The following is a 115,343-nucleotide window of genomic DNA, read 5'->3' as shown; positions in this document are numbered from 1 at the left end:
ATAAACTCGCCACCGCTGCCGCGCGTATCCCGGTGGGCGTGCCGATGGACCCGATGACGCAAGTGGGGCCAGTCAACAACCTGCGTCAATGGAGCAAGATCGACGCAATGGTCAAAGAGGCCACCGCGGCAGGCGCACGGATCGCAAGCGGCGGGAGCAAGCCAGATGCGCTCTCTTCCTGCGGCGGGTTCTTCTATGCGCCCACCGTTCTGGATGGGGTGACGCCGCAGATGGAGATCGCCAATGAAGAAGTCTTTGGTCCGGTGGTCTCGGTTCTGCCCTTCGATGACGAAGAAGAGGCCGTGAACCTTGCCAATGCCACGCCCTATGGTTTGGCGGGGGCAGTCTGGACGCGCGACGTGGGGCGGGCGCACCGGGTGGCGGCCAACGTGCGTGCGGGCACCTTCTGGATCAACAGTTACAAGACCATCAACGTCATGTCGCCCTTTGGTGGGTTTGGCCGCTCCGGCTATGGCCGCTCATCCGGGCGTGAGGCGCTTGCGGCCTATACACAGACCAAATCAGTCTGGGTCGAAACGGCCGAAAACCCGGTGCAGGGCTTTGGCTACGCCCCCGGATAAAATCCTAACAAGAAACGCTAAATGGGGCCTCAAACCCGGTGGCCCCATTGTCAAAACCAATTGCCCCGGTCAGAAGGGCGCAAATGGAACCAACGGAAGGTATAATCCATGGATATCAAGGACATCGTGTTAGATTGGCGATTGCATCTCAGCGCAATTGCCATCACCGTAATCGCTGAGGCGATCGGCGTCATTAAGGTGCCGATTGGCTTTGGTGCGATCCTGCTTTTGCCGCTGCTCTACGCCTTTGTGTTGGGGCTGTTGATCAACCCGAATGTGGTCAGCGCGGCCAAGGTCTGGATCAAGGATCGTGACGTGAAGGCGGCTTCGCCCATGATCGTGATCGCCATCATGCCCTTTATTGCGAAATTCGGCACGATCATCGGCCCGTCGATGGAAACCATCATCGCTGCAGGTCCGGCGTTGATCCTGCAAGAGCTGGGCAACCTCGCGACGATTATTCTGGCATTCCCTGTTGCGGTGCTGGTGCTGCGCATGGGGCGCGAGTCGATTGGGGCGTGTTTCTCCGTCGCGCGCGAGCCTAATATTGCGATTATCGCGGATAAATACGGTCTCAAAAGCCAAGAGGGCGCGGGCGTCATGGGGGTCTATGTGATCGGCACGCTTTTTGGCACTTTTATCTTTGCAATTCTCGCATCGATCCTCGCTACAACTGGGATGTTCTCTATTGAGGCTCTGGCCATGGCTTGTGGCATTGGCTCGGGCTCGATGATGGCAGCTTGTTCCGGTGCACTGGTGAGCGCCGTGCCAGAGATGAAAGATCAGATTCTCGCATTGGCCGGGGCCAGCAACGTGCTGACCTATGCCACCGGCATGTATCTCTGTGTGTTCGTGGCATTGCCCGTAACGGAGAAACTCTATGACTGGCTCGGGTCAGACAAAAACGCAGCCCCTCAGGCGGGAGAATAATCATGAGCGATACGCAATCTTTCGAAGATCCCACTGTTGAGGAAAAACTCAGTCTTGGTATGCATGCTGCCGCGCTGATCGTGGTCAGTGTGGTGGCGCTGGTGGGCAATACCGTCGCCACCGACAACACTGTACCCGAAGGGCTGGTTGGGCTGATCGTCCTGTGGCTGATTTGTATGGTAGGGCTGTTGCTGACGGAGTTTGTGCCGTTCAAATTGCCCTCCGTTGCGTGGATTTCCTTGGTTGGCATTGTGATGACGCTGCCGTGGACACCGGGCAGTGCTTGGGTGCTGGAAAAGGTCGGGCATGTGAACTTTTTGACGCTGGCAACGCCTTGTCTGGCCTACGCGGGTATCGCGATTGCCAAGCGGGAGATCGAAATCGCCAAGACCTCTGGCTGGAAGATCGCCGTTGTAGCGGTGCTGGTGATGACAGGCACTTATGTCGGTTCTGCAATCGTGGCGCAGATGTTCCTCTGATCCGGTCCGCAACGCCGAAATAAAGGTTCTGGCCTCTGCCCGCACACCCTGTGGGCAGAGGTTTTCTTTTGGTCCCTGTGGGAAGCGCTGAGCATTAGTCGGATCTAATGCGGCGATGTTACGACGTTGGCAAAATTCCCCTTCCGGTTGGAGTGGCTATTCTGCCATCCTGATCAGGCAACAATATTGAATTTCGAGGGATATTGCCTCGTCGGCACGTCAATCCAATGGGCTTGTCCCGAGCGATCTGAACCATATTTGAAACGGGTGGGAGCGGGACGCAGCTTGGAAAGAACGCGCATGATGTTGACCCTCCTAGTTGTTTTGATACAGTCCGCGCATCTTTAAGAGGCATGTTTGATGAGTGTATTTTCGCAAGACGCCCGACTCGGGCGACTCACCACCGTTTTGGGGCCGGATATTCTGGTTCTGCGGCGGTTTGACGGCGACGAAGCGCTAAGCGGGCTGTTCGATTTCACGGTCGAAGCGGTTGCGACCCGTGACGATCTCGATTTCGACTCGCTGCTGGGTACCCATGCGACTGTAACGCTTGTCGGTGCTGATGGGCCTGCGCATTTTGACGGCATCGTCACCGAGGCGCGATGGAAAGGCCCCAGCGAAAATGGCTGGCGCTACGATCTGCGTCTGCGGCCTTGGTTCTGGCTGGCAGGCCAGCGGCGCAATATGCGCATTTTCCACAATAAAACCGTGGTTGAGATTATTGAGGAGCTGCTCTCTGACTATGCCCACCTGGGTGAGCCGCATCTGGAGGTGGCGCTAATCGGGGATTACCCGGAGCTTGAATATACCGTGCAATACCGCGAGAGCGATCTGGCCTTTGCACGACGTCTGATGGAGCGTTTCGGTCTGTCCTTCCACTTCCGTCACCAAGAAGGCGCGCATACGCTGGTGATGACCGACGATGTGCTGAAGCACGAGACCTTCGGCACGCGTCCGTTTTACGGCATGGGCCAGAACAAAGGCACCGGCGGCGAGCATTTCTGGGAGTGGGGCCCAGAGCGGCGCCTGACCACGGGTGCGACCCGTCTGATGGATTACAACTTTAAAACGCCCACGGCCGCTATGGAATCGGATCGCATGGGCGATGCGCAATATGCCGAAGGCCAGCTTGAGGCCTATGATTATCCGGGCGATTACCTCGACCTAGGTCGTGGCAACAAGGTCGCGCAATTGCGGTGCGAAGAAGAGCGCGGCAATGACGCACGTCATGCAGCCACTGGCGATCTGATCGGTTTTCGCCCCGGTCACGTGGTGCATCTCGCCGGAGGCGACGCGGTGCCCGGGAATGGCAGTGACCACATTTGTCTTGCAGCGCGGTATCGTTTTGTCAGCCAAAGTTACGGCTCCAACCGCGAGGCGGTCGCGGAAGAACGCCCCTTCGTCGGGGATTATAAATTGATGCCGACCACTGCGCCGATGGTGCCACCGCGCACCACGCCGCGCCCGGTTGTGCAAGGCCCACAGACCGCTGTTGTGGTTGGTGAAGGCGAAATTGACTGCGATGAATACGGCCGCATTCTGGTGCATTTCCACTGGGATCTCGAAAAAGCCTATTCTATGCGCTGCCGGGTGTCGCAAAACTGGGCAAGCCAAGGCTGGGGCGGCATGGTGATCCCTCGCATCGGTATGGAAGTTGTGGTCGAATTCCTTGAGGGCGACCCGGATAAACCGCTGGTGTCGGGCTGTGTTTACAACGGTAAGAACAAACCGCCCTATCCGCTGCCCGCAAACAAGACCAAATCCGTCTTCAAGACCGACACCCACAAGGGCAGCGGCTTTAACGAGCTGACCTTTGAGGATGAGCGCGACGAAGAGCTGATCTATATGCACGGTCAGAAGGATCAGGAGATCGTCATTGAGAATGACCGCTCCAAGACCATCGGGCGGGACGAGACCAACTCCATCGGGCGTGACCGCTCACAAGCCGTCGGTCAGGATGAAACCATGTCGGTTGGGCGCGATCAGCGCGAGAACATTGGACAGGACGTGATCTATCAGGTTGGGCGTGACCAGCAGGAAAAATACGGCAAGGATCACGTGCATGTGGTTGGAAACATCCACAAACAGGACATCTATGCCGATCATCTGGTGCAAATCGGGCGCAATCACGAGGAAACCGTGTTTGGGAAATCGACCCTGAACGTCACAGAGGCGATCACTAATAACACCGCGAAGCACACTCTGATGGCCTACGAGAAATTCGTCATCAAAGGCCCGGGTGGTAAGATCACTTTGGATGCATCCGGCATCACGCTTGAGGCGGGCAGCATCAACCTGAAAGGGGCGGTGAGCATGGGCGGCAGCGGCAGCGCACAGGTGCCGACCTTGCAAAACGCAGCGCGCGACGCTCTGCCGTTGGTCGAAGAATGCGTCACTCAGAAAGACTGAGCCCAATCAGGGAAGGGTGAATTATGTTACCAGTTGCACGCGTCGGAGACGAACATGCCTGCCCAAAGTGCAGGAAGTGTCAGATCATCAGCGGAGGCTCGGCAACCATCGATGGTCGCCCAGTCGCAAGGATTGGCGATAAGACCACCTGCGGTGCTGTGATCACCTCGGGGTCTTCCCTGTCTACGGATGACGGCAAGCCTGTGGCCTATCTCGGGTGTCAGACATCGGTGGGTGGGGTCATTGTCAGTGGCTCGCCAAACCACAAGGTTGCACCGTAGTCCGGCAATCGTGCCCCATAGCATACGGTTTTGAACCGAGAGCGTTGGCCCATTGGCCCAGTTGCACGCTTTTCAAACACCAAAGGAAAAAGCCGCCAGCAGGATCTCTGCGGCGGCTTTTCTTGTTCAGAAATCCCAGTCTTCGTCTTCTGTGGCTTCTGCCTTGCCGATCACATAGCTTGAGCCGGACCCGGAGAAGAAGTCGTGGTTTTCATCCGATCCGGGCGACAGCGCCGCCATGATTGCCGGGTTCACACGGCAGGTCTCTTCCGGGAACAGCGCCTCAAATCCGAGGTTCTGCAGAGCCTTGTTGGCGTTGTAGTGCAGGAAGTTCTTCACATCCTCAGTGAGCCCCAACCCATCATAGAGCTGCTCTGTATAGCGCGCCTCAATGTCATAAAGGTCAAACAGCAAACCAAAGGCAAAATCCTTCAGTTCCTTGCGTTCCGCCTCGTTCAAACGCTCCATGCCGCGCTGGAACTTATAGCCGATGTAATAGCCGTGGATGGCTTCATCGCGGATGATCAGGCGGATCAGGTCGGCTGTGTTGGTCAGGCGTGCGCGGCTTGACCAGTGCATTGGCAGATAAAAGCCCGAATAGAACAAGAAGCTCTCAAGGAACACGCTGGCGATCTTCTTGCGCAGCGGCGAGGCGGTGGCATCGTATTCGTCAAGGATCAGCCGGGATTTGGCCTGCAGATGCTCATTCTCCGCCGACCAGCGGAAGGCTTCATCCACTTCAGTGGTTTGACACAGGGTCGAGAACACCGAGGAATAGGACCGCGCATGCACCGCCTCCATAAAGGCGATATTGCTGAGCACCGCTTCCTCATGCGGGGTGATCGCATCCTGCATCAACGTCGGCGCACCCACGGCATTCTGGATCGTGTCCAGCAGCGTCAGACCGGTGAACACCCGAATGGTCAGGGTCTGTTCGTCCGGTGTCAGCTGCGACCAGGACTGAATGTCATTGGACAGCGGCACCTTCTCCGGCAGCCAGAAGTTTACCGTCAGACGGTTCCAGATCTCCAGATCTTTGTCGTCCTGTAGCCGGTTCCAGTTGATTGCCTTGGGGACAGCTCGGGCTTGGGTCATGTCTTTCATACACTCAATCTCAGCAGCTTGGGGCCGCGCCCCTTCATCTTTTCCAAAATACCTCGGGGGAGGCCACGGATGTGGCCGGGGGCAGCGCCCCCTCCCGATTTACAGCGAACAGGACACGCAGCCCTCGACTTCGGTGCCTTCCAGCGCCTGTTGGCGCAGGCGGATGTAGTAGATCGTCTTGATCCCTTTCTTCCACGCATAGATTTGCGCGCGGTTGATGTCTCGGGTTGATGCCTCCGCCGGGAAGAACAGGGTCAGCGACAGCCCCTGATCAACGTGCTGCGTTGCCGCCGCATACGTGTCGATGATCGCCTCGGGACCGATGTCATACGCATCGCGGTAATACTCGAGGTTGTCGTTGGTCATATAGGGCGCGGGATAGTAGACGCGACCGATCTTGCCTTCCTTGCGGATCTCGATCTTTGCAGTGATCGGGTGGATCGAAGAGGTGGCATAGTTGATATAGCTGATCGAGCCAGTGGGCGGCACCGCCTGCAGATTGCGGTTATAAAGCCCGTACTTCATCACCTTGTCGCGCAGCGCTTCCCAGTCCTTGCGGGTCGGGATCTCGATGCCTGCGGCTTCAAACAGCTCTTTCACCCGGTCGGTTTCCGGCAGCCAGTCCTGATCGACATATTTCTCAAAGAAGCTGCCATCGGCATAGGCGGAGTCTTCAAAGCCTTTGAACTTTGCCTTCTTCTCTTTTGCCAATGCGTTAGAGGCGCTGAGCGCATGATAAAGCACGGTGCAGAAGTAGATATTGGTGAAATCCACACCCTCTGCGCTGCCGTAATGGATGCGCTCGCGGGCGAGGTATCCATGCAGGTTCATCTGACCGAGACCAATAGCGTGGCCTTCCTCGTTGCCCTTGCGGATGGAAGGCACAGAATCGATGCTCGACATTTCCGACACTGCATTGAGCGCGCGGATTGCGGTGCCCACGGTGCCGGCCAGATCGCCACCATCCATCGCACGCGCGATGTTCATGGAGCCGAGGTTACAGGAAATATCCGTGCCCATCTGCGCATACGACAGATCGTCGTTGAACTCGGAGGCCTCGTTCACCTGCAGGATTTCGGAGCAGAGGTTCGACATGGCAATGCGGCCCGCGATGGGGTTTGCGGCATTCACCGTGTCTTCAAACATGATGTAGGGATAACCGGATTCAAATTGAATTTCGGCAATGGTCTGGAAGAACGCGCGCGCGTTGATCTTCTTTTTGCGGATCTGCGGGTTGTCGACCATCTCATGGTATTTCTCGGTGACCGAGATTTCCGAGAAGGCCTGACCGTAGACCTTTTCCACGTCATGCGGCGAGAACAGGTACATGTCCTCGTTTTTCTTGGCGAGTTGGAAGGTGATATCCGGGATCACCACGCCCAGCGACAGCGTCTTGATGCGGATCTTTTCATCCGCATTTTCGCGCTTGGTATCCAAGAAACGCAGAATATCCGGGTGATGCGCGTTCAGATAGACCGCGCCAGCGCCCTGACGCGCGCCCAGCTGGTTGGCATAAGAAAAGCTGTCCTCAAGAAGCTTCATCACCGGGATGACGCCCGAAGACTGGTTCTCAATGCCTTTGATCGGAGCGCCATGCTCGCGAATGTTGGTCAGCATCAAGGCCACGCCACCGCCGCGTTTTGACAGTTGCAGGGCGGAGTTGATGCCGCGCCCGATCGACTCCATGTTGTCCTCAAGACGCAACAGGAAGCAGGACACAAACTCGCCGCGCGCCTTCTTGCCCGCGTTGAGGAAGGTGGGTGTGGCGGGCTGGAAGCGGCCGTCGATGATCTCCGACATCAGCTTCATCGCGAGTTTTTCATCCCCGCGTGCCAGCGTCAGCGCATTCATCACCACGCGGTCCTCGTAGCGCTCCAGATAGCGCTGCCCATCGCGGGTTTTCAGCGTGTAGGACGTGTAATATTTGAACGCGCCGAGGAAGGACGGGAAGCGGAATTTCTTGCCATAGGCCGCGTCCCAGATCTTGCGCTGGAAGTTGCGGGAATACTGATCCAGCACTTCAGGCTCGTAATAGCCTTTCTCAACGAGGTAGCCGAGTTTTTCGTCCAGCGAGTGAAAGAACACAGTGTTCTGATTCACATGCTGCAGGAAATACTGCCGGGCCGCCATGCGGTCGGCGTCGAACTGGATGTTGCCCTCGTCATCATAGAGGTTCAACATCGCGTTCAGCGCGTGATAGTCGAGATCGGCGGTTACGCTTGCGTCAAGCATGTCTGCTGCTCCTGTGCCGCCCAGAACCGGGCGAGGCCCGCGCGGATGCGGGCGATGTCTGTTTCGGTTCCCGCCAACTCAAAGCGGTAGAGGACGGGGACATTGCATTTTTTGGCGATCACATCCCCCGCGAGGGCGAAAGTGGTGCCAAAGTTGCGGTTGCCCCCGGCAATCACGCCCTGCAGAAGGGCACGATTGCGCGTGTTGTTCAGAAACTTGATGACCGGTTTTGGCACCGCACCACGCCCTTCGCCATCGGCAAAGGTGGGCGTTACCAATACATAGGGCGCATCTACTTCCGGGGAAGGCTCTGTCTGCGGCAGCCGCAGAGCGTTAAGCCCCAGTCGCTCCATCAAACGAGCCGTATTGCCCGAACGGGAGGAGTAATAGACAAGCCCGGTCACCGTCGTCTCTTATGCCAACTGGCCGATCAGATCGGGACGAAAACCTGCCCAGTGATCTTCGCCTGCGACAACCACGGGTGCCTGACGGTAGCCAAGGCCCTGCACCATTTCCATGGCAGCGGCATCTTCTGTCAGATCAACGAGATCAAAAGAGATCCCCTTCGCCTCAAGGGCGCGGGTGGTGGCGGTGCACTGCACACAGGCAGGTTTTGAATAGACAGTGATGCTCATCTGCAAGATCCCCTCAGGTGTTGTCCTACCGGGCGGAGAAGTCACGAAATCCGGCACTGTTTCCAGTGCCAAATGACGCGTCCGGGCCCACCGCCGCGGTCGTCGTTTGTCGTGCTCTGGCAGGTCTCCTGGCTTTGCGGCTCAAACGCCCCATCCCGCCTTCCCAATGCGCGATCGCATCAGTGGCACGGGCGGAACTTACCGCTTACAGTTGCGGGGGCAGCACCGGATTTACACCAGTTTCCCTCTTCGCTTGCGAGTCGCCTCGAAAGAACCAAAGCAACACGATATTGATGCAGAAGCACGAAATGGTCAATATATGGTGTAGGGCTAGCGGGTCTTTTGTTGTCCACAGGCCACCCAAATGTCGCGCCCCTGCATTGTGTCTGCATTGTAAGGATATCCGTCCTGATCCTGCGCCTTACCCCCATGCTTATCCACAGATTCGATCCGTTGAGGTTCGGTGCGGGCGCATCCGGTCCCTGAAACGAGGGGAATCGCCCGGCTCATTTCCTGCGACAAAAGGTAGGGCTAGGATCTGTCGCGGCAATATTGAGCCGCACCCGAGAGCGGCGTCAGCCAGCTTTCCCGGCGATCTGTCCAAAGCTCATAGGTCGGGGTGAATTGGTCGGGTTTGTCCAGCGCGCCAAGGTGAACTTCCACCTCGCCATCGCTGCATGAAAAAACGGAAGAGCCGCATCTGGGGCAGAAATGACGCCCTTGATACTGCTGTGTGTCGCCCGTCACAGTCACCGCGTTTTCTGGGTATATGGCAGCGGCCCAAAAGACCGCGCCGTGGTGTTTGCGACAGTCGAGGCAGTGACAGAGGCCGACGCTTTCCGGTTTGCCCGATGCCACTAGGTGAATGTCGCCGCACAGGCAGCTTGCGGTTACATCTGGCATGTCAGACCTCCCATACTCGGTACGAGATCAGCTTGCCTGACCTTCGGCGTCGGTCAAGGGAAACTTGGCGCGGGTGCGGTTGGCAAAGGCCACCAGGGTGAGCATCACCGGCACCTCGACCAGTACGCCAACGACAGTTGCCAATGCTGCGCCGGAATTGAGGCCAAAGAGGCTGATTGCCACCGCGACCGCCAGTTCAAAGAAGTTCGACGTCCCGATCAGCGCGCAGGGGGCGGCGATCCGATGTGGCACCCGCATCGCATAGGCGGCGCCATAGGCGATGAAGAAAATGCCATAGCTCTGGATCAGGATCGGCACGGCGATCATGGCGATCACGGCGGGGCGGTCGAGAATGACCTGACCTTGCAGGCCAAACAGGATCACCACGGTTGCGATCAGACCGATGACCGACAGCGGTTTGATCCGTGCCAGGAAGGCGGCGATACGCGCCTCATCCCCCAGGTGGCTCCGAGTCCAAAGACCGGCCACAAGGGGCAGCAGCACAAACAACACCGCCGACAGGATCAGCGTGCTCCACGGCACCTCGATATCGGTGACCCCGAGGAGGAAGGCCACGATCGGAGCAAAGGCCACTACCATGATCAGATCGTTCACCGAGACTTGCAGCAGCGTATAGCTCTCGTCGCCCTTGGTCAGTTGCGACCAGACAAACACCATAGCGGTGCAGGGTGCGGCCCCGAGCAGGATCAGCCCGGCGATATATTGCTGGGCGTCAGCGGGGTTCAGGAAGGGGACAAAGACCACCTCGAAAAACAGAACGCCAAGGGCGGCCATGCTGAAGGGTTTGATGAGCCAGTTGACCACCAGCGTGATCGCAAGCCCCTTGGGCTGGCGTGCCACATCCCGCAGGCTCTTGGGGTTCACGCCGATCATCATCGGGTAGACCATCGCCCAGATCAGCACCGCCACCACCAGATTGACACTGGCGACCTCGGCGGCGGCAATGGTGCCCACGAGGGCAGGGGAGAGATTGCCAAGCGCAATGCCCGCAACCATGGCCAGCGCCACCCAGATGCTCAGGTATTTTTCAAAGATGCTCATGCCGGGGTGCTTTCTGGTGTTGGGGCGGTCAGGCGACCGGCGATCAGCGCGCTGAGGGCGATCATCACGGTGGCCGTGCCGAGGCAGGCTGCAACGCCGCCCAGTTGATAGGTGAGGCCCGACAGAACAGTGCCCAATAGCCGCCCGCCTGCATTGGCCATGTAGTAAAAGCCCACATCCATCGTGACCCGTTCGTCCTTGGAAAAGGCGAGGATCAGATAGGAGTGGAGCGAGGAATTCACCGCAAAAAGCGCACCAAACAGCAAGAGGCCTGCCACCAGCGTCACGGTGAGCCAGAGCGCAGGTTCGTCTGACATCAGTACAGCTGCCGTGAGGACGGCAGGCACCACCGCGAGCATTGTAGCCCAGCGGCGGGCGGCGGCGATCAGGTCAGCCTCACTGCGCGATGGTGCGCGCAGGATGCGGGGCGCGGCGGCCTGCACGGCGCCATAGCAGATGATCCAGATCGCCATGAACGTGCCGATCATGAAGAACGCCGCGCGGTTGCCCTCTTCTGTACCATCCGACAGCACCGCGTAAAAATAGACCGGAATGCCGACCACGAACCAGACATCGCGCGCGCCAAACAGGAACACCCGCGCTGCCGACAGCCAGTTGATATTGGCGGATTTGGAGAACACCTCGGAGAACTTTGCGCCCTTGCGCCCGGTGGGTAGGCCCGCAGGCATGGCAATCAGCACCGCGATCAGGATCAGGCCGAGGATGATCGCCATGCCCAGCGTTGCCCATGTGAACCCCGCCAGCGCGAGCAGGGCTGCGCCCAGCAGGAAACCCAGTCCCTTGACCGCGTTCTTGGAACCGGTCAGCACCGCCACCCAGCGAAACAGCCCGTCGCCCTCGCGCGGGGCGAGCAGTTTGACGGCAGATTTCGACGCCATCTTGGCCAGATCCTTGGCCACGCCCGACAGCCCCTGAACCGCCATCACGAATGCCACCGAGGTGGCGATCTGCCAGGTGGGATCAAGCTGCGTCAGTGCCACCAGCGCCACCACTTGCAGGCCGAGCCCGGCATAAAGCGTCGTCGTTAGGCCAAACCGCGCCGCGATCCAGCCTGCCGAAATGTTGGTGACCATGCCCGCGATCTCGTACAGGACAAAGAGATAGGCCAGCTGCACCGGGCTGAACCCCAGCGTATGAAAGTGCAAAAGCACCAGCATCCGGAGCGCGCCATCGGTCAGCATGAAGGCCCAATAGGCCGCCGTCACCGCCACATAGGCGGCAAGGCCATTTTGCGCGGGCGCGGAGGTCACAGGCTCTCACCCACCATCAGGGCCACATCCACCAGACGATGCGCATAGCCCATCTCGTTGTCGTACCAGGCGTAGATCTTCACCTGGGTGCCATTCACAACCATGGTCGAGGGCGCGTCCACAATGGAGGAGCGCGTGTCATTGGTGTAGTCCGCCGACACCAGCGGGCGTTCCTCATAGCCGAGGATGCCGGAGAGCGCGCCGGTCGCCGCCTCCTGGAACATGGCGTTCACCTCCTCGGCGGTGGTCTCGTGGGCAAGCTCAAACACGCAATCGGTGATAGAGGCATTCAGCAGCGGCACCCGCACCGCATGGCCGTTCAGTTTGCCCTTGAGCTCCGGGTAGATCAGCGTGATCGCGGTGGCGCTGCCGGTGGTGGTCGGGATCAGGGAGTTGAGTGCAGAGCGCGCCCGCCGCAAATCCTTGGCCGGGCGATCAACTATGGTCTGGGTGTTGGTCACATCATGGATCGTGGTGATCGAGCCATGTTTGATGCCTATCCCCTCGTGCAGCACCTTCACCACCGGCGCGAGGCAATTGGTGGTGCAGCTTGCGGCGGTCACGATGCGGTGGCGGGCGGGATCATAGATGTCGTCATTGACGCCCATGACGATATTGGCGGCATCGCCATCCTTGACCGGGGCGGAGACCACGACCTTTTTGACGCCCGCCTCGAAATACGGGGCAAGCTTGGCCTCGGTTTTGAAAACCCCGGTGCAGTCGATCACCACATCGACGCCGTCGAGCGGCAGATCCGCGATGCCGGCCTGGTTCAGGACGGGCAGGCGGGTGCCATCGATGGTGATGCTGTCGTCATCGCTTGTGATCTCCGCGTCCCAGCGGCCATGCACCGTGTCGAACTCCAGAAGATGGGCGTGCATTCCCGCATCGCCCACCGCATCGTTGATCCAGGCGATCTGGGCGCCGCGTTCCAGCAGCGGTTTCAGGGCCAGTTTGCCCATCCGGCCAAGGCCGTTCAATGCATAGACGGTCATGTGCTGTCCTTATATTTCCGTGAGGGTCAGGGCGGTGCGGCTTCAGTGGTTGCGCGCGATGTCATCCACCGCCTTTTGCAGTGAAATCCGGTCCAGTTCCGCAAAGGGCAGGGCGGCAAAGGCGCGGATGCGGTTCTTGAGCGTGCCATAGGCCTGCTGGAACGCGAGGCTGCGTTCGGCGTCAGTGCCCTCGGCCTTGACCGGGTCGGGCATACCCCAATGGCCAGAAATGGGCTGACCCTCCCAGGCGGGGCATTCCTCATTGGCAGCCCCGTCGCAGACGGTGAAGACAAAATCGAACTTCGGCGCGGTGTCGGTGGTGAACTCACTGACATTCTTGGCGCGCAGTGTGGCTGTGTCATGTCCCTTGTTGCGCAGCACCTCCAGCGCGAAGGGGTTCAGCTCAGAATAGGGTTTGGTACCGGCCGAGTAGACATTGAACCGGTCGCCCCCTTCAGTGTGCAGGATAGATTCGGCAAAGATCGACCGGGCAGAGTTGCCGGTGCAGATGAACAGGACGTTGAATTTCGAGTCGGTCATGGCAGGAGTCTCCGGGATCACGTCAGAAAGAACAGGCATGCAGAGTTCGGGGCGGCCACGGCAGCAATCGAAAAACAATGCATCGAGCATTTCGCGCATGCCTTTCATATCGACCTGATAGTTGAGCCATGTGCCCTCGCGGGTTTGCGTCACCAATCCGGCCTGCATCAAAGCAGACAAATATGACGACAATGTACTGGGCTTCACATCCAGCGCAGCGCCGATCTCACCGGCAGGGACACGGTCGGGATAGCGACGCATCAACAGCCGAAACACCAAAAGGCGCTGAGGGTGTCCAAGTACGGACAGACGAAGGGGAATCTCTTTTTCCATATTTCGCGTTTTATCGAAATAATAATCTGTGGCAAGAAAAACCTGAGCGGAGAGCCGTTAAATTCCTCTGCCAGTGGTCGCAGGCGTGTTGCGATCAACATTTCTGCGAACAGCTGTCGCGTTGCCATGGTTTTGGATTTCTAAAACTTAGCTGCAGGTGCTCCGGTAGGGGTGAGTCTCGCTGCGGTGCGTAAAAGTTTAACGACCCGGCGCGCGGTTAAGGGATCTTAAATCCGGCGAAATGTGGCAATAGTGACAATTTTGGGCGGTGGGACCCCATGTTTTGCGGAGAAATTACCCCCCAAACTGAGGACAATCGGCTCTGATCGATGCGATAAACGATACAATTTGTTTTAAAATACAGGCTATTAGTGAGAATTTGTCCAAATTGTTAACTTTTCCGCCTGCAATTTCTTAATTTTCTGGCATCTTGAACAGCATCTGACCTGGGGGGGTTAAGATTTGTTAAGACTGACACAATCAATCCATGTTTTGGTCCAAGGCCAACAGGGACCAGCCATATTCCAGCCGCACGCCTGAACGAGTGTGTGAATGTGGGAATATGGAGTGGAAACATGAGACTATTGCTTGCGATAGTCGCGGCATGCCTGTCTTTAGGTGTGTCCGGGACAGCTATAGCGAAAGATGGCAGAGCCAGCAGTCTTCCGGGGTGGGAAGCTGTTGGCAGACTGAATATCGCCGGAAAATATATGTGCACCGGTACACTGATTGCACCAAACCTCGTGCTGACAGCAGCGCATTGCGTCTATGATGCGCGGACCGGTCAACGGATAAATCCGCGTGGGATCCGCTTTGAGGCGGGACTGGATGGCCGCAAAGTGAAAGCGGCGCGCTCGATAGCCAAAGCGGTGGTGCATCCGTCCTATCAATTCCGCGCAGGCGGAGATGCGCAACTTGGTAGCGATATTGCAGTCTTGCGTCTGTCGCAGCCGATCAATCGCTCTGATATCCGACCCTTTGCCATGTCTGCCAGAGCGGATCGGGGTGCGAATGTAGATGTGCTGTCATACAGCTACACAAATGCAACCCGCGCGAACCGAGAGCAAAACTGTCAGGTGTTGTCGCGACGCACACGGACACTCGTGATGTCGTGCCGAGTCGATTTTGGTGCTTCTGGTGCGCCGGTTCTGGAGATCATTCCGGGCCAGCCCCCCAAAATCGTCTCTGTGATTTCGTCAAAAGCTGCGATGGGGCAACGCCGGGTGTCGATCGGCACCACATTGGACCGGACCCTGCGGGCGATGATGCAAAACGCGATCTGACATCAAAGGTTTGAGGACTGGATAGCCTCAGCCCGCCAAAAGGGCAGGTTGGTGGCTGGAACGTTCCAAATACGGATGACATGATCCGGCGCCAGAATGGCGACCGGGTATTGTCATATCCGCTCCTATGGCTCCCGGAATGCTTCGCGGGATTTATAGAGCGGTTTCAGCAGATAGGTCAGGATGGTCTTTGACCCAGTCTGCAATTCTGCGGTGGCCCGCATCCCCGGGCGAATCTCGATTTGTTGCTGACGCGCTGTCAGGCTGGAGCGATCGACGCGCACAGTGACACGATAAAAGGGCGCTGCACGCGGGTCGCGCTCATCTTCAAACGTATCCGCCGAGACAACATCGACCTTGCCCCGAAGCGAGCCGTAGATCGTGTAGTCATAGGCGCTGAGCTTGATGGTTACGTCCTGACCACGCTGTACATTGGCGATGTTTTCGGGTTTCACACGTGCTTCAACAAACAACTCTTCCCCCAGCGGAATGATCTCGAGGATCTCATCGCCCGGACGCACAACGCCGCCGATGGTGGTCACGGCGAGACTGTTTACGATGCCTGCCATGGGCGAAGTGATCACCGTACGGTTCAGCTGATCGCGGGCCAAGCGTTGTTCCTGCCGCAGCGATGTCAGCAGGCGCAGCGTCTCGGAGTATTCCTCAGCCAGAGTGAGCTCCGCCTGCGTGCCGATCTCGTCGAACTTCGCCTGTGCATCACTCACTTTTTTCTTGGCTTCGTTCACCTCAAGCAGCGCGACAATCTTCTGTTCGTGCAGGGACTTCAGGTTCGAAAGCTCGTTCTTGAGCTGGCGCAGAATGTCTTCGGCGCTGTTGCGGCGGCTGTCATAGTCGCTCTGGCGGGCCTTCAGGAGCGCGCGTTCAGAAGCGAGGATGTCGGGAGAACGGCTGGCCAGCGCATCGGGGACGGCAAATTCATATGCGCCCTCGATCTCGGCTTCCAGGCGGTATTGTTTGATTTCCAACCCGTCGATCTGATCTTGCAGGTCGTCAGAAGCGGCGCGGAACTTAGTGTCCTGCAGCTTGGCGAGGATCTGACCCGCCTGAACTGTGTCCCCTTGGCGCACATAGAGTTCGGCGAGAATGCCGCCCTCAAGGTTCTGCACGATCTGGGAGCGCGAAGAAGAGACCACTTGCCCGTCGGCGCGCACGATCTCATCCACAGAGGCAAAGCTTGCCCATGTGACGAACAAGACCAGCACCAGCGCCACCAGTTTGATCATGCGGCTGGCGCCATGGGTGCCTTCAAGGATGTCCATGTCTGCTGCGATGCTCATGAGGCTTTGCTCCCCCCGTTCAGATGCGCCAGCACCTCGTCCCGCGGCCCGTCCACGACCATCCGACCCGCCTGCAGGATCAAGGTGCGGTTGGTCAGTGACAGGATCGGCATACGGTGTGTGGCGATAATGGCGGTGCGGGTACCAAGCCAGCTGTCAAGGCGGCTCACCAAGGTGCGCTCCAGCGTCTGGTCCAGCGCCGCGGTTGGCTCGTCCAGAATGACAACGGATGGGTTTTGCAGATGCAGACGCGCCCAGCCCACAGCCTGACGCTGACCGATGGACAGGCCCGCGCCGCTGTCACCGATCTGCAGGTCCAGCCCGCGTGGATGCGACTTCACAAAAGGAGCAAGTCCCGCAAATTCCAGCGCTTCCATCACCCGCTCGTCTTCATGCGGTAGATAGGACAGATTCAGGTTGTCGCGCAATGTGCCCGCAAAGAGCCGCACATCCTGACCCAGATAACCGATATGACGACGCAGGTCGCGGGGTTCAATCTGGCTCATGTCGGTGCCATCCAGCATCACGCGACCCCGTTCGGGCGTGTAAAGCCCCGCAAGCAGTTTCAGCAGCGTGGATTTGCCGGAGCCATTGACGCCAAGGACTGCAACCCGCTGACCGGGGATCACGGCAACGGCAGGCACATCGACCGTCGGGGCGCTGTCCGCATCGTAGCGAAACACCACCTCGCGCAGCTCAAAGCCGCCTTCAATGGTTTCACGGCGCAGATATGCACGCCCCTTTTCGCGTTCCTGTGGTGCGGCGGCAATCACGTCAAGTGCATCCAGAGCCGCGCGCACGTTGCTCCAGCGCGCAAGCGTGCCCGCAAATTGCGTCAGTGGCGCCAGGGTGCGGCTGGTGAGAATACCGGTGGCAATGATGGTGCCGACGGTGAATTCACCGGCAAACACCATGTAAGTGCCCAAGATCACTGCACAAATATAGGTGGCTTGCTGCACACCCTGAGACCAGTATGTCAGCGCGCTCGAAAGCTTGCGCTGCCCATTGGAGGCCTGTGACGACAACAGGTTCAGCTCATCCCAAAGCCGCAGAACACGCTCCTCGCCGCGTTGGGTTTTGATGGTTTCCATCTCGCTGACCACCTCATGCAGCAAACGGCCGCTCTTGGCGGAAGCGCCCTGTGCCTGGCGGGTCATCGCCAGCATTTTCTTCTGTATGAAATAGGCGGGCAGCAGCATCAGCACGCCACCAATCATGATCACATAGACCACCGGACCACCAATGGAGGCCACCAGCAGCAAGAACACCGCGATGAACGGTACGTCGGCCAATGTCGACAGCGTCGAGGACGTGAAGAACTCGCGCACTGAGGAAAAATCCCTCAACGCCGCAAAGAGCCCAGAAGGGGGCAGGGGGCTTTGGTCCATCTTCAGACCGATCACCCGGCGCATCAATTTGTGCTGCACCGCCATATCGATCTGGCGACCGGCTGCGTCGGTGATGCGCGCGCGCGCCAGCTTCAGCACGCCTTCCATCCCGATGGCCAGCAAGGCACCGATGGCGAGCACCCAAAGCGTCGCCTGCGACTGATGCGGAACGACGCGGTCATAGACCTGCAAGGAGAACAACGCCACGGCCACGGCCAGCACATTCGCCACCAGAGAGCCCAGCATGATTTCGCCCATCTGCCTGCGATACTTGGGGAATTCGCCCCAGAACCAATGCGAGGTATCAAGCTGCGGCGTGTGGCGCTGCGTCAATTGCGACAGGGTCGCGCGTGTGGTCAGGATCTGGCCCGTAAAATAGGGCATGAATTCCTGCGTTGGGATCTCCGCACGATTATCGGGGCAGGAGGTGTCATGGACCGCAAAGCCAGCTTTGCCTTGTGAGAGCACAAGAACCGGTTGGCCACCTTGCATGATCGCGATGCCGGGCCAGTGCTGAGGCTTGGGGGTTTTGACCTGCTGCACGCGCGCTTTCAGACCGGATGTAATCAGCGCGCTCATCATGGCCTCGGGGCGCAGGGAGGCCGGGCCACTGGCCTGCAGCTGCTCGAGCATATCCTGAGGGCTGAGCGTGCAGCCGCGCAGGGCTGCAAGACGGCACATCATCTGCGCCCGTGCTTTCAATCGGCTCTGATGATCGTCCGATGCGGTGTCGTGCGACGGGAGAGCTCTTGGCGCGGGCTCGACCTGAGCGTCTTCCTGAGCTGTCTGAACAGGCTCTACGCGCTCCGCAGGTTCTGGCGCGCGCGGCAGGTCGGGCGCATCTGTACTGGTCTGCGCAGCGGGTGTTTTTTCTTTTTTCTGCAAAAACTTAGGCAGGGAGGCTTTGCCCTCGGGTTGCGCCGGAGCAGAGGCAACCTGTTCTGGTTCGCTCAGCGGTGCGATCATAGAGATCTTCACCGGGCCATTTGCATCATTGGCGGCGGCGTTGCGCCGTTTGCGCGTCAGATTGGGGGAAATCGAAGACAACTTCAGCCCGCGTTTGGCGGGCTTGGTTGTGGGCGATGTCGGAGTTTGGTTGTCCTGATCCGTCAAATCTTGTCCCCATCTGCAAGCAGACCCAGAGAGGCGGCAAGTGCCAGTTGGATCATGACCACTTCGTATTTCGCGTCGATATAGGCCTGTTCCCGCTTTACCAGTTCTTCGTAGATCGGGATCACATCCATGACCGGACGCTGCCCGGCCTCAAACTGGGCTTTGAACAGATTATATGTTTCGCGGCTGGCTTTTGAGAGCGCCAGCGCCTCGCGTTCCTGACGGCGATAGGACGCCAGACGTTGCATTTCGCGGCTGTATTCGCGCCGCGCTTCTTCTTCGGCTTCGCCAATACGGCGCAGCGCCGCCTCTTTTGAGGCTTCGACCGCGCGCAAGGCCGCAGGGGTGCCAAACCCTAACGGTTCGGCAAGGTTCAACAGGACGCCCGCGCCGCTGCCTTCGCTGCCAACCTGACCGGTTGCTGAGACCTGCGGCAACAGACCTGCGCGTTCCATTTTGGCCTGCTCAATGGTGCGGGTCGCTTCGGATTGTGCTTTGAGTACGCTCAGGTAGTTGCGGCCATCGGGCGGCAAGCTCATGTTAAGGCGCTGCGGTGACGCGGAAAAACTCTGTCCGGTCATCGCCTCCAACTCTGCGCGCGCGGTGCGGGCGGCATCATTGGCGGTGGCCATGCTTGACTGCATGCCACTGATTTTGGACTGCACCACATTGAGATCGGAGCGGTCAGAGACACCGCCGTTCACCCGCCCCACAACCACACGCTCAAAATCGCGCATGGTGCGGATGGCGCGGTGGGCGTAGGCGGCTTTCTCGTCGCCGCGCAGACCTGAAACATAGAGTGAAAGCGCGGATTTTACGCGGTCATTCATATCAGCCGACAGGGTCACGGCTGCAACCTCGACATCGGCAGCGGCAAAAGCGCGTTCTGCCTTGCGTCGGCCATTGTCGAACAGAACCTGCTCCAGCAGCATGCTTGCGACCATCTCGCCCAGATCATTCAGGCTGACGCTGGGGCGCAAGGATGGGAGCCAGTTTTTTGATTTCGCTTCAGCGCGCAGTTTGGCGCTGATCAGTGCCGCCTCGGAGGCGCGCGCGGAGGCAGAAAGCGCGGCAGTTGCGACCGTATCGTAGGTGCTGCCGTTCTCAAGAAGAGATTGCCGCTGCATAAGTGCGGTGATGACTTCGGATTGCGGAGCATCCTCAGCCTGCGCGAAATTGCTGCGCGCTGCGGTCCCGTCCTGCGTACCCGACGTGGTGCCGGGGAGTGGCAGACCACACGCCGTCAGGCTGCACAGAAGTGCAACGGCAGAAATGCGTCGTGCCAGAGCCATAGATATCCCTCGTGCCTCAGAGTATCCCGTGGTTTGTCCACGGGTTATCGCGGTCGCGCAGCCCGTCGCGATGCCGTTAAACGGCGGCAACAGGCTGCGCGATGCATTCTTAGATAAGCGTACCGTTCAGGCTGATACCGGCATCTTCTTCGATCAACACGGTTGCATCGCCAATCACATAGGCGCTGTAGCCATCGACCGTCGATGTGACCTCTGTCGCACCGTTCAGCGTGACTTCGTGGTTCACATTCGCCAGCTCGTCTGCCCGGATTGTCAGGGTGTCGGAGTTGTTCGACAGATCCTTGATCAGGTCTTCGGTCAGAACAAGGTTGGCCCCGTCCGTGCCGTTTTCGAACACCAGATCGATTGCGTCGATGTTGAACCCGTCCAGACCAGAGAGCAGGCTTGCGCTGGGGTTTTCTTGGTCGATCACCAGAGTCGAGGACTTGTTGCCTGCGTCATCGGTGCTCTGAACGATCAGGTTGGCGCCGTCTGAGATCGGAGTGTCGAGGTCGAGTTTATCGATCCCGGCAATTCCCGAGGCCGTTTCCGTCGCACCCACCTGCGTCGCGTTACCGCTGCTGTCGAGCGAGTACAGAGACCGGGCATCGCCAGAGTCATCAAGGTAGATGTCGTGGATTTGACCCGCAATGGCGGTCGTTCCGGCGAATTCTGGCGTGTCATACAGCGTATCGATGCTGATCGGCTGCACGAGTGTGTCGACGTTGCCTGCAGGGTCGGTCGCTGTGACAGTGGCGTTTAGCCCGCCTTGTGGGAAGGTACCGATATCATCGCCGTCGACGGTCAGGCTCCAGTTGCCATTTCCATCCACCGTCGCATCATGCGTGGTGCCGTTGATCTCAACCGAAACACTGGACCCCTGCTCAACTGTCCCCTGCAGGGTAAAGCCTTGCTGCATATCCTCAAGGTTCACGTTCACCGTGTCGTTTTGATCCGCAGAGGTGTAGTTCACCACTTCGGTATCCAACGCGACTGTATCGGTGTCGGTTTCGGTGTTGCCAGCGTCATCGCTGATCGAAGCGGTCACATCCAGATTGTCGGTGCCCTCAGGGATCTCACTTGCGGCAAAGTCATAAGACCAGTTGCCGTTTGCATCCGCGACAGTGGTGCCGCTTGCGGTGCCGAGGGTGACGGTGACCGTCTCGCCTGCGGTTGCGGTCCCTGTGATGGTAACCCCATCCGCACGCTCGTTCTTGTTGATGATGTCATCGGTCTCGATCGGCGCGTCGCTGAGCTTCACAAAACCTGCGTCGGTGTCGACGCGGATAGAGGACGTTGTCGTATCGGTGTTGCCAACCGCATCGGTCGAGGTCACGGAAATGGACGTGTCATATTCGCCATCGGGCAGGGTGCCCGGCTCATAGGTTACGGTCCAGTTTCCGCTGTTGTCAGCGGTTGTCGTGCGGGTGACACCTTCGATGAGAACCTCAACAGTTGCGCCTGCTTCTGCGGTGCCGGTAATGGCAACGCCTGCGGCAGATTCTGTTGCGTTCACAATGTCATCACCACCGGCAAGACCAGTGTCGATGGTCACTTCGGTCTCGGTGTCCACTTTGATCGTGGAGGAGGCCGTAGCGGTGTTACCCACTGCATCGGTGGAGGTCACGGAGATATCCGCATCATATTCCCCACCCGGCAGGCTGCCGGATTCGTAAGTAACGCTCCAGTTGCCGTTGGCGTCTGCGGTTGTGGTCCGTGTCACCCCTTCGACGACGACCTCGACAGAGGAGCCCGCTTCGGCGGTGCCGGTGATCGCGACGCCAGCGCCTGCCTCGGCTGCGCTGACAATGTCATCGCCGCCTGCAAGGTTGCTGTCGATGGTGACTGCGGCTTCGGTGTCGATGGCAATGGTGGACTGTGTGGTGGCGCTGTTGCCTGCTGTATCGGTGGATGTCACTGAAATATCAGCGTCATATGTCCCACCGGGCAGAGTGCCAGTTTCATAGGTCACCGACCAGGTGCCATTGCTGTCGGCTGTGGTGGTGCGGGTGACGCCCTCCACGACCACTTCGACCGTCGCGCCCGCTTCGGCGGTGCCGGTGATGGCAACGCCTGCGGCGGCAGCGGCCTCAGCTGCGTTGACGATGTCGTCACCGCCTGACAACCCGGAATTCACAGCGACCGAGGTCTCGGTGTCCACTTCCAACACATCCTGCGTCACGGTGCTGTTGCCGTGGGGATCTGTGGTGGTGATCTTGATGTCGGTTTCGTATTCGCCGGTGCGAATTTCGTCCGGGGTAAAGGTCAGCGTCCAGTTGCCATCGCCGTCAACGGTGGTGGTGTGGCTGTTGCCTTCGATTTCCAGAGTAACCGTCGCGCCGGGTTCACCGGTCCCGCTGATGATGGTCCCGCTTTCCTGTTCATCGCCATTGACGATGTCATTCACGGACTGAGTGCCTTCGGTGATAACGACCGTTGGCGGTTCCGTGTCGATGTCGATGGTGGGGCCATCGAGATCATCATAGGTGGTGCCATCGGGCGCCACGACGTCCACGGTGGTCTCATATACGCCATCGTCGGGCAAGTCATCGGTCGGGAAATCAACAGACCAGGTCCCGTCGTCACCAACGGTTGTGGTGCCGGTCACGCCGCCAATGTCTACTTCTACGGTGGAGCCGGGCTCGCCCGTGCCAGAGATCGTCACCCCATCCGGGTCACCTTCTGGAACGTCATAGGTGCCATCGGCGTCGTTTACGGTCGGAACGATGGGGCCACCATCTCCACCACCGCCGCCACCGTCTCCGTCACCACCGCCGGTGCCGGCGATGATAGCGGCACCTGCTGCGGCTGCACCCAGACCGCCGAGGCCACCAAGGAACGGGGCCGCAACCAGCGGCGCAACCACTGGTTCAATACGATCAACGTCAAGGAAGACCATGTCGTCGTAAGCGCTCCACTTGCCAGAAAGGTCAAGCGGCTCATAGCTCGCAAACAACATGCCATCGGCTTTGTCTTCGAGAACAACCTCGATGAAATCGCCTTCATCGCTCAGGAAAAGATTTTTGGGGCCGGAGGCTGCGGTGTCATAAAACCCGTCCAGCTCGACAATGGTGCCGTCGGCCAGGGTAATATGCAGATCGCGGCCACGCCGGGTGTAGCTCTGCACATCGCTCGGATCGAGGTTGAGAGAGATATCCTTGGCGTCGGTGGTTGAAATGACGGAGGGGGACCCTTCTGCAGAGGTCCCATGCTGATTGGTACCCGAAGCGTTGCGGGTAATAAATGCAACGGTGCTCATGCTTAACTGCTCACTTTATAACGCGCACGCGGTATGAATCACCTCGCGTCGCTTGGTTCATTAGCCTGTATGTGTCTGCCTTATGCCGACTTTGCGGCGTTATTGAGGTTAATATGCATTCAACTTAGTTTACCTGTCCAGACCGTGTTTGGCCCTCGGTGCCCGGTTTGAAGCCATAGCGTGCCTCAAACACCTCACTTTTGGTCAGGCACGCCAATGCGTGTCCTCGATCCCGTAGAAATACTGCAACTCGTTAATATTAGATTAACCATAATTCTGGCGAAAACGGACAGGGCCTGCGGGCGGCTAGCCCATGTGTGGCGCTTGTTGAGGAGCTGCCTGTTGGGCTGTGTCAAACACGCATGTCGCATAAAATTGAAGCAAAGTGACGTGTAAATTTACCAGCGTTAACCGAAAATATACCAAACTTTGGTATCAAGAGTGGCATATGTAGTGTATGCTACGAATAAAACAGATCCGACGCTAAGCCCCTTGGCAGCGGTGGAATCCCTCCTACCATCAGGTAGAGGCTGGGATGCCGACTGGTAACGCGGCCCAATGCGCCGAGCAGACTCAAATAACAACGACAAACGCGGATACCTTTATGGCCCTCGTCAGGCCGCTCTTTTCGCGTGCAATCCCTGAACCCAGGAGGACGGGTAACGACGTTAACCAGGAGGCGAGACCCCGATGAATAAAGTTGCAGAGCTTTTTGCAGAGGCCTATGGCCAGACGCGCGAGCAGGAAATGTCTTTGCAGGACTATCTCACGGCCTGTCGCGATGATCCCAGCATGTATGCCAATGTCGCAGAACGCATGTTGAAGGCCATCGGTGACGAGGAACTGGTAGACACATCAAAGGACGCCCGATTGGGGCCGATCTTCCAGAACCGGACGATCAAACGCTACTCAGCCTTCAAGGACTTCTACGGCATGGAGGACACGGTCGAACGGATCGTGGGGTATTTTCGCCATGCCGCACAGGGGCTCGAGGAACGTAAACAGATCCTCTATCTGCTGGGGCCGGTTGGCGGCGGCAAGTCATCGCTGGCGGAACGGTTAAAGCGCATCGTTGAGGATCAGCCGATCTATGTGCTGAAGGCAGGCAACGATATCTCGCCGATCTTCGAAAGTCCTCTGGGTCTGTTTGATCCCATCCGCATGGGCAAACTGCTTGAGGAAGAATACGGCATTGCCACCCATCGTTTGCCGGGCCTGATGTCACCTTGGGCGGTGCAACGCCTTGATGAGTTCGAGGGCGACATCAATAAGTTCACAGTTGTGAAACTGCACCCCTCGCGCCTGCGTCGCATCTGTGTCGCAAAGGTCGAGCCGGGGGACGAGAACAATCAGGACATCTCCACCCTTGTCGGCAAGGTCGATATTCGCCAGCTGGAACACTACAGCCAGGACAATCCGGATGCCTATAGCTTTTCCGGTGGTTTGAACCGCGCCACGCAGGGTGTGCTTGAATTTGTTGAGATGTTCAAAGCGCCGATCAAGATGCTGCACCCGCTGCTGACCGCCACGCAGGAAGGCAACTACATGGGGACCGAGAGCTTCGGCGCGATCCCCTTTAACGGTCTGATCCTTGCGCATTCCAACGAGAGCGAATGGCAGACGTTCAAGAACAACAAGAACAATGAGGCCTTTATCGACCGGGTGTCGATTGTGAAGGTGCCTTACTGTCTGCGGGTCTCGGACGAGGCGCAAATCTACGAAAAACTGATCCAGAACTCCGAACTGCGCGAAGCGCCTTGTGCGCCGGAAACCCTCAAAATCCTCAGCCGGTTCTCGGTGCTGACGCGTCTGAAGCCGCATGAGAACTCAAATCTCTACTCCAAGATGCGGGTCTATGATGGCGAGAGCCTGAAAGACACCGACCCCAAGGCCAAAACCGTGCAGGAATATCAGGACCGCGCTGGCGTTGATGAGGGTATGAACGGGGTTTCCACCCGCTTTGCCTTTAAGGTGCTGTCGTCGGTCTTCAACCACGACACCAAAGAGGTCGCAGCCGATCCGGTGCATCTGATGTATGTGCTGGAAGGGATGATCAAACGCGAACAGTTCCCGCAGGAGACGGAACAGAAATACCTGGAGTTCATCAAGACCGAGCTTGCGCCGCGCTATGAGGAGTTTATCGGCAACGAGATCCAGAAGGCCTATCTGGAGAGCTATACCGAATACGGCCAGAACGTCTTCGACCGTTATATCTCTTATGCGGATGCCTGGATCGAAGAGCAGGACTATAAAGACCCGGATACCGGGCAGCTCTACGACCGTGAGGTGCTGGACGCGGAACTCTCGAAAATCGAGAAACCGGTGGGCATCGCCAATCCCAAGGATTTCCGCAATGAGGTTGTGAAATTTGCTCTGCGGCACCGCGCCAACACCGGCTCGAACCCGGCGTGGAACTCTTATGAAAAGCTGCGCGATGTCATTGAAAAGCATATGTTCTCTCAGGTTGAGGAACTGCTCCCAGTGATCTCTTTCGGGTCGAAGAAAGACAGCAAGACCGAAGGCAAGCATCAGGAGTTCGTCGAGCGCATGCGCGCCCATGGCTACACCGACAGGCAGGTCCGACGCCTTGTTGAGTGGTACATGCGGGTGAACAAGGCGGGCTAACAGGCGGGAGGTGTCTTCATGCACCACTTCATCGACAGGCGCGCAAATCCAAAGGGCAAAAGCTTGGGGAACCGGCAACGGTTCCTCAGACGCGCGCGCGAAAATATCAAGGAACGCGTGGATCGCTCGGTGCGGGAAAAATCCATTGGCAGCGGCGAGAGCGTTCCGGAAAATGGTGAAAAAATCACTATTCCCTCTAAGGGGTTAAAAGAGCCACGGCTCTATCATGGCCCCGGCGGAAATCGCCAATACGTGCTGCCGGGCAACAAGGACTTTGTCGTCGGAGATACCATTGACCGCCCCCAAGGTGGAGCAGGCGAGGGAGGGCGCAAGGCCTCTGAGGATGGGGAGGGTGATGACGAGTTTTCCTTTACCCTGACGCGGGATGAGTATCTTGAAATCCTGTTTGACGGGCTGGAACTGCCCGATCTGGTGGAAAAGGCCACCGTTGAGACCGAAACCATCGGCACGCGTCGCGCGGGCCTGACTACGGCGGGCACCCCCAATAACCTCAATCTGGTGCGCACCATGCGCAACTCGCTGGGCCGTCGCATTGCCCTGCAGCGCCCCACAACCAAGAGCCAGCGTGAGCTGGAGGCGCAGATTGCCGCGTTGGAAGAATTAGAGGAGCGCTCGCCCAGTCAAGAACAGGTGCTGGAGGAGCTCACCGCAAAACTCGACGGCATCAAGCGCAAACGCCGTGTCGTGGGCTACATCGATCCGCTGGATCTGCGGTATGATACCTTTGTGCCGGAAAAAATCCGCAACTCCCGTGCGGTGGTGTTCTGCCTAATGGATGTCTCCGGCTCCATGCAGGAGCGCGAAAAGGATCTGGCGAAACGGTTTTTCCTCTTGCTGCATCTGTTCCTGACGCGCGGCTATGAGCACACCGAAATCGTATTTGTGCGCCATACCCATTATGCGCAGGAAGTGGATGAAGAGACGTTCTTTTACGCCCGCGAAACGGGCGGGACGATTGTCTCTACGGCGCTGGAAAAGATGAAGGAAATCATCGACGAACGCTACCCACCGGATGAGTGGAACATCTATGGCGCGCAGGCCTCGGACGGGGAGAATTTTGGCAATGACTCCGTGCGTTGTCGTAAAATCCTGACCGAGCAATTGCTGCCGATGTGCCAGTTCTACGCTTATGTCGAGATTGTCGAAGAAAGCGCGCAGATGCTTTTGGACAATACCGAGGCGGGCGAGGACCTGTGGCAGAACTACCGGCAAGTCAAAGAGGCCTGCAGGCATTTTGAGATGCAGCGTGTCTCTGAGCCGGGTCACATTTACCCGATCTTCCGAGAGTTCTTCCTGCCCAAGGTGAAAGGCTGACCCATATGGAGACCGCAAAGACCACCACCACACCGCTGTTCGATGGGCCAGAGTGGACGTTCGAGCTCTTGGAGAAAGCGCGCGATGCGATTGAAAAAATCGCATTGGGTGATCTGGGATTGGACGTCTATCCCAACCAAATTGAGATCATCTCGGCCGAGCAGATGCTGGATGCCTATTCCTGTGTCGGGTTGCCGTTGATGTATCAGCATTGGTCGTTCGGCAAACACTTTGCCCGCGACGAGGCGCTCTATCGCACGGGGCGTCAGGGCCTTGCCTATGAAATTGTCATCAACTCCAACCCCTGCATCAGCTACAATATGGAAGAGAACACCATGGCGATGCAGACGCTGGTGATGGCGCATGCGGCCTTTGGGCATAACCACTTCTTCAAGAACAACTATCTGTTCCAGCAATGGACTGATGCGGATGGCATTCAGGACTATCTGGCCTTTGCCAAAAACTACATTGCCGCCTGCGAGGAGCGCTATGGCTTTGACGCGGTGGAGGAAATTCTGGACGCAGCCCATGCGCTACAGTCGCAGGGTGTCTTTCGCTATGGTCGCCCGCCCAAACCGACGATCGAGGAGCGTCGCGCCATGCAGCAGTTGCGCGAGGCCTACGAGAAGGGGCAAAGCGCGCTGGATATCTGGACGGATGCAACGCTGGGGCTGAAGCGTGATCCAGACGCGCAAGATGAAGATCTGGACCACTCTGAGCGGCGCAAGCGCATGAACCTGCCACAGGAAAACATCCTTTATTTCCTTGAGAAACACAGCCCCGTGTTGGAGCCGTGGCAGCGCGAAATTCTGCGCATCGTGCGGATGCTGGCGCAGTATTTCTATCCGCAGAAACAGACCAAGGTGATGAATGAAGGCTGCGCGACTTTTGTGCATTACTACATCATCAACGCGCTTTATGATCAGGGTCTTGTGACTCAGGGCGCCTTGATGGAGATGATGCACAGCCATACAAATGTGGTGATGCAACCAGAGTATGACGACCCGCGTTACTCCGGTATCAACCCCTATGCGCTGGGCTTTGCGATGATGCAGGACATTCGCCGAATCTGCGAGGAGCCGACCGAGGAGGACCGCGAATGGTTCCCGGATATTGCGGGCGATCCTGACTGGCGTGGGGTGTTGCGCAATGCCTGGGCCAACTACCGCGACGAGAGTTTTATTCAGCAGTATCTATCGCCGCACCTGATCCGCAAGTTTAAGCTGTTCACGCTGACGGATGATGAGACGCATCCAAAGCTGGTGATCAGCCAGATCCACAATCGCGCGGGTTATAAGGCCATTCGCCGCGACCTCGCGAAGCAATATGATCTGGCCTATATCGAACCCGATATTCAAGTGAGCGATGCGGATCTAAAAGGGGATCGCACGCTCAAGCTTACTCACAAAGTGCGCGACAATGTGCATCTGGCCGAAGCCGACCGGGATGAGGTTCTGAGACACCTGCGCCGGCTCTGGGGGTATGACGTGAAGCTCGACGCGGTTGCGGATGTGCTGCAGTAGGTCCCGTAAGAGGTGATAAAGAAAAAGGCGGACCACCGGGGCCCGCCTTTTGCGTTTCAGATCAGTGTGATCAGAATTCGACCACGGCGCGGATGGATTTGCCCTGATGCATCAGTTCGAACCCTTCGTTGATCTGGTCCAGCGTCAGCTTGTGGGTGATCATCGGGTCGATCTCGATTTTGCCGTCCATGTACCAATCCACGATCTTTGGGACGTCCGTGCGACCAGAGGCCCCACCAAAGGCTGTACCGCGCCACGAACGGCCGGTGACCAGCTGGAACGGACGGGTGGAAATCTCAGCACCTGCGGGCGCAACACCGATGATGATGCTCTCGCCCCAGCCCTTGTGGGCGGCTTCAAGCGCGGTGCGCATGACATTGACGTTGCCAGTGGCGTCAAAGGTGTAATCGGCACCGCCGCCAGTAAGTTCCACTAGATGCGCCACCAAATCGCCCTCAACTTCGGAGGGGTTCACAAAGTCGGTCATACCGAATTTCTCGGCCATCTCGACCTTGCCGGGGTTGAGGTCAACGCCCACGATCTGATCCGCGCCAGCCAGACGTAGGCCCTGAATGACGTTCAGACCAATGCCGCCGAGGCCAAACACAATGGCGGTAGAGCCGATTTCGACCTTGGCTGTGTTGATCACCGCACCGATGCCGGTCGTGACGCCGCAGCCGATGTAGCAGACTTTGTCAAAGGGGGCGTCCTCACGGATCTTGGCCAGCGCGATTTCGGGCACCACAGTGTGGTTGGCGAAGGTGGAACAGCCCATGTAGTGGTGGATCGGCGTCCCATCAGGAAGCGAGAAGCGGGTGGTGCCATCAGGCAGGAGCCCCTGACCCTGCGTGGAGCGGATCGCCTGACACAGGTTGGTCTTGGGGTTGAGGCAGTAATCACACTCGCGGCACTCGGGCGTATAAAGCGGGATCACGTGATCGCCGGGTTTCAGGCTTTTGACGCCTTCGCCCACCTCGATCACTACACCTGCGCCCTCATGGCCCAGGATCGCCGGGAAGATACCTTCGGGGTCATCGCCAGAACGGGTGAACTCATCCGTATGGCACAGTCCGGTGGCCTTGATTTCTACCAGAACCTCACCCGCCTTAGGGCCTTCGAGGTTCACGTCCATGATTTCCAGCGGCTTGCCTGCTTCGAGGGCCACTGCGGCGCGGGTCTTGATCATCACTTTGTCCTTCTTCTCAGACTTTTCAGACCGTTACGCCCGCGTTTGGAATGGCAGGGCAGGCGTAAACAAACGGGTCTTGGCTCTTGAGATCGCAGTTGCGACCGTATTTTGCGGGGCCGTTGGGCGCTGCACCAGTGGGTTCAGGGGTACATCACGCCAAGGGGCGTGCGCAACCATCGAAAACCACGGCAGGCGGCGCGTGATAGCGGTCTTCATACCTATAGCGGGCGCATGAGAGGGGAGAGGTGCTCAAAACCGACGCAAGCATAGTGTGCTGCGTCACAAGCACGCCTGCGCTCAAGTTTCCGTGGAGTGGCTTGAGATTGCTTGCAGTCATGTCCATCTTGGGAGAGACGCAGGATAACGCTATAGGCTGTTTCTGCAGCAAGGTTGTGGGAGGCACAGACAGATGAACATCGGTGATGTTGCGGCCAGGTCGGGTCTCCCGGCCAAGACAATCCGCTACTATGAGGACATCGGTCTGATTTGCCCAAACCGCAGCGCCAATGGCTACCGCTGCTTTGAAGAGCGCGATCTGCACAAACTGGCGTTTCTGGGTCGCGCACGCGCGCTTGGCTTTTCGATCGAGGACTGCCGCCTGCTGCTGGGTCTCTACGAGGACGACAGCCGTGCGAGCGCGGACGTAAAGCAGTTGGCGCAGGCGCATCTGAGCAAGATCGAGGAAAAGATCAATGATCTGGAGGCGATGCGCGCCACTCTGAGTGAGTTGATCACCTGCTGTTCCGGCGATAATCGCCCCGACTGTCCCATACTGAAGGACCTGTCGGGCGAATGTGAAGACGCGGGCTAAGACCGCCCGCGTTTGATTCTCTAAGGTCTATTGTATTTACCACCTGAGGCGTCGCGCAGCAGGGGGCGGTTTTACAATGCGCTGGGCCAGAAGGGATTTGACCACGCACGCTGGCCTGCTCGATCAATCACCGTGATCCGCAGCCACGGGCTGTCTTGCAAGCGCCCAAGTTCGACGGTCGTGTCTGTCAGGCTTTCTCCGCATACATCCATCGTGGCGTTGTTGTAGCCCTGAACGATCACGGTGCTTGCGGCGGAGCTCTTTACGCGGATCTTGTCGCCTTCATACCAGATGCCGTGGATTTCGGGGCCTTGTGAGGCGTAGAATTGCCCTGCTTTTAACGCAGCAAGGAGGTCTTCGGGAGTGTTGGCCACGGCCTTGACCATGACCCAGCCGCCAAAGGCGTCGGGGCCTTTGAAATGGGCATCATCTGTTGCGATCAGGTTCAGTTTGCGCCCTTCGCTCAGCAGCAGCTCCAGTATGGGCATGCCGGTGCCGCGATCCGATAGGGTGTGACAGCCGTGGTTGTAGACCTCCACGGCATGGGCCGCTTCGATGCTGCGGGCGTCGTGCTCGGTAAGGCCAGACCATTGCGGATGAGCGATGGCGACAAACGCTCCGGCCTCGCGTGCGCGCTGGGCGATTTCGGGGCCGGTTTCCTGTCCATCTACGGGCTGAAAGTCAGGCGTGTGTGAGGGAGCGAAGTCTGCGGGCAAGCCAACCGCAAGCAGGTGCCACAACTCGCCATTATCCTGCGCGCCGGAGTGCATTTCGATCCCCAGAAGCGTTGTAAATTGCGCGTCGCGGTAAGGTGTGGTGTCTGTGATCGGATAGTCCCATCGCCCCACGAAGTGATCGGTCAGGGAGATAAAATCATATCCTTGCGCCTTGTATCGGCGACACACCTCAGCTGGCGGCAATGCACCATCAGAGACATCGGAATGCGTATGGAGATTGCCACGGTAGAAATTGCCCGGTGCATTGAAGGGAGGAAGCAGCATGGAGTTTTCATCTTTTTAAAACTGTATGCGCCACCGCCTAGCATCACATTGCTACAAGCAGATGACTTTCAGATGACACTGGCGCGGAGAATCGCGGTGCGTCGTTCTCAATATGTTCATACGCTGCAGTGACGCCCTGTCCTGGGGACGCGCGCGTTTAGCGATATTTATTTTTGTGGTGAAAGTTTGAGCAGTTCGCCGGTGCAGGGCTGATATCTTGTGCATCGGTTGCCTGAAGGCCACTCAAAGTGGCGATTGCAGCGTGTGGCTGTCGATGAAATCGAAGGGGGGACGAAGCGAATATCCTTCACGAGATTAGGGTAGGAGGGGATGACTCCTCACCGCAAAATGCATGCAAAAACCCGCATGTTATCAAGGCTTTCCCACGTCGCGATCCCCCTCTGATTGCATATGAATCATTTTGTTTAGCTACCATAGGTTGTGCGTAATTTACCTTCGTTAAATTCGTGATTTATCCGTTTGCACTTTGTTAACTCGTTGCGTTGATGGGATTTTCTCAAAGGAATTATTTTTTGTTTGTCGGTTCGGGTATTTGCTGTTTTAATGGTTGCCGTAAGGCTGCAGGCGCTTATTTATCTGTTTTTTTGCTCTTGTGGTTCGCGTAACTTGTATGGCGAGAGTATCCAATGGTTGTAGTTTTGAAAGTTCGTCAATATGGCGCGTTTGGTGTTTATCGGCCAGACGGAGAACCAATTCAACTTGGCGCAAAACATCAGGCGCTTATGGCTCTGATGATTACTGCCGAAGAAGGCATTCGAACTCGGGCGTTTCTTGAGCATACGCTGTGGAGTTTTGCCCAGCCCGAGCAGGCCAAAGCAAGCCTGCGTACGGCATTGTCTACCCTGCGAAAACACATCGGACCCTCCGCGTCGGCTGCGTTGCGCGCCAACCGGGAACGGGTGACGCTTGATCTCAGTATGATCGAGGTGGAACAGGACACATCGCGCGGAGAATTCATGGAAGGCTTTGAACTTCCACATGAACATGCCTTTGCAGACTGGTTGGCAGAGATGCGATCACAGAGTGCAAACACCGCAACATCTGTGCAAGAGCAGCCTTGGGCACCGCGCGACAGAAGCCGCGTCATTTTGGACGAGTTGCTGCCGTCGATTGCAGTATTGCCTTTTGCCCAGCGCTCGCCGGGTGGGGCGAGTGCGCCACTTGGTGCGATCTTGTCCGAAGAATTGTCGCGGCAACTATCGCGTAGTCAGGCGTTTTCCGTCACATCCTACATGGCGTCCCGGCAATTCAGCATCGAAGAGGTCCGCCCCGCAGAAGTTTCCTCAATTGCTGGCGTCAGTTACCTCGTTTCCGGCTCTGTTTTTGTGAGCGGTCATGATTTCATTTCGCAAATTGATTTGCATGACGCGCATCGTGAAAAAGTCATTTGGTCGCGGGAGTTTCGCGGGAGTCTTTCAGATCTCTTAATGGGGCAGAGCGGGTCTTTGCGTGATGCCACCAGCCAAATTGGCCAAACCGTTGTTGGAGAGGCCGTGCGATTGGTCAGTTTTCGACCGCTTTCCAATCTCGCCAATCATACATTGCTGATGGCCGCAATCGTGATGATGCAGAGCAAACATCACGATCAGTTTGAGAAGTCGAACGAGATCCTCGACACGTTGATGGAACGCGAGATGCACCACCCCGTCGTTCTGATATGGGCAGGCATTTGGCAGGTGATGCGGGTTCAAAAGGGGCTGTCGGACGATCGTCGCAAAAGCACCCTGATGGCGGAGAACCTTGCCAATGCAGCGCTGGCGCAGGACCCTGCGTTCTCTCTGGCCCATACGCTCAAGGGCATGATCGCGAGCTATCTGACGTTTGACTTCGACAATGCGCAATACTCCTACGACAAGGCGTTGCAGGACAACCCAAACGAGGCTCTGGCGCTGTTGTTGAAGGGGGCGACCCGCGCCATGCAGAACCGCCCGGATGAGGGGGTGTTGCTGACAGAGGCGGCGCGCAAACTGACCCCGCTGGGGCCGCAGCGGTACTATTTTGATTCACTCGCAGCCTCGGTGAGCCTGGCGGCACGCGATTACAATCGTGCGATAGAGCTGGCAGATCAGTCGCTGCAGGAGAATGACACCTATCCGTCGACCTTGCGTACCAAAGCGATTGCGCTGCAGATGTCGGGCCGCGCACAGGAGGCGCGTGATGTGGTCGAGTGCCTGATGAAGGTCACGCCGGATTTTTCACTGTCGCGCTACATGCAGGAACATGCTGCCGCCTTCACCCCGTCCGGCCCTGATTGGGCCAGCGCGTTGCGGGAGGCAGGTGTTCCAGAATAACACCTACCTGTCACCACTCAGGCATTGCCCCTTTGGAACCGCATGGTTTTGAAGGGGTATTTTTAGTGAATATGCGCCCTGCACGGCCCGCAGTTGTCGGGCTTACGAGTTGGTAACTATGTGTTCTCAAAGAATATCTGAGCATTTTTTGAGGGAGGCGGCATTTTTTCGGAAAAACCCCTTGCAGCCCCTCCAAACTGTCATTAGAAGGCCCCTCACAGACAGTGTTGGGATGTAGCCAAGTGGTAAGGCAACTGTTTTTGGTACAGTGTACCGTAGGTTCGAATCCTACCATCCCAGCCATTTTCTTCCTGAACTAGACACGCTTGAGCTCCGGACCATCCGGAGTATGTCTGCGTTCAAACTCTATACAATCAACGTTGAATACGCTGATCTGGAGACAGATCTGTTTGGTACGGGTTGTGTGTGCCTACCGCTTTAGCGCACGTCGAACGTCGTGATGGCCAGCGCCGCCTGACCTGAGAGACTTCCTTGCAGCCCGGCAAAGACATCCTCTGCCAGACGACCGTTCCGGTCCCGAATCTGTTGCATGGGACTGCGGCTGGCGATTGCGATGAGCATCTGGGCTGTGTCCCGGCGTGGGCCGGATCGGGTGACGGGGACGTCAAACCGGGTGAAATTACCGGATTGAGACAAAAAGCGCTGCAGATCCTGCACGACGCCATTATTGTCCACCAACAGCAACGCCACGTATTTGCCAGCCGTGCCGCGCAATACGCCAGTCAGCCGCGTCCCGCTGGCGACACTGCTCGCATCAAGCCGAAGGCCCAGCCGGGTGGCTGGATAGTCCCGATTGTCCTTGATGTATTCCACTGCCGGGCATTGCCGCGGGTCAAGCAGAGTGCGGGTTTGGCGCAGATCGCTATCCGACTGGGTGAGAACGGTCTCGGAAAAGCGCGAGAACGCGGTATCCTGAGCGGCCATCATATCGAGGCCGACGCCATCCTCTCCGTCACGACGGGGCAGGGTGAGCAGACATTCCGCCCCGGCGTTGGAGCGAATTTTGCGGATGAGATCACCCACCGCGAGGTCCTGCGCACTGGCGGGCGGGCGGGCAGTCGTGGAACCTGTGGAGCGCCCCGGATCGGTGGCACCGCTAACGGGAGAAGGCAGGGCGGCAACAGGTTCCACACTCGCGATCTGGCTGGTCGCCACGGGTGCAGCCACCGCCGCGCCCGATGTGATCGGAGCGACCGCCACCGGATCACCAGCTGATGAGGGAAGCGCTGTGACAGTTTCCGGGATCAGCGGGCTCGTGTCCTCGGGAATGAGGGGCGAAAGCGGGGCCGTTGATGAGGTTGGCACTTCTTCAGGGGGAAGTGTTGTGGCGTCTGTCGCTGATGGTTCGGCCTCGGGTGAGACCGGATCGGCAATGACCGGAGGGAGCGCTTCGATGGGGAGTGCCTCTGTCGGAGCGGGGGTGAGGGCGGCGAGTTTTTCCACCTCGCTCTCCTCTGGAGAGGTGTGTTCTGCCTCGCCTTCCAGGGCGGCAAGCTGCTCTGGTGGGCTACTTTCGGTTCCAGCTTCAGCGCCAGCCATGCCCTCGCGAAGTTCAAGCCCCGCGAGGGTGTTGGAATCCAGTGGTTGCAGGGTCACGCTGTATCGTGGCTGGTCGGGTGCCACCCCCGGTCCGGTCAGGAAGGGGTGCAACCCACCCAGAAGCAAGGCGCCAACTGCGACATGCGTCACCAATGAGCCGCTACCGGCAAGGAGCCAGTTGGGCGTGTCGGATTGGCCATAGGGGAGGATGCTCACGTGTCTGCCTGCTCGTGGATTGTGACCAATGTGACATTGAGCGTCCTAAAAGGGGGCTGCGCCAGCAGTTCAAGCAAATCGAGTGCAGGTGCCGTGCGTTCCATCAGCACATAGAGTGTCTGCGCCCCCTCCAGCATGTCATCAAGCTGAGTGAGCGCCACAGATTCGCCGTCCAGTAACAGGCCGCCGTCGAGGCGCACTTCTAAGAGCGGGCTGGGCAGTTGCTCTGGGAAAAGCTCCTGTGTCGTCGGAAGGTCTATATCGGTGTCCTGCGCAGATATCAGCGACCCGCTGGCAAGAAAGAACAGCAGCAACAGCAGAACCACATTCACGATGGCCAGTGAGGTGTCGGTCTGCACCCGCTGTGCGCGGGGCGGAAGGAGTGGAGTACGGCGCACCATGGCTATAGCCCCCCTGCGCTGATCTGCACGGCTGTGACCTCCGCATCCTGTAGATGCGCAAGCACAGTAGCGAGATCCTGCACACGGGCCGATGATTTGACGATCAAGATCACCGACGCAGGGGTGAGATCATCGCCCAATGCGGCAACAAGATCGGGGAGTGTTTCAAACCCGAAAGTTTGCCCTTGGATGACCATGCCATCTGCCCCGATGTTCCAGAGCGGCGCGGAGACGGCGGCGCCACTGGGCAGAGGGGTGTCGGGCCTGGAACCCGCGCCAGAACCGACCCGCTGATCCGAGACCGCATCGGTTCGGTTCAGTGTCAAAAGCGCGTAGGGCGTGAGGCTCGACGATAGCATAAAAAAGACCAGAAGCTGGAACATCACATCTGCAAGCGACGTCAGCGTGAAGGTCACGCGTCGCTTTCGGACAGGAAGATCAAGCCGGTTGATGTGCATCAGGTCTTAGCCTTGCTGGCGGGCGGATTGATCAACACGCCCGTGAATGGCAGCAGAGATCAACACTTCGATCAGATTACGTTCACGCTCAATCCGCGCATCCAGCCAACTGGTCAGAAAGTATGCAACAAGTGCGACCGCAAGCCCGGCCGCCGTTGTGGTCAGCGCGGTCCAAATGCCCCCCGCAAGTGCGGCAGGGTCCGCCGCAGCCTGTGTCTGGGCCAGTACCGAAAACGCATCAATCATGCCGATCACGGTGCCCAAGAGGCCCAACATGGGGGCCGCATGCACGGCGATTTCCAGCAGCCGAATACGATCAGACAGGGTTGCAAGCTCTGAAATCGCGGTCTGGCGACCCAGTTCCTCGGCGTAGGCTGTTTCACCCGGGCGGGCACGCAACCCGGTAAAGACTGCGTGCAGGATACGCGAGAGCACGGATTTGCGTGCTGCCGCCTGCTGCATCGCGGCTTCGGCCTGACCGGAGAGCCATGTGTTGATGATCTGTTCGGCCATCTGGCGCTTGCCAACCCCAAGGCGCGAGAACTGGAGCAGTTTGAAGATAAAGACCGACAGCACGGTGAGGGACATCACGCCCAGCGCTGCAAAAACGACCAGTGTCAGCGGATCAAACATGTCCGCCCGAAAATTACTCATGGGGTTACTCCACAGCGCGGCCACGTCAGGCGGGACCGCGCGTCAATGCAAAAAGGGCGTGGCTTAAATACCGAACTGGATCGGGGTGCGCGAGCTTGCGACAAGCCCATTCATGCACAAGTCGCTTGGGTTGCCGCCACTTGCGATACAGGCGGGGGAATCATTGACCACGATGCGGGAGATCGACCCGCATTCCGTTTCGGCCAAGTCGAATTGCAGAACCTTTGTTTTACCTTCGCTGAGGGCACCGAATTCAAGCACCAGCAGGCGCGTGACCACACCTTGGCCATCAAACAGAGCAATCTGATAGGAGGCGCGATCGAGAGCCGTTGAGGACTGATTTGCCGCCACATAGGTCAGGCGGCAGCTGCCTTCTGTCGTTTCTGTCACGGAATTGAGGTCGAGCTGAAATGCCTCGGCGTCCTGCGTTGCATCCTGAGACCAGAGCGAAGTGGCCTGTAGTGTCAGCAGCGCGGTAGCCAGAACCGATGTCTTGGCCGCAGTCATAATGCCCATGATACCCCCAATGAGTCTGAATAAAGAAATCGCGGCCATTTGGGCGATAATCCAGCGCACAGGTCAACCGGGAATTTGGGGATATATTTCTCCCAGAGGGAGAGAATCAGCGGAAAACGCCGATGAAGAAACTGGGGCTGGGGGAGGTGCTGCTGCGGCGCGACAACTGCGGCGGCAGCGAAACCAACTGCTGTTCCGGCTGAGGCTCACTTTGATACAGCGGCGCAGGTGCCGCAGATGCGGTGCGCTCATAGGTCTGTGGCAGAGGTGTTGCCACATAGCTGTCGTCTGCAGCGGTCGAAACAGGGCGTTTCAGCGGCCGGACATCCAGCGTACGCGTGACCTCATGCGATGCATCAGCGGATGCCGGTATCACTGCCGGTGCGGGGTCTGGGGTACTTAAACCCAGTGCTGGCAAAGCTGCATCAGTCTGCGTGGGGCTGGAGTTTGGCAAAAGCCGTGCTGGCGTTTCAAAGGATGCCACACGCGGGAGGTCCGCGCGTGCATCAAATGCAGGCGACGTATGCGATTCGACACGCGGGGTTTGTAGGCTCGGCTCTGCACGCAGTTCAGGAACCGGTGCTTGCAGGCGCGTCAGCGAACTCAGCCGTGCGCTGCTGTCTCCATCAGAGCCGGACAAAGCATTGTGACAGAGCGCAAGGCCGAGCCCTGCGGTGATAGAAAGGCAGGCCGTGCCTGCTATGATCACAATGTACCGAACCATGTCTTCCAATGTAGATATCTGGTTGGCAAATGCCAGCCCTTTCAGTCATTGTTTGCACGCAGGCTAATATGATTGTTGCGAATTTCGCACGTATTACGTGTGTGCCTGCAGTCGAGTAGCTGAATTATCGATGTGAAAAGAGTATGTAAAACATGAAGCTAAGCGTTCTGTCTGGGGTCGTTGCTGCTTTTACAACGCTTGTGCCCAATGCGGGGCAGGCGAAGTTCACATTTTGCAACCAGACGTTGGATGTTGCGAATGTTGCGATCTCTGCTTTCAACGACGGTGCATTCGAAAGCTCCGGGTGGTGGGTGGTCGGTCCCAACCAATGCGCGGAGGTCATTAGTCAGAGTTTGCGATCTCGTTTTGTCTATGTGTTTGCCAAGGATGTCTTTGGGCGCGCGCTGCTGGATGGTGTTGCGTCCATGTGTGTGGATACCGGCCGATTTCAGATCCGGGGAGAAGAAGAATGCCTGACTCGCGGCTATATCGATGCCCGTTTTCATGAGGTAGACACGCAGCAGTCCGACAGTTGGACATTTTTTCTGCGGTCTGCAGCGGATTAAGGGCATCTTGCGGTCGCTTCTCGCAACGCTGCAAGGTAAGGTTGCAGCAATAAGGATGCTCCTTCTTTTCAAGATGCATTGAGGCTGGTTTTGTCGTTTTCCTCTCGTTGGTTTGCTTATGTGCTGGGGGCGTGCGGATGCCTGTGGAGTGGCGTCGCTGCCGCGCAGGATTGGTCTGCCTTGGTGGTCGGCGACACAGGCCAGGGTGCGGGGCGCGCCTTTGCTGACAGTTATTACGCTGCACGCGCCCTAGAAGACTTTGGCGGGGCGCCCGTAACTTTGCTGCGAAACGCCAGCTATGACGCCGTCTCCGCCGGTTTTGACGACTTAAGCGGAAAGACGCAGGTTGCATTCTATTTTGCAGGCCCCTTGGAGGGCGGGATGCAGGTCGACGGGCGCAAATTTGAGATAAGCTCTGGCATTGCGCGTTTGCAGAGTGCGGGTTTGAAACATGTGTTGTTGATGTTCGAAAACTGCGCTGGAGATGCGCAGACCGCCGCGCCGCTACCCGAGATTGGCGAGGGGGCATCTGATCTGAGTGTTGTGGTGCTGGCCAGTGCGGGGGCGGCGCAGGCCTGTCCGCCCGCTGGAGAGCGTCTGAGCGATACCCTGAAGCAGGTCGGAAAGGCCGAGGCGCTGATGGTGCCGGAACTTGCATCTTATGTGCAGCAGGGCGAACTTGATGATTTGCCAGATCAACCGCGGCCACAAACCGATGTGATCGCGTCCACACCGGCGCGACGGGATCAGGTGCTGATTACCGATGTGGTGCGGGTGATCCCCGCCAGCGCTCCGGCAGGCTTGACGCCGGTAAGCGTGCCTGCGGCCTCTGCCCAGCGCAGACCGGAACGGTCGGATGCATCAGCTCCGGTTGTGATTTTCTCTCCGGTTTCCAATCCGCAGCTCGCGGCGCTACCACAGGCGGATGGGCTGCCGGAACCTTCGATTATCGTGGGCCTTATTGAGGGCGCGGATCAGAACTTTGATGCGGCCCTTGATCCGTCTGATCTGTCTGGCAATGAGATCAGCTATGACAATGTCGAGGCGCGCCGAAGTTTGATGCGGCAAGACCCGGATCTCTATGCGGGATTGCTGGCAAGTGGTGCTTTTGATCCACCGGGTCCATTGCTGGTACGGGCATTGCAGCAGGAATTGGCGCGTATGGGCTGTTATACCAGTCGCGTTGATGGCGCCTGGGGGCCGGGGTCGCAACGCGCGGTGGTGCGCTATTATGACGAAGCGGGTGTGCAGGTGCCGACGCAGGCGGCGGAGGTGTCGCTTTATCGGGATATTATTGGCCGTGAAGATGTGACCTGTACGGCCCCCGTGGCTGCCGTGCCGCAGCCTCGGCCCAATACCAGCCCGGCTCCGACAACGCGCCGTCCAGTCGCCCAACCAACCGCGCCGCGCGCGCCTGCGCAGACCCAGATCGCTCCCGGTGCGGCACTGGGTGGTGTGTTTCGCTAGGCTGAGACCGGATGGCATATACCATCGATCCAGCCTTTCGTAAGGCAAAGACGCAAGCCCGCAAGCGTCGGCGGCGCCGCCTCGTTCTGCGGCTTGGCGGTGCGACGGCGGTTCTTGCGGCGTTGTCCGGCGTTGGCGTCTGGTGGTTCGGGCGCAGTGGCGCGGATCTTGATGCAGAACTGGCGATGGTGCCGACAGAGACGGTGGTGCCTGATCCATCGGTACAGCAGGCACGGGTGCGGGCAATGCTCAATCTGCGCCGCGCGCCCATGATGCTGCATGTGGAAGAGACCGGCGATCAAGCGATGCGAGAATTGGCCTTGCCCGCAGGTCAGCCATTGATCCGCGACGGCCGGCCAGAGCCTTTGCCGATTTCGTTGTTGCAGGATGATCTGTTGACGGCTGGACGCAATCTGGTCCTGCAACTGCCGTCGGGACGCGATGATTTTGCGCTGTTTCAGGCGCAACGACGCGATGCGCTGGAGGCAGCGCAAGAAGAGCGGCGCACCACGCTGCTGGCGCGTGACGCCAGCGTGGCGCTCACGATCCCATCGACGCGCCGCTCTGCGTTGTTCAACGACGAGATCATTGTCCTAAACACCGACAGGTCCCTGCGCGAAGTGCTGGTGGACAGTGGCATTGATGCCGCGCAGGCCGAGAGTATTGCCTCCGCCACCATTCGAATCGGCGAGTTGGATGAGACTCTTGTTGCCGGAAGCGTGGTCGCGCTGCGGTCTCGAAACCGAGCGGGACAGGCGGATACGCCGTTGCTTTTGCAGCTGTCGCTGTATGGCCCGGACAGGTTCTTGGTCAGCCTTGCCCAAAACGGACCGGGTCGTTTTGCCAGCGCTGCTGACCCGTGGGCGGAAAAAGACTTGCTGCAACGCTCTGGCCGGCTGGTCAGCACTGAGATGCCGGGTCGCAATGTGCGCTTAATGGATGCGCTATACTCCACTGCGTTACGCAACGGCGTGCCCACTGGTATCGTGGGTGAGTTGATCGTGATGATGTCGCGCCGATTTGATCTGGAACGTCTGGCGGAGCAGGGGGATCGGATCACCCTGCTGTTTTCAGGCCAGCCTGACACCGGGAGTGCGGGGCAAATCCTCTATGCGGGAATTGAGGGGCCTTCAGGAGAGATGCGCTGCTATGTGACGGCGCTGCCGGGGCCGGAAGGGGGCTATGGCTGTTTTGACGCGGGTGAAGCGGGCGTCGGCGGGATGCGCCTTGGGGCCGGGCTGGCGATCCCTGTGCGTGGGGTGAAGACCAGCGGGTTTGGCATGCGCATGCACCCTATCCTCAAGAAAATGAAGCCGCACAATGGGGTGGATTGGGCGGCCCCCGAGGGTACACCAATCTTTGCCGCACGGGCGGGCACGATCCGCGCCGCCGGGGACAGTGGCGGCTACGGCAACCTCGTGGCGATCACGCATGAGGGCAACATGGAGACGCGCTATGCCCACATGCAACGCTTTGCAGACGGGATCGCACCGGGGGTCACCGTCGCGGCGGGTCAACAGATTGGCTATGTGGGGACCACAGGACGTTCGACCGGCCCGCATCTGCATTTCGAGCTTTGGGTGGATGGTCGCCCGACCGACCCCGCGCAATATGGCAGTAGTGCGGTCGCGTCGCTTGTGGATCGTATTATCCATGTCGAAAGCGGTGGCAATGCCACGGCGCAAAACCCGCTATCCTCGGCCACCGGTGCTGGGCAGTTCATCTCCAGCACCTGGGTACGCATGATGAATACCTATCGCCCCGATCTGGTTGAGCAACTGACCCGTGAGGAACTGCTGGATCTGCGCAACGATCCGGTACTAAGCCGCGACATGGTGCAACGTCTGGCGCAGGAAAGTGAAAGCTATCTGCGCGCACGTGGTCATCAGGTCACTGCTGGGCGACTGTATCTGGCGCATTTCCTTGGCGCGGCTGGGGCCAATCAGGCGCTTTCCAGTGACCCTAATCTGAGTGTGGAAGAGGTGATGGGTGCCGGAGTGGTCTCTGCCAACCCATTCTTGCGCGGCAAGAACATCTCGGACCTTCTTGCGTGGGCCGATCGCAAGATGCAATCGCGGGGGCAGCGTGTCGCGGTGGTGATCCCACCACAGGTGAAGGCGTATATGACCCGGATTGATGCTTTGCTGGCAGATCTCTGAGGAGGGGTCTGCGCTCAGGGCCTACAGCTCTGCGCGGGGGTTGCGGAAGCCTCTTGCAAAGAAAAGAGCGCCAGTTCCGGGGCGAATACGTAGCCTTGCGCATCAGAGCTGCTTTTGAGCACCCAAAAACCAGCGGCTGGAAGAAGAAAGGCCAATGCCACAATCCCAGCCAACAGGCGGGCGTGATGGCGCTCTGGCAGCGGTGCAAGCAACAGGAACAACGGCAACACAGCGAGGGCGAGGAACCAGAAACTGCTGGTGTCAAAATACACGCGTTCTGCACATGCAGACAGAGCGTTCAGGGCTGCGGAAATATCCCACAGCCCCCAAATAGCCACCGCGATCCCCAGCGAGGAGAACGCGGCGAGTATGCAAATCGCAACACTGCGGGACATCAATAGGGTCCGGTATGTTTCAGCGCCTGATTGATCAGATGCTGCTCCCACGCGCGGATCTGACGGGCGAGCACGCGGAAGGGATTTTCAAAAGAATCTACGGTATCCTCGATGGCGCGTACAAGTGTTTCGGTGAGGCCAAATTTACGATCCACGCGGTCCAGCAGGATCGACACGCCAATCCCAACGATGACGGCTGCGATCACCGGACCAGCGGCGATAGTTGTCAAAGCGCCCACTGCCATCCCAGCAAGGAAACCCGCCCCGGCGGAAACCGCGAATTTGCCAACATCTGACGCAATTGTTCCCAGCAACTGGGTCAGACGCGGATCATTGTCTGACAGCACGTGTTCAACCACGCGCAACGCAGCAAAGGCGACCACTGCGATACCAGTCATGCGCACCGCGCCTTTGGCCAGTTGTTTGGAGCCAAGCACGAGTTTTGCAACCTTGGGGTTTGAGCTCAGATAACGTGTGCCGGTCAAAGTGGCACGCTGGCCGGGGTAGCCTTTGATGATCACATATTCTTTGCCGTTGACGGATTTGATGTAGGCGCGACCGCTGAGGCCAAGGGTTTGCACAAGTTTCGCAGCACCTGCGCTGTCGATCCCTGCGGTGGCCGCCGTAACAAGGTCGATTCCGCTGGCCTCCGCCATATCGTTGTTGATCTCGACAACATAAAGCAGGGTCTCTTCCAACGTGATATCGCGGCTGTCGGTTTTAATGGTGCAGTTACCAGTCTGAAGCGTTTCGGGCATGGGAACTCTCTTGAGGAATAAAGTGGATTGAAAGACCAGTGGGAAAAAGGTCAGCTCAGGGCGTAGTGGAAGCCCTCAGTATCGGCGGTCACGGTGACGCGATGGATTTCGCCTCCGGTGCTGAGGGTTTTTAGCACCTTGCGGCTCAGCTCCGGCAGGATGGAATTGGAGATGATGTTGTCGATCATCCGCCCGCCGCTGTCGGGGTCGCGGCAGAGGCTGGTGATATGGTCGATCACATCGTCGCCATAAACCAGTTCAGTGCCATGCGCGCCCTTGAGGCGTTTTTCGACTGCCGAGAGCTTCAGGCGCGTGATGCCGCCGAGGACTTCAGTGCTGAGCGGCAGGTAAGGGATGGTGACGATGCGGCCCAGCAAGGCGGGGGGGAAGACCTCCAGCAGGCTGGGTTTCAGCGCCACATCGAGTTCCTCCAGATCAAGGTCTGCTGCGCTGCCGTCGGGGCCGACCCGGTCCATGATGACCTCGGTGCCCACATTCGATGTGAGCAGGATCAACGTGTTCTTGAAGTCGATCATGCGGCCATTGCCGTCTTCCATGACGCCTTTGTCAAAGACCTGAAAGAAGATCTCATGCACATCTGGGTGCGCTTTTTCGATCTCGTCGAGCAAGACCACGGAGTAGGGCTTGCGGCGCACGGCCTCGGTCAGGCGTCCGCCTTCGCCATAGCCGACGTAGCCCGGAGGCGCGCCTTTCAGGAGCGAGACGGTATGGGCCTCTTGGAATTCGCTCATATTGATGGTGATAACGTTCTGCTCGCCCCCATAAAGTGCCTCTGCCAGAGCCAGCGCAGTTTCGGTCTTGCCGACACCGGAGGGTCCGCAGAGCATGAAGACGCCGATGGGCTTGTTGGGGTTGCCAAGGCCCGCACGGCTGATCTCGATGCGTTTGGCGATGGATTTTAGGCCGTGATCCTGACCGATGACGCGGGCGCGCAGATCATCGGAAAGGTTCAGTACCGCGTCGAGTTCATCCTGCATCATCCGACCCGCAGGGATGCCGGTCCAGTCCGAGATCACGGCAGCGATGGCCTGTTCATCCACATGCGCGAAGACCATGCGGTCGTCCGGGTTGGTCTCGTCCAGCGCGGTCATCTGCGCCTGCATCTCGCGGCGCAAGGCATCCGGGTCGATGTCGGCTGTTGCGTCAGGGGCGTCCACCTCCGGTTGCCCGGCGTCCTCTGTTTCGCTGCTGGCAGCGTCCTGTGCGCCGGGCGTGTCAGAGGTCTGTGCTTTGAGGCGCGCACGCAGGTCGAGCACCTGATCGACGATCTCTTTTTCGCGGGCGTAGCCTGTATCAAGCGCGGCCAGCCGGTCCGTCAGTTCAATGATCTCGGTCTTGATCTCTGCGATGCGGTCTTCGTGGCTCTCGCCCAGATCGCGGGCCTCTGTCTTGCCGGCAAGCTCGGCCTCCAGCGCGTCGATCCGGGCGCGGGTGGCGGTGATGCGGGCGGGCAGGGCGGACTGGCTAAGCGCCACCCGGGCGCAGGCGGTATCCAGTAGCGAGACCGCCTTGTCTGGCAGTTGCCGGGCGGGGATGTAGCGGTGCGAGAGCGTGACCGCGCTGACGATAGCAGCGTCGGAAATACGCACTTTGTGGTGGTCCTGCATCGGACCAAGGATCCCGCGCAGCATGTCGCAGCAGACCTCGATTGAGGGTTCATCTACATTTACCGGCTGGAACCGTCGGGTCAGGGCCGGGTCTTTTTCGATGTGCTGGCGATACTCGCTCCAGGTGGTGGCGGCGATGGTGCGCAGGGTGCCGCGGGCCAGCGCCGGTTTCAACAGATTGGCGGCGTCCCCGGTTCCGGCCTGACCGCCCGCACCGATCAGCGTGTGGGCCTCGTCGATAAAGAGGATGATGGGTTCGGGTGAGGACTGGACCTCGTCGATGACCGATTTCAGGCGCTGTTCGAACTCGCCCTTGATCGAGGCACCCGCCTGCATTGACTGGATGTCCAACTCAAACAGGCGCGTGCCCTTGAGTTTGGGCGGCACATCCCCGGCGGCGAGCAACTGGGCAAAACCTTCGACCACGGCGGTTTTGCCGACACCGGCCTCGCCCGTCAGGATCGGGTTGTTCTGGCGTCGGCGCAGCAGCACATCGATGAGCTGACGGATCTCGTCGTTGCGGCCCTTGATCGGGTCCATCTCGCCCGCTGCGGCGGTCATGTCCTTGGCAAACCGGCCAAGCGCGGTGGTGCCGCCTTTGCCCTGAGAGGCAGCGCCACTGTCCTCGGCTGTTGAGAGGTTGGCGCCATCCATCGGGCGCATCGTGTCCTCTTCGCTGCCCGCCCAGAGGCTGCGGCTGTCCTGCCCCAGTTGTTCGGCGGAGATCTGTTCAAACACCGAAGAATAGCGCAGCAACTGCCGACGCAAGGAGGGATCGTTGAGCAGCGCGGTCAGAACGTGGCCGGTGCGGATCTGCGCCTCGCCAAAAAACAATGTCGCATAGGTCCAGGCGTGGTTCAGCGCGTCTGCAAGATGATCGCTGATGCCCGGTGTTTCCGTCACATTTTTGTCGAGACGGTCCATCGCGCCCGACAGGTCCTTGAGCACGCGACCGCGATCAAGGTTCAGCTGGCGCAAAGTGACGGAGATGTCGGCATTCTGGTTGGAGACCGAATGAAACAGCCAGTGGCAGAGATCGACGTAGCGATTTCTCGCTGTTCTGGCGTCGCGCATGCCCTGAAGAAAGGCATCATAGCCTGCGCGGTTCATCTTGCCGGCGTATTTTTCAATTGTAATTTCAGTCATGAAACAGGGGCCTCGATTGGGCCGCACACCTGTCAGGCGGCGGAGGACTTCAATTCATCTTGGTCAAAGGGTTCGGGAAGCAGCGGATAGCGGCTGACTTGCAGGTATCCATCGGCGCTGCGTGGTAGGGGGCTGGTCGCGGTCGGGAGATCGGGCGTGCTGATCGAACCGACACAGGCGAGCCAACCTACTTGTGTGCTTTGTCCCAACACGGCGGTTGATATTTGCGGGCGCGGCAGCCATAGCGCGGTTTCAATGTCAAAGGCCTGTCCGAGATACCAGAACACAATATCCTGAAGCGCCGCGTGATCGGGGCCGCCGGGAAGGAAACGCTGATACTGGGCCAGATCACTGAGCATCACGTGAAGGCGGATCTTGGCACTGAGGGATTGCACATACCCGCCCAGAACACTGTTCTCACCGAGGGTGCAGCCTTGGGCCCCCAAGAGGCAATGCGCATCTGGTTCAAGTTCGAGCCAGCAGGGTACGTGCTCTTCGATCCGAAAACGGGCGCGACCGTTGAAGTGCAGTTCCAGCATTTGGCGCAGGCGTACGGGGCTTTTGACGCGCCCGGTTGCCAGCGGTGCCAGATGAAGCTTGGCCATGTCATCGGGACGCGCCCCGGACCGGTTGGCTGCGGTGCCACAGCCAAGAAGCGATAGGATATAGGCCTGAAACCGGTCACTGTCGGCGTGGTCGAACTGGCTTATTGCGCGGGCATCGGACCATGCACGGAAAAACAGCTCCTGAAAACGTGCGGTGAAGATGTCGCAAAAGGCGACGAAGCTCTCGTCCCCGGCAGAGAACCACGACTCAACCTCTTCGGTCCAGTTTAGCGGTAGCGCGCCGAACGCGCCGAACAACCCCATGAACTGCGCTCGCAGGCGTGGGGTGCTTTGGGTCAGGTCTACACGCGCCACATCGCGGGTGGGAAAGGCAAGGGCCGGGTCTTGACCCAGATGCACGATGGCATCGCGCAGCCGCTTGTTCTGGCCAATGGCTGGTTTGTGACCTGCACGTCGCTCAAGCTCTCGCAGGAGCGAAAACAGACCAACACTGCTGGCGGCTTTTTCCTGGTGCTCGCGGCGTTCCAACGTCTCGCTGACGCGGGTCGCGGCTGGCGAGGCCGCAGCAGAGGCGACGTCACCACTCACAACAACGGCCCTGTACCAGAGCGGGGCGCAAAGCGCGTGATTTCGCCCCGTTGCAAGCTATGTATCACCGTTTGGGTGAAGCTGTTGACCGCCGCATATTCGGCAAAGAAATGATCCAGCACCGCCCCTAAGGGTACGATGCCGGTGCTTTCAAATTCGGTTTCGTCAAAAATCACGCGGATCAGCAGCCCGCGTGCGGTATGATAGCCGTCTGGTGCGGCAATGGTGCGGGTCACCGGGGTGCATTCCAGATTGCGCACACCGCTAATTTGCGCCTCGCTGACGCTGTCGGAGAGATCGGCAAAGAGAGAGAGCATTTCCCGCAAAGACGCCGCCGACATGCCGCCATCCGGGCTTTGGACGCCAGAGGTGCCGAGCGACAGATAGGACAACAGTCGCCAATAGGTATCCCCCGCAGTTGTGCGGTGGTTGGCGGTGGTTTCACGGTCCGCAAGGCTGTCACGCGGAGGGGACGGTCCGGCAAGACATTTCAATGCCACGGTCTGGTCGTCACATAGGTGAAAACTCTCGGCGCTGTCTGCGATCGGCAAATATTCCGGCAGATGGCGGTTGGAGCATAAGAGTTTGACCTGCAGCCGGTTGGCTGGTTCTTGCTCGGGTGGCTCGTAGAGGCTGATCAGGGTCTCGGTGCCGCGGTAGAGATTGCGCGGGATGCCGTTGCGCTGTTCTGCCAGCGTGCGTCGGCGGGGTTTGCGCCGCGTGGTGTAATAAAGCGCCTGACGGGCGCTGCGCCCCTCGGGTGGCAAGGCATAGAGCGGATGCACCTCGGATTTGCTTTGCCGATCAGTATAATGCGCCCAGACCTCGGTGATGTGATGCACCTCGTAATGGGTGATCGGCGAGGAGTTGGGCGTGATGGTGTATTCGTGGCGCTTGCGGTCCAGATGCAGGTGGCTCGACATTTCTTCGAACAGATTGACCGCAGGCGCGGCATTGACCGCAAGATCCTGCGGGTCGAGATTTGCCGCCAGACGTTGCCGTGGGCTGGAAAACTCAAAAACCAATTGAACCGTGTTGCTGCGCACATGCGGCAGCACATCACGCAGGCCGGTGAGCCGCAAACCCAGAAACTTGCGCGGGAACACAAAGAACTCGCGCAGCCGTGCAAACCCATCAAACAAGCGCTTTTGGTGCGGAAAGAGCTGCTCACCTTCGTCAAAGCCAATCTTGTGCAGCTGGTTCGTGGCGAGACGGGCAAAGACCGGATCACCCTGCGCATTGAGCCAGCGCAGTGAGACCCGCGTACAATCGCAGAAAATCTGCTCGTAGAGGATGGCCGCCTCGTCCATCGGCGCGGTGAAGTTCAGCGTCAGGCTGTCCATCTCCAGCGTATTGAGCGTCTCGGTGGGGTTTGGTTGGCCGTCGTTATCGAGGCGCGCCACATCAACCACAAGGCCCGCTTTGGTGCTGGCGGCGATTTCCTGCCCCAAGGCGCTGATCGGTCCTGCACTGGCGTGATAAGTGGCCTGTGTCACGCCAATCGGCCAAACTGTCAGCGGGGAAGCCAGCGCAAAGCGGCACGACACCCTTTGTTGCGCATCGAGGAAACGGGCGTCCATATACTCGCCTGCCGTAAACGAAAGACCGGATTCGATTTCCGAGCTGTCGGCCGGGGCCTGTGCCCGGACAAGCATGACGCTGGGGGTCGGAGCGAGTGCATCGGGAAAGATCTGTTCCAGCAACTCGCGGGTGAAGGTCTGGTATTCCTCATCCATCTTGACCTTCACTTGGGCGGAGAGAAAGGCAGAGCCTTCCAGAAGCCCTGCCACTGCAGGGTCCATATTCTCCTCAAGGAGGCCGCCAAGCCGATCAGCAAGGCCCGGATATTCGCCAGCAAACTCCGCTGCGCGTTCTTTCAGAAGGCCAAGCTCCTGATTATAGGCGTCTCTTAATGCGCGTCTCATGCGTTCACCCGCAGGTGAGAGAGGGACATTTTGCCCGCGCCAAGGTCGATCTCAGCGTCAAAATCCAGAGATACATCGACGGGGTCACCGAGCATTTCAGCGGTCACAAACACTGCAAGGTGATGCGTCTTACCATTGCTGGTATCGCGGATCTGGACGTCCAGACTCTCTGCGATCAATCGCGGCTCGAACCGGATCAGAGACTCGCGCAGCGTTGCCACCACCGCAGGCGTATTGAGCGCGACTTTGCCAAGTCCGCTGAGATCGCGAAACCCGTAGTTGACGATAGAGTCGGCCACATGCGGTGCATCGTCCAATGGACAGATCGCCTCAAGGTGGATGGTATTGAGAAGGGCCGCCAGATCAGCCTCAAGATGCTGTCGCAACTCTGTTTCCGAGACGCCAAAGCGGCGCTGTTTGCGCGCAGAGGTCAGCTTTGTGATGCCATCACCGGATATTTCGCGACGGTGATGCGCGTCCTTTTCATTGTGAGACGCCCGAAAGACCTGCAGGATCGACGTCTTTGCCTTGCGGCCCGTTTGCCAGCGGGGATCACCGGTTTCAGAATTGTCCGCATCGCCGCGCCGCATGTTTGTACCTTCTGCACCGGGACTAAAAATAATGTGGAGCGTCGGGCCGGTTGCAATAACACGGGCCGATCTGCTCGAAAGGGGAGGGCCGCAGGACGCGGCCCTCCCGAAAATCCGTAGAACCGAAAGAGGGCGGTCTTACTTGCCCCATTCCTTGTTCTCGGCGATTTCCCAACCTGCGAGGCTCTCGGGGCCAGCGGCACCGGACTGCTCTTGGAAGGTGTAGGTCACCTGGAAGCGGCGGAAGTTCAGGGTCAGGGTTTCCTGAACGCGGTCCAGGCCATCCTTGCTGCCACCGGTCTGGTAGTTGGTGATCATCACGTCTTCGAAGTCGATTTTGAGGTAATCGACAGGAGCGGTGCCACCAGATTTGCGAACCACCAGCTGGCCGGACTTAATATGTTCGCCCGAGCAGCAGCGCTTGACCAGGTCATGCGTCGCTTTATCGACGTATTTGGTGACCTGAATGTCCTGCACGTCGACTTTACCGCCGCCGCCGCCGCCGCCCATGTGGGTGGTGCCGGACTGAGACATGGACCAGCCCCAGGACAGGATGTCGATCCAGTCTTTATGTTTGTCATCCTGGCATTCGCCAACGATGCCGTTGTCAAGTTTCAAAAAACAATCAATCGCCATGAAATAACTCCTTTAGGCGCTACATATCGCTCTCCAGGGGGGAAAACGAATTACTTCCCAGATGGCAGTTTCGACACAAGGCTCATGCCGATATCCATACCTTCCATCTGGAAATGAGGTTTGAGGAAAAACTTGCCCTGATAGTAGCCGGGGTTCAGTTCGTCCTCGACAACTTCTACTTTGGCTCCGGCCAATGGCTTTTTGGCCTTTTCCATCTCGCTTGCGCTTTCCGGGTTGCCGGAGACGTATTTATTCACCCATGCCTGCAGGTCACGCTGAAGCTGCGAGACATCCGGGCTTTGACCGATTTTGTCGCGCACCATCGCCTTCAGATAGTGGCTGAAGCGCGATACGGCAAAGATGTAGGGAATGCGCGAGGACATGTTGTCCGACGCGGTCGCCTGATCGTCGACGTAGGTCTTGGGCCGATAAAGGCTCTGTGCGCCGATGAAGGCAGCCTTATCGGTGTGCTGGCGGTGGATCAGGCCAATCAGGCCCGCCTTGCTCAACTCGCCTTCGCGACGGTCGGTGATCGACACTTCGGTGGGGCACTTCAGATCCTTGGCGCCATCGCCGGTATCGAACACATGGGTCGGCAGGTTCGCCACTTCACCACCGGAGGTGACGCCGCGGATGCGGACAGTCCAGCCGTGTTCCTTGAATGCGCGGTTGATGTTGGCCGCCATCGCATGGGCAGAGTTCATCCACGCATATTGCGTGCCTGCGTGACCGTCGGTTTCTTCTTCGAAGTTGAACTCTTCAACCACCGAATTGGAGTTCTGGCTGTAGGGTTCACGCGACAGGACGCGGGGCAGGGTCAGCGCAACGAAACGAGAGTTCTCGCTGTCGCGCAGGCTGTTCCACTGGGCGTATTCCGGGGTTTCGAAGATTTCGGAAAGATCCGGCGGAGCGGAAATTTCGTTCCAGTCGTCAAGCCCGAGAAGGTTGGGCGAGGCACCAGAAATGAAGGGCGCAAGCGCGGCCTCGGAAATCTTGCCGATGGAGTTCAGAAGGTTCACATCCGGCGAGGAGTGATCGAAGTGATAATCACCGACCAAGCAGCCGAAAGGTTTGCCGCCGAGCGTGCCGAGGTTTTGCTCGTACACAATGTTGAACAGCGGAGATTTGTCCCATTTGGCACCGGGGAAACGACGCATCATTCCCTGCAGTTCCTTTTTGGAGACGTTCAGTACCTTCACACGCAACGTCGCATCGGTCTCAGCGTTGTTGAGCGTATAGGCAAGCCCGCGCCAGCTGGCTTCGAATTGCTGGAATTCTTCGTTGTGGATGATCGCGTTCATCTGGTCGGACAGCTTTTTGTCCAGTTTCGCCAGCATTGCGTCCACGGTATCGATCATATCTTCGGCGACCACGGATTGATCGTCGAGCGCTTCACGCACCAATGCCACAACCGCGTTATCGACTTCTTGTGCGGCGATATCGGTGCGCGGTTTGATCGTCTGTTTCAGAATGTCAGAGAACTCCGACAGTTCATCCAGTTCTGCGGCGCCTTCGCCAGCCTGTACCTGTGCTTCGTTGTCCATATGTGTCACCTGTCCCTGTCCGAACGCTCAGTGCGCTCAGGCGTCCTCGCCATCGGTTTCTTCTTTTGCGGCACGTTCCGCCAGCGCTGCCATCAGCTCTGGGTCTTCCAACAATTTCTTGAGGTGGTCCTGCGCCTTGGGCTTGGACGCCATGTAGCGCTGCAGATTTGCAAGCTGTTCACGCGCTTCCAGCAGTTTTTTCAGCGCCGGAACCTGACGCGCGATGGCCGCAGGCTCAAGATCAGCAAGGCTTTCGAATTTAAGCTCAACGCCCAGCTTCTCGCCGCCATCACCGCTCAGGCGGTTTTCGGCCATGAAAGTCATGCCCGGCTGCAGTGACGCCATGTAGTCATCTACGGTGTCTTTGGTCACATCCGCAAAGGTGCGCTCTTCGACGGGCGCTTTTTCGACGCCGGGGGTGTTTCCGGACAGATCCGACATGACGCCCATGACGAAGGGCAACTCGACCATTTGTTCGCTGTCGAAAGGATCCTCATATTGGATCTGCACGCGTGGCGGACGGTTGCGTTTGATGAAGCTGGAACCTGAATCTGAGGCCATGCTGGCTACTCCCGTTAGGTGCGGTTCGTGCTGAACCGGAAGATTGTTGTGTGCCCCGCGAGGGCTAATGTGCGTCGCAATGACGAGGATCTATATGCTTTTGCCATCTCAGGCTGTGTTCTCCTGAGGTATAAGTTCTTCAATCAGAGATTGAAAGTCCATATCCAGATAGCTTTGAGCACGTTTCAGAAGAACTGGGACTGGGCTGGAGCGTTCGGTTTGGCGGAAATACACTTCGACCGATTGCAACGCCTGAGCGGCCTGAGCAGCGGAGGCGATTTTTGGATCAGGGCCGGGATCTTGCGGCAATTCAGTCGCGGCATCCGAGGTGTCGGGCAGCGCGCCGCTCAGTTCCGCCAATCGATCCGCGCCCAGCAAAAATCCTGTTGGTGCGCCAAAATCTACAACCGCCGCAGATGCTTGCGACGGCAACAAAGCTTGCAGCGCCTCAACCAGAGGTTTGCCGATCAGCAGGCGCGCCTGTGTCACCAAGAGCAAAGCCGCAGAGGAGGGCTCGTTCTTGCGATAGTAGATTTCGCAGGATTCCAGCACTCTTCGCGCGTGCAGTTGGCTGACGATTTGCACCGGTGTGCGCAGCGGCTCAACATTGGCCGTGCGGGCCGTGGCAAGTGCAGGTGGAGCCTGCAGATCAGGTTTTTCCGCGGCGGTTTCTGCGGGTGCAGGCTCGGGTGCTGCATTTGCAGCCAAGTCGGGGCGCGCGGTGGTCAGCACATCCAAGATGTCATCGAGAACTGCAAAAAGCTGCTCAAAATTGGGCTGAAATGGTGACGTCGGATGGGTCGTGCAGGCGGATTTTATCCGCGACGCGGCCGAGCGTATCGTGGTGAAATCCTGATGGGCATCTTCCACCTGCTTCTTGTTGCCGGGATTGGTCAATGCATCCAGCAGGGGCTTGAGTTCGATTTCGGATTCATGCTCGAGCGGCGCATTTTCACCTTTGGCCACGCGGATTTTGCGCAGAGTAACCTCGGTGGTGCCAGTGAGCCCCATGAACATCAATGGCTGCACCACTGTGACCGTCTGGTTCAGGTCATTGATCGCATCACGACGCTCGGCTGGACCATCTTCAAGAGACGGGTGGACCGCATCTGGCAATGTTTCCAGCAAGGTCGCCATGGCCTCGACGGTATCGCGCAATGCGCTGCGATTACCGGCCAACGCATCCCACTGGGCCTGCAAGGACAGCAAACGAAGATCGCGCGTGCGATCTAGCAGCGCATCAATTTCGCGTGTCTCTGCCCGGTGATCGACGTCCTTGGGATCAAACAGGCGATCAGGAGAGCGACTGCCATCAGGGCGCTCCACGCCGGGTTGCATGTAGAAACCGGGTAGCCGGCCGACTGCACCAAAGTAATACTCCTCGTATGCCGGATCAAAACTTGCGTTGAGGTCCGGCCCGCAGGGCAAATCGTCTGAAAGAGGTGTGGCGCGCGCGCTGGTGCGCATCAATCAATCCTATTTGTTTGTAACCCAGAGTTTTCACTTTGAAATTCTTGGGGTGAAGTTAATCAACTATGGAGTGTCGTCAAGGGTGACGGTTCAGTCAAATTTCCCATGTTTGGCGGCAGCGTCCGCGTATGCTTGCGCAAATGCCTTCAGGAAGACGTCCAACATGCCGTGCTCTGCCTCCGAGGCCTTCTTGTCCCAGCGCGCGACATAGCTGTCCCATAGTTTACTGCGACGGCTGCCGCCCAGAAGCGCGCGCCCCTCTTCGGATGATTCGATTTCTTCAGGCGATAGCCCCATGAGAACCGCAGCAAGCGCAGGTTGCAGCGCAGCAAAAACGGCCTGCTGATGCCCGCGCAAGTCTGCAAGCGCGGAGGCAAAGCTCTCGGGCCCCTCCATGAAGCCTTCGCGCGGGGTCAGAAACATGGTGTCCATGGCTTGATGCGGATCGGGCAGGAATTTCAAAGGGTTGTTGCCATGGGCGTTGCGCATGGTGCGCTCGCCACCTTTGGTGAACTGTTTGACGCTGGCACGATCTTGCAACATGCGCATGATCTCTCCCGTGGCCGAGGACACCGCTTGCCCAAGCGCATGAGCGAGTTTTTCAGGATCAGCGCTGCCCGCGAGTTGTGGATCAAGCCCCGCGCCTTCGCAAAATGCACGTAAAACAGCCGCGCCATTGTCGACTGCGGCCGCCTGCGCCGGTGGGGCGACTGCTGGCATCGCCTGACTGGGAGGCGGCGCCGGGGTGGCTTGCGGCGGATGGGCGGGAGAGGCCGGCGAGGGCATCGGCATCGGCGCAATGGGCGCTTGTCCTGCCGCTTGTCCTGCGGCTGGTTCGGCGGGCGGCACATAAGGTGACGGGGTCGTTGGCGGCGGTGACGGGATGGGTGGTGGTGTGGCAGGTGCCGCCTGCGCCGGTGGCATTTGTGGCGTGAGTTGCAGGAACTCTTGTGCCACGTCATCAAAAGCATGTGCGCTGGCAGGTGCGCGTGGCAATGGGTTGACCGGATCTTGCGGCTGCAGCCCCAAATCCCATGGGTCAGCCTCTTCGTCGCTCGTCCCATAGCTGGGCTGTGGTATTGCAGCAGGCTGCACGCCAGCGGCCCCGCTCTCCACCGCGATGATATAATGCCCGACCACCAGCCGTTCACCGCCACGCAGCTGAACCGCTCCTTGGATGCGGTGATGCTGCCCCTGCATAAAGGTCCCGTTGGTCGACACATCTGTCAGCCAATAGGCACCATCATGAAAGCTCACATCAAAGTGATGCCCGGAGACGTGCCGAGACGGATCGGGAAGCACCCAATCCATGGCACGGTTGCGCCCTACGTTGATGCTGTTTTCCTGCAGCGTGATCCAGGCTGGGCTGCCGTCCTGCAGCAGTTCAAAATTTTCCAGTCGCAGGGTCAGTGTCATAGTCGAATTTGGTCTCGTGTCACGTTGGGGCTACCCCGAATATGTGGTTGGGGTGATTAGAAGGAGCGAAAGAGCGGGGCTGCAAGGTCAATAAAACGGGCGAGCTGGATGGGCCGATTGTTCAGAGCCGCGCCGCTCAGGCACGATAACACGGCAGAGTTGATTGCACGAGGTGCCCGGTGTTCGGGAACCTGTGCGGGGTCGTTGGGGGCAATGCTGCCGCCAGACCATGTGACCGCCAACCCCAAAAAGACTGCAGGGCTACGTACCGGTGCATAAAGAGCCTCACGCGCGGTGCGAAATCGGTTCTCGTCGTCGGGGTAGGTGGTCCATGTTGCAACAAGCTCCATCATGTGCCGATCATTGGCGCTCAGTTCGCTGGCCGCATGCCGCAGGCACTCATAGCCCCACCAGATCGCCATCTTTGGTTTTGCCGCAAATGCCGTGAATGTCACCGCATCCTCTGGCGTCGTTGATGCACGCAGGCGCATCAAAAACGTCAAACCGTCCTCATTGTCGCGCGGGTGGTTTTGCGTCAGCCGCCCAAGTTGCGGCATCTGGCGGTATAGCTCTGTCGGGATTTCGTTACGCAAGGCCGACAGCGGCGGCTGCGTTTTATCAAGGTCATCGTTATCCGAGGACGGCTGCCCGGCGGGAGAGTTTATTTCATTCAGGTCTGAGGTCACGGCGGTCGTTGTCCAAAAAGCTAGGGGCCGGGGATCTGCAAAATACAGGGGCGATGACAAGGGCGATGAAAAGAGCTGTTGCGACATGCGCTTGGCTGAGAATGCTGCTCAATTTGTATCGTTTGTACTCGAACACGCAAGGGGGAGAGAACGGCGGACGGTCTCCTCTACGTTGTGCTACTGTCAAAAGATCCGATCTGCAGACAGCTGCTGGCGCTCCGGCATCACGCGCACTGCTAGGTTGCTTGGCTTTGGAGGTTTGCGACCATAAGTTGCTGTCGTGGGGTCATCCATGGTGGTGAATATCAATATATAACAATGAACTAACGGTCTTATTGGGGTTTGATGCGCGGCCCGCGATGGTGTCGCAAGGGTAAATAATTGGTTAAGTTTCACCGTTGTTTTATTGACATATCTCCTTAACTTGCTTTTTTGCTCGCTATTGGTGCGGCGCGAGCCGCCTTCTCGCCTTTTGCATAGTTTCTAACGTCTGGTATTTTAATGCGCATTCTTCTGCTCGGAACCACCGCCATTTATGCTGGCCTCACGGCCCAACCTCTTGGATCTCAGACTTGGACCAACGGTGACGGCTCCGCTTTGTGGGGGGATGCCGGGAACTGGGACGGAGGTGACGTTCCCGATGACGCAAGCAGTGGCGTCGTCTTTGATGACGCGGGCGTGGACAGTGCAGTCGGCCTTGCAGATACGGGTGGAACTCAGGATACTTTCACCGTCAACTCGCTCGACATCCAGACCGGGACGCAGTTGTCGGGTGGCACCCTTGTACTCGATGGAGTGGATCCCGCCGTAAACGTCGCAGCAACTGCAACAGGGTCAGCTTTTGCCTCTGATATGAGCCTGCGCCTGCGCGCCAACGCGGTCTTCACCATGTTGGCTGATTTCGTCTCCGAGGCGACAATTACTGCCGAGGGGGACCAGCTTTTAGAGGTGAATGCCGGAGCAGGCACTACGACTCGGCTTGCCGGGGCGCTTGAGGAAACAGGCGGCGCGCTTGGGGTGGAGGTGAGCGGCGGCGGGACTGTCGTGATGGAGGCCGAGAACACCTACACGGGTGCGACGGAAGTGACGTCCGGCACGCTTTCGGTGACGGGGGCTGGAACCTTGGCGTCGACGGACGTGAATGTCGCCTCGGGCGGCACGCTGACGACGGATGGCGGCGCGCTGGCTGCTGGCACGGAATTGGGCAATGCCGGTACTGTGACGCTGGGTGGTTCGGAGACGATCGCGCGCCTGAACGGGGCGGGCACCACTGAGGTGACTTCCGGCACGTTGACGCTGACGTCGGGACTATCAACTGTGGGTGGAGAGATCTCCGGGGCCGGCGGTCTCACGGTGAATGGCGCGACAGCGGACGTCACGCTGACGGCCGAGAACACCTACACGGGTGCAACGGATGTGACGTCTGGCACGCTGTCGGTGACAGGGTCTGGAACTTTGGCGTCGACGGACGTGAGTGTTGAGGAAAACGGCACGCTGACGACGGATGGTGGCGCGCTGGATTCTGGCACGGAACTGGAGAATGCCGGTGAGGCCACGCTGGGTGGTTCGGAGACGATCGCGCGCCTGAACGGGGCGGGCACCACTGAGGTGACCTCGGGCACGTTGACGCTGACGTCGGGACTATCAACTGTGGGTGGAGAGATCTCCGGGGCCGGCGGTCTCACGGTGAATGGCGCGACAGCGGACGTCACGCTGACGGCCGAGAACACCTACACGGGTGCGACGGATGTAACGTCTGGTGAGCTGTCGGTGACGGGGTCTGGAACTTTGGCGTCGACGGACGTGAGTGTTGAGGAAAACGGCACGCTGACGACGGATGGTGGCGCGCTGGATTCTGGCACGGAACTGGAGAATGCCGGTGAGGCCACGCTGGGTGGTTCGGAGACGATCGCGCGCCTGAACGGGTCTGGCACCACTGCGGTGACCTCGGGCACGCTGACGCTGACGTCGGGAGAGTCTGAAGTTGACGGTGCGATCTCCGGGGCCGGTGGTCTCACGGTGAATGATACGGGGCAGGCTGAGGATGCGGCTGTCACGCTGACGGCCGAGAACACCTACACAGGCGCGACGGATGTGACGTCCGGCACGCTTTCGGTGACGGGGTCTGGAACCTTGGCATCGACGGACGTGAATGTCGACTCGGGCGGTACGCTGACGACGGATGGCGGCGCGCTGACTGCTGGCACGGAACTGGAGAATGCCGGTACCGTGACGCTGGGTGGTTCGGAGACGATCGCGCGCCTGAACGGGTCTGGCACCACTGCGGTGACCTCGGGCACGCTGACGCTGACGTCGGGAGAGTCTGAAGTTGACGGTGCGATTTCCGGGGCCGGTGGTCTCACGGTGAATGATACGGGTCAGGCTGAGGATGCGGCTGTCACGCTGACGGCCGAGAACACCTACACAGGCGCGACGGATGTGACGTCCGGCACGCTTTCGGTGACGGGGTCTGGAACCTTGGCATCGACGGACGTGAATGTCGACTCGGGCGGTACGCTGACGACGGATGGCGGCGCGCTGACTGCTGGCACGGAACTGGAGAATGCCGGTACCGTGACGCTGGGTGGTTCGGAGACGATCGCGCGCCTGAACGGGTCTGGCACCACTGCGGTGACCTCGGGCACGCTGACGCTGACGTCGGGAGAGTCTGAAGTTGACGGTGCGATTTCCGGGGCCGGTGGTCTCACGGTGAATGATACGGGTCAGGCTGAGGATGCGGCTGTCACGCTGACGGCCGAGAACACCTACACAGGCGCGACGGATGTGACGTCCGGCACGCTTTCGGTGACGGGGTCTGGAACCTTGGCATCGACGGACGTGAATGTCGACTCGGGCGGTACGCTGACGACGGATGGCGGCGCGCTGACTGCTGGCACGGAACTGGAGAATGCCGGTACCGTGACGCTGGGTGGTTCGGAGACGATCGCGCGCCTGAACGGGGCTGGCACCACTGCGGTGACCTCGGGCACGCTGACGCTGACGTCGGGAGAGTCTGAAGTTGACGGTGTGGTATCGGGGGCCGGCGGTCTCACGGTGAATGATACGGGTCAGGCTGAGGATGCGGCTGTCACGCTGACGGCCGAGAACACCTACACGGGTGCAACGGAAGTGACGTCTGGCACGCTGTCGGTGACGGGGAGTATCGCCTCCTCAGCAGTAACTGTCGGGGTCGATGGAAAACTGGGTTTCGATAGTGCCACTCAGTCGACGATTGGCGCATTGGACAATGCTTCTGCAGCCGCAGACAAAGGCGTTAATCTAGCGGCAAACACACGTGTGACCGTGAGCACGACCGCTGGTTCGGGCGAATTGAAGAACAGCGGGACGATTTCACTTGGAGACGGCGCCACGCTTGAGGCTGAGACGATCGACAATGAAGACGGCGGAACGATTTCGCTGGGCGAAGATGCGACGCTGAGCGGGACAGGTAACACACTGAACAACGGCGGTATTATTACCGTTGGTGACGGTGGCACCGTGCAGGATGCGGGCGATATCAATAACGAGGCAACCGGGGAGATTACCTTCACCGGTTCGGGCACGCTCAACGCCGATACAAACAATGATGGCGATGGTCTGACGAACTCCGGCACGATCTCGACCACTGCTGGTGGCAATGACACGCTGACGCTGGGTGATGGCAGCAATGATACCTTCACCAATGCGGCTGGCGGCACGTTTGCGATTGGTAACAGTGATATTGTGACTGGATCCGGCACAACCATGGTGAACAGCGGTATGGCGGGTTCGAACGCGACGATCACGCTGGGCACCGGTTCATCGCTGAGCGTTGCGGGTCTGACCAACGGCGCCCATGGGGAGATCACCAACGCAGGGACGATCTCCAGCTCTGGCGGAGCGCTGGTGAATGCGGCGGATGCTGTGCTGACCAACGCGGACACTGGGACGATCCAGAACGGGATCCAGAGCGCCGGCACATTCTCGAACGCGGGTCAGGTGAATGGCGCGGTCGAGGTGACGGGCGGCGCGACCACCAACACAGGCGTATTCGGCGGCACCACCTCCGTCTCCGGCGGCACGCTGAACAACGACGGCGGCACCCTGACCGGGGCGGTTGATATTACCGGCGGTGCGGTGACGAACTCTGGAACCTTTGCCGATACGACCACGGTGACGGATGGGTCTTTGAACAATGACGGCGGCACCTTGACGGGGGCTGTGTTAGTCGAAGCGGGTGGTGAACTCACCACCAGCGGCATTGTCACGGGCACGCTGACGAACGCCGGTTCCACCACTGTTAGTGGTGGAACCGTTACGCATCTGGACAACGCGGGCAATGCCACCGTAAGTGGCGGTGAGGTTACGGATCTCGACAATACGGGCAATGTTACGGTAAGTGGCGGTGAGGTTGCAGACCTCGATAACACGGGCAACGCCACCGTGAGTGGCGGTGTTGTTGCGGATCTGGACAACTCCGGCAGCGGCGATCTGACGATTGGGGCTGGCGGCACGGTCACCACGCTGAGCAACTCAAGCACCGCGAGCAATGCGGGTGACGTCGGTACGCTCACCAACTCGGGTGGTACATTCACGAATACGGGGAACGTTACCGGTACCAGCTCTGTGACGGGCGGCACGTTGGACAACGACGGCGGTACCCTGACCGGAGATGTGACGGTTGGGACCAACGGCACGCTGACCACGAGTGGTGATGTGCAGGGCACGATCGAAAATGACGGCATCACCACTGTTAGTGGTGGAACCGTTACGCATCTGGACAACGCGGGCAATGCCACCGTAAGTGGCGGTGAGGTTACGGATCTCGACAATACGGGCAATGTTACGGTAAGTGGCGGTGAGGTTGCAGACCTCGATAACACGGGCAACGCCACCGTGAGTGGCGGTGTTGTTGCGGATCTGGACAACTCCGGCAGCGGCGATCTGACGATTGGGGCTGGCGGCACGGTCACCACGCTGAGCAACTCAAGCACCGCGAGCAATGCGGGTGACGTCGGTACGCTCACCAACTCGGGTGGTACATTCACGAATACCGGCACGGTTTCCGGTAGCACCACCATCACCGACGGGACCGTCACAAACAACGGCGGCAGCTTTGGCGGTGATGTCACCATTGAGGGTGGTGCAAATGCCACGCTGTCTCTTGAGACCGACACAGCGATCAATGGCAATGTGGTCAATAACGGCACCATTGAAGCGAACGGCAGCGGCTCGATTTCTCTTGATGTGACGGGTGGTCACAGTCTGACCAATACGGGCACCCTGAATGGGGGCACGCATGGCCTGGATATCACGGCGGATGAGATCTATCTGAGCGAGACCTCGATTGTGGGCACCGGTGTGAATCTCATTGGTGATACGACAAATGAAGGCGTGTTGAATCTAGACACCGATCTCGTTGGTGATCTGACCACGGTTGACGGGTCCCAGTCGGATATCGTGGGGGACGTTGCGGGCAACGGCAATGATGTGAATGTCGAAGGGGGTTCTCTCGGGGTTGCGGATGGGGTTGCCTTTACAGGCATAGGTGCCCTGATCAACGAGAGTGACATCACTGTTGGAACGGGCGCCACGCTTGAGGCTGAGACGATCGACAATGAAGACGGCGGAACGATTTCGCTGGGCGAAGATGCGACGCTGAGCGGGACAGGTAACACACTGAACAACGGCGGTATTATTACCGTTGGTGACGGTGGCACCGTGCAGGATGCGGGCGATATCAATAACGAGGCAACCGGGGAGATTACCTTCACCGGTTCGGGCACGCTCAACGCCGATACAAACAATGATGGCGATGGTCTGACGAACTCCGGCACGATCTCGACCACTGCTGGTGGCAATGACACGCTGACGCTGGGTGATGGCAGCAATGATACCTTCACCAATGCGGCTGGCGGCACGTTTGCGATTGGTAACAGTGATATTGTGACTGGATCCGGCACAACCATGGTGAACAGCGGTATGGCGGGTTCGAACGCGACGATCACGCTGGGCACCGGTTCATCGCTGAGCGTTGCGGGTCTGACCAACGGCGCCCATGGGGAGATCACCAACGCAGGGACGATCTCCAGCTCTGGCGGAGCGCTGGTGAATGCGGCGGATGCTGTGCTGACCAACGCGGACACTGGGACGATCCAGAACGGGATCCAGAGCGCCGGCACATTCTCGAACGCGGGTCAGGTGAATGGCGCGGTCGAGGTGACGGGCGGCGCGACCACCAACACAGGCGTATTCGGCGGCACCACCTCCGTCTCCGGCGGCACGCTGAACAACGACGGCGGCACCCTGACCGGGGCGGTTGATATTACCGGCGGTGCGGTGACGAACTCTGGAACCTTTGCCGATACGACCACGGTGACGGATGGGTCTTTGAACAATGACGGCGGCACCTTGACGGGGGCTGTGACAGTCGGAGCGGATGGTGAACTCACCTCCAGCGGCATTGTCACGGGCACGCTGACGAACGCCGGGACCACCACTGTGACGGATGGAAGTGTTGCGGATCTGGACAACGCGGGTAATGCCACCGTGAGTGGCGGTGTTGTTACGGATCTCGACAACTCCGGCAGCGGCGATCTGACGATTGGCACAGACGGTACGGTCACCACGCTGAGCAACTCAAGCACCGCGAGCAATGCGGGTGACGTCGGTACGCTCACCAACTCGGGTGGTACATTCACGAATACGGGGAACGTTACCGGTACCAGCTCTGTGACGGGCGGCACGTTGGACAACGACGGCGGTACGCTGACCGGAGATGTGACGGTTGGGACCAACGGCACCCTGACCACAAGTGGCACTGTAGGGGATGTCAGAAACTTCGGAACCACAAATGTGACGGATGGTACAGTCGACTCTGTGAACAACTACAAGACTGTGAATGTGTCTGGCGGTACGGTCGACGACCTAACGAGCCGTAGCGGCAGCGTGGTTAATGTTTCTGGTGGTGCGGTCAACAATCTGAAGGGTCGTAGCGGCAGCGTGGTTACTGTTTCTGGGGGCGTCGTTGATGACCTGAGTGGTGCGGGCACGTTTAACGTGGAGTCCGGTGGTACCGTAACGGAAATGACCGTCAGCCTTGGCTCTGCAACAAATGCGGGAACTGTTGGGTCGGTTGGGGTCCATTTGGGTACGCTTGCCAACTCCGTTGGCGGTCAGGTTACGGGAACTGTCAATCTGACCGGCTCTTCAACGCTGATCAACAGCGGAACCATTGGCGGCGCGATTACAACCCTCGGAGGCAATAGTATTACCAATACCGCCTCTGGCGTTATACAGGGCACCGTTAGCGTGACCACCGACTCCACTCTCACGACAAGCGGCACAATGTCAGGGACCGTTTCCAACGCGGGCACCACCACGGTAGAGGGCGGCACGGTTGCTGATCTGGACAACAGCGGTACGGTGACGGTGAACGATGGCGTGGTTGCTGATCTCGATAACAGCACGGGGGGGCAGCTCACGATTGGCGCAGATGGTGAGGTTACAGTTCTTGCCAATGCGGGCACTGCGAGCAATGCGGGTGAGGTGGGTACGCTGACCAATAGCGATGGTACCTTCACCAACACGGGCACGGTCACGGGCACCAGCACGGTCGCCGGTGGAGATTTGGTGAGCAGCGGTACGCTAGGGGGCAATGTCTCCGTTGCAAGCGGTGCTGAATTGTCGACCAGTGGCACCATCAATGGCACAGTGTCCAACAGCGGCGTGACCACCGTAACCAGCGGGACGGTGGCTGGGCTGGACAACAGTGGCACCGCGACTGTCTCGGGGGGCAGCGTTTCTGACTTCGACAATAGCGGTACCGCGACAATAACTGATGGTGTCGTCGCGGATCTTGACAATGGCGGCTCTGGTCAACTGACAATTGAGGCCAATGGCGAAGTCACAGTATTGGCGAACGCTGGTACTGCAAGCAATGCGGGCGAAATCGGTACACTCACCAATACCGGTGGGACACTCACCAACACCGGAACCGTGACGGGGGTAAGTACCGTCAGTGGCGGTACCGTTGAGAATAGCGGCACACTGACTGGAAATGTCGACGTTGCCGCTGCTGGGACATTGAACACCAACGGTACGGTTGGTGGCACGATTGACAACGATGGCACGGTGACCGTCGGCGGTGGTACAGTTGCGGGGTTGAATAACACAAATACGGCAACTGTGAATGATGGGGTCGTGGCAGCGCTGACCAACAGTGGCACGGGCCAATTGGTGATCGATACCAATGGTAGCGTCACAACGCTGAGCAATGCCGGCACTGCCAGCAACGAGGGCACGGTTGGGGCGCTGACCAATAGCGATGGTACCTTCACCAACACGGGATCGGTCACTGGTGATGCGACCATCAGCGGTGGGTCTGTCACCAACAGCAATACCATTGCAGGGGCCACAGTGTTGAGCGGAGGTAGCCTGGACAACTCCGGCACGCTTGGTGGTGCGGTCACCAACAGTGCTACGCTGGTATCGACCGGAACGATCAATGGCGATCTGACCAATCAGGGCAATGCCACGGCAAGCCTGAGCGGCACAGTGAGTGGCGCGATCACCACCCAAGACAGCGCCAGCGTCACGGTTAATGGTGATTTGGACAGCGTGACCTCGATCACCCATGGTGGCAGCGGAACATTTGCGATCAACTCCGGTACAACGACGCTTGCGGGTGCGGGCGCAGTTACAAACTCCGGCAGCTTCACGCTGACCTCTGCGACCTTGGATGCAACCGGGGATGCGGTTTTTGCCAACACTGGTTTCGCGAACCTGAGCATTGGCGCTGGCGGCAATCTCGATATGGATCTGAACAATGACGGAACTGTTCAGATCGCAGATGGGGGCTCTGTCGGGGGGACGTTGCAAAACGGCTCTGGCGGTTCGGTCAATCTGGACGGCTCTGTTGGTGGCGATTTGTCAAACGCGGGTACCTTGGATCTGAGTGGCAGCGTGGCGGGAACCCTCGGCAATACCGGAACCCTCACGGTTCACGGCGCTTCGACCGTGACCGGGACGCTGACGAATGCGGGAAGCATGTTCGTCAATGATACGCTTGCACATGGCAATCTGACCAACTCCGCGAGCGGACCCGCATGGTCTGACACGATGCTTGTAACGGATGCCGTGCTGCGGGTCTCTGGCAGTGGTGCCCTTACATCGGGGACCCTGACCAACAGCTCTTCGATTGGTCTGAGTGATGGTGCGACCATCACCTCTGCGGTCATCAACAGCGGGACGATTATTGCCGACGGGAATGTAACCGGGGCGGGTGACTTCACCCATCAAACGGGCGCAATTCTCGATCTGGGTGATGACGCCGGGGACGATGTGTTTGTGATCGCTGGCGATGCGGTGCTGAATGGGACGATCGAACTCGACATCACCCTCGAAGGCGAGGAACTGGTCGGCGACCAAATCCAGGTGGCAGGTGCGGTATCCGGTAACGCGACCTTCAACTTCAATTTGACGGATGCAGATGCGGTTGACCTTTTGGGCACCGTGAACGTGCTGAGCTACGGCTCTGGCCAGTTGGACAGCTATTCCGTGAACGGCCTGCCCAATTCTGGGGCTGCGGTCTTTGCGTTGGTCAACAATACTGACGCTGATGCCTATCAGTTGCAAAGTGGTGCCAACCCGGCGGTTGGCGGTCTCGCCACGGGGCTGGCGCTGACGCAATCGTTGATCGGCAGCGTTGTGAACCGCCCGACAAGCCCGTTTGTAACAGGGCTTGCGGTGCCGGGGGATGAGCCTTGCGGATTTGGCACATGGAGCCGGGCGACCGGTGGTCGCGCGACAGCATCCGGTTCGTCAGAAACGGCGCTTGGGACTTACAACAGTGAGCTGACCGCGAATTATCACGGGATGCAGATCGGTGCGGATTACTCTTGCTTTGGCGGGGCCTTCAACGGTTGGGATCTGAGCTTTGGTGGTGTTGCCGGTTACAACGGCGGTACCACGACGCAGCCGGTCTATTTCTTTGACGCAAATACCGGACAGGTGAACACCGACGTGCTGACCAGCACCAACCGGACCAGCTTCTCTCAAAGCTATGGCAGCGCCTACATCGCGGCCTCGCGCAGCTTTGCCAACAGCGGCCGCGTGCTCTTTGCCGATGTTCAGGTCCGGGGTGACAAGACCGCGTTTGATCTCGACAATAGTGTGAATGCAGCGGCCTTGGATGCTGTGCGGACGCTGACCGGCGATGCGACGCTCACGGCCGAAGACCTGAGCTTTGGCGTGAAAGATCAATCCTACGACAGCAAGGGCGTCACAATCGGGGCCTCTGCGGGCCTGTCTATTCCGCTGAATGAGGCAAAAGATCTGCGTCTGGTGCCTACACTGGGCTTCTCTTTGGCAAATATTGAGACAGATATGCTCTATTTTTCCAATGGTGAGTTGGAGATCGAAGATATCGAGAGCCGCGTGGGCTTTGCCGGGCTGACACTTGCGAAAACAAAGATCGCACCCTCCGGAACGGCAGCCTTCAACTACTTTGCCACGGCCACAGTCTATCACGATTTTGGGTCGCCTGCGGTGTCGAACTTCTACCTCTATGAGTCCGGCACCACAGACCGCAGCGGTGATGTGTTGAGCAGCTCCAGTAGCAATCTGGGCACGTACGGCGAACTTAGTCTTGGGATGAACTTCACCAAAATTTTGCAGCCGGGGAGCGCGATGCCGGGGCGTCAGCTGGACACGTCCGTCCGACTGGACAGCCGCTTTAGTGACAAGCTTGATAGTTGGGGGCTGACGGCGCAGTTCCGTATTCAGTTCTAGAATATTCCACTGGGACGTGTTGACCGCAGGGAGGGAGGCCTTAAAGGTTGTTTCGTTTCCGCACGGGGCTAGGGTCCTTGTTAAACAGAAGCGATTGAACAGCACATGTCGAATTTCAGTAAAGTCGCGTGGAAAGAGGGGCTCTTCCTTCAACCACATCATCTACAGCAAGCAGACCGCTATCTGGAACACCAGTTGCGGGAACGCACGGCGACCATCACGCCCTATCCTTGGGGGGTGAGCGAATTACGGTTTGATCGGGATTTGGCGCAGCAGGGAAAGATCGGCCTGCGTGCAGTGGCCGGGATCATGCCCGATGGGATCGCTTTTGACGCGCCCGGTTCGGTGCCGTTACCGGTTCCGGTATCGGTGCCCGAGGATGAAGCGCAGGGGCTGGACGTGTGGCTGACTTTGCCAGATGCAAGCGTCAGTGGGCAGGATGTGTCGCCCGCTGCTGCGGATGCGGCAACACGCTACGTTTTGGATGCGGAGACGGTGGTCAACAACGCCTCCAACAGCCGTTCAGAGCATCTGGTGGAAATTGCGCAACCCCGGCTGGAACTGGTGCTGCGCAAAACGCCGCGCCCCGGATACCAGAACATCCGCCTTGGCCGTATCATCGAGATGCGCGATGGCATCGTGACGTTGGATGATACTGTTCCACCCGTTGGGTTGGTGACGCGCGTGCATCCGGCCTATGAGGGGTATCTTAGCCGTGTGATTGGCTGGATCGAAGCAAAACTGGACACGCTTGCCCGGTTTGCTGCTGATCCGACCTCTGGCGGCGGTATGCAAGCGACGGACTACCTGATGCTGATGGTGTTGAACCGGGAGTTGCCGGTGCTGCGGCATATGCAGGGACTCGCCAATCTCCACCCGGAGCGGCTCTATGAGAAACTTCTGGCACTGGCTGGCGAGCTTTCGACCTTTGATCATGGCGCGCGCAAGGCACCGGATTATGCGCGCTACGACCACCAGGCCAGCCGCAGCGGCTTCACAGCGCTTGTGCAGGATATCCAGCAATTGCTGGCCCGTGACGTAGGGCGTGCAGTGCGCCTGCCGCTCAACGAGGTGCGTGCGAATTCTTATGCGGCGCTGGTCAACGACCGCAGCCTATTTGCCAAGGCTACATTCGTGATTGAGGTCTCCTCCGGGTTGCCGCTGACACAGGTACAGCAGGAATTCCCGCGCTTGTGCAAGGTGGGACCGTCGACGGCGATGAAACAGATCGTCAGCAACAACTTGCCGGGGATTGGATTGGTGCATCTGCCCAATCCACCGCGTCAGATCCGTGTGGTGTCGACCAGTGTCTACTTCCTGTTGGATAAATCCTCGGATCTGTGGCGCGAGTTCTCCACCGCACCGGCCATCGGCATGCATTTTGCGGGCAATTGGCCTGATATGAAACTGGAATGCTGGGCAGTGCCAGAGGGGGCGTAATGTCGGACGACGACGACAAGACGGTATTTGGTCAGCCGATCTCACCTGTGTCTCCGCCGCGATCCGCGCCGGAAAAAACCGTGTTCGGGCAACCCAAACCTCCGCCAGCGCCGGGCGGGGGCTATGCCCCTCCGTCGCCGGATGATACGTGGCACCGTGGGCCGCTTGCGCCGCAGCCCCAGCCTGCGCCAATGCCTGCGGCGCAACCGCCGCGCCCGGCACCACAGCAGCCCTATTACACGCCGGGCACCGGGCAGGCAGCAGCCGGGAACGGGATTTTCCCCGAAATCGGACAAGCACCGCAGCACCAGCACGCCCACCAACAGCCTCGGATCTCTCTTGCCGATGCGTTGAACGCCAAGGGCAGCGGCGCCGGCAAGTCCTCTAACCCCCTGATCGCGGCATCTGCGGATCTCTTGGTGTTGCTGGGACGTTTGCGGACCGGATTGGTCGAAATGCAGGCGGGCCCACTGATTGACCACGTCACCCGCGAGATTGACGGGTTTGAACGCCGTGCACAGGCCGAGGGGCTGCCGTCGCAGGATGTGCTTGACGCGAAATACGCGCTGTCGGCAACCGCGGATGATATCGTGCAGAACCTGCCCGGAGCCAATCGCGGCATGTGGCAGGAATACTCGATGGCGGCGCGGTTCTTCGGTGATCGCTCGTCCGGCGTGGGGTTCTTCCAGAAAATGGATGAGGCCATGCGCGCGCCCGGCCAACGGTTCCATCTGTTGGAACTGATGCTCACCTGTCTGTCGCTCGGGTTTGAGGGACAATACAGAGCCATGCCCAACGGCGCGGTGGAAAGCGCCCGCATTCGTAACGCGATTTACGAAACCCTGCGCCGTGTGCAGCCTCGTCCCGATGATGATATTTCGCCGCGTTGGAGCGCGGTTCCCATGGGCGGGCGTCGCAATCAGGGCAAACTGCCGCTTTGGATCGCATTGAGCCTGTCGGCAGTTGTGGTGACCGGGCTTTTTGCAACGCTGTCGACCGTGCTGACCCAACAAAGCGCTGAGGTGCGGGACGGCATCCTGGCGCTGCACCGTGGTCAGCCAAGCATTGCAATCGAACGCACGCAACCCGTTGTGCGCCCCTATGAAGCACCACCGAGCACGCAGATGGAGCGTCTGTCAGCCGCGCTGGAGAGTGAGCTGGAAACCGGTCAGATTGAACTCGATCGGACCAACGATTGGGTGCTGATCCGGGTGAGCGAGGCGCTGCGGTTCCGCTCCGGCTCCGAAGATCTGACCAGCGATATCGACTCTTTGATCGCATCGGCTGCGAAGGCGCTCAATGCAGAGCAAGGGCCGATCCGTGTCGTGGGTCACACCGACAGTGTGCCGATGTCCGGTCGCGGGCGGTTTAAATCAAACGAGCAGCTTTCAAAGGCGCGCGCACAGACCGTTGCTGACCTTTTGGCGGCACAGCTTGAGACCCCTGATCGCATCACGGTCGAGGGCAAAGGCCCGGTTGATCCGATCGCAGACAATGGCACCCGTGAAGGCCGCGCCCGCAATCGGCGCGTCGAAATTCTGATCCCGAGAGAGAACTGATATGCGCTGGTTCTTCAACCTCTTTAGCCAGATGTTTCGCTGGATGAAAAAGCCTTGGGCGCGGGTGGCATTTGCCATCCTTGGCGTGCTGGCATTGATCGCCGCGATCTGGTTTGGCTTTCCGATGACGGGCTTTGCGCTGGCCGCATCGATCTGGTTCCGCGCCATGGTTATTGGCATCTTCCTTGCGGTTCTTGCGCTGGTTTATGGCATCCGCTGGCGCCGCCGTCGCCGCCGCGCGCAGGAACTCGAAGACAGCTTGCTGCATGAACCCGTGGGGGATGCCTCCGTCCTGACGGAACGTATGCAAGAGGCGATGGCGAAGCTGAAAAAAGCGGGCGGTAAGAACTATCTCTACGATCTGCCATGGTATGTGATCATCGGTCCTCCGGCAGCCGGGAAAACCACGGCGCTAACCAATGCAGGGATCGAGTTTCCCGGCCAAGAGGCACTCCCGGACAAGGCGCAGGGTTTTGGCGGGACGCGCAATTGCGATTTCTGGTTTGCCGAAGATGCGGTGCTGATTGATACCGCCGGTCGCTATACGATGCACGACAGTGACGCCGCAGCGGACAAGGCCAGCTGGGACGCGTTCCTTGGTTTGTTGAAAAAGGGCCGCCCGGATCAGCCGGTCAATGGCGTGATCCTTGCGTTTTCAATCGAAGACATGATGTCGGGCTCCAGCGAGACAATCGCGGCGCATGCGGCAACCGTGCGGGCGCGTCTGGCGGAAATCCACGAGGTGCTGCGCATCGACTTCCCGGTCTATGTGCTGTTCACCAAAGCGGATCTGGTTGCAGGCTTTAGGGAGTATTTCTCCAGTTTCAGCCTGAGCAGACGCAAAGCAGCTTGGGGTGTGACCTTTCAGACCAAGGACCGCCAGCTTGATACCTACAAACAAGCGGGCACGGAATTCGATCTGCTCCTGAGCCGTCTCTCTGATGAGGTCATCGACCGCATGAATGAAGAGCCGGACGGTGCCAGCCGTATCGCGATCTTTGGCCTGCCGGGTCAGATGGGAATGCTGCGCGACAATATCTGTGAATTCCTGCGGGTGGTGTTCGAACCAACCCGCTACAAGACCAATGCCATCCTGCGCGGGTTCTATTTTACCTCTGGCACACAAGAGGGCACGCCCGTCGATCAGGTGCTGGGCGAGATGTCCCGCAACAGTGACAGCAGCGACATGTTCCAGCCCGCTTTCATGTCGGGGAAGGGCAAATCCTATTTCTTGCACGACCTCATCAAAAAGGTGATTTTCGAGGAACGTGATTGGGTCGGGTATGATCGCATCGCGATGCGTCGCACCGCTGTTTTGCGCAGTGCTGCGTTGATCTCCATTGTGCTTGCCACGCTCGGCACCGTCGGGGCTTTTGGCTATAGCTACTGGCAGAACGCGACCCTTACCCGTAGTGCGGAAAAGGATGCGGTGGCGTTTTTTGATGCGGCTCGCAACGAGCTGTCACGTTCAGTGATCGACGACAGTGATCCCTCTGCAGTGATGCCATATCTGCAGGATTTGCGAGATATGACCACCGGTTACGGAGACACGCGCGAGCCCAGCTTCTGGGAAGGTATGGGGCTTTCGCGGTATCAGGAATTGTCTGGTGCGACAGAGCGAGCATACTCCGACGGGCTGGAGCGTATGTTGCGCCCGCGCCTGATCCTGCACATGGAAAACGCTATTCCGCAGCTCATCGCGGATGAGGAAACGGCGGAAGTCTACCGCGCGCTCAAGGTTTATTTGCTGCTTGGCGGTGAAGGGCAGGGCGACGCAGAAGCCAATGATGCGGCTGTGGTGAACTACTTTGAAACGCTGTGGCGCGCGCAGTTCAATTCCACCGGGCAGTATGATGAGCGCGAGCAGTTGAAGGCGCACCTTACCGCTATGTTGGCGCTGGATGGGGATCGCAGGCCTGAAATTGGGATTGACCCGGAAATTCTGCGTAAAGCCAGAGAATCTATCGTGAATCTTCCGCTTGCCGATCAGGCTTATGCCTCGATCAAGGAACGCGTGGCGACCTCCGGTATCGCCGACTTCAACTTGGTGGAGCGCCTGCAAGGAAATGTGCAACAGGTTCTGGACACCACCGATGGCGCGCCGCTGAATACGGTCGGGGTGCCTGCGCTTTATACCTTTGAGGGGTATTGGGGCTATTTCCTGGAAGAGTTGACCTCTGCGCGCAGCCGCCTGCGCGAGGATCAATGGGTGTTGGGCGAGGCTGCAACGCGCGTCGGCTATGACACCCAGCTTGCGGGTCTTGAGGGCGAGCTGCACCGGATGTACCGGCTGGAATTCACGGCAGCATGGAAAGAAATGTTGGCGCGGATCGGCCTGAAAAGCATGTCCGAAGATGCACCGCAATATGCGGCCCTTGCGGCGGCGTCTTCGCCAGTGGGGTCCCCGCTCCTCAACCTCGTGCAGGCCATCGAGAGCGAAACCCGTCTGGTGCGTCTCTATGAGCAACTCGACAACCTTGACCCAGCTGCGGTTGCTGCCTCTGGCGGCGATTTGAGCGCCAGCATGGGGGATGCGGTCTTTAGCCGGATCTACAGCCAGTCCGGCGTGTTCCAGCGGGTCGCAATGGACAGTTTCCGCAACAGCAGCAAGGTGCAGGCGCAGGCCGGGGCCGCTGGTCAGGCGGGCGCTGAGGATGTGCAACGCCGTCAGGTGGAGCGGATTTCCAACGATTTTGCCCAATGGCATAGCCTGCTTAAAGGTGAACCGGGTCAGCGTCCTATCGATATCGTCCTCGCGTCGCTGGGGGATCTGCGTGAAAATCGCCGTCAGGCGGCAGTCGCGCCGACGCCTGCAGATGAGGTGATGTTGAACGAGACGCTTCTTGCGCTCACCATGAACAACACAGCCTTGCCCGCACCGCTGGCTCGTCTGCTCAATGAGGCCGAAACGGAGTTCCGTTCTGAGGCGCAGGATGCATCAATGGCGCAGCTCAACCGGGCGCTTAACGATGATGTTAGCCAGTTTTGCCGCGATTTCATCGCGCCGCTGTTCCCGTTTGGGGGCGGCCGGCATGTGTCGCCTGCGGTGTTTGGTCAGTTCTTCGGTCCCGGTGGGCGCATGGATCGCTATTACAGCTCCTATCTGCAGCCACATGTGATCCGCACGCCGGATGGCTTGCGTCCCGCACCCGGTAGCGCCATTGGGCAACGACTGTCCCCACAGACCTTGCGTCAATTTGATAATGCGCAGGCGATCCAACTGGCTTTCTTTGCCACGGGGGCGCCGGAACCCGAAGTGGGGATGTCTGTGATTCATACGGATTCATCGCCTTCGGTCGAGCTTGCCGTGTTGTCCGTGAACGGTGCCTCCGTGCGTACCCAGCCCGGCAGCAGCCCGGCAGCGCTCTCTTGGCCGGGGCAATCCTCTGGTGTCTCGGTCCAGCTGTTCCCTGAAAAACGCAACCGCGATTCCACCCTTAGTTTTGCGGATGGGCGTTGGGACATTGTAAACTTCTTGCGCCGTGGGCGCGCCAAGGTGACGGGCAATGTTGTGGACGTGCGTCACGAAATCGGCGGGCGTTCCATCAACTACCGGATTGAGTTTGACAGTACCACGGTACCCTTCCTGATGCCGGAGCTGACGAATTTTTCCTGCCCGATTTCGCTGGAGTAACGCCTATGACAGCCCAAATTGGACTATTGGGAAAACACCCGGGATATGGGGACTTCCTGCGCGCCAATGTCGAGACATCTGTCATTGAGCATTTGGAGACGTGGTTAGAACAGGCTCTGGCAGAGATCCGTGACCAGCAAGGGCAGGCGTGGCCCGCGTTCTGGCAACAGGCGCAGGATCTGAGGTTCTGGATCGGGCGCGCGGTGCTTGGGCGCAGTTTGATGGGGGTGATGCGGTGCTCTCAAGATCGGGCCGGGCGGCGCTACCCGTTGATTTTGATCGCTCAGGGCGCCGCGGTCGCAGCCCCGATCACGGATGGCGACCAGTCGGCTTATGAGGCGCTTTCGGCGCATTTCTCGGCGATGCAGCCGGGGCAGGGTGGGTCTGCCTTGCTGGATGGGTTGCAATTACAACTCCCTGAGGAGGATGAGGAAACCGCCCGCACCGGAGACACTCTTTGGGCGCATCAGCCCAATGGTGACCTGGCCGCGCTGTTAGACGCTGCGGGCGGGGCAGATGCAGAACGCGCATTGCTCAACCGTAGTTACTGGTGGTCTCCTGCGACGGAAACAAAGGCCGCAGTCTGGCTTGGCTGTGCCGGTCTTCCATCTGCTGCGGCATTGCATTGGCTATTAGCCGGAGCACCTCTTGCGCGCGAAGGGGCCGAGTGATGACAAATGCGCTGAAGTTCGGGTTTGAGACAGGCCTTGCAACGGATGTTGGGTGTCGCCGCGAGATCAACGAAGATTCACTGCTCGCCCGTCCTGACCTTGGCTTGTGGGTCGTCGCGGATGGCATGGGCGGTCACGCTGCCGGTGATTTTGCAAGCCAGACCATCGTGCGATATCTCGACACGGTAGGCTGCGCTGTCTCGCCAGAAGATCTGGTCGCGCGGACAATGGAGCGGCTGCATCGGGCCAATGATGTGATCCGGGCGCGCAGTGCGGAGCTTGGTGGCAGCACCATTGGCGCAACTGTTGTGATCGTGCTGGCGCATGGGCCGACGTTTTCCTGTATCTCGGCGGGCGACAGTCGCGTGTATTTGCACCGTGCGGGGCAATTGGTGCAGCAAACGCGCGATCACACCGAAGTCAACGCATTGCTGGCGGCGGGAACCATCTCGGAAACAGAGGCCGAAAACTGGCCGCGCAAGAATGTAATCACCCGCGCTGTAGGGGTCGATGACACTGTGAAATGCGACCAGATTCAGGGGCAGCTGCAATCGGGAGATGTGTTGCTGTTGTGCTCAGACGGCCTGACAGAACATATGAAGGACCACGAGATTGCACAGTGTCTTGCCGCTCTGCCGCCGCAACAGGCCTGCGATGAATTGATCCGCGAAACGCTCGCAAGAGGTGCGAAGGACAATGTCACCGTGGTTGCACTCCGCTGTACTCAGGCCCCAATTGGTGAGGTCGATGCATTGGATGAAGATGTCCTGGATGACCTCGCATGAGTGATGCAGATAAGCCCGAAGACGACCTCACGCCTGAGGTCCACGACGAGGATGACGAGCGAACGCGCCTGATCGCTGCTGATCCTTCATCGCCTCCGGCACCGATGCCGTCTTCGCCGTCCGTCCCAGAGGGGAGTGAGGCAACCGAGTTGCAACCGGTCCCTGCGCCGACGACAACTGAGATCAAAGATCCGGCACAGATCACCCTGGCTCCGGGGACGGTCATCAACAATAACTACCGAATCCAAGCGGCGCTCAAGAGTGGCGGCATGGGCGAGGTCTATCGCGGCGTCGAGGTCGGAACCGAAGACCCCGTGGCGATCAAGGCGATCCGCCCGGATCTGATCCGGGATGCACAAGCCAGCGAGATGTTTCGCCGCGAGGCGCGTACCCTGCGTCTGCTGCACGACGATGCGATCGTGCGCTATTACAACTATGTTCATGATCGTGATCTGGACCGTTATTTTCTGGTGATGGAGTTCATCGACGGCATTCCGCTGTCCGATCACATACGCCAATATGGTGCGTTACCTGCTGCGGCAGGGCAGACGCTGATTGAGCGTATCGCCAACGGGCTTGCCAAGGCGCATGCCAAGGGGGTGGTGCACCGAGATCTTTCTCCCGACAACGTTATGCTCGCCAGCGGTATCATTAGCGAGGCGCGCCTGATCGATTTTGGCATCGCCAAGGCGCAAACCCTCTCGGAAGGGACCATCGCCGGGCAATTTGCCGGAAAATTCAAATATGTCGCGCCGGAACAGCTGGGCCACTTCGGGGGACAGATGGGGGCGGCGGTGGATGTCTACGGATTGGGTCTGCTTGCTGCGGCTGCGTTGCGGGGCAAGCCGCTGGATATGGGCAGCTCCATCGTTGAAGCGGTCGAAGCACGCCGCAAGATTCCTGATCTCAGTGATGTTCCGTCGCAGTTTCGCCCGCTCTTGTCTCATATGCTGGAGCCAGATCCCACCCATCGCCCCGCCACGATGCGCGATGTGCTGAACTATCTGGAAAACCCCTCAGCAATTCCTGCGCATTATTTTCAAGATGGTTTCACTCCGCACAATATTGGACAGGCTGGCGCAACAACGGCGTCACATTTGTCGCTGCCACCGCAAGGGACTATGACCGGGCTACAGGTGCCAACACCTGCCCATACATCACATGTCTCTGCTTACCCTACGGCGCAAACTATTGCCCCGAACCCATTTCAGGAGGAGCCACCCAAACGCCGGAATGGGGTGTTGTGGGCGGGGTTGCTTTGTGTGGTGGCTGCCGGTGGCGGCTGGTACGCGTGGCAATCCGGGGTACTCAATGTGGGTGCAGAGCAACAAACTGCGGCGCAGGAGGAGAACACATCGGCTGCCTCCAATGGTGATCTCCCTTCGGTTGCGGGTGATACCAGAGAGGGGTTCCTGGCATTGCTCGACACCGGAGCGTGTAGTTTCAGCACACGGCTGTCTACAGGTCAGAATGCGGGTCGGATAGAAACATATTCGACCACCGATGGCGGCTTTGAGGGGTTACCTGCGGCCTATGAGGAACGGTTTGGCGCACGGCCATCGGTGTTGCCTCGCGAGGTCAATTCTGAGCAATGCAGTGCGTTGGACTTTGTGCGCAGGTTGCAAGGGCGTTGGCCGCACCCGATTGGTCTGTCACTCTCGGCCGACGAGGTTGAAAGCGGCGCGGCCCTGCAGGCGCGGATAAACAGTCAGGTGGGGCGGCCTGTTTGGGTGGCGCTCGTAGGTCCCAATGGAAATCTCTACAATCTGACACAGCGTCTCAGCAGTACCGGTTCTGGAGGCTATACGCTGGACTTTGGGCTGACACTGGCGCAGGGAGCCGAGGCTGCACCGCAGTTGATCCTTGCGGTGTCCAGCAGCACGCCTCTTACCCGTGCGGCCTTGTTGCGAAACGGCAGTTCGAGCGCGCGCGTCTTGCCAGAGATTCTCGATGAAATCCGCAGTAAAAACCTCGAAGCCAGCGCGGCCCTTGCCTATGTGCGCCTCAACCCGGTTTCCGAAGCATCGCCGGAAGATACGGGTGAGGTTCCAGATCAGGAATAGCAGGCACTGTGCTGCGCCTGCTTCCTATTTGTCAGTTGGGGCCGTGCTAAGGCGCGATGGATTTAAGAGTGCTCATTCTTTTGGAATGTCGCGTCGATCCACTCCTTTGGGCCATCGTCAAGAGTGAGCGGTTCCAACCCTCGGCCTCGAACCTCCAGATAGGTGGTCCGCTCAGCATTCTCTTCCAATAGCTTTTGATAAAACTCTGAGAGCGGAGATTTTCGTTCCAATAGGTGGATTTCCCATTTGCACTGATGCTGAGAGACAAGCGTCTTCAGGCGGTCCGTTGCGGCATCACAGACAATGCACAGCGCCAAGTCTCTGACCTTAGGTTTCAAAGCGCTCAGTGCCGAGATGATGTTGTCGTCTTTTTCAAGAGACAGCACGATTATAGGCACGCGATCCTCGGAGGATGCAAGAGAGAGCGGCGGGATAGTCCTCAGCGCTCCCTTGTCGGTTTTGCCCGCAGTCCTGCGCTCGGTCTTGAGGGTTTGCAACCACGCGGCTGGTCTGGGGATCACATAGCGTGAGATATTATGCGTCTCCGCGTAAGTGGCAATCTGTGCATCTGCAGGGATGCCCGGATCGCACTCTGCAAAAGAGACTGGAACAGTTTTGGTGTGAAAGGCGCAGGCTGTTGTCGCAGGGATATGTACGCATCGGCGGCGGATCAGTTCTCGCTCCAATGCAAAGCTGCTGCTGGCGGGCTGCGACTGGGCATCCCCGGTCGCTTGAACCAAGAGTGTGCCTTCGACACAGACCATGCCCATGCCTTTGGTTTGCGCCAGTTCGGCGACCATGCGCGCGGTAAAATCAGTGGGGTAGATGATCTCGTCACTACATGTGACAAAGACCGCATCTTCAACCTGACCCAAACCCCAAAAGCGTCCAACCTCACTGAAGTCCGGGGTTTCTTCGCTGATGGTATATTTGATTTTGTCAAACTTATTCAGGAAGCTCGGTGCCTCGGAATATCCTGCGAGGTAGACGAATAAACCGTCTACCTGCGGCAAAAGAGACATGACGCTTGCGCGTAGCGCCACTTCATTTCCCGACGTTGTCGAAAGACCTGCATAAATACCGGTAGTTTGCGGGAGGCTGTGTTTGACGCTCTCCAAAATTTGCTGAGTGTACGACCCTTGATCCGCACTTGCTTTCAGCCCTTTTTCAAACAGGAAAACAGGTGCGTCGCCATATCTTCGAGTTTTGCGATACCCAAAAGGACGCAGCAGTGCCTCAATCTCGGCAAGCGCCTCAAGTGATGCGGGCTGAACAGCGACCATCGGCTGGCTGTGTTCCAAAACGGCGGTGGCACCACGCAATACGTCCGCTTCTGTTCCGCTAGGGGCGAGGCGTATCAAATCGACATGTTGATCAGCCAGATATGTATCTAGGGTCGCAACATGTTCGCTAGTGCCCGACGCAGGTTCCGCACCCAGTGAGACCTCGTGCGGTTCGACCTGGGTTGCCATGTCATTCAGCGCGATGTTTTGCTCGAGTGTGCTGAAGACCTGCGGGTCTGCTTCAAAACAGATGGTACGCGCGCCTGCGATAAGGGCGAAAAACAGGCTGTAATTGCCAATATCGGCCCCCACATCCACGATGCAGGGGGACTCGGGCAAAAGTGCGGACAGCTCTGCGAGCATTTGCTGCTCATAAAATACGCCGTTCTCGCGAATGGTGCGTTGGACATGATCGGTTGTCGTGGGCAGGCTCAGCGCAATATCCACATTATATGCGGTGAAACGCTTTATCGACTTAGTGGCGGCGGTATTCGCGCGGCCGCCTTTGGCGTGTTTTGATATTGCTTGCGAAGAGGTCATAAGGCCCATTGGTCGTTACTCCTGATTTGCAGGAAAACACACAAGACCCGTCCCGCCGAGCGCGCCGGTGCAAAATTCCAGACCAACCGTAAGTTGCCCCAAGGTGGTCGCAATTTTTTGTGCTGTCGAAACTTCACCCGTCAGCGCACAGAAGTGGAAGGATCGCTCAGCGAGGTGCTCAGAGACCGCGGGAAGCGCAATCGCTGTATAAGTTTCCACATTCTCGGAGGCGCGTCCATCGACGACGATCAAGGAAAGCGGTGCAAGCCCCTCCAGTTCGGTGCATGCGGGGAAAAAACAGCTCTGCTGGTTCATTTCTACCTTGGCAAGAGGGCCTGAGATCACCTTGGTTTGCTCTGACAGCCCCAACAATGCAAGGCGTGCCCGCAAATGCGGCGCGTCCTCTTTCTCTTCGACGAGGCAGGTCAGGTGGATCTCTGGCGTGTCTTTCGCGAGTGCGGTCAAAATCAGCGCAGTATCCGGGGCGCCGATAAAAAGGCAATCGCCACTGGCTGATTGCAACAACTCGCTGATGGACCAAAGTTGCAGGGCTGAGAGATGATCTGCACGACAGATTGCTTGTGCGCTCAGTAGTGTGGGGTGGCGCGCGATTAGCAGTTGCGCTGCCTTCTCGCTCCAGATGTCGGTCGAGAGCGGGGCAGCAGAATGCGTGGCTGTGGTGTCTGGCTGGTGCATGGAAACGGATTCCTCAACCTTGGCATTGGTAAAAAGGGGAAGGGGTGGTTTTGCAAAAACTTGGTTTGAGTTTTGCAGCTGGATCTTTGACGTGATCGCATTCACCTTTGGGGTGCTGTTGTGCAACGACAGGTGATTGCTGGACGTATACCGATAGGCCGGTGTGGGGATGAATTCGTAGTTGCGCGTCTGATCCAGAATAGGAAGCGCCAAGGCCACATCGCATGCGCCTTGAAACCAATTTCCTTCCTGATCTTTATAGTAGCTTTCGGGGATGTTCTTCAGCAAAGCGGCGCGGAAACTGAAGAAATGGCTGGTGCTCCATCTCTGCTTGCGCGGAGAGAGCTCCGGATCCAGCGCCGCGTTCATGCCGCGATGCCCGTTATCCGTAAAATAATTGGTCCAAACCACGTCTTTGCCGGCACCGTATCTTTGCGCCAGTTTGTCCAAGATAGTCATATCTGCAAGCTGGTCGTCGGCATCCAAAATCCCGATGAATTCGGCCTCACCCGCTCGCGGTCTCAAGTGTTTCCAGATGTTATGAGACTTCCCAATGCGCGTTTCATTGCGGATATACGCATGCCGACCTGGAAAGAGCTCTTTCAGGTAATGCTGCGCGATATCGCCTGTTTGGTCTTCCGATGCGTCGTTGACGTAGAGAATGAAGACATCATCCATAGTCTGACGTGACACACTCCTGATGGCTTCTGCCGCGAACATCTCACAGTTTCGCGCCGGCATAAAAATCAGGCAGCTTGAGTTGTCTGATAGGGTCGAATCTAGCACGGTTTCCTCCGCCATTCCGTTAGGGGAAGGCTGAACGTCGGTTGGTATGGAATACCTGTTCGATGGCATCCATGATTGGGTCCGTTTGGATGCTAGAAGAGAAAAATTAACAAAATATTCCTTAAATTGATCTAAATAGCCATAGAGACAGGTGCCGGAACTCCGAGCGCGGAGAGCGAACTTCTTGGGGGAATTTAATCAAGGGGCGTTTCTACGTGGCACCCGTTGCGATAGTCGAACAAGATTGGGTGTGCATTGCCGGGGCGTATCCCCACACCCTCTTGTTTTGCGAGCAAACGCGTTGCGCGTATGACGCCAGAGTGGCAGACGAGCACTGGAAGACTGTCGACGGCAATTGAGCAAACTTCGGTGATTGCGGCATGGACGCGTAGGACCATGTCTCGCCAGCCTTCTCCGTCCTTGGGGGTGCGATCCCGTGGTGGAAGCTCCGAGAGCGGCTGGCCTTCGAATATGCCCCAATCTCGTTCATGCAGACCGGAAATGACCGTCGACTTTGAAGTTGGGAAACCAAGATGCGCTGTTTCGCACGCGCGTTCCATTGGGCTGCAAAAAACCGTGATAGGCTCTGGCCAATGGGTTTGAGTTAATGCGCGCGCTTGGTTGCGCCCCTGTTCTGTCAGCGAGACGTTGAGCCGCCCGGCGATGATGGCGTCACGGTTGGCGGTGGTTTCACCATGTCGGATCAAACATAGGCTGCGCGGAGGCAGGGGCGGGAGGTTCTTCATTATAAGTCCAACGTGTCATGCATAAAAACCTGTGCCCCAAACCCTGCTTCCACCAGGTAGTCCTCTGGCATCGTGCAGAATGCAGGTGCAAATCGCTTTGCACCAAGGCGGTGTATCATAGCGATTTGATCTGAAAGGGGGGGGTGGACGTTCCAGCGGCGGAAGTACCCGCCTTCAACAGCCTCGATCCCACGTGCGTGGGCCGTCATATGGCCTGTGAAAATCACATGTGCATCACGTCCCAAGCGACCGCTCTCACGCCAGGCACGTACATATGCCCAGGCGGCTCCGCCATCTGCGTTGGGGGTGTCACATATCAGAAAACGCGCTTCATCCAGAGGACCTCGGTCCAGCAGCGGCGCGATTTCACCTGCGCTGGGCGCAACTCCGCCCGAGGTCAATGCGGCGCGTAGGGCGTGGCAACATTCCGGGTCAAGCAGAACAGCTGTGGGTCCAAAGCGGCGCATGAGGTGCAGAGCAAGCTCACCCGCGCGGCCCGAGGGAGGCACGGGGAATAAGATCTGACCGGGCAGAGTGTCGATCAGCGCATCAAGATCCTCGAGACGTCGGGACTGCGGCACGTCGCTGAGATGATATGAGCAGTCGATGATGGCGGTGGCAGCTTGCGGCGGTGGGTCAAATGCGAACCAATCGCTCTCTTCCGACCAATCGCCGGAGTAGAACAGGCCCTCTCCAAGATCAAAGTGGAACCAGACGCCGCCAAGCGCGTGGCCGTTGCGGCCAGTGGTCAGGCGGATGCCATCGATCAGGGTTGCCCCGCGTTCTGGCAGTTCCCTCACCTGTGCTGAGGGGGGCAGGGCCTGTGATGTGCGGCGTGTGGCGTAGATCGGCAAGCCCGCCTCGACTGCGTAAGCCGCACCGCCGATGTGGTCGATATGGTCGTGGGTCACAAAGACCGCATCGACCCCGTCGAGCCACTTGGGATCGAAATTGGCGTTGGCCTCAGGGCCGAAGCCACAATCCAACAGCCAGCGGTGACGCCCGGTATCAAGGCGCATGGCGGCAGGGCCCTTGTCTCCGATGCCGGAGAGAACGGTAATGGTGCTCATGAGTTGGATCCTGTCAGGCGGCGGCAAAGGCCCAAGGCGCGCTAAGCGCAAGGCCAATTTGGTCGCCGGGTTGGAGGCGTGTGGCGGATTGCGTGACCAGCGCGTCTCCACTCGCTGCGGTGAGATCGAGGCGATAGCGACCGCCAAGGTAGGTGACGCGGTCGACACGGGCGCGGATATCACCGGTTTCCGTAATGCGCAGGTTTTCCGGGCGCAGGCAGGCGAGAGCTGGGTGCTCTGCGTCCGTTTCCACCTGCAGGCGCGTGCCGAGCAACGTGGCCTCTGCACCTGCGTCACTATGGGCCGCACCGGTCAATGGTACCACTGCGCCTTCGCCGATGAACTCGGCAACAAATCGGCTGCGCGGGCGGGCATAGAGTGCTTCGGGCGTATCAAGTTGTACGATCACACCTTGGTTCATCACCGCGATGCGGTCGGCCATGGCCATTGCCTCGGCCTGATCATGGGTGACATAGACCATAGTGGCACTGGTCCGACGGTGAAAGTCGCTGAACACCTCTTGCATGGATGCACGCAAAGCCACGTCGAGATTTGCGAGTGGCTCGTCCAGCAGGACGGCCGTTGGATCAGAAACGAGGCACCGGGCCAACGCCACCCGCTGACGCTGCCCGCCAGAGAGATCAGAAGGCATGCGGTCCCCATAGGGGGTGAGTTCCGTGGCACTAAGCGCGGCGTCGATACGGGCGTCGCGATCTGCTTTGGACAGTTTGCGGATTTCCAGCGGATACCCCACATTGCGGCGCACATTCATATGAGGCCAGAGCGCATAGGACTGGAACACAAAGCCAACATTGCGATCCTCGGGTGGCACGTTGAGGCGGCTGGCGGCATTGGCAACCTCGCGTTGGCCAATGTGGATGCGGCCTTCTGTTGGTTGCTCGAAACCCGCCAAAAGACGCAGCAGGGTCGACTTGCCACAGCCTGACGGGCCAAGCAGCGCCAGAAATTCGCCATCGCGCACGGTGGTGGAGACGGATTTGAGCGCGGCAGCATCACCGAAATGCTTGGCCACATGGGACAGGGTCAGCTCTGCCATGGCACTACTCCTTTGGGCAGGCGGCGGGAGGTTGCTTGGATCACCGCCATCAGGAACATCACGACAAAGACGATGGTCATGGCGACGGCGGAGGCCATCACCGTCTCGCCGCTGTCGTCGAGATTGAAGATCACCACACCGAGCGTCTCTGTGCCCGATGACCACAAGAGGGCAGACACGGTCAGTTCGTTGAACGCGGTGAGGAAAACGAGGATCGCCCCCGCCGCCGCGGAAGGTGCGGACAGCGGCAGGATAATGTCCTTGAGCCGTCGTGACAGCGATGCCCCAACCGATTGCGCGGCCTCATCCATGGCGGGGTCAAGCTGCCGCAAACTCGATTGGACGGGGCGGAACATGACCGCAAAGAAGCGCGCCAGATAGGCAAGGAAAATGATCCAGATGGTGCCGTAGAGTGTGAGCTCAGTGAAAGGCAGATTGATCAACAACAAGATCATCGCGATCGCCAGTACCACGCCGGGCAGGGCATATGGCAGGTCTAACAGGCTATCAAAGACCCGGCCCAGCGGCGTCTTGTGGCGATCCATCAGCCACGCAAGCGGCAGGCAAAGCGCCATCAGTAGCACTGCCGCACTCACCGAGAGCACAAAGGAATTGAGGAAGGCTCGCCGTGTGACGGGCTGACGGAAAAGCGCCTCATGCCAGCCATCAAGCGAGATGGTATCGAACCTGAGCGGCACACCATACGCAGGCACCAGAGACGTCGCCAGCAGTCCGGCCATAGGCAGTACCAAAATGGCAGCAATCACGGCCCAAAGCACGATTTCAACGGGCAGTCTGGCGCGCCCCAACGGGATCGAAAGAGGGCGGCCAGTGCTGCCCACCAGATGCACGCGTTGGCGCTGTTGGAAAAATCGTTGCAGCAAGATGCCGCAGATGGCGACCACGCCAATCAGGATCGCAAGCACCGCAACTTCGGCCAGAACAGTCGTGCCCATGCCTGCAAGTCGTTGATAAATCAGCGTTGGCAGGGTGGCATAACCAGCGGGGATGCCCAGCATGGCAGGAATGCCGAAATTTCCCAATGCAGTCACAAACGTGATCGCGATGCCGGCCAAGAGGCTCGGCAGGGTCAACGGCAATACGATTTGCCCCCAGATACGCAGACCGCTTGCGCCAGAGATGCGAGCCGCTTCGACAACTTCCTGAGGGATCGCGCGCAGACCGGCGCGCAGGGTGAGGAAAATGATCGATGTGTGCTGAATGCCCAAGAGCAGGATGATGCCCCCGGCAGAGTATAAAGGCTGCGGTGCGCCAAGCGGTGGCGCAAGGCCGAGGGTCTTCAGGAATACTGACGAAGGCCCCATGATCTGCGTCCAGGACAGGGCTGTGATCTGCGGCGGGATCATCATCGGTATCATCAGGCAAAAGACCAGCGCGCCCTTACGGCGCAGATCCGTGAGCGCCACGAGAAAGGCGAAAGTGCCGCCGATCAATACCGAAATCACTGTACCGAGACCTGCCGTGATCAGCGAATGGCGCAGGGCAGAGAGGGTCGCAGGTTTGGCAAGAACCTCGGTAAAGAACCCGAGATTGAGGTTGCCCCCTGCTGTGATGCCTTCAAAAAACAGCCGTGCGACGGGTGCGAGTGTGATCAGCACCGCCACGGCAAGAATGAGCGACAGCAGCCGGCCCTCGGACCGGCTGCTGCTGGAGTTTGTGGCGACGAGGCTCATTCCGCGCCAAAAAGCTCTGCAAATTTCGCTTTGTTGGCATCGGCATCTGCCAGCGCCTGAGCGGGATCGAAGGACATCAGCTTGATATCTGCACGCGCCGGGAAACCTGCGGGAACATCCATGTCATTGCGGGCCGGAATATAGCCCATGTCCAGAACCAGATCCTGACCCTTTTGGGACAGCACGAAATCAACGAATTTCTGCGCAGCATCCACGTTTTTGGCGCTTTCAAGGATTGCAACCGGCTCAGTCACATATGAGACGCCCTCTTTGGGGAACACAAACTCAACCGGAGAGCCGTCAGCCTTGTTACGGATGGCGAGGAAATCGACAACGACACCGTAGGGTTTCTCACCCGAGGCGACGGCCTTGAATGTCCCGCCGTTGCCACCTTGGGCGCGAGCGTCGTTGGTGGCGAGGTCGGTGTAGTAATCCCAGCCCAGGTCCTTGTCACCGGTCAGGGTGGCGAGGTGAATAAGGGCAGCACCGGAGTAAAGCGGCGAAGGCATGGCGATCTGACCCTTCAGCGCCGGATCGGCGAGATCGGCCCAGGAGCTTGGCTGCATCTCGGCGCCAGTGTTGTACACGATGCCAGTGGTGATCAACTTGGTCGAATAGTAATAGCCATCCGCCGAATAAAGTGCGGGATCGTAGGAGGCGGCTTCGGGGGAGTTATAGGCCTGCAACTGACCGTTCTGGGCCATGCCCTCAAGGGTTACGGTGTCTGCGATCAGCAGAACGTCAGGCTGCGGGTTCCCAGCTTCGATCTCGGCCATAAGGCGCGCCATCAGTTTGGTGGTGCCGTCGCGAACCCACTCCACCTCGATGTCGGGGTTGGCCTCCATAAAGGCATCGACGGTCATTTGCGCATCGGCATTCGGTTGCGATGTATAGAGGGTCAGCGTCTCGGCAAAGGAGGCCGAGGCGGTCAGAGCGAGAAGGGCAGCGGGCAGAAGGGGTTTCATCCGGGATCTCCGTTTGGCTTTCGTTCGAAAGTTATGACGCCGCCCGTATCGCCTGAGTCTGAAACGGTTTTGTGACAGTTTCCTAAATCTAATATTATCTTGCCCGGCCATGTTCGTAGTTGTTACTGCTGACGCGTTGAAGTTCACTTTCAAAGGAAAGCGAATGCGAAGAGGCGAGCTAAACCGGCGTCGTGATGCGATCATCAGGCTGCTGTGCGAGCAAGGCGAAATGTCCGCGACGGATCTGGCCACGCGGCTGGGGGTATCGGTTCAGACCATCCGAACCGATTTGCGAGAGCTTGATGAGGCCGCACTTGTTCAGCGCCGCCACGGCAATGCCCGGCTTCGGCAACAGTCTGAGAACATTGGCTATGCGCCCAGAATGTCTGTTGCGCGCAGCGAGAAACAGCAAATCGCCATTGCGGTTAAATCGCTTGTTGGCGACGGCAGCCGCGTGGCGCTGGGCACTGGTACGACAGTCGAAGCCTGTGCGCGGATTTTGGCGGCCACCTGTAAGGATTTGTTCGTTGCAACCAACAACATCCATGCGGTGATTGCCATGCAAGGCGCCGAGGGAGCCTCGGTATCACTTGCCGGAGGAGCGGTGCGATTGCGGGATCTGGATTTGATCGGAACCGCGAGCCGGGATTTCTTTGCTGACTATCTGGTCGACATTGCGATTTTCAGCTGTGGAGGCATCTCTCTGGCCGGCGAGGTTTTGGACTACAACACCGATGAGATTGCAGCACGGGTGGCGGTTGCAGGCTGTGCTGTGCGCAAGGTTCTGGTGGTGGATCAGGCCAAACTGGGCCGAGAGTTGCCCTGCCGTAAGCATGTGCTTTGGGACTACGATGTGGTGGTGTCGGCGGCTGCGTTTTCCAAAGAGCTATTGGACAAATGTGCGGATGCGGGGTGTGAGGTTATTCAGGTGAACGCGCTCCACGCAGCCCATCTTGCATAAGGCCGCAGTATACTGGAAACCACGCAGACTGTTCAAATTTGAACTAAATTAATGGAAATATTTATAATCTTTTCAATTTTTTAGAGGCGTATTTGTTAGGGTTTCGTCAATACCTATGACCCACCTTCTGAGGTAACTTCGGTGTGAGGATCTCACTGCAGCCGGAGTGTTTCTGTTCAGTAGGATGGTCTCATGACAAGTGTATCTCTCAAGGCTGTCGCGGCAGCCGCGTTAACGATTTCCCTTTCCGCATGTGGTGACAATGTGCGCACCGACTACCATGAATTCAGCAGTGTGAGCACACGGCTTAATGTAGACAATGACTTGTCTGGTCTGACCCGTGTTGCAATCGCGCCCGATCAAGAACAAAGCATGAACGTATTTCTGACTGGCTATAGCTGGTGGGATAATACGCCGCGTGGATCTGCTCAGATTGCCCGGCCTGTGATTCACCGCACCGCTGGTGGTGTCGGAACCTATGAGGACCCTATCACGCTTGCTGTCGGCCACAAGAAAACAGGCGGGCGTAGCGTGATGGACTACCGACCCGGAACGCGTTTCTACATCGAGAAACTGCAGAAATACGCAATCGTCGAGGATATGTGCGGCGACGGTCCGCGCCCTCAGGATGGGCCCTGTCACACCGGGCATCGCGGGCATGACTGGATCGACATCTATGTCGGTGGTCGCCGTATGGATGAGGCTTCGGTCGATGCCTGCATGCGTCATATTACGGGCATTCAATCCGTGGTCCTGAACCCACGTCCGGGATACCCGGTAACGCCGGGTGAAATCGCTACAACCGGATGCCGCACCTTCTGATATGGTGCGTAGCCTCGCGCGTCAGCCGGAGGTTTCCAGTTGATGCGCGATTGCTTGCAAGATGATGCTGTTGGTATTGAGGTCGGTGTAGTCTCGTGTGGGGCGCCCTGATTTCACAAATATGCTTGAGGAAAAGCCGTTCTCTGTCTTGGCGGTGTTGCGGACGTATTCGCGCAAAGTGTCCGAATAGGAATGGGGCTGCATTGCCGACCAAAGATAGGCGGCTTTGCTGCTCACCGCGAGATATTCATCCCGGAACTCTGGCGTGCGATATTCGGGTTCGCTGCCAACCGTATCCATCGCCCATGTGCGGGTCTCGGCATCCAGTTGCAGCCCCTGATAGAGGAACCACGGGCTGGTATCGATCGGCCCTTCGGAGACGCAGATCAAGCGGCCGGTTTCGCGAAAGTCCTCAAGCTGGGTGGTGAACAATACATCCGCAAGATAAGCGCTCTGGCGCGACATGCCCAACTCCAGCCCTTCCAACAGCAGCGGCTCGGCTCCGATTGGGCCAATCCGTGCCACCGCTTCGAGCAGGGCCATCTGTCCGTCGGGTTCAGATTTCCTCGCATAGACCTCGTAGGGGGAGCGGGCGGCATGGCCCCAGCGCCGAAAGGCCAACGCCGAGTAATGCGCGCTGTGTGAGATGTAAGAGCTATGTAGCTCACCTTCGGTTACAGAGTGGATTTCGCCGTCGATGATAATCTTATCGAGGTCGTATGATCCAACCAGCTCCACCAACTGTTCGCCAAAACCACTATGGCGGCGCAGATTGTCGAGTGAAGCGAGGAGGCGCCCTGCATCGCTGCCGTCAAAGTTCTTATTGCCCCAACGCGCGCGGTCGGTGCGAATCCAGCCTTGCGGCAGGCGACGGTCTTGCGAGACGCGGCCAGCGATATTGGGTAGAATCTTCTTAATCGCGGTCTCAAAACCTTTTTCGTCGAGCAGGCCAATTTGTTTTGCCGCAACAAGCCCGTTAATTTGACTGCCGACATCCCACATGGTGACGGCTTCATGCAGCCTCCCACCTGGAGACGAGTCTACCGTTGAAGGGCAAAGACCCGTTTTAGGATGTGTGAACCGCTCCAGATAACGCCATGCTGCCCGTGCATCTTCCATTAGCTCCGCACGTTGTTGGTCTGGCAGCTTCTCGCGCTGAGAGATCAGCTCTGGCTGCGCGGCCGCAACACGGCGATAGCGATATGGCAGCGGCCCGTTTGGGACCAGACGCTTAATTTGGCGGGTAAGCGTCGTGAACTGCGTGACAGGTGCGCGAAGGGTGTTGATGAGTTGCCGTTCCAGCAATGTGAGGGTGACGTCATCGGTGAAATCACAGTCACGCAAGACGATCACCATATCCTGCAGCCCTGCAAAGTCGGTTTGTAGGCTTTCGGCGGTGATGGGGCGGGTCAAATCGCGACGGCGGAGCGTTAAAACGCCGTCTTCGCCGATGCCACGCCGCGCCGTGTCTCTCCCGTTCAGGCGAACCGCGATACCGGCGCTCAGGGGGCGGGTGGTACTGATGGTGGGAGTGCCATTGGCGGAAACTACTGTGATCTCAATTGTGTGCGGCTGAGGGTTTGCATCAGCTTCGGACGTTGGCATCTCGGTCGGCACCCAGATCGCCAGTTCGTTTTCAGGGGCTGCGTCCACGCCTGTCGAATAGGGTAATTTGAGCCGGTCCAGAAGGTTAGCGAGGGCCGATGGAGTATCAGACGGAGTCTCACTCGCCCCCTCCATAAGGTGGAGGCAAAGATTGCGTTTGAAATCATAAGCATCGCGCAACTGCAGGTCAGACACAGGTAACAGCGAGGCGCTGCCGTCAACCTCTTGCTGCACGAGGCTTTCGGCAAATTGCGCTGCCGCTGCTGTCAGATCTTCGACCGAGAAATCTGAGAACGCATTGGCAGACAGGTAGGCCACGTTCTGTGTCGGCGTGCGCGCGTCAGCTGCGGGCGTGACTGGGTTGGTCAAGTCCACAAGCGTGCCGCCAAACAGCCGCGCAACACCGTTTTCCCATGTTTCAGAAACGACGGCTGCGGTTTTCTGAGGGAGGCTCAGAATATTGAAGACCCCGGCCGAGCGCACCGCCGTGGGGGAGGCGGGGCGCGTCACATCGTGACAGGCCAGGGTCTGAACTCGGATGGGGATTCCGAGTGTTCTTTCTACCGGGTTCAACATTTCACGAAGCGCGTTGAGCACGTTATGTGCAGCGCGCGCCTGAAAATGTTGGGATAGGGTTGCCAAATCGGCCTGAAACGGTGCCACCTCAATGCCGCTGCCACCCAGTAGATATCCCGCGAGTACACGCGCTACAGGATGTTGGGGTGACAGCACCTGACCTTCGGCATCGAATGGTGAGACCACACAGGTCACAGGGATATTGCGCTCCCACAGGGTATCAAGCACGGCAATCAGATGTGGCACGGAGGTTGACGCGTCTATTCCCGTGATCACCGGATAGGTTTGCGGAGTCACTGCGCCGATAAAATCAACGGCAAAGGTTTTTACCGGGATCAACGCAGCGCCGACACCGAGAGCTTTGAGGAAGGTTCTGCGTTTCATGTGCCGCTCGTCGCCAAACTATAGTCGCGCCCCAGCCGTTTTTGAGTGCCCCAGCTGAACAGACGGCCGGTGAGTGCACGCAGGATGGCGCGAATGACGGAATAGTAAAGGATCGGGCGGTAAAACACCCGCTGGACCGGGAACAGCAACAGCGACCACATGCTTTCGTCTTTGTCCCGTGCAAGGGCAAAGGCCGCGATCAGGAACTCGAGTGCAGGCAATGTGAGATAGGCCAGAAGATACTGCATATCCTGCGAACTGGCGGCGCTGTCATCCCAGCCACCGCTGACCAAACGGTATAGCAAAAGCGCGACAAAGAGATCAGCAATCGGAGCAAGCAGTGGGAAGAGGTAGCCAAAGATAAACATGTCAGGAATGGAGATAAGCCCGACAGAGCGTCCCTCGAACACTGCTTTCTTGTGTTTCCATGCGCTTTGGAACATGCCAAAGGACCAACGCAGACGTTGTTTTAAAAGTTGCCCGATACGCTCGGGGACCTCGGTATAGCCGCGCGCATTTGCCTCGTAGATAATGCGGTAGCCGGCTCGATTGACCTGAATGGTCAAATCGGTGTCTTCGGTCATGGTTTCGTCGCTGAAGTGCCCCGTTTTGCGAAGCGCAGCCACACGCCATGCACCCAAGGCACCCGGTACCACGAGCATGCCGTTGATGAGGTCGAAAGCTTTGCGTTCGACGTTTTGCGCCGTGGTATATTCGAGTGCCTGCAGGCGAGTCAGCAGATTGACTTTGTTACCCGCCATGATTTTGCCCGCAACCGCGCCGATCTTGGGGTTGTCAAAATGTCTGACCATATGACTGATCGCACTCTTCTCGACCTGAGTATCCGCATCAATACAGACCACGATATCGGCTGAAGTATTGAGGAGGGCACGGTTCAAGGCGCTCCATTTGCCCTGATTGGGCTGCGAGATAACGCGCACTTCTTGGTTGTGCGAGAATGCAAAGACTTCGTTCAACGTGTTGTCGCTGGACCCATCATCCACAACGATGATCTCAATGTTCTTGTAGTCGCTCGCCCGCACACTTTGGATGCAGCTGCGGATCACTTTTTCCTCGTTATGTGCGGGGATGATCACCGCAACCTTAGGATTGGTGAGAGAAACGGTGCGATGACCCCGCCAGTTGAGCAGAGCAAGAAGCAAGATGGCGAGCGAGCGGATCACGCCGATTGCCAGTGCGAACCAGAAGAGTGTCACGATGGCATCCTGTCCCCATGCAACCAAAGAGAACGAGACACGGTCAAAGGTTTGATAGCCGCCTTCGGCAACCGGCATCAGTGAGGCGCGGGTGCTGCCGGCCAGGTCAGCAACGGTTGTGAATTCATAGCCCAAGGCGCCAAGCTCTGAGATAATCAAACGTGTCGCTTCCACCGATGCAGTCCGATCTTCACCGCCGTCGTGCAACAGGATGACGTTGCCAGCGCCGCGTTCGACTTCTTTGATCGCAAAGTCGGCGATCTCGCGGCCACTCCAGCCCGTCCAGTCGTGGGGCACGACGTCCATGCCCACAACCTGCATGCCGCGATCCCACGCGATTTCCAGCGCTGCGACACGATCCGCGGTGACCGGGCCACCGCTGCGTTGAAACGGTTCACGATAGAGCGTCATCTGACGACCCGCGGCACCCGCCACGACCTTGTCCAGCATGGAATATTCAAGCGTTGCGCGGGTTTTGGACACCTGATCCATGCGCGGATGGGAGAAGGTATGCGCGCCGATTTCGTGCCCTTCGTCGATCATGCGGTTCAAGATCGCAGGCGCGCCCATGACACTTCTGCCAGTCACAAAGAATGTTGCAGGCGTCTGGGTCTCTTTCAGGATGTCGAGGATCTGTTCGGAGAAAACCGGATGCGGGCCGTCATCAAAAGTGAGCACCACCTTGCGACCTGCGGGTTTGCCATAACGCTCAAGCGAATAGGGGCGAGGAAGCAGATCGTAGGTTTGCCCGACTACGCGCCCGGTTTCTGTGTCAAAGTTCAATTGACGGATGCCGGGGGACTGACGGTGGGTTAGTCGCAACAGCGCCCCTTCGCCAGAATAATTGACGTAGTTGTCGAGCTTTACCAGGGCCAGTTCTGCGCTCAGTGTCTGCGTGCTGAAGTTGCGATTGCGTAGCACGGTCCAGATGCCGGGATCTTCGAGGCCCAGCGACCAAATCCCGCTGTTCGTGATGCCAAGATCGCGCAAGATCGCCATCTGATTGATGAGGCTTGCTGAATCCTGCATCCAAATCTTGCGGCTGCGCCCCTCAGCATCGCGGTAGGACGCAAGGCTGCCAGAGGTTTTGGCACTGAACCGCACTTTCGTCCCGGCATCTGCGATACGTTCCATGGCGGCTGCATAAGGCAGCACGTCGGGCAAAGGCTTGCCAGAAGTCCATTCCACCGCAAAATTCCCAAGCGCTACGACGAGCTTGTCTTTGCCAATCTGCTCTGCCGCGGATTTTGCGGTTTCTTCAAACCAAACATCGGCGGCGAGCGGTGACGGGGCGGTGCCAACCCATGGATCGAGGAAGAGCTTCAGGATCACTTTATCAAAAAGCGCGGTGGTCTCCTTTGACTTCCACGCGGATGATGTGCCGCTCAGAACGATGCAGGAGGCCATGCCTTCGGCCTTCAATCCTGAACTCAGTGTCTGAAAGAAAGGCTGAAGCGCCGGAAGGTCAGAGGTTTCCAGACGGGGAATGCTGAGGCACGCACCTTGCGGGTAGAGCGGACGCAGATGTTCTATCACCTGTGCGGTGGTGCGCTGGGCGATAGCTTTGCTGCTGATTGCGCTGATGAAGGCGGCTTTGTCCTCGCCGGTATCCAGCTCAATCTTGGGCATCAGGTCGGGCGCATTGCCGGACTTGCTGAGGTACTCCATGACGGGCGCGCGACTTTCCTCTGTTTCCATCGAGACTTTGGCACCACTGGCCGTTGCCTCGATGCGAAGCCAGTCGGGAACAAGGACGCCCAATTGATTGCAGCTCTCGGTCAGGGACAACTGACCCCAATCATTATCAGATGGGATATGGCCATAGACCACGGGCGCGGCAGGGCCTGCCATGGCCGCAAAAAATGGCTGACTGGGGGCCTCGCAGGAGGGTTTTGGAGGCAAAACGGGCATCAATGATGCCAGACGTATATCGTCGGTCTGTGTCACGGGAGCTGTTGCAGGCAGCGCAAGCACTTGCTGTTCAGACCAGCTTCCTGTGATTTCATCCCAAGCGGTCTGCCAAGAAAACGTGCCGTTCAGAAACAGATAAAGCCACGCCATCAAACAGAGCATGCTGAGGGCCACGATGGCACGCACACGACGAAAGCGCAGCCTGCGCGGGTCATCAAAAACCTTATGCGCATCCGCCTTTACGGCGAGCTTTTCGTAATGGAATGCAAAGCGGCTCACTCTGAAGCCCCTTTGATGCCAAACGGCACTATGCTGGCAGGCGACAAGCCACAGCTTGCCGCAATCACTTTAAGCGCAATTGCTGACACGGTTCCCCACAACCCGACTAGTTGCCCTGCAACGCCACTGGCCGCATCGCGACAGGAGTCCCCACCCCCGTTCCGCAGCAGCTGCAAAGCTGTTTGTTTGATGTCAGCAGCTTCTCGCTGACCTCTAACAATGTCAAAATTCAGTTAAGCTTGAGCCGAATTTAGCTCAAATTAGCACCAATTCACAGGAACAATCACCTCATATTGGTGTGATTGTCCTCAGAGTTGATGTGTTCTGACCTTTTGTTCATTCGATCCTGCACGAACGAATCGAATTTCAACCTCTTGCGCACCCATTGTCTTCAGCTGCGGGGTCAGGCAGTCTCGGCAACAGAGCGTCGTTGATTGCGGGTCGGACGCCAATGGGATGAGAGATGCACTATATCAATATTTCCGATCTCGCAGATCGAGACTGGCGCTTTCTGGAACCCTACAACACCTCGCCTGAACTGACTTGGGACATGCACTACGGGCGTCCCCGCAACATGTTGGAGCAGCGCATCACGCGCCCAGCTCTGGGGCGGTATCGGGCCTGCCTGTCTGCAGTGCGGGCTGCGCGCCAAAGAAAAAGCGCGGTGCTGGTGTCGCATTTGCCGAACGTGACACTGGCGACAGCGGCCATGGCGCGTGTGATCGCTCCGAACTGCCCTCATATCGCTTTTGCTTTCAACTACACCCATTTGCCCACGGGCCGCCGCCTTGATCTGTCGCGCAGCCATTTCAAGGCTGTGCAGGAGTTCACGGTCTTTTCGCGGTATGAAGTCCGGCTCTACGCTGAGCTGTTTGATTTGCCGTCTGAACGCTTCACTTTCTTGCCGTGGGCGATGGAGGTGCCTGAGGTTGCGGAAGATCAACCAAGGCCGTTTGAGCGCCCCTATCTTTGTGCCATCGGCGGGGAGGGGCGGGATTACCGCGTCCTCGCCGACGCGATGCGTATGGCGCCAGAGTTACGCTTGGCGATCGTGGCGCGTCCTGCCAGCGTCGAAGGCATTTCATTTCCCGACAATGTGAAGATCTTCACCAACTTGCCTGCTCCTGTAACATGGGCAATTGCCAAACAGTCCTGCGGGATGGCGATCGCCTTGCGCTCAGATCGTACCCCCAATGGGCATGTGACGATGGTAGGTGCGCAAAGGCTTGGCGTGCCTTTGGTGGTCACTTGTTCAGTGGGGGTGGCGGATTATGTCGATGCGCAGACGGCCTTGATGGTGCAACCGCAGGAGGCCGCTGATATGGCGCAGGCCTTGCGTGCAATCGCGGACGACCCTGTTGGCGCGCAAGAAAGAGCAGCGCGCGCCCGCGCTAACGCGGAACGTGAATGCGATCCTCGTGTTTGGTTGCGCTACTTTGTCGATCTGGATGCGCGCTTCAAATCACTGGTTTGAATGGCAACAGGTGGCTCAGCTCGGACGGCCGACGCCCTTGATGTCGCCTGTGGTCAGCACCGGGGCAGCATCCATATCGTCCGCATTAAGCATCGCGGCCACGCGTTCGAGCGAGGCAAGCAGCTGAGCCTGCTCCCAGTCTTTCAACTGTTCGAAGGCGCGCACATAGCGCTGCTGCAGCGCGTCCGGTGCCGCTTTGACGGCCTCGCGCCCCGCTGGTTCCAGCACGACATTGGTTTGTCGACGATCCGCCTCGGAGCGCATGCGTGTCGCCATCCCGCGTGAGACGATTTTATCGACAAGAGCAGTCACCGTAGCTTGAGCCACACCCATGGTCTGCGCCAGCTCTTTAGGGGTGGCGCTGCCCCCGCTGGTTGCAAGCAATTGCAACACGCGCAACTGCGCTGGCGTCAGACCCGAGGCCTGCGCCAGATTGCGGGAATAAAGCTCCGTTGCACGCAGAATACGTCTGAGCGCAATCAGGCTTTCGTCAGTTCTGTTACGCGGGCGGTCATTCATAGCGCTCTAAAGTGTCACGGATGGCGAATTCCTTCAATACACTAAGTATTGTCGAGGTATTTCTCTGTAGCGAAGCAAGTTTTTTGCAGCATAATTTGCCTTGCTAAACAGTGTTTCCCTTTAAAATCAGATAATAATCACATTGGGGAATAAAATTACTGAGGTTCTTGAAGTTTTTACATCTTCGCTATATTTAGAAAGGCGAACGAAAATGGAGACGGTGAGCGATGCCTAAAGACATCTTGCAGACTGAGACTGATAGCCCCCGAACTTGCCAGCCCCGCCTGCGCAAGCCAAACGCGACGGACGGGGCCGAAATCTGGGAGCTGGTCAAGGCCTGCGAGCCGCTCGACCGCAACTCCATGTATGCCAACTTGATCCAGGCGGATCACTTCCGCGACACCTGCGTGGTGGCGGAGCTTGATGGCGAAATCGTCGGCTGGATTTCCGGCCACATGATCCCGGGCGATGACGCGTTCTTCGTCTGGCAGGTCGCGGTGGGTGAAGCCGCTCGCGGCATGGGACTGGGCAAGAAGATGCTGAAGGCGCTGATCGCGCGTGATGGCATCAGCGACGCCGCCGTACTGAAAACAACCATCACCAAAGACAATGCGGCCTCCTGGGGCCTCTTCCGCAGCTTTGCCCGCGATATCGGCGGGGAGCTTAGCGACGAGCCGCATTTCGAGAAAGAGGCCCATTTCGACGGCGCGCATGACACCGAGCATATGGTGACCATCACTCTCGACAGTGATGCCAAGGTCCTGAAGCGCGCGGCCTGAACTCCTCTCCTCATCCAGAATTTATCTTATCCGAAAAGGATTCCCCCATGCCCAAAGACATGGAAACAAACTCGTCTATCTATAAGCGCCGCGAAAGCAATGCGCGCTCCTACTGCCGTTCGTTCACCGCGTCTTTCGATACCGCACGCGGGTCCGAGCTGTTCACCGAAGACGGCACCCTCTACATCGACTTTCTGGCGGGCTGTTCCTCGCTGAACTACGGCCACAACGACCCCGATATGAAGGATGCGCTGGTTGAGCACATCCTGAAGGACGGCATCACCCATGGTCTCGATTTTCATACCGAGGCCAAAGAAGCCTTCCTGCACAGCTTCAACGACCTGATCCTCACGCCGCGCGGCATGGATCACAAGGTGATGTTCACCGGCCCGACCGGCGCTAACGCCGTTGAGGCGGCGATGAAGATTGCCCGCAAGGTCACCGGCCGCACCAATGTGATTTCCTTCACCAACGGTTTTCACGGTGTGACCATGGGGGCGCTGGCAGCGACCGGTAACGGGTACCACCGTGGCGGCGCCGGCATGGACAAGGCGGGCGTAACGCGCATGCCATTTGAAGCCTATGCTGATGGTGTCGACAGTGCCGCACTGCTTGAAAAGATGCTCTCCGATCCATCTGGCGGCATCGACGCCCCGGCGGCGATCATGCTGGAAACCGTTCAGGGCGAGGGTGGCCTCAACGCGGCCTCTGCCGAGTTTGTGAAAAAGCTGGAACAGATCGCTCATGATCACGGGGCGCTGCTGATCATCGACGACATTCAGGCAGGTTGCGGTCGGACCGGCACCTTCTTCTCTTTTGAAGAAATGGGCGTGAAACCCGATATCGTCACCATGGCGAAATCGCTCTCCGGCTTTGGCTTGCCAATGGCGCTGGTTCTGGTGCGCCCGGAGCATGACGTCTTTGGCCCTGCCGAGCACAACGGCACCTTCCGCGGTAATACCCATGCCTTTGTGACCGCCCGCGTGGCGATCGAGAAGTTCTGGGCCGATGATGCCTTTAAAACAGAGCTCGCACGCAAGTCTGAGCTGGTTACGAGCGCCCTGCAAGAAGTGGCGAGCCACATCCCAGGCGCCTACCTCAAGGGCCGCGGTCTGATGCAGGGGGTGGATGTCGGATGCGGCGATCTGGCCGGTGATATCTGTGCGCGCGCCTATGAGCTGGGTCTCGTGGTGGAAACCTCCGGTCCGAATGACGAGGTGGTCAAGATCCTCGCACCGCTCACCACCTCCGAGCAGCTGTTCTGCGAAGGCTTTGCCATTCTCAGCACCGCCGCCCGCGAAGTGGCCGCTAAAACCAAAATTGCCGCGCAATAACTCGAAGACCGGAGACCAAGACCCATGATCGTACGCGATTTCAACGAACTGAAAAACACCGACCGCTCCGTCTCTGATGCGCGCTGGACCTCCACCCGCATGCTGCTGGCCGATGACGGGATGGGGTTCTCCTTCCACATCACCGTGCTGGAAGCGGGATCGGAGCATCAGTTCCACTACAAGCACCACTTCGAGAGTGTCTACTGCATGAAGGGCAAAGGCTCGATCACGGATATCGCCACCGGCGAGACCCATGAGATCAAGCCCGGCGTCATGTATGCGCTGAACCTGCATGACAAGCACATCCTGCGGGCTGAGGAAGAGCTGCACATGGCGTGCTGCTTTAACCCGCCGGTGACCGGCACCGAAGTCCATCGCGAGGACGGCTCTTATGCTCCTGCGGAGGAGCTGGCCTGAGAAACAGGTGACGCATGACACATACTGTTGAAAAAATTGGCGGGACCTCGATGTCCCGCGTGAACGAGCTGGCGGACACGCTGTTTACCGGCGGGCGCAAGGCGGATGATCTTTATGGTCGCGTCTTTGTGGTCTCCGCCTTTGGTGGCATCACCAATCTGCTGCTCGAACACAAGAAAACCGGTGAACCGGGCGTCTATGCCCGGTTTGCCGACGCCGAATCCGACCATGGCTGGCACGAGGCTCTGAGCCGCGTCGGCGACGAGATGCGCAAAGCCCATGAGGCGGTGCTCGACAATGCCGGTGATGTGGCGCAGGCAGATGCTTTTGTCTCTGAACGTATCGAAGGCGCTCGCAACTGCCTGATCGATCTGCAACGCCTGTGCAGCTACGGGCATTTTCGTCTGGCGGAACACATGCTGCAAATCCGCGAGCTGCTGTCGGGGCTGGGCGAGGCGCATTCCGCATTTGTCACCGCGCTCCTGCTGCAGCGCGTGGGGGTGAATGCCCGCTTTGTGGACCTGTCCGGCTGGCGTGACGAAGGTGATGTGACGCTGGAGGAACGTATTTCCGGTGCGCTCAACGACGTCGATCCCGCCACCGAGATGCCCATCGTCACAGGTTATGCGCAATGCGCCGAAGGTCTGATGCGCGAGTTTGACCGTGGCTATTCCGAGGTGACATTCTCCTGTTTAGCCGCCCTCACCGGCGCCAGCGAGGCGATCATCCACAAGGAGTTTCACCTCTCCTCCGCCGACCCGAAACTGGTGGGCGAAGGCGTTGCGCAAAAGCTCGGCCACACCAATTATGATGTGGCGGATCAGATGTCGAACATGGGGATGGAGGCGATCCACCCCAAGGCGGCCAAGACCCTGCGGCAGGCCGATGTGCCGCTGCGGGTGACCAACGCCTTTGAACCCGAAGATCCGGGTACATTGATCGACGATAAGCCCGCAGATACCCCAGCAGTCGAGATGATCACCGGGCTGGATATTATCGCGCTTGAGGTCTTTGAGCAGGATATGGTCGGGGTGAAGGGCTATGATGCCGCGATCCTTGAGGTGCTGACACGTCACGATGTGCGTATCGTTTCCAAAACCTCGAACGCCAACACGATCACCCATTACCTCGACACTTCGCTGACTGTCCTGAAACGGGTGGAGAAGGATCTGGCAAAGATTTACCCGAATGCGGAGATCTCCGCACGATTGCTGTCCATGGCCTCTGCGATTGGGCGCGATCTCAAGGGATTGTCGGTGCTGACACGCGGTCTTCAGGCGATTGCGGACGTGGGGCTGGCGAGCCTTGGGGCTTCGCAAGGGCCCCGCAATGTAGATGTGCAGTTCATCGTAGAGCGCGAAGACCTGAAACCGGTAATTGGTGCGTTGCACAAGGTGCTGGTCGAAGGCGTCTCAGCCAAGCAGGACAAGTCGATCAAAGCGGCAGCCTGACGCATGATTTAGCCGTCGTCTGACAGGGATGATGCAAAAAGGGGGTGCCAAGCGGCGCCCCCTATTTTGTTTCGGCCTACAGCGCTTCTTTTGCCAGCCCTTTGCCGAGGATCGGTCCGGTCGGTAGTCCGGTGGGAGAGCCGCCTGTTTGCTCAAACGTGATCTCATAGAGCTGTTCTGGCCCCGGCGGCGGCAATCCCTCCACCGCCAGTGCGGTGCCCCGGTTGTCCGCCAGCAGGCCAAGCGAGACCGGCGGGCCATCGTCCTCGGGTTTGGTCCAGACCTGCATGACCTGCCCTTCGGGCACTGCGGTCTGTCCCAGTAGGGTTACGCGGGTCAGGTTCTCTTCGGTGCCTTCGACCACGGCGACGGCCTCGCCTGTGGTGTCGTTGATCAGCACCGCGATGACCGTCGGGTCGGGGCGTGTCATCACCGACCATCCCAGCGCCAGAGCCAGCACAAGTGACGCCGCCAGCCCGGCACAGGCCGCGATGAACCAATTGCGTGGCGCACGCGGCTCGTTTGCGGGGAGGATCGTATCGGTCTCGGCATCGAACTGCGGCACGGAGCCGGGGACAATCGCTGTTGGAACCACGTCCAACTGGGCTGTGATCCGCGACCACATGTCATTGGGCAGCGCCTCGGGCGTAGCGGTGTCGTCCAGCTCTGAAAGCCGTGCGCGCGCCTGTTCTAACGCTGTTGCGACTTCGGGGTCGTGCAGCGCGCGCGCTTCAAGCTCGTCCGTCTCGGCCTCATCTGAAAGGCCAAGCGCAACTTCCATTGCCACATCTCTCAGGGATCGTTCATCACTCATGACAGGCACTCCCGCAAGGCGATTAGGCCACGCCGGACCCAGGCCTTAACAGACCCGAGCGGCGCCTGAAGGCGGCCAGATATCTCGCCGTGGGTATACCCGAGCACATAGGCCTGCAGGATGGCGATCCGTTTCGGCGGCTCAAGCCGGTCCAGACAACGGCGCAGATCGCTGTTTGCGTCCAACCTGCCATAGGCGTCCATCACGATATCCTCATCTTGCCGACGCTCCAGCGTCTCGGCATCTTCGGCGATCTCCCAGCTCTCCTTACGCAGCATCGTCAGGCATTGGTTGCGCAAAATAGTGGTCAGCCATCCCCGCGCCGCTCCGCGATTGGCGTCAAATTGATGCGCCTTGCGCCATAGCGAGACAAAGCACTCCTGCACTGCATCCTCTGCCAGATCACGCCGTCGCAACATCCGGATTGCAATGCCAAGTAGCCGCGACCCTTCTGTGTCCATGATCGCGCGGAGTGCCGCGCGGTCCCCCTCAGCGCAGGCTTTGATCCGCTCTGCCAGTTCGCTCACTCGCCTGTCCTCATCCCTATGGGCACTTAAACTGACGCCATCTTTCTAAGCCGGTTTTTGATCGCTGAGAGGAGGCATCGTCAGACGAAGCGTATTGCTGCGGACTCTGGCGGTCAATGCGATGATTTTTATTATATATCGAGAGCCGGGGGCGCAGGGAGTGGGTTCCTTGCGCCCCCGAAGCAACAATCCTACAGGCGATAAGTGCCCCAGGTGTACTCGTACTCACAAATACAACTATAGCACGAATTTATGTGGTGTGTGCAACTTTTGATTTCACATCGCGGTCATGAAAGTAATGTCACGCAATGGCGCATCGGCTCCTTTGATTTCCCAGCTCTCAAGGATCTTGCCGCTTTCGAGAGACACCGTATTCAGTGTGCTGCCTGCCGCCAGCCACGCAGTGTTATTGCCCTGCGCATCGGTTGCAATGTCAAACGCATAGGCCTCGGTGCCCTCGATACCCAGCTTGCCGATTGCCGCCAGCGTGCCATCGTTGGGCGAGGTCTGCTGGATCAGCGCCACGATGGTAGCATCAATGTCATACATCGCCGTCGCATCCGGCTGCCCGTAGGAGTTGATATAGGCCGCCGCGACGATCGCCGGAGCCTCGCCCGCGTGCATGTCTTTTTCCTCAAAGGCGAGCGAGCCATCCACGGTCACGGCACCGCTTTCGATGTCCACCCGGTGGTTGGTGGTGCCGCTCATGAAGCGCAGCTTGTTGGCCTTGGGGTTGAAGTCCACGATCACCGGTGCGCCCTCGGCGATCGGCAGTTCCTTGTCCATGGTGGAAATCACCGTGGCCTCGCCGGTCTTGGGGTCGATCTCCACGATGTCAAAGGTGGATGTGACGCCGATCAGCTGACCGGTGGCCGGACGCAGGTCGATGCCCAGCAGCTTGTCGACGCCCTTGACGGGCATTGAGCCGGTGACGCTGGCGGTTTCGGCATTGATCATATGCAGCATATTGTCGCCACTCAGCCCGATCGCCATCGGGGCGGCATGGTCGTCCGCCTGCGCCAACTGGGCGGTTGCGAAAATGGATGCGGTCACAAAAGCGGTCTTAAGGGAATGCATAAAAAGCTCCTCTCTGTTTGACTGAGGCACGGACCATCCGCGCACTGTCAGAGGGGAGACTCCGTCAGGGCCGCATTTGGATGCAGCATGGGGCAATTTTTTTTGGAAAAAGTTTTGGGCGGCGGGTCAGCTGGGCTGGGCGGCGTCCCCGATCCGGGTGATCGCCTGTATCTGTTCGGTGGCCAGCCGCAGCGCCGCGCCGGTGCAGGTCATCATGGCCGGCAGCACCATCCATTCCAGCGTCCACATCGCGCCGGAGCGTTCCTGCTCATGCACCATCGCCTGATGCATCAGGGGCAATTGGCCTGCGTTATAGAGCGCAAGGGTCACCAACAGTTCCGCCGTCACTGGGTTCTGTTTATGCGCCATGGCAGAGCTGCTGCCGCCGCCCTGTTGCGCCAGCGCATCCACGCCCTGCTGCGCCATCAGGCAGATGTCCTGACCGATCTTGCCGAGGCTGCCGGTCAGGGCCGAGAGCCAGCTGGCGTAGCCCGCCAGCCCGTCGCGCTCGGTGTGCCAGGCGCGGGCAGGGGCGCGCAGTCCCAGTTCGGCCGCCATGAGCCGGGCGATGGTGTCGCCATGCGGCTGGCTGCGCTGGCGATCTCCCACCGGACCGCCGAATTGCAACAGCTCCACCTCGGGGCGCAAGGCCTCCAGCCGTTTTGTATGGCGCAGCACCGGCGCGGCCCAAGTGGTGATCCGGTGCCCGGCAGTGATCGGCAGGGCCGCCTGCATCCGGGTCCGGGCCATCAGGGTATTTTCTCCCTGTGTTCGCCCCAGCGCCTCCAGCGCGGTGCTCAACGCCTCCAGCCGCGACAGGTAAATCGCGTTTGCCGCGCGGATCGCCAGCACCAGTGCGGTGTCGATCAGGTCCTGACTGGTGGCACCGGGGTGCACAGCGGCGGCAAGCTCCGCGCCCACATGCGCCTTGAGTTGCCTGACGTAACCGGGCACCGCCATGCCGTCTGTCTTCAGATCCGCTTGGAATGCCACCACATCGGTCGCGAACCCGGCCATCGCAGCCACTGCCCGCGCCGCAAAATCCGCTTTGATATGCCCGACCTCTGCCGCCGCGCGGGTCAGCGCGACCTCATAGGTGAGGAAGGCCTCTGCTGTCGCAGGACCACTGAACAGATACGTGATCTCATCATCGGCAAAGAGGCCGGCAAAATAGGGGTTGGTCGAGGTCAGCGGGTTCACAGGGCAGGCAGTCCTTTGAGGCGGGATAAGGAAACCAGATCAGCCGCGCAGAGGCACGTCAAGGATCTCTCGCGCCTGTTGCCAGGTGGCGACGGGGCGTTCGTATTTGTCGCACAGCTCCGCCGCGCGCCGGATCAGTGCCGCATTGGAGGGCGCAAGCGTCTGGCGATCCAGCCGCACATTGTCCTCAAGCCCGGTGCGCGTGTGCCCACCGGCGGCAATGGCCCATTCGTTTACGATCAGCTGGTTCGCCCCAATGCCCGCCGCACACCAATTGGCTTTCGGGGCGCGGCGTTTAACCAGATCGACATAGAGGTCAAAGACCTCCTTGTCGGCAGGCATCGCGTTTTTCACACCCATCACAAATTGCACATAGAGCTTGCCATAGAGCGCGCCCTCCTGATGCAGCCGGATGGCCTGCAGGATATGGCTGAGGTCAAAGGCCTCGACCTCCGGTGTGATGTGATGCGTTCGCATCTCGCCTGCCAGCCAGTCGACCAGATCCGGCGGGTTTTCATAGACCCGGGTGGGGAAGTTGTTCGACCCCACCGACAGGGAGGCCATGTCGGGCTGCAACGGCAGCATGCCGCCGCGCGTCTTGCCCGCGCCAGATCGCCCACCGGTGGAAAACTGGATAACCATGCCGGGGCAGTGTTTCTCCAGCCCTTCTTTCAGCGCCGCGAATTTTTCCGGATCAGAGGAGGGCGTCTGGTCGTCATTGCGCACATGGGCGTGGCAGATGCTGGCTCCGGCCTCAAACGCCTCATGAGCGCTCTCGATCTGTTCGGACACGATGATCGGCACCGCCGGATTGTTGGCCTTGGTGGGCAGCGAACCGGTGATCGCCACGCAGAGGATGCAAGGATTGCTCATGATCTGGCCTCAGATGTCGAAAAACACGGTTTCATTATGCCCCTGAAGGCGAATGTCGAAATGGATGTGCCCGTCGCCCTTATCCTCGCCAATCAGGGTTTTGACGCGGGTCTGATGTTCGATGCGGCTCAGGATCGGGTCGGCAGCATTGGCCTCCGCCTCGTCGGGGAAATACATCCGCGTGTGCAGGCCGAGGTTGATGCCCCGCGCCACGATCCAGAGCGTCACATGCGGTGCCTGCATGCGGCCATCGACAAAGGGCACCGCGCCAGGTTTGATCGTGTCAAAGGCAAACTCGCCCGTGGTCATATCCGAGGCACAGCGCCCCCAGCCGGTGAAGTTTGGATCTGCCGTGCCGCGCGTCTCGGCGGGGGAGCTGAACAGCCCGGCCGCATCCGGCTGCCAGATCTCGATCATCGCATCGCGCAGCGGCGTGCCAGTGCCGTCGATGACGCGGCCGGTGATGCGGATGCGCTGACCCTGCACGTCGCCGGTAATTATCTCATGGCCGAGGTCCTGCGGGTAGACGCCTTCGATCTCGGCGAAATTTGGCGTGCAGCCGATGTGGACATAAGGCCCGGCGGTCTGCGACGGGGATTCTTTCAGCCGCTCCAATGGTTGCACCATGGTCAAAGCCCCTCCATGCGGTTTTCAAACATCGTCTGGCGACGGCCGCGCAGGGTGATGTCGAACTTGTAGGCCCGCGCATCCATCGGCACCGTGCACGCCATGTCGAGCGCCGCCACGAGGCTCTCGATCCCCTCGCGGGTCGGGATGGTGTCGACGATGGGACAGTGCCAGATCAGCGGGTCGCCCTCGAAATACATCTGGGTGATCAGGCGCTGGGCAAATCCCGCACCAAAGATGGAAAAATGGATATGCGCCGGGCGCCAGTCGTTCATCGTATTGGGCCAGGGATAGGGGCCGGGCATAATGGTGCGGAACTCATAGAACCCCTGTTCGTCGCTGATGCAGCGCCCGCAGCCGCCGAAATTCGGGTCCAGCGGCGCCAGATAGCTTTCCTTCTTGTGGCGATAGCGCCCGCCCGCATTGGCCTGCCAGACCTCGATCAGTGCGCCCGGGACACCACGGCCAAACTCGTCGCGCACTTGCCCATGCACGATGATGCGCGGGCCGATCGCCATGCCGTCCCCCTTGGCAAAGTTCAGGATCAGGTCGTTGTCCCGCTCGCCCAGCATGTCGTGGCCAAAGACCGGCCCGGTTTCCTCGACCAAAGTGGTGGGAAAGGACAGCGGCGCATGACGCGGGCCGCGCGCCACGGAGGTCTTGTAGTCGGGTGTGATGCTGGGCGGATGCCAGCGCCGGTCGCGGTTTACATAGCCGTTGCTCATTTCTCGCCCGCCTCCTGTTCCATCGCGGCGTAAGTCTCCTTGGCCAGTTTCAGGGCGTGATTGGCGCGCGGCACACCTGCATAGATCGCCACATGCTGAAACGCCTCCTGCACGTCGGTTTTGCTCGCCCCCGTGCGCGCGGTGGCACGGATGTGCATGGGGATCTCGTCAAAGTTGCCTAATGCCGCCAGAAGCGCCAGCGTCAGCATGGAGCGTTCACGGTCGGAGACCCCGTCGCTGGCCCAGACATTGCCCCAAGCGGTTTCTGTGATCAGCGTCTGGAACGGCGCGTCAAAGGCGGTTTTCTTCGCCTCGGCCCGGTCCACGTGGTCATCGCCCAGGATTTTGCGGCGGATTTTCATGCCGGTGATATAGCGGTCGCTTTGGGGCTGTTTAGACATGGCCCAACTCCTCCAGGAACTCCAATAGCGCCCCGGCATAGGCCTCGGGTGCCTCGACACAGGGCAAATGGCCCGTGTCCTCGATCACGGTGAACGCGGCGTCGGGGATCAGGTCGATGGTGGCCTCCACCAGCGCGGCAGGGCTGGCGCCATCCGCACTGCCCGCGATGCCAAGGGTCGGTTGGCGCAGGGCTTTGGTGGTCTCGCTGAGGTCTGCGCCCGCAATGGCCTGACAACAGGCGATGTAGCCGGCCTGTGGTGTGCGCTCCAGCATATGCCGCCACGGAAGATGCGCGTCACTGCTCAGGAAATCGGGTGCGAACCAGCGCTCCATCACCGCATCCGACAGGGCCGCAATGCCGCCTGCGTTGATGGCGGCGATCCGGTCCTGCCACATCTGCGCCTCGCCCATTTTGGCTGCGGTGTTGGACAGCACCAGCGCCGAGATCCGCTCCGGTGCACGGGTCGCCAGAGATTGCGCAATCATGCCGCCGATGGACAGGCCGACAAAGGTACAAGTCTCAACACCCAGATGATCCAACAGCTCCAGCGTATCATTGGCGAGATCGTCGATGGAATAGGGCCCTTTGGGGCAGGAGCTGAGGCCATGGCCGCGCTTGTCATACCGGATCAACCGCAGATGTTTGGGCAGGCGGTCGATCACCGCATCCCAAAGCCGCAGATCCGTGCCCAGCGAGTTGGCAAAGACCACCGCTGGCCCGTTTGGGTCGCCATCCGCGCGCCAATGCAGCGTGGCATGTGTCAGTCGCGCCGCCTGCATCAGTAGGGCAACCCGACGTAATTGGTCGCCAGCACCCGCTGCGCATCCTCGTTGTCACGCAGGAAGGCCAGTTCCGCCGCCTGCATTTTTACATCAAACGGGCTTTGATCCGGGAACCGATGCAACAGGGAGGTCATCCACCAGCTGAACCGCTCCGCCTTCCAGACCCGGGCAAGCGCCTTTTCGGAATAACGATCCAGCCCCTCGCTGTCCTTGTCCTGATAAAACCGCAGCAGCCCAGTATAGAGGTAATGCACGTCAGAGGCGGCGGTGTTCAGACCCTTCGCCCCGGTGGGCGGCACGATATGGGCGGCATCACCGCAGAGGAACAACCGCCCCCAGCGCATCGGCTCGCTCACAAACGACCGCAGCGGCGCGATGGATTTCTCGATTGAGGGAGCTGTCACCAACGCCTCGGCGACCTCGGCGGGCAGGCGGCGGCGCAGCGTGTCCCAGAATCGCGTGTCGGTCCAGTCGCCGACGTCATCACCCAGCGAACACTGCACGTAATAGCGGCTGAGGTTGGCATTGCGCATCGAACAGAGTGCAAAGCCGTCCTCGGAATTGGCATAGATCAGCTCGTCGTTCACTGGCGGGGTTTCCGACAGGATGCCGAGCCAGCCGAAGGGGTAGACCTTTTCATATTCGGTGCGCACGGAGGCCGGAATGGTGCGGCGGCTGACGCCATGGAACCCGTCACAACCGGCGATGAAATCACAATCAATACGCTGTTCCCGCCCGTCCTTGTGGAAGGTCACATAGGGCGTATCGGTGTCCGCATCGTGGATGGCGGCATCCGCCACGTCAAAGATCGTCTGTGCGCCGACCTTCTCGCGCGCCTCATAGAGGTCGCGGGTGACTTCTGTCTGGCCGTAAAGGATCACCGATTTGCCGATGAGTTGCTTGAAATTGATGCCGAACATCCGGTCATTGTGGGCGATCTGCGTGCCTTCATGATGAAAGCTCTCACGCTCCAGCCGTGCGCCGACGCCCGCCTTGTGCATCAGTTCGACCATGCCCTGTTCGAGGATGCCGGCCCGAATACGGCTCAGCACATGCGCTTTGGTGCGGCGTTCCAGCACGATGGCGTCAATGCCATTGAGATGTAAGAGCTGCCCTAAAAGCATCCCCGACGGGCCACCGCCGACAATCACAACCTGTGTGCGCATGAAACTCTCCTCCTGTTGAAATGGAGGCTATCATGCGATTTCTGCATTCAAAAATGAGTATTTCGGAAATATAGATACCAATATGGTAAACTATAACCTCTCCCGACTGGTCAAAATCCGGCACATGCAATGTCTTTTGGAGGTCGTGTCATGCGGGAGCCTCAAAGCAGCGGGCGAGCGATTACATCTGACGCAGCCTGCGATTTCGCGCACGCTAAAAGAACTGGAAGAGATCCTCGGGACAACGCTGTTATTGCGCAGTCGGGCCGGAGTTGAGCTGACCGAAGCGGGTGAGGTTTTTGCGCATTTTGCCCGGATGAGTCTCGCGGCGCTCGATCATGGGTTGGAAAGCATTGACAGAACACGCGGCGGCATCCTGAAGCAGGAGGTGAAGGTCGGTGCGTTGCCCAGCGTTGCAGCGGGGCTGATGCCCAAAGTGGCTGAAGGGTTTCAACGACTCGCGCCAGAAGCCGTTCTGCGGCTGTCGGATGGGCCGCATGGCATGCTGATTGACATGCTGCGCAACGGTGCGGTGAGCATGGTGATTGGTCGGATGGGGGACCCCGCTTCTATGCAGGGGGTGTCTTTTACTCAACTCTACACGGAAGAGGTGGTGTGCGTGGTCAGACCAGACCATCCGTGCCTCGCAGCGCCGGATCTCGACGATCTGTCTCGCTGGCCAGTGATATTTCCGCCGACCACGGCCGCCATTCGCCCGCAGGTGGAGCGCTGGTTGATCAGTCACGGATTGTCAGAACCGGCGCAGCGCATTGAGACTGTCTCGGGTGCCTTTGCACGCGTCTATACTCGAGACACGGACGCGATTTGGATGATTTCACATGGGGTCGTGCGCAATGAACTCTCGGACGGGCGGTTGATCCGCCTGCCGTTTGACACATCTCTTACAAAGGGTCCGGTCGGGTTGATGCAGCGCCAAGATGCTGAGCCCACACCACTAGAGAGTCTCTTTGTCAAAGCACTGCATGCGGCGATTGTCTCGGTTGGGTATGATGTGAGTTGAAGCAGGGGCGCTGCCCCTCGAGCCGTTCGGCTCTCACCCCGGAGGTATTTGAAAAAAGGTGAATAGAACGTGGTTTTTTGGTGAAAAACGACGCAAGTGATCGAAACGGCACTGGGGATGAAACAGTGCTCTCAGTGCCGTGATCTGGTGTGATTGGTGTGTCACGGTTGTTCCGAGGATAGATTTATTTTTATATTATTCAGGCTGTTATGGGAAATATGAGATTTTTCATGATCTTTTGTGACGCATTTCACAGAGGACGCGTAGTTGTGTTTGTATAAGACTGGGCAAGGGTCGCTTGAAAACGGCGACCACAACACTCAAATGGGCTGATCTTGAAGTCCTTGCAAATTCGAAAGGGACAGTTCTGATGGCAAATTATGCAAATCTTCCCGCCCCATCTCCCGAAGGTGGGCTGAACCGCTACCTGCAGGAAATCCGCAAATTCCCGCTGCTGGAGCCGGAAGAGGAATATATGCTGGCCAAGCGCTGGGTCGAAGAGCAAGACACTGAGGCGGCGCATAAAATGGTCACCTCCCACCTGCGTCTCGCAGCTAAAATCGCGATGGGCTATCGCGGCTATGGGCTGCCGCAAGCGGAGGTGATTTCCGAGGCCAACGTCGGTTTGATGCAAGCGGTGAAGCGCTTTGACCCTGAAAAAGGCTTTCGGCTGGCCACCTACGCAATGTGGTGGATCCGTGCCTCGATTCAGGAATATATCCTGCGGTCCTGGTCTCTGGTGAAGCTTGGCACCACCTCTGCACAAAAGAAGCTGTTCTTCAACCTGCGCAAGGCAAAGGCCCGTATCGGTGCGCTGGAAGACGGCGATTTGCGCCCAGAAGCGGTGAAGAAGATCGCAACCGACCTTGGTGTGACCGAGGATGAGGTGATCTCGATGAACCGCCGGATGTCCGGTGGGGATGCATCTCTCAATGCGATGGTCGGCGGCGATGGTGATAGCACCATGCAGTGGCAGGACTGGCTCGAGGATGAGGGTGCCGACCAAGCTGGAGATTACGAGGCCCAAGACGAGTTGCAGGCGCGCCGCGAGCTTTTGGCGGAGGCAATGAGCGTTCTAAATGATCGCGAGAAAGATATTCTGACACAGCGTCGTCTGGCAGATCAGGCCAAGACGCTGGAAGAGTTGAGCGTTCAGTACGACGTGAGCCGCGAGCGTATCCGGCAGATCGAAGTGCGCGCGTTTGAGAAGTTGCAAAAGAAGATGCGCGAATTGGCTGCTGGCAAAGGGATGTTGCAGCCCGTCTGAGCCGCCACTCGCAGAAATTGTCCAATGATGCGCCTTTCTCCCTCGGCGCGGACATGGAAAGGGGTCACCCATCAGGGTGGCCCCTTTTGTGTTGGGACTACGCAGATTGTAGAGGCGCAGAGATAATCTGGGGGAGGGCTGGCTGGCTCGGTTGCGCGCGTGAGCATTCCCCAAATTTCAAAAAGAAGTTCTTGGTTGATCGGGCGGGCAGCTGGACATGCCAAAGTAAGGCAGTGGTCGGACTGAGCTTGCGAATGATCTGCCTGAATAGCGCTGCGGTGCTGGCGACGTATCTGCGTGGCGGGCAGCAGCGCGGACTGCTTTATGCTGGCTTGATGACATGGGGAGCTGGCTTTGCTTGCGATCTGGCTGGGACCCGAAGGTGCCTTGCTGGATGGCTTGCTGCTGGCGGCCTGTTCATCTGGCTTGCTGCAGTTGAATTCTTTTTATCCTTTGATCTGAGAGGCGTCAACGAGAAAATTCAACAAAATCAAATACTTGACTATTGTTATCGGGATTAAGTTCCTGACTTTTGAAGTCAGATTTGAGTTGCAAGGAAAAATCCTTGCAACTCAATAGCGTGAGGTCAGTTTCAAAAACGGATTGCCGTTAGTCGAGGCAGGCCCGAACGACGCGGAGCATATTGCCGCCCGCGATCTTGCGGATTTGTGTCTCGCTCAGGCCCTCATCGAGCATCGCCTGCGTAAGCGCGGCAAGCTCTGAGGTGTCAAAAGCCGTCTTAACCGAGCCATCAAAGTCAGAACCAAGCGCGACATGATTCTCGCCGACCACCTCAATTGCACTGCGTATCGCCTTCGCAACGCCTGCGGGGGAGGTGTCACAAACCGCGTTCGCCCAGTAGCCGATTCCAATCACACCACCGGTCGCGGCGATGTCGCGCATCAGGTCATCAGGCAGGTTGCGTTTGACCGGGCAAGCCTTGTGGATGCCGGTATGCGACAGCACCAAGGGGACGTCAGTCATGGCAATCACATCACGCACCACCTGCGGACTTGAATGCGCAACGTCAAGGATCAGCCCTTGCTCAACAGTGGCGGTGACAACGGCACGACCAAAGTCAGTGAGGCCATGATCTCCAGTCCCATGCAAAGAACCCCCAAGCGCATTGTCAAAGAAATGCTGCAGCGCGATCAGCCTGTATCCCGCATCCACCAGCCCCTGCAGCTTATCGAGATCGCCCTCGAGCGGGTGAGCCCCTTCAATGCCAAGCAGACCACCGACCACGTCCTCACCTGCGCGTTTCAGGTCCAGCAGGGCATCCAGATCGGCTTCGGTGCGGATGATCCGCAGGCGCCCGTCAGATCGTTCCTGAAATCGATGCAGCTTTTTTGCTTGATGTAGTGCGCGTTCATAAAGGGAGGTCCATGTGGGGACTGGCCAAAGCTGCCCGATCGCAAGCAGGGTGATGTTGTCCCGTGCGTCAGCCTCATTCTCGTGGATATTCTGTCCCGCCGGTGATTTGGTCACGGCGGTGAAGACCTGCAGCGTGACGTTGCCTTCAATGAGGCGGGGAATATCCATCTGCCCGCGCGTGTTGCGCTTGGTGAGGTCGCGTTTCCACAGCAGCGGATCTGCGTGCAGATCACCAATCACCAGACTGTTGTGCAGGGTGCGCGCGGCGTCGCTGACGGCGTAGGGGGCATGCTCAATAACCGGATTGCGCTGCTTGTCGAGGTAGGCAGGCGCGAACACAAAAAACGCAAGGATGGCCAAAGCGCTGATAACCAACAGCCGTCTGAACCATCTAGCAAGAGTTGCCATTGATAAGATCCTCATGAGGGTTTTGAGGACAGGCTACGACAAGATATCGCAAGTTCAACCCTATGCGTCATTCCAGATGTATTGCGCGATGTTTGCTGAAGCGCCGTTATATGGCTACTGTGAGCGCAAACACTGTAAGGTTGGGATCGTGGGAGGCCTAAAATGACGAAACCTGTGCGCTGGGGCATTCTGGGTGCGGCAAAGTTCGCGCGTGAACATATGGGCCCGGCTATTCACGCCGCCAATGGGGCGGAGCTTGCGGCGCTTGCGACCTCCAGCGCGGAGAAGGCGGCTCCGTTTCAGGCCTTTGCGCCGGGAATTGGAGTCCACCAGGGTTATGAGGCGCTGCTGGCGGATCCCTCAATCGATGCGGTTTACATCCCGCTCCCCAATCACCTGCATGTTGAATGGGCGATCAAGGCCATGCAGGCGGGAAAACATGTTCTGGTGGAAAAGCCAGCCGCGCTGCGCGAAGCGGAGTTCGATCAGCTGATTGCAGCGCGAGATGAAGCGGGCGTGCTGGCGGCAGAGGCCTATATGATTGTGCACCACCCGCAGTGGCAACGCGCGCGTGAACTTGTGCAATCCGGCGCGCTTGGGCAGGTCAAACATGTATCAGGTAAATTCTCTTTCGATAACCGGGCCGATGTCGACAATATTCGCAACAGACCAGAAACCGGGGGCGGTGCGTTGCGAGACATTGGCGTTTATGTCTTTGGATCAACGCGATTTGTGACAGGTGAAGAGCCGCAAGAGATCAGCGCGCAGATCGAATGGGAAAACGGTGTTGATGTGCTGTCAAACGTACAGGCAAAGTTCCCGAGTTTCCTTTACACAGCCTACGTGAGCACCCGTCTTCAGCCTTATCAAGAGATGGCATTTCACGGAGACAAAGGGGTGTTGCGCCTGACCGCACCGTTTAATCCCCGCGTCTTTGGCGAGGCACGACTGGAGTTACATCAGTCGTCCCATGCGGGAGGTTCTGGACGGATGAGCGAGGAGCGTTTCCCGGTCGCAGACCATTACAAGCTACAGGTGGAAGCCTTCGGGCGCAGTTTGCGCGAAGGCGTGGCCTACCCATGCCCGCTGGAGTTCTCGCGCGGAACCCAAGCGATGATCGACGGTGTGTTCAAGGTTGCAACCGATCTTTGATCGGCGGGCAAATCGCACCAGTTTATCTCTGTATCTGGCCTCCTGCGGGAGGCCGGTGCTAACATCTTACTCCGAGATACGTGAGGGTGGCTTAGATGGCGGGTGGCTGGGCAAAAGATGGCGCGGTGAGTGAGCAGATTGAGGCATCAATCTCGGACGAACTTGCACGGCTCAAGTCCCGTCCGGCATTGCAAGGCGAGAGCCTCACACATTGTGCAGATTGCGAAGAAGAAATCCCTGTGGCCCGGCAACGTGCGATACCGGGTGTGAAACTCTGTATCGAGTGCCAGCAGGAACGCGATGGTACGTTGAAAGCCCGTGGTGGGATCAACAGGCGCGGCAGCAAAGACAGCCAATTGAAATAAGGATAAGGGGTGGTTTCACGCCTTTGCCAATGGCAGGCGCATCACGTGTTGCGGGCCCGCTAACCCACCTTCATAGATCTCGCCCGTGTCGACAAAACCGGCCCCAAGGTAGCTTCGGACTGCGATTGGATTGCGCAGGTTTACGGTCAGAACCAAGGCTTGTGCTGCGGGGTACAATTTGCGCAATGCAGCCGGTAACGCTTGCAAGGTGGCTTTGCCCAGACCGCGTCCTTGTTGGCGATGGTCAATCATGAAGGCCCTCAGCCCCAGATCCCCCGCGCGTGCGAAGCTATAGGTGCGCGGAAACTTCAGATCTATTTTGAAGAACCCAACGGCTTTGTTCGCTGCGAGTATCGCATAGAGGTCGAGGTCGTCTTCAACCGCAGCGAAAGCCATATCGACCGTGCCGCAATAGACGATCTGCTCAGGGGCGACCTCGATATGGCGGACCAGATCATGGTCGGACCGGCCTAGTCGCAAGAAGTTTATGTTCGATTCTACTGCCATACTGACGCAAAGATGCATAAAAAACGCCCGCCGTCACGACGCGGCGGGCGTTTCTAGGCGCGAGAAGCGGATTGCCGCGCTCCTCTCGAAGTGGGGGAGGTGTTAGTCCTCCATCGCTTCCAGCTCGTCAATGAGGCCGGAGATCATCGACAGACCCTTGTCCCAGAATTTCGGATCGGAGGCGTCCAGACCGAACGGCGCTAGCAGCTCTTTGTGGTGCTTGGAGCCACCCGCTTTCAGCAGGTCGAAATACTTGTCCTCAAACCCCTCGGCCCCTTCGGCGTAGACCGAGTAGAGCGCATTCACCAAGCCGTCGCCAAAGGCATAGGCATAGACGTAGAAGGGCGAATGCACGAAATGCGGGATATAGGCCCAGAAGGTCTCGTAGCCTTCCATGAAGTCAAAGCCTTCGCCCAGAGATACCGCCTGAACGCTCATCCATAGGGCGTTGATGTCCTCGGGCGTCAATTCACCCTCGGCGCGGGCGGCGTGCAGTTTGCACTCGAAGTCGTAAAAGGCGATCTGGCGCACAACCGTGTTGATCATGTCCTCGACCTTGCCAGCGAGCAGCACCTTGCGCTCTTCTTTAGTCTTGGCCTTCTCCAGCATTTTGCGGAAGGTCAGCATCTCGCCAAACACGGATGCGGTTTCCGCCAGCGTCAGCGGTGTCGAGGACAGCATTTCGCCCTGATCGGCGGCCAGCACCTGATGCACGCCGTGGCCCAGCTCATGCGCCAGTGTCATCACGTCGCG

89 protein-coding genes, 1 tRNA gene and 1 riboswitch (2 of these 91 cut by a window edge) are annotated in these 115,343 nt (G+C 58.7%); of the genes, 34 read left to right on the top strand and 56 right to left on the bottom strand.

Features of this window, described 5'->3' with window-relative positions; all coding sequences use genetic code 11:
• The 5 genes from K529_RS10985 to K529_RS24030 all read left to right on the top strand — a co-directional run.
• Positions 1-581, top strand: the final stretch of a protein-coding gene (locus K529_RS10985; RefSeq protein ID WP_046002095.1) for an aldehyde dehydrogenase family protein. The gene continues 955 nt to the left of window position 1, outside the view; only the last 581 of its 1,536 coding nucleotides appear in the window; its start codon lies off the left edge, out of view; it ends in the stop codon at positions 579-581.
• Positions 582-689: 108 nt separating this feature from the next.
• A complete protein-coding gene (locus tag K529_RS10980; RefSeq protein ID WP_005619285.1) occupies positions 690-1,511 on the top strand; it encodes a DUF3100 domain-containing protein in 822 nt (273 codons plus the stop codon).
• Between the two features lie 2 nt (positions 1,512-1,513).
• The gene (locus tag K529_RS10975) at positions 1,514-1,990 is read left to right on the top strand and encodes a hypothetical protein (RefSeq protein ID WP_005619287.1); all 477 of its coding nucleotides are present in this window, start codon (positions 1,514-1,516) and stop codon (positions 1,988-1,990) included.
• 360 nt (positions 1,991-2,350) lie between these two features.
• Positions 2,351-4,399 carry a type VI secretion system Vgr family protein gene (locus tag K529_RS10970; RefSeq protein WP_005619289.1) on the top strand — a complete coding sequence of 683 codons (2,049 nt, stop codon included), beginning with the start codon at positions 2,351-2,353 and terminating at the stop codon, positions 4,397-4,399.
• A 23-nt stretch (positions 4,400-4,422) separates the two neighbouring features.
• Positions 4,423-4,680, top strand: coding sequence for a PAAR domain-containing protein (locus K529_RS24030; RefSeq protein WP_039983096.1), 258 nt, complete (start codon positions 4,423-4,425; stop codon positions 4,678-4,680).
• Positions 4,681-4,806: 126 nt separating this feature from the next.
• Here K529_RS24030 and nrdF read toward each other — a convergent pair whose 3' ends face one another.
• The 9 genes from nrdF to K529_RS10925 form a co-directional block, all read right to left on the bottom strand.
• Entirely contained in the window at positions 4,807-5,784 is a 978-nt protein-coding gene (gene nrdF / locus K529_RS10965; protein ID WP_005619292.1) for a class 1b ribonucleoside-diphosphate reductase subunit beta, read from the bottom strand.
• A gap of 99 nt (positions 5,785-5,883) precedes the next feature.
• Positions 5,884-8,016 (bottom strand): class 1b ribonucleoside-diphosphate reductase subunit alpha, encoded by a 2,133-nt coding sequence (nrdE, locus tag K529_RS10960; RefSeq protein ID WP_040642121.1) that lies wholly within the window; start codon positions 8,014-8,016, stop codon positions 5,884-5,886.
• Positions 7,998-8,420, bottom strand: coding sequence for a class Ib ribonucleoside-diphosphate reductase assembly flavoprotein NrdI (nrdI, locus tag K529_RS10955; protein WP_040642124.1), 423 nt, complete (start codon positions 8,418-8,420; stop codon positions 7,998-8,000). Before nrdI ends, nrdE begins: the two co-directional genes overlap by 19 nt.
• Before the next feature lie 9 nt (positions 8,421-8,429).
• Complete coding sequence (nrdH, locus tag K529_RS10950; RefSeq protein WP_005619300.1) at positions 8,430-8,651, bottom strand: glutaredoxin-like protein NrdH; 222 nt, start codon at positions 8,649-8,651, stop codon at positions 8,430-8,432.
• A 101-nt stretch (positions 8,652-8,752) separates the two neighbouring features.
• Positions 8,753-8,945, bottom strand: a riboswitch (cobalamin riboswitch).
• A gap of 237 nt (positions 8,946-9,182) precedes the next feature.
• Positions 9,183-9,554 carry a GFA family protein gene (locus tag K529_RS10945; RefSeq protein ID WP_005619302.1) on the bottom strand — a complete coding sequence of 124 codons (372 nt, stop codon included), beginning with the start codon at positions 9,552-9,554 and terminating at the stop codon, positions 9,183-9,185.
• 27 nt (positions 9,555-9,581) lie between these two features.
• Positions 9,582-10,616, bottom strand: coding sequence for an ACR3 family arsenite efflux transporter (gene arsB / locus K529_RS10940; protein WP_005619304.1), 1,035 nt, complete (start codon positions 10,614-10,616; stop codon positions 9,582-9,584).
• Positions 10,613-11,887, bottom strand: a complete 1,275-nt coding sequence (arsJ, locus tag K529_RS10935; RefSeq protein WP_046002094.1) for an organoarsenical effux MFS transporter ArsJ — start codon at positions 11,885-11,887, stop codon at positions 10,613-10,615. Before arsJ ends, arsB begins: the two co-directional genes overlap by 4 nt.
• Positions 11,884-12,882, bottom strand: coding sequence for an ArsJ-associated glyceraldehyde-3-phosphate dehydrogenase (locus K529_RS10930; protein ID WP_005613979.1), 999 nt, complete (start codon positions 12,880-12,882; stop codon positions 11,884-11,886). The genes arsJ and K529_RS10930 overlap by 4 nt, the downstream gene beginning before the upstream one ends.
• A gap of 42 nt (positions 12,883-12,924) precedes the next feature.
• Positions 12,925-13,755 carry an arsenate reductase/protein-tyrosine-phosphatase family protein gene (locus tag K529_RS10925; RefSeq protein WP_005613980.1) on the bottom strand — a complete coding sequence of 277 codons (831 nt, stop codon included), beginning with the start codon at positions 13,753-13,755 and terminating at the stop codon, positions 12,925-12,927.
• 710 nt (positions 13,756-14,465) lie between these two features.
• On the opposite strand from K529_RS10925, the gene K529_RS10920 reads away from it, so the two are divergent.
• Positions 14,466-15,038, top strand: coding sequence for a trypsin-like serine peptidase (locus K529_RS10920; RefSeq protein ID WP_005613981.1), 573 nt, complete (start codon positions 14,466-14,468; stop codon positions 15,036-15,038).
• 125 nt (positions 15,039-15,163) lie between these two features.
• Here K529_RS10920 and K529_RS10915 read toward each other — a convergent pair whose 3' ends face one another.
• The 4 genes from K529_RS10915 to K529_RS10900 form a co-directional block, all read right to left on the bottom strand.
• Positions 15,164-16,336, bottom strand: coding sequence for an HlyD family type I secretion periplasmic adaptor subunit (locus tag K529_RS10915; protein WP_005613982.1), 1,173 nt, complete (start codon positions 16,334-16,336; stop codon positions 15,164-15,166).
• Positions 16,333-18,837, bottom strand: a complete 2,505-nt coding sequence (locus K529_RS10910; protein WP_005613983.1) for a type I secretion system permease/ATPase — start codon at positions 18,835-18,837, stop codon at positions 16,333-16,335. Before K529_RS10910 ends, K529_RS10915 begins: the two co-directional genes overlap by 4 nt.
• Entirely contained in the window at positions 18,834-20,129 is a 1,296-nt protein-coding gene (locus K529_RS10905; RefSeq protein WP_005613984.1) for a TolC family protein, read from the bottom strand. The genes K529_RS10910 and K529_RS10905 overlap by 4 nt, the downstream gene beginning before the upstream one ends.
• A 109-nt stretch (positions 20,130-20,238) precedes the next feature.
• Complete coding sequence (locus tag K529_RS10900; RefSeq protein ID WP_046002093.1) at positions 20,239-23,388, bottom strand: Ig-like domain-containing protein; 3,150 nt, start codon at positions 23,386-23,388, stop codon at positions 20,239-20,241.
• A gap of 690 nt (positions 23,389-24,078) precedes the next feature.
• On the opposite strand from K529_RS10900, the gene K529_RS10895 reads away from it, so the two are divergent.
• The 3 genes from K529_RS10895 to K529_RS10885 are packed head-to-tail and all read left to right on the top strand — an operon-like array spanning position 24,079 to position 28,871.
• Entirely contained in the window at positions 24,079-26,013 is a 1,935-nt protein-coding gene (locus tag K529_RS10895; protein ID WP_005623060.1) for a PrkA family serine protein kinase, read from the top strand.
• Positions 26,014-26,031: 18 nt separating this feature from the next.
• Positions 26,032-27,348 (top strand): YeaH/YhbH family protein, encoded by a 1,317-nt coding sequence (locus tag K529_RS10890; RefSeq protein WP_005623057.1) that lies wholly within the window; start codon positions 26,032-26,034, stop codon positions 27,346-27,348.
• Positions 27,349-27,353: 5 nt separating this feature from the next.
• Positions 27,354-28,871, top strand: coding sequence for a SpoVR family protein (locus K529_RS10885; RefSeq protein ID WP_005623054.1), 1,518 nt, complete (start codon positions 27,354-27,356; stop codon positions 28,869-28,871).
• Between the two features lie 70 nt (positions 28,872-28,941).
• Here K529_RS10885 and K529_RS10880 read toward each other — a convergent pair whose 3' ends face one another.
• Positions 28,942-30,057, bottom strand: a complete 1,116-nt coding sequence (locus K529_RS10880) for an S-(hydroxymethyl)glutathione dehydrogenase/class III alcohol dehydrogenase (RefSeq protein ID WP_005623050.1) — start codon at positions 30,055-30,057, stop codon at positions 28,942-28,944.
• A gap of 412 nt (positions 30,058-30,469) precedes the next feature.
• Here K529_RS10880 and cueR point away from each other — a divergent pair, with 412 nt between their 5' ends.
• Complete coding sequence (gene cueR, locus K529_RS10875) at positions 30,470-30,871, top strand: Cu(I)-responsive transcriptional regulator (protein WP_005623046.1); 402 nt, start codon at positions 30,470-30,472, stop codon at positions 30,869-30,871.
• A gap of 71 nt (positions 30,872-30,942) precedes the next feature.
• Here the strand turns inward: cueR and K529_RS10870 are convergent, their stop codons facing one another.
• A complete protein-coding gene (locus tag K529_RS10870; RefSeq protein WP_005623043.1) occupies positions 30,943-31,872 on the bottom strand; it encodes a CehA/McbA family metallohydrolase in 930 nt (309 codons plus the stop codon).
• A gap of 647 nt (positions 31,873-32,519) precedes the next feature.
• Between K529_RS10870 and K529_RS10865 the strand changes: the two genes are divergently transcribed.
• Together K529_RS10865 and K529_RS10860 are read left to right on the top strand one after the other, a co-directional pair.
• Entirely contained in the window at positions 32,520-34,184 is a 1,665-nt protein-coding gene (locus K529_RS10865) for a hypothetical protein (RefSeq protein WP_005623040.1), read from the top strand.
• Positions 34,185-34,412: 228 nt separating this feature from the next.
• A tRNA-Gln gene (locus K529_RS10860) sits at positions 34,413-34,487 on the top strand.
• A 135-nt stretch (positions 34,488-34,622) separates the two neighbouring features.
• On the opposite strand, the gene K529_RS10855 is transcribed toward K529_RS10860, so the two are convergent.
• From K529_RS10855 to K529_RS10830, 6 genes are all read right to left on the bottom strand, one after another.
• Positions 34,623-35,960, bottom strand: coding sequence for a hypothetical protein (locus K529_RS10855; protein WP_005623037.1), 1,338 nt, complete (start codon positions 35,958-35,960; stop codon positions 34,623-34,625).
• Complete coding sequence (locus K529_RS10850; RefSeq protein WP_005623034.1) at positions 35,957-36,361, bottom strand: biopolymer transporter ExbD; 405 nt, start codon at positions 36,359-36,361, stop codon at positions 35,957-35,959. Before K529_RS10850 ends, K529_RS10855 begins: the two co-directional genes overlap by 4 nt.
• Positions 36,362-36,363: 2 nt before the next feature.
• On the bottom strand, positions 36,364-36,819 hold the full coding sequence (locus K529_RS10845; protein WP_005623030.1) for an ExbD/TolR family protein: 456 nt from the start codon (positions 36,817-36,819) through the stop codon (positions 36,364-36,366).
• 6 nt (positions 36,820-36,825) lie between these two features.
• On the bottom strand, positions 36,826-37,473 hold the full coding sequence (locus K529_RS10840; RefSeq protein ID WP_227512052.1) for a MotA/TolQ/ExbB proton channel family protein: 648 nt from the start codon (positions 37,471-37,473) through the stop codon (positions 36,826-36,828).
• Positions 37,474-37,536: 63 nt separating this feature from the next.
• On the bottom strand, positions 37,537-37,989 hold the full coding sequence (locus K529_RS10835; RefSeq protein ID WP_040642481.1) for a hypothetical protein: 453 nt from the start codon (positions 37,987-37,989) through the stop codon (positions 37,537-37,539).
• 106 nt (positions 37,990-38,095) lie between these two features.
• Complete coding sequence (locus K529_RS10830) at positions 38,096-38,713, bottom strand: hypothetical protein (RefSeq protein ID WP_005623021.1); 618 nt, start codon at positions 38,711-38,713, stop codon at positions 38,096-38,098.
• A gap of 152 nt (positions 38,714-38,865) precedes the next feature.
• On the opposite strand from K529_RS10830, the gene K529_RS10825 reads away from it, so the two are divergent.
• The 3 genes from K529_RS10825 to K529_RS10815 all read left to right on the top strand — a co-directional run bounded on the left by K529_RS10825 (position 38,866) and on the right by K529_RS10815 (position 42,905).
• The gene (locus K529_RS10825) at positions 38,866-39,279 is read left to right on the top strand and encodes a DUF1036 domain-containing protein (protein ID WP_005623018.1); all 414 of its coding nucleotides are present in this window, start codon (positions 38,866-38,868) and stop codon (positions 39,277-39,279) included.
• Positions 39,280-39,369: 90 nt separating this feature from the next.
• A complete protein-coding gene (locus K529_RS10820; protein WP_046002092.1) occupies positions 39,370-40,746 on the top strand; it encodes a peptidoglycan-binding domain-containing protein in 1,377 nt (458 codons plus the stop codon).
• A gap of 11 nt (positions 40,747-40,757) precedes the next feature.
• On the top strand, positions 40,758-42,905 hold the full coding sequence (locus K529_RS10815) for a peptidoglycan DD-metalloendopeptidase family protein (RefSeq protein ID WP_052699520.1): 2,148 nt from the start codon (positions 40,758-40,760) through the stop codon (positions 42,903-42,905).
• A 14-nt stretch (positions 42,906-42,919) separates the two neighbouring features.
• Here K529_RS10815 and K529_RS10810 read toward each other — a convergent pair whose 3' ends face one another.
• From K529_RS10810 to K529_RS10755, 12 genes are all read right to left on the bottom strand, one after another.
• The gene (locus K529_RS10810; RefSeq protein WP_005658827.1) at positions 42,920-43,300 is read right to left on the bottom strand and encodes a hypothetical protein; all 381 of its coding nucleotides are present in this window, start codon (positions 43,298-43,300) and stop codon (positions 42,920-42,922) included.
• A complete protein-coding gene (locus tag K529_RS10805) occupies positions 43,300-44,058 on the bottom strand; it encodes a hypothetical protein (protein WP_005658825.1) in 759 nt (252 codons plus the stop codon). The genes K529_RS10810 and K529_RS10805 overlap by 1 nt, the downstream gene beginning before the upstream one ends.
• A gap of 50 nt (positions 44,059-44,108) precedes the next feature.
• Entirely contained in the window at positions 44,109-46,832 is a 2,724-nt protein-coding gene (gene tssH, locus K529_RS10800; protein ID WP_046002091.1) for a type VI secretion system ATPase TssH, read from the bottom strand.
• A gap of 32 nt (positions 46,833-46,864) precedes the next feature.
• Positions 46,865-47,986, bottom strand: a complete 1,122-nt coding sequence (tssG, locus tag K529_RS10795) for a type VI secretion system baseplate subunit TssG (RefSeq protein WP_005614125.1) — start codon at positions 47,984-47,986, stop codon at positions 46,865-46,867.
• The gene (gene tssF, locus K529_RS10790) at positions 47,983-49,911 is read right to left on the bottom strand and encodes a type VI secretion system baseplate subunit TssF (RefSeq protein WP_005614124.1); all 1,929 of its coding nucleotides are present in this window, start codon (positions 49,909-49,911) and stop codon (positions 47,983-47,985) included. The genes tssG and tssF overlap by 4 nt, the downstream gene beginning before the upstream one ends.
• Positions 49,908-50,501 carry a type VI secretion system baseplate subunit TssE gene (locus tag K529_RS10785; protein WP_005614123.1) on the bottom strand — a complete coding sequence of 198 codons (594 nt, stop codon included), beginning with the start codon at positions 50,499-50,501 and terminating at the stop codon, positions 49,908-49,910. Before K529_RS10785 ends, tssF begins: the two co-directional genes overlap by 4 nt.
• A gap of 138 nt (positions 50,502-50,639) precedes the next feature.
• Entirely contained in the window at positions 50,640-51,137 is a 498-nt protein-coding gene (locus tag K529_RS10780; protein ID WP_005614121.1) for an Hcp family type VI secretion system effector, read from the bottom strand.
• Positions 51,138-51,187: 50 nt separating this feature from the next.
• Positions 51,188-52,681, bottom strand: a complete 1,494-nt coding sequence (tssC, locus tag K529_RS10775) for a type VI secretion system contractile sheath large subunit (protein ID WP_005614120.1) — start codon at positions 52,679-52,681, stop codon at positions 51,188-51,190.
• A gap of 36 nt (positions 52,682-52,717) precedes the next feature.
• Positions 52,718-53,242, bottom strand: coding sequence for a type VI secretion system contractile sheath small subunit (tssB, locus tag K529_RS10770; RefSeq protein ID WP_005614119.1), 525 nt, complete (start codon positions 53,240-53,242; stop codon positions 52,718-52,720).
• A gap of 108 nt (positions 53,243-53,350) precedes the next feature.
• Complete coding sequence (locus K529_RS10765; protein WP_005614118.1) at positions 53,351-54,709, bottom strand: type VI secretion system protein TssA; 1,359 nt, start codon at positions 54,707-54,709, stop codon at positions 53,351-53,353.
• A 93-nt stretch (positions 54,710-54,802) separates the two neighbouring features.
• On the bottom strand, positions 54,803-56,128 hold the full coding sequence (tagH, locus tag K529_RS10760; RefSeq protein ID WP_046002090.1) for a type VI secretion system-associated FHA domain protein TagH: 1,326 nt from the start codon (positions 56,126-56,128) through the stop codon (positions 54,803-54,805).
• Between the two features lie 56 nt (positions 56,129-56,184).
• Positions 56,185-56,814: a DUF6931 family protein gene (locus K529_RS10755; protein ID WP_040643336.1), complete on the bottom strand. Its 630-nt coding sequence runs from the start codon at positions 56,812-56,814 to the stop codon at positions 56,185-56,187.
• Between the two features lie 501 nt (positions 56,815-57,315).
• Between K529_RS10755 and K529_RS10750 the strand changes: the two genes are divergently transcribed.
• The 7 genes from K529_RS10750 (at position 57,316) to K529_RS10720 (ending at position 77,736) form a co-directional block, all read left to right on the top strand.
• Complete coding sequence (locus K529_RS10750; RefSeq protein WP_065317479.1) at positions 57,316-67,584, top strand: autotransporter-associated beta strand repeat-containing protein; 10,269 nt, start codon at positions 57,316-57,318, stop codon at positions 67,582-67,584.
• Between the two features lie 105 nt (positions 67,585-67,689).
• Entirely contained in the window at positions 67,690-69,024 is a 1,335-nt protein-coding gene (tssK, locus tag K529_RS10745) for a type VI secretion system baseplate subunit TssK (protein WP_005638310.1), read from the top strand.
• On the top strand, positions 69,024-70,583 hold the full coding sequence (gene icmH / locus K529_RS10740; RefSeq protein ID WP_046002620.1) for a type IVB secretion system protein IcmH/DotU: 1,560 nt from the start codon (positions 69,024-69,026) through the stop codon (positions 70,581-70,583). The genes tssK and icmH overlap by 1 nt, the downstream gene beginning before the upstream one ends.
• A 1-nt stretch (position 70,584) precedes the next feature.
• A complete protein-coding gene (tssM, locus tag K529_RS10735) occupies positions 70,585-74,217 on the top strand; it encodes a type VI secretion system membrane subunit TssM (RefSeq protein WP_005620924.1) in 3,633 nt (1,210 codons plus the stop codon).
• Positions 74,218-74,222: 5 nt separating this feature from the next.
• Positions 74,223-74,888, top strand: a complete 666-nt coding sequence (tagF, locus tag K529_RS10730; protein WP_005620926.1) for a type VI secretion system-associated protein TagF — start codon at positions 74,223-74,225, stop codon at positions 74,886-74,888.
• Complete coding sequence (locus tag K529_RS10725; protein WP_005620928.1) at positions 74,888-75,673, top strand: PP2C family protein-serine/threonine phosphatase; 786 nt, start codon at positions 74,888-74,890, stop codon at positions 75,671-75,673. Before tagF ends, K529_RS10725 begins: the two co-directional genes overlap by 1 nt.
• Positions 75,670-77,736, top strand: a complete 2,067-nt coding sequence (locus K529_RS10720) for a serine/threonine protein kinase (protein ID WP_005620930.1) — start codon at positions 75,670-75,672, stop codon at positions 77,734-77,736. The genes K529_RS10725 and K529_RS10720 overlap by 4 nt, the downstream gene beginning before the upstream one ends.
• Before the next feature lie 62 nt (positions 77,737-77,798).
• Here K529_RS10720 and K529_RS10715 read toward each other — a convergent pair whose 3' ends face one another.
• The 7 genes from K529_RS10715 to K529_RS10685 form a co-directional block, all read right to left on the bottom strand.
• A complete protein-coding gene (locus tag K529_RS10715) occupies positions 77,799-79,568 on the bottom strand; it encodes an FkbM family methyltransferase (RefSeq protein ID WP_005620932.1) in 1,770 nt (589 codons plus the stop codon).
• 6 nt (positions 79,569-79,574) lie between these two features.
• Positions 79,575-81,041 carry a glycosyltransferase family 2 protein gene (locus tag K529_RS10710; RefSeq protein ID WP_040642312.1) on the bottom strand — a complete coding sequence of 489 codons (1,467 nt, stop codon included), beginning with the start codon at positions 81,039-81,041 and terminating at the stop codon, positions 79,575-79,577.
• Positions 81,042-81,235: 194 nt separating this feature from the next.
• Entirely contained in the window at positions 81,236-81,787 is a 552-nt protein-coding gene (locus tag K529_RS10705; protein ID WP_005620935.1) for a histidine phosphatase family protein, read from the bottom strand.
• Complete coding sequence (locus K529_RS10700; protein WP_005620937.1) at positions 81,787-82,857, bottom strand: MBL fold metallo-hydrolase; 1,071 nt, start codon at positions 82,855-82,857, stop codon at positions 81,787-81,789. Before K529_RS10700 ends, K529_RS10705 begins: the two co-directional genes overlap by 1 nt.
• Before the next feature lie 13 nt (positions 82,858-82,870).
• The gene (locus K529_RS10695; RefSeq protein WP_005620938.1) at positions 82,871-83,914 is read right to left on the bottom strand and encodes an ABC transporter ATP-binding protein; all 1,044 of its coding nucleotides are present in this window, start codon (positions 83,912-83,914) and stop codon (positions 82,871-82,873) included.
• Entirely contained in the window at positions 83,902-85,608 is a 1,707-nt protein-coding gene (locus K529_RS10690; RefSeq protein WP_005620941.1) for an ABC transporter permease, read from the bottom strand. The genes K529_RS10695 and K529_RS10690 overlap by 13 nt, the downstream gene beginning before the upstream one ends.
• Complete coding sequence (locus tag K529_RS10685; protein WP_005620943.1) at positions 85,605-86,573, bottom strand: ABC transporter substrate-binding protein; 969 nt, start codon at positions 86,571-86,573, stop codon at positions 85,605-85,607. The genes K529_RS10690 and K529_RS10685 overlap by 4 nt, the downstream gene beginning before the upstream one ends.
• A gap of 163 nt (positions 86,574-86,736) precedes the next feature.
• On the opposite strand from K529_RS10685, the gene K529_RS10680 reads away from it, so the two are divergent.
• Both K529_RS10680 and K529_RS10675 read left to right on the top strand, forming a co-directional pair.
• Positions 86,737-87,534, top strand: coding sequence for a DeoR/GlpR family DNA-binding transcription regulator (locus K529_RS10680; RefSeq protein WP_005620945.1), 798 nt, complete (start codon positions 86,737-86,739; stop codon positions 87,532-87,534).
• Between the two features lie 192 nt (positions 87,535-87,726).
• The gene (locus K529_RS10675) at positions 87,727-88,356 is read left to right on the top strand and encodes a hypothetical protein (protein WP_005620948.1); all 630 of its coding nucleotides are present in this window, start codon (positions 87,727-87,729) and stop codon (positions 88,354-88,356) included.
• A 21-nt stretch (positions 88,357-88,377) separates the two neighbouring features.
• On the opposite strand, the gene K529_RS10670 is transcribed toward K529_RS10675, so the two are convergent.
• Positions 88,378-90,921, bottom strand: coding sequence for a DUF3131 domain-containing protein (locus K529_RS10670; protein WP_005620950.1), 2,544 nt, complete (start codon positions 90,919-90,921; stop codon positions 88,378-88,380).
• Positions 90,918-94,328, bottom strand: a complete 3,411-nt coding sequence (locus tag K529_RS10665) for a glycosyltransferase (protein WP_005620952.1) — start codon at positions 94,326-94,328, stop codon at positions 90,918-90,920. The genes K529_RS10670 and K529_RS10665 overlap by 4 nt, the downstream gene beginning before the upstream one ends.
• Before the next feature lie 463 nt (positions 94,329-94,791).
• On the opposite strand from K529_RS10665, the gene K529_RS10660 reads away from it, so the two are divergent.
• Positions 94,792-95,802 carry a glycosyltransferase family protein gene (locus K529_RS10660; RefSeq protein ID WP_005620954.1) on the top strand — a complete coding sequence of 337 codons (1,011 nt, stop codon included), beginning with the start codon at positions 94,792-94,794 and terminating at the stop codon, positions 95,800-95,802.
• Positions 95,803-95,817: 15 nt separating this feature from the next.
• Here K529_RS10660 and K529_RS10655 read toward each other — a convergent pair whose 3' ends face one another.
• Positions 95,818-96,321 (bottom strand): MarR family winged helix-turn-helix transcriptional regulator, encoded by a 504-nt coding sequence (locus K529_RS10655; RefSeq protein ID WP_005620956.1) that lies wholly within the window; start codon positions 96,319-96,321, stop codon positions 95,818-95,820.
• A 227-nt stretch (positions 96,322-96,548) separates the two neighbouring features.
• Here K529_RS10655 and ectA point away from each other — a divergent pair, with 227 nt between their 5' ends.
• The 4 genes from ectA to K529_RS10635 are packed head-to-tail and all read left to right on the top strand — an operon-like array spanning position 96,549 to position 100,302.
• On the top strand, positions 96,549-97,100 hold the full coding sequence (gene ectA, locus K529_RS10650) for a diaminobutyrate acetyltransferase (RefSeq protein ID WP_005620958.1): 552 nt from the start codon (positions 96,549-96,551) through the stop codon (positions 97,098-97,100).
• A gap of 47 nt (positions 97,101-97,147) precedes the next feature.
• The gene (ectB, locus tag K529_RS10645; protein ID WP_005620960.1) at positions 97,148-98,434 is read left to right on the top strand and encodes a diaminobutyrate--2-oxoglutarate transaminase; all 1,287 of its coding nucleotides are present in this window, start codon (positions 97,148-97,150) and stop codon (positions 98,432-98,434) included.
• Positions 98,435-98,458: 24 nt separating this feature from the next.
• On the top strand, positions 98,459-98,851 hold the full coding sequence (locus tag K529_RS10640; RefSeq protein WP_005620964.1) for an ectoine synthase: 393 nt from the start codon (positions 98,459-98,461) through the stop codon (positions 98,849-98,851).
• A 14-nt stretch (positions 98,852-98,865) separates the two neighbouring features.
• Positions 98,866-100,302, top strand: a complete 1,437-nt coding sequence (locus K529_RS10635) for an aspartate kinase (protein ID WP_005620967.1) — start codon at positions 98,866-98,868, stop codon at positions 100,300-100,302.
• 76 nt (positions 100,303-100,378) lie between these two features.
• On the opposite strand, the gene K529_RS10630 is transcribed toward K529_RS10635, so the two are convergent.
• The 10 genes from K529_RS10630 to pobA form a co-directional block, all read right to left on the bottom strand.
• Positions 100,379-101,116 carry an anti-sigma factor gene (locus K529_RS10630; protein ID WP_046002621.1) on the bottom strand — a complete coding sequence of 246 codons (738 nt, stop codon included), beginning with the start codon at positions 101,114-101,116 and terminating at the stop codon, positions 100,379-100,381.
• Positions 101,113-101,643: a sigma-70 family RNA polymerase sigma factor gene (locus tag K529_RS10625; protein WP_005630402.1), complete on the bottom strand. Its 531-nt coding sequence runs from the start codon at positions 101,641-101,643 to the stop codon at positions 101,113-101,115. Before K529_RS10625 ends, K529_RS10630 begins: the two co-directional genes overlap by 4 nt.
• Positions 101,644-101,919: 276 nt before the next feature.
• Positions 101,920-102,720 carry a DUF4394 domain-containing protein gene (locus K529_RS10620; RefSeq protein ID WP_005630405.1) on the bottom strand — a complete coding sequence of 267 codons (801 nt, stop codon included), beginning with the start codon at positions 102,718-102,720 and terminating at the stop codon, positions 101,920-101,922.
• A 126-nt stretch (positions 102,721-102,846) separates the two neighbouring features.
• Entirely contained in the window at positions 102,847-103,920 is a 1,074-nt protein-coding gene (locus K529_RS10615; RefSeq protein ID WP_046002622.1) for a 3-carboxy-cis,cis-muconate cycloisomerase, read from the bottom strand.
• Between the two features lie 39 nt (positions 103,921-103,959).
• Positions 103,960-104,793: a BKACE family enzyme gene (locus tag K529_RS10610; RefSeq protein ID WP_005662604.1), complete on the bottom strand. Its 834-nt coding sequence runs from the start codon at positions 104,791-104,793 to the stop codon at positions 103,960-103,962.
• A gap of 9 nt (positions 104,794-104,802) precedes the next feature.
• Positions 104,803-105,420, bottom strand: a complete 618-nt coding sequence (gene pcaG / locus K529_RS10605; protein WP_005662605.1) for a protocatechuate 3,4-dioxygenase subunit alpha — start codon at positions 105,418-105,420, stop codon at positions 104,803-104,805.
• A gap of 2 nt (positions 105,421-105,422) precedes the next feature.
• Positions 105,423-106,145 carry a protocatechuate 3,4-dioxygenase subunit beta gene (gene pcaH, locus K529_RS10600; RefSeq protein ID WP_005630135.1) on the bottom strand — a complete coding sequence of 241 codons (723 nt, stop codon included), beginning with the start codon at positions 106,143-106,145 and terminating at the stop codon, positions 105,423-105,425.
• Positions 106,142-106,546 (bottom strand): 4-carboxymuconolactone decarboxylase, encoded by a 405-nt coding sequence (gene pcaC, locus K529_RS10595; RefSeq protein ID WP_005630132.1) that lies wholly within the window; start codon positions 106,544-106,546, stop codon positions 106,142-106,144. Before pcaC ends, pcaH begins: the two co-directional genes overlap by 4 nt.
• On the bottom strand, positions 106,539-107,327 hold the full coding sequence (gene pcaD, locus K529_RS10590) for a 3-oxoadipate enol-lactonase (protein ID WP_005630130.1): 789 nt from the start codon (positions 107,325-107,327) through the stop codon (positions 106,539-106,541). The genes pcaC and pcaD overlap by 8 nt, the downstream gene beginning before the upstream one ends.
• Positions 107,327-108,496, bottom strand: a complete 1,170-nt coding sequence (pobA, locus tag K529_RS10585) for a 4-hydroxybenzoate 3-monooxygenase (protein ID WP_005630128.1) — start codon at positions 108,494-108,496, stop codon at positions 107,327-107,329. Before pobA ends, pcaD begins: the two co-directional genes overlap by 1 nt.
• 82 nt (positions 108,497-108,578) lie before the next feature.
• On the opposite strand from pobA, the gene pcaQ reads away from it, so the two are divergent.
• The 3 genes from pcaQ (at position 108,579) to K529_RS10570 (ending at position 111,305) form a co-directional block, all read left to right on the top strand.
• Complete coding sequence (pcaQ, locus tag K529_RS10580) at positions 108,579-109,517, top strand: pca operon transcription factor PcaQ (protein WP_005630126.1); 939 nt, start codon at positions 108,579-108,581, stop codon at positions 109,515-109,517.
• A gap of 370 nt (positions 109,518-109,887) precedes the next feature.
• Entirely contained in the window at positions 109,888-110,784 is an 897-nt protein-coding gene (rpoH, locus tag K529_RS10575) for an RNA polymerase sigma factor RpoH (protein ID WP_005630124.1), read from the top strand.
• A gap of 254 nt (positions 110,785-111,038) precedes the next feature.
• Positions 111,039-111,305 (top strand): hypothetical protein, encoded by a 267-nt coding sequence (locus K529_RS10570; RefSeq protein WP_005630122.1) that lies wholly within the window; start codon positions 111,039-111,041, stop codon positions 111,303-111,305.
• A gap of 88 nt (positions 111,306-111,393) precedes the next feature.
• On the opposite strand, the gene K529_RS10565 is transcribed toward K529_RS10570, so the two are convergent.
• On the bottom strand, positions 111,394-112,566 hold the full coding sequence (locus tag K529_RS10565; RefSeq protein WP_005630120.1) for a dipeptidase: 1,173 nt from the start codon (positions 112,564-112,566) through the stop codon (positions 111,394-111,396).
• A gap of 162 nt (positions 112,567-112,728) precedes the next feature.
• Between K529_RS10565 and K529_RS10560 the strand changes: the two genes are divergently transcribed.
• Positions 112,729-113,718 (top strand): Gfo/Idh/MocA family protein, encoded by a 990-nt coding sequence (locus K529_RS10560; RefSeq protein ID WP_005630118.1) that lies wholly within the window; start codon positions 112,729-112,731, stop codon positions 113,716-113,718.
• Between the two features lie 95 nt (positions 113,719-113,813).
• Complete coding sequence (locus K529_RS10555) at positions 113,814-114,083, top strand: DksA/TraR family C4-type zinc finger protein (RefSeq protein WP_005630114.1); 270 nt, start codon at positions 113,814-113,816, stop codon at positions 114,081-114,083.
• A 15-nt stretch (positions 114,084-114,098) separates the two neighbouring features.
• Here the strand turns inward: K529_RS10555 and K529_RS10550 are convergent, their stop codons facing one another.
• Both K529_RS10550 and K529_RS10545 read right to left on the bottom strand, forming a co-directional pair.
• Positions 114,099-114,590, bottom strand: coding sequence for a GNAT family N-acetyltransferase (locus K529_RS10550; protein WP_046002637.1), 492 nt, complete (start codon positions 114,588-114,590; stop codon positions 114,099-114,101).
• Between the two features lie 102 nt (positions 114,591-114,692).
• Positions 114,693-115,343, bottom strand: the end of a protein-coding gene (locus K529_RS10545) for a M3 family oligoendopeptidase (RefSeq protein ID WP_046002623.1). Its footprint extends 1,170 nt past the window's final position; the window shows 651 of its 1,821 coding nt (coding positions 1,171-1,821); its start codon lies off the right edge, out of view; its stop codon occupies positions 114,693-114,695.

Origin of the sequence: Tritonibacter mobilis F1926 (assembly GCF_000376545.2) — a bacterium.
In the GTDB taxonomy this organism is placed as follows: Bacteria; Pseudomonadota; Alphaproteobacteria; order Rhodobacterales; family Rhodobacteraceae; genus Epibacterium; species Epibacterium mobile.
The sequence above is the reverse complement of the archived record's forward strand: the minus strand, read 5'-3'. Positions and strand labels throughout refer to the sequence as shown.

Bases quoted from the DNA above. Each gene is read 5' to 3' on its own strand.
- K529_RS10685 (WP_005620943.1), bottom strand. From the start codon at position 86,573: ATGAAACCCCTTCTGCCCGCTGCCCTTCTCGCTCTGACCGCCTCGGCC.
- pcaG (WP_005662605.1), bottom strand. From the start codon at position 105,420: ATGGTGCAACCATTGGAGCGGCTGAAAGAATCCCCGTCGCAGACCGCC.
- K529_RS10725 (WP_005620928.1), top strand. From the start codon at position 74,888: ATGACAAATGCGCTGAAGTTCGGGTTTGAGACAGGCCTTGCAACGGAT.
- pcaD (WP_005630130.1), bottom strand. From the start codon at position 107,327: ATGCAGGCGGCGCGACTGACACATGCCACGCTGCATTGGCGCGCGGAT.
- K529_RS10970 (WP_005619289.1), top strand. From the start codon at position 2,351: ATGAGTGTATTTTCGCAAGACGCCCGACTCGGGCGACTCACCACCGTT.
- icmH (WP_046002620.1), top strand. From the start codon at position 69,024: ATGTCGGACGACGACGACAAGACGGTATTTGGTCAGCCGATCTCACCT.
- K529_RS10830 (WP_005623021.1), bottom strand. From the start codon at position 38,713: ATGGTTCGGTACATTGTGATCATAGCAGGCACGGCCTGCCTTTCTATC.
- nrdH (WP_005619300.1), bottom strand. From the start codon at position 8,651: ATGAGCATCACTGTCTATTCAAAACCTGCCTGTGTGCAGTGCACCGCC.
- nrdE (WP_040642121.1), bottom strand. From the start codon at position 8,016: ATGCTTGACGCAAGCGTAACCGCCGATCTCGACTATCACGCGCTGAAC.
- K529_RS10850 (WP_005623034.1), bottom strand. From the start codon at position 36,361: ATGGTGCGCCGTACTCCACTCCTTCCGCCCCGCGCACAGCGGGTGCAG.
- K529_RS10840 (WP_227512052.1), bottom strand. From the start codon at position 37,473: ATGAGTAATTTTCGGGCGGACATGTTTGATCCGCTGACACTGGTCGTT.
- cueR (WP_005623046.1), top strand. From the start codon at position 30,470: ATGAACATCGGTGATGTTGCGGCCAGGTCGGGTCTCCCGGCCAAGACA.
- K529_RS10715 (WP_005620932.1), bottom strand. From the start codon at position 79,568: ATGGGCCTTATGACCTCTTCGCAAGCAATATCAAAACACGCCAAAGGC.
- K529_RS10805 (WP_005658825.1), bottom strand. From the start codon at position 44,058: ATGCCCGAAACGCTTCAGACTGGTAACTGCACCATTAAAACCGACAGC.
- pcaC (WP_005630132.1), bottom strand. From the start codon at position 106,546: ATGTCTAAACAGCCCCAAAGCGACCGCTATATCACCGGCATGAAAATC.
- arsB (WP_005619304.1), bottom strand. From the start codon at position 10,616: ATGAGCATCTTTGAAAAATACCTGAGCATCTGGGTGGCGCTGGCCATG.
- K529_RS10555 (WP_005630114.1), top strand. From the start codon at position 113,814: ATGGCGGGTGGCTGGGCAAAAGATGGCGCGGTGAGTGAGCAGATTGAG.
- tagH (WP_046002090.1), bottom strand. From the start codon at position 56,128: ATGACACTGACCCTGCGACTGGAAAATTTTGAACTGCTGCAGGACGGC.
- K529_RS10785 (WP_005614123.1), bottom strand. From the start codon at position 50,501: ATGCGGCGCGGCGATGCGGACAATTCTGAAACCGGTGATCCCCGCTGG.
- tagF (WP_005620926.1), top strand. From the start codon at position 74,223: ATGACAGCCCAAATTGGACTATTGGGAAAACACCCGGGATATGGGGAC.
- K529_RS10810 (WP_005658827.1), bottom strand. From the start codon at position 43,300: ATGTCCCGCAGTGTTGCGATTTGCATACTCGCCGCGTTCTCCTCGCTG.
- K529_RS10890 (WP_005623057.1), top strand. From the start codon at position 26,032: ATGCACCACTTCATCGACAGGCGCGCAAATCCAAAGGGCAAAAGCTTG.
- K529_RS10720 (WP_005620930.1), top strand. From the start codon at position 75,670: ATGAGTGATGCAGATAAGCCCGAAGACGACCTCACGCCTGAGGTCCAC.
- K529_RS10680 (WP_005620945.1), top strand. From the start codon at position 86,737: ATGCGAAGAGGCGAGCTAAACCGGCGTCGTGATGCGATCATCAGGCTG.
- K529_RS10620 (WP_005630405.1), bottom strand. From the start codon at position 102,720: ATGCATTCCCTTAAGACCGCTTTTGTGACCGCATCCATTTTCGCAACC.
- K529_RS24030 (WP_039983096.1), top strand. From the start codon at position 4,423: ATGTTACCAGTTGCACGCGTCGGAGACGAACATGCCTGCCCAAAGTGC.
- K529_RS10915 (WP_005613982.1), bottom strand. From the start codon at position 16,336: ATGAGCATCGCAGCAGACATGGACATCCTTGAAGGCACCCATGGCGCC.
- K529_RS10700 (WP_005620937.1), bottom strand. From the start codon at position 82,857: ATGAGCACCATTACCGTTCTCTCCGGCATCGGAGACAAGGGCCCTGCC.
- K529_RS10630 (WP_046002621.1), bottom strand. From the start codon at position 101,116: ATGAGTGATGAACGATCCCTGAGAGATGTGGCAATGGAAGTTGCGCTT.
- K529_RS10690 (WP_005620941.1), bottom strand. From the start codon at position 85,608: ATGAGCCTCGTCGCCACAAACTCCAGCAGCAGCCGGTCCGAGGGCCGG.
- ectA (WP_005620958.1), top strand. From the start codon at position 96,549: ATGCCTAAAGACATCTTGCAGACTGAGACTGATAGCCCCCGAACTTGC.
- pcaH (WP_005630135.1), bottom strand. From the start codon at position 106,145: ATGAGCAACGGCTATGTAAACCGCGACCGGCGCTGGCATCCGCCCAGC.
- tssM (WP_005620924.1), top strand. From the start codon at position 70,585: ATGCGCTGGTTCTTCAACCTCTTTAGCCAGATGTTTCGCTGGATGAAA.
- K529_RS10695 (WP_005620938.1), bottom strand. From the start codon at position 83,914: ATGGCAGAGCTGACCCTGTCCCATGTGGCCAAGCATTTCGGTGATGCT.
- rpoH (WP_005630124.1), top strand. From the start codon at position 109,888: ATGGCAAATTATGCAAATCTTCCCGCCCCATCTCCCGAAGGTGGGCTG.
- pcaQ (WP_005630126.1), top strand. From the start codon at position 108,579: ATGGTAAACTATAACCTCTCCCGACTGGTCAAAATCCGGCACATGCAA.
- tssH (WP_046002091.1), bottom strand. From the start codon at position 46,832: ATGACTGAAATTACAATTGAAAAATACGCCGGCAAGATGAACCGCGCA.
- K529_RS10765 (WP_005614118.1), bottom strand. From the start codon at position 54,709: ATGCGCACCAGCGCGCGCGCCACACCTCTTTCAGACGATTTGCCCTGC.
- K529_RS10670 (WP_005620950.1), bottom strand. From the start codon at position 90,921: ATGAAACGCAGAACCTTCCTCAAAGCTCTCGGTGTCGGCGCTGCGTTG.
- K529_RS10560 (WP_005630118.1), top strand. From the start codon at position 112,729: ATGACGAAACCTGTGCGCTGGGGCATTCTGGGTGCGGCAAAGTTCGCG.
- K529_RS10635 (WP_005620967.1), top strand. From the start codon at position 98,866: ATGACACATACTGTTGAAAAAATTGGCGGGACCTCGATGTCCCGCGTG.
- K529_RS10865 (WP_005623040.1), top strand. From the start codon at position 32,520: ATGGTTGTAGTTTTGAAAGTTCGTCAATATGGCGCGTTTGGTGTTTAT.
- ectB (WP_005620960.1), top strand. From the start codon at position 97,148: ATGCCCAAAGACATGGAAACAAACTCGTCTATCTATAAGCGCCGCGAA.
- K529_RS10750 (WP_065317479.1), top strand. From the start codon at position 57,316: ATGCGCATTCTTCTGCTCGGAACCACCGCCATTTATGCTGGCCTCACG.
- K529_RS10705 (WP_005620935.1), bottom strand. From the start codon at position 81,787: ATGAAGAACCTCCCGCCCCTGCCTCCGCGCAGCCTATGTTTGATCCGA.
- K529_RS10550 (WP_046002637.1), bottom strand. From the start codon at position 114,590: ATGGCAGTAGAATCGAACATAAACTTCTTGCGACTAGGCCGGTCCGAC.
- K529_RS10570 (WP_005630122.1), top strand. From the start codon at position 111,039: ATGATCTGCCTGAATAGCGCTGCGGTGCTGGCGACGTATCTGCGTGGC.
- K529_RS10610 (WP_005662604.1), bottom strand. From the start codon at position 104,793: ATGAGCAATCCTTGCATCCTCTGCGTGGCGATCACCGGTTCGCTGCCC.
- K529_RS10835 (WP_040642481.1), bottom strand. From the start codon at position 37,989: ATGGGCATTATGACTGCGGCCAAGACATCGGTTCTGGCTACCGCGCTG.
- pobA (WP_005630128.1), bottom strand. From the start codon at position 108,496: ATGCGCACACAGGTTGTGATTGTCGGCGGTGGCCCGTCGGGGATGCTT.
- K529_RS10945 (WP_005619302.1), bottom strand. From the start codon at position 9,554: ATGCCAGATGTAACCGCAAGCTGCCTGTGCGGCGACATTCACCTAGTG.
- K529_RS10880 (WP_005623050.1), bottom strand. From the start codon at position 30,057: ATGATCAAGACCCGCGCCGCAGTGGCCCTCGAAGCAGGCAAGCCGCTG.
- K529_RS10825 (WP_005623018.1), top strand. From the start codon at position 38,866: ATGAAGCTAAGCGTTCTGTCTGGGGTCGTTGCTGCTTTTACAACGCTT.
- K529_RS10675 (WP_005620948.1), top strand. From the start codon at position 87,727: ATGACAAGTGTATCTCTCAAGGCTGTCGCGGCAGCCGCGTTAACGATT.
- tssK (WP_005638310.1), top strand. From the start codon at position 67,690: ATGTCGAATTTCAGTAAAGTCGCGTGGAAAGAGGGGCTCTTCCTTCAA.
- K529_RS10885 (WP_005623054.1), top strand. From the start codon at position 27,354: ATGGAGACCGCAAAGACCACCACCACACCGCTGTTCGATGGGCCAGAG.
- tssB (WP_005614119.1), bottom strand. From the start codon at position 53,242: ATGGCCTCAGATTCAGGTTCCAGCTTCATCAAACGCAACCGTCCGCCA.
- K529_RS10980 (WP_005619285.1), top strand. From the start codon at position 690: ATGGATATCAAGGACATCGTGTTAGATTGGCGATTGCATCTCAGCGCA.
- K529_RS10660 (WP_005620954.1), top strand. From the start codon at position 94,792: ATGCACTATATCAATATTTCCGATCTCGCAGATCGAGACTGGCGCTTT.
- K529_RS10975 (WP_005619287.1), top strand. From the start codon at position 1,514: ATGAGCGATACGCAATCTTTCGAAGATCCCACTGTTGAGGAAAAACTC.
- K529_RS10815 (WP_052699520.1), top strand. From the start codon at position 40,758: ATGGCATATACCATCGATCCAGCCTTTCGTAAGGCAAAGACGCAAGCC.
- K529_RS10895 (WP_005623060.1), top strand. From the start codon at position 24,079: ATGAATAAAGTTGCAGAGCTTTTTGCAGAGGCCTATGGCCAGACGCGC.
- K529_RS10870 (WP_005623043.1), bottom strand. From the start codon at position 31,872: ATGCTGCTTCCTCCCTTCAATGCACCGGGCAATTTCTACCGTGGCAAT.
- tssC (WP_005614120.1), bottom strand. From the start codon at position 52,681: ATGGACAACGAAGCACAGGTACAGGCTGGCGAAGGCGCCGCAGAACTG.
- K529_RS10920 (WP_005613981.1), top strand. From the start codon at position 14,466: ATGTGCACCGGTACACTGATTGCACCAAACCTCGTGCTGACAGCAGCG.
- K529_RS10845 (WP_005623030.1), bottom strand. From the start codon at position 36,819: ATGCACATCAACCGGCTTGATCTTCCTGTCCGAAAGCGACGCGTGACC.
- K529_RS10905 (WP_005613984.1), bottom strand. From the start codon at position 20,129: ATGGCTCTGGCACGACGCATTTCTGCCGTTGCACTTCTGTGCAGCCTG.
- K529_RS10925 (WP_005613980.1), bottom strand. From the start codon at position 13,755: ATGGAAAAAGAGATTCCCCTTCGTCTGTCCGTACTTGGACACCCTCAG.
- nrdF (WP_005619292.1), bottom strand. From the start codon at position 5,784: ATGAAAGACATGACCCAAGCCCGAGCTGTCCCCAAGGCAATCAACTGG.
- K529_RS10930 (WP_005613979.1), bottom strand. From the start codon at position 12,882: ATGACCGTCTATGCATTGAACGGCCTTGGCCGGATGGGCAAACTGGCC.
- K529_RS10780 (WP_005614121.1), bottom strand. From the start codon at position 51,137: ATGGCGATTGATTGTTTTTTGAAACTTGACAACGGCATCGTTGGCGAA.
- K529_RS10900 (WP_046002093.1), bottom strand. From the start codon at position 23,388: ATGAGCACCGTTGCATTTATTACCCGCAACGCTTCGGGTACCAATCAG.
- K529_RS10655 (WP_005620956.1), bottom strand. From the start codon at position 96,321: ATGAATGACCGCCCGCGTAACAGAACTGACGAAAGCCTGATTGCGCTC.
- tssF (WP_005614124.1), bottom strand. From the start codon at position 49,911: ATGAGACGCGCATTAAGAGACGCCTATAATCAGGAGCTTGGCCTTCTG.
- K529_RS10565 (WP_005630120.1), bottom strand. From the start codon at position 112,566: ATGGCAACTCTTGCTAGATGGTTCAGACGGCTGTTGGTTATCAGCGCT.
- K529_RS10640 (WP_005620964.1), top strand. From the start codon at position 98,459: ATGATCGTACGCGATTTCAACGAACTGAAAAACACCGACCGCTCCGTC.